At 34.9% G+C, this 115,343-nt stretch carries 100 protein-coding genes (1 of these 100 running past the window's edge); 43 read left to right on the plus strand and 57 right to left on the minus strand.

Annotation, left to right across the window (positions count from 1 at the left end; genetic code table 11):
- Positions 1-272, plus strand: a 272-nt coding sequence (locus B5X55_RS15775) for a transposase (protein ID WP_143814519.1), incomplete at its 5' end; no start/stop codon positions are given.
- A 105-nt stretch (positions 273-377) separates the two neighbouring features.
- Here B5X55_RS15775 and B5X55_RS15780 read toward each other — a convergent pair.
- The 4 genes from B5X55_RS15780 to xerA all read right to left on the minus strand — a co-directional run bounded on the left by B5X55_RS15780 (position 378) and on the right by xerA (position 4,097).
- Positions 378-806: a hypothetical protein gene (locus B5X55_RS15780; protein WP_079513650.1), complete on the minus strand. Its 429-nt coding sequence runs from the start codon at positions 804-806 to the stop codon at positions 378-380.
- 157 nt (positions 807-963) lie between these two features.
- The gene (locus B5X55_RS15785; protein WP_079513652.1) at positions 964-1,704 is read right to left on the minus strand and encodes a hypothetical protein; all 741 of its coding nucleotides are present in this window, start codon (positions 1,702-1,704) and stop codon (positions 964-966) included.
- Between the two features lie 165 nt (positions 1,705-1,869).
- The gene (locus tag B5X55_RS15790) at positions 1,870-2,892 is read right to left on the minus strand and encodes a hypothetical protein (RefSeq protein ID WP_079513654.1); all 1,023 of its coding nucleotides are present in this window, start codon (positions 2,890-2,892) and stop codon (positions 1,870-1,872) included.
- Between the two features lie 77 nt (positions 2,893-2,969).
- Positions 2,970-4,097, minus strand: coding sequence for a site-specific tyrosine recombinase/integron integrase (gene xerA / locus B5X55_RS15795; RefSeq protein ID WP_234999763.1), 1,128 nt, complete (start codon positions 4,095-4,097; stop codon positions 2,970-2,972).
- Positions 4,098-4,160: 63 nt separating this feature from the next.
- On the opposite strand from xerA, the gene B5X55_RS15800 reads away from it, so the two are divergent.
- Positions 4,161-4,538 (plus strand): hypothetical protein, encoded by a 378-nt coding sequence (locus B5X55_RS15800; protein ID WP_079513656.1) that lies wholly within the window; start codon positions 4,161-4,163, stop codon positions 4,536-4,538.
- A 31-nt stretch (positions 4,539-4,569) separates the two neighbouring features.
- Here the strand turns inward: B5X55_RS15800 and B5X55_RS15805 are convergent, their stop codons facing one another.
- On the minus strand, positions 4,570-5,439 hold the full coding sequence (locus tag B5X55_RS15805; protein ID WP_079513659.1) for an AraC family transcriptional regulator: 870 nt from the start codon (positions 5,437-5,439) through the stop codon (positions 4,570-4,572).
- Between the two features lie 170 nt (positions 5,440-5,609).
- Here B5X55_RS15805 and B5X55_RS15810 point away from each other — a divergent pair, with 170 nt between their 5' ends.
- From B5X55_RS15810 to B5X55_RS15855, 10 genes are all read left to right on the plus strand, one after another.
- Positions 5,610-9,104, plus strand: a complete 3,495-nt coding sequence (locus B5X55_RS15810; protein ID WP_079513660.1) for a PVC-type heme-binding CxxCH protein — start codon at positions 5,610-5,612, stop codon at positions 9,102-9,104.
- 26 nt (positions 9,105-9,130) lie between these two features.
- Complete coding sequence (locus B5X55_RS15815; protein ID WP_079513662.1) at positions 9,131-9,991, plus strand: sugar phosphate isomerase/epimerase family protein; 861 nt, start codon at positions 9,131-9,133, stop codon at positions 9,989-9,991.
- 9 nt (positions 9,992-10,000) lie between these two features.
- Entirely contained in the window at positions 10,001-11,131 is a 1,131-nt protein-coding gene (locus B5X55_RS15820; RefSeq protein ID WP_079513664.1) for a Gfo/Idh/MocA family oxidoreductase, read from the plus strand.
- A gap of 207 nt (positions 11,132-11,338) precedes the next feature.
- Entirely contained in the window at positions 11,339-12,661 is a 1,323-nt protein-coding gene (locus B5X55_RS15825; protein WP_079513666.1) for a 2TM domain-containing protein, read from the plus strand.
- A 23-nt stretch (positions 12,662-12,684) separates the two neighbouring features.
- Positions 12,685-13,164, plus strand: coding sequence for a pyridoxamine 5'-phosphate oxidase family protein (locus B5X55_RS15830; protein WP_079513668.1), 480 nt, complete (start codon positions 12,685-12,687; stop codon positions 13,162-13,164).
- A 233-nt stretch (positions 13,165-13,397) separates the two neighbouring features.
- Positions 13,398-13,679, plus strand: coding sequence for a 2TM domain-containing protein (locus B5X55_RS15835; RefSeq protein WP_079513670.1), 282 nt, complete (start codon positions 13,398-13,400; stop codon positions 13,677-13,679).
- A gap of 21 nt (positions 13,680-13,700) precedes the next feature.
- Positions 13,701-13,991 (plus strand): 2TM domain-containing protein, encoded by a 291-nt coding sequence (locus B5X55_RS15840; protein ID WP_079513672.1) that lies wholly within the window; start codon positions 13,701-13,703, stop codon positions 13,989-13,991.
- Complete coding sequence (locus B5X55_RS15845) at positions 13,982-14,320, plus strand: 2TM domain-containing protein (protein WP_079513674.1); 339 nt, start codon at positions 13,982-13,984, stop codon at positions 14,318-14,320. The genes B5X55_RS15840 and B5X55_RS15845 overlap by 10 nt, the downstream gene beginning before the upstream one ends.
- 1 nt (position 14,321) lies before the next feature.
- The gene (locus B5X55_RS15850; RefSeq protein ID WP_079513676.1) at positions 14,322-14,687 is read left to right on the plus strand and encodes a 2TM domain-containing protein; all 366 of its coding nucleotides are present in this window, start codon (positions 14,322-14,324) and stop codon (positions 14,685-14,687) included.
- Between the two features lie 35 nt (positions 14,688-14,722).
- A complete protein-coding gene (locus B5X55_RS15855; protein WP_079513678.1) occupies positions 14,723-15,487 on the plus strand; it encodes a LytR/AlgR family response regulator transcription factor in 765 nt (254 codons plus the stop codon).
- 33 nt (positions 15,488-15,520) lie between these two features.
- On the opposite strand, the gene B5X55_RS15860 is transcribed toward B5X55_RS15855, so the two are convergent.
- Positions 15,521-16,729, minus strand: a complete 1,209-nt coding sequence (locus B5X55_RS15860) for an LETM1-related biofilm-associated protein (protein ID WP_079513680.1) — start codon at positions 16,727-16,729, stop codon at positions 15,521-15,523.
- Positions 16,730-16,944: 215 nt separating this feature from the next.
- Between B5X55_RS15860 and B5X55_RS15865 the strand changes: the two genes are divergently transcribed.
- From B5X55_RS15865 to B5X55_RS15875, 3 genes are all read left to right on the plus strand, one after another.
- Complete coding sequence (locus B5X55_RS15865) at positions 16,945-17,655, plus strand: DUF4331 family protein (protein ID WP_079513682.1); 711 nt, start codon at positions 16,945-16,947, stop codon at positions 17,653-17,655.
- A gap of 22 nt (positions 17,656-17,677) precedes the next feature.
- A complete protein-coding gene (locus B5X55_RS15870) occupies positions 17,678-18,472 on the plus strand; it encodes a DUF4331 family protein (RefSeq protein WP_079513987.1) in 795 nt (264 codons plus the stop codon).
- Between the two features lie 130 nt (positions 18,473-18,602).
- The gene (locus B5X55_RS15875) at positions 18,603-19,880 is read left to right on the plus strand and encodes a tetratricopeptide repeat protein (RefSeq protein WP_079513684.1); all 1,278 of its coding nucleotides are present in this window, start codon (positions 18,603-18,605) and stop codon (positions 19,878-19,880) included.
- Between the two features lie 341 nt (positions 19,881-20,221).
- On the opposite strand, the gene B5X55_RS15880 is transcribed toward B5X55_RS15875, so the two are convergent.
- Positions 20,222-22,465 carry an efflux RND transporter permease subunit gene (locus B5X55_RS15880; RefSeq protein ID WP_079513686.1) on the minus strand — a complete coding sequence of 748 codons (2,244 nt, stop codon included), beginning with the start codon at positions 22,463-22,465 and terminating at the stop codon, positions 20,222-20,224.
- A 148-nt stretch (positions 22,466-22,613) separates the two neighbouring features.
- The gene (locus tag B5X55_RS15885; RefSeq protein WP_079513688.1) at positions 22,614-23,402 is read right to left on the minus strand and encodes a DUF547 domain-containing protein; all 789 of its coding nucleotides are present in this window, start codon (positions 23,400-23,402) and stop codon (positions 22,614-22,616) included.
- 213 nt (positions 23,403-23,615) lie between these two features.
- On the opposite strand from B5X55_RS15885, the gene B5X55_RS15890 reads away from it, so the two are divergent.
- Together B5X55_RS15890 and B5X55_RS15895 are read left to right on the plus strand one after the other, a co-directional pair.
- Positions 23,616-24,320: a glycosyltransferase gene (locus B5X55_RS15890; RefSeq protein ID WP_079513690.1), complete on the plus strand. Its 705-nt coding sequence runs from the start codon at positions 23,616-23,618 to the stop codon at positions 24,318-24,320.
- Positions 24,313-25,362 (plus strand): VOC family protein, encoded by a 1,050-nt coding sequence (locus B5X55_RS15895; protein ID WP_079513692.1) that lies wholly within the window; start codon positions 24,313-24,315, stop codon positions 25,360-25,362. The genes B5X55_RS15890 and B5X55_RS15895 overlap by 8 nt, the downstream gene beginning before the upstream one ends.
- A 14-nt stretch (positions 25,363-25,376) precedes the next feature.
- Here the strand turns inward: B5X55_RS15895 and B5X55_RS15900 are convergent, their stop codons facing one another.
- From B5X55_RS15900 to B5X55_RS15930, 7 genes are all read right to left on the minus strand, one after another.
- Positions 25,377-25,568 (minus strand): hypothetical protein, encoded by a 192-nt coding sequence (locus B5X55_RS15900; protein WP_234999764.1) that lies wholly within the window; start codon positions 25,566-25,568, stop codon positions 25,377-25,379.
- Between the two features lie 66 nt (positions 25,569-25,634).
- Positions 25,635-26,429 carry an anti-sigma factor gene (locus B5X55_RS15905; protein ID WP_079513694.1) on the minus strand — a complete coding sequence of 265 codons (795 nt, stop codon included), beginning with the start codon at positions 26,427-26,429 and terminating at the stop codon, positions 25,635-25,637.
- A gap of 1 nt (position 26,430) precedes the next feature.
- Positions 26,431-26,964 (minus strand): RNA polymerase sigma factor, encoded by a 534-nt coding sequence (locus tag B5X55_RS15910; RefSeq protein WP_079513696.1) that lies wholly within the window; start codon positions 26,962-26,964, stop codon positions 26,431-26,433.
- A 74-nt stretch (positions 26,965-27,038) separates the two neighbouring features.
- The gene (locus B5X55_RS15915; protein ID WP_079513698.1) at positions 27,039-27,626 is read right to left on the minus strand and encodes a superoxide dismutase family protein; all 588 of its coding nucleotides are present in this window, start codon (positions 27,624-27,626) and stop codon (positions 27,039-27,041) included.
- A 150-nt stretch (positions 27,627-27,776) separates the two neighbouring features.
- Complete coding sequence (locus B5X55_RS15920; RefSeq protein WP_079513700.1) at positions 27,777-28,418, minus strand: YceI family protein; 642 nt, start codon at positions 28,416-28,418, stop codon at positions 27,777-27,779.
- Between the two features lie 92 nt (positions 28,419-28,510).
- Positions 28,511-29,239 (minus strand): DUF2490 domain-containing protein, encoded by a 729-nt coding sequence (locus B5X55_RS15925; RefSeq protein WP_079513702.1) that lies wholly within the window; start codon positions 29,237-29,239, stop codon positions 28,511-28,513.
- 15 nt (positions 29,240-29,254) lie between these two features.
- On the minus strand, positions 29,255-32,509 hold the full coding sequence (locus tag B5X55_RS15930) for a VPS10 domain-containing protein (protein ID WP_234999765.1): 3,255 nt from the start codon (positions 32,507-32,509) through the stop codon (positions 29,255-29,257).
- Between the two features lie 210 nt (positions 32,510-32,719).
- Between B5X55_RS15930 and B5X55_RS15935 the strand changes: the two genes are divergently transcribed.
- Entirely contained in the window at positions 32,720-33,763 is a 1,044-nt protein-coding gene (locus B5X55_RS15935; protein WP_079513704.1) for a glycoside hydrolase family 43 protein, read from the plus strand.
- 22 nt (positions 33,764-33,785) lie between these two features.
- Here B5X55_RS15935 and B5X55_RS15940 read toward each other — a convergent pair whose 3' ends face one another.
- Complete coding sequence (locus tag B5X55_RS15940) at positions 33,786-34,379, minus strand: methyltransferase domain-containing protein (protein ID WP_079513706.1); 594 nt, start codon at positions 34,377-34,379, stop codon at positions 33,786-33,788.
- Between the two features lie 154 nt (positions 34,380-34,533).
- Here B5X55_RS15940 and B5X55_RS15945 point away from each other — a divergent pair, with 154 nt between their 5' ends.
- From B5X55_RS15945 to B5X55_RS16000, 11 genes are all read left to right on the plus strand, one after another.
- Positions 34,534-37,764: a S41 family peptidase gene (locus B5X55_RS15945; protein WP_079513708.1), complete on the plus strand. Its 3,231-nt coding sequence runs from the start codon at positions 34,534-34,536 to the stop codon at positions 37,762-37,764.
- 91 nt (positions 37,765-37,855) lie between these two features.
- Entirely contained in the window at positions 37,856-38,542 is a 687-nt protein-coding gene (locus tag B5X55_RS15950) for a hypothetical protein (protein WP_079513710.1), read from the plus strand.
- A 665-nt stretch (positions 38,543-39,207) separates the two neighbouring features.
- Positions 39,208-40,272, plus strand: coding sequence for a ribosome small subunit-dependent GTPase A (gene rsgA / locus B5X55_RS15960; RefSeq protein ID WP_079513714.1), 1,065 nt, complete (start codon positions 39,208-39,210; stop codon positions 40,270-40,272).
- Positions 40,273-40,426: 154 nt separating this feature from the next.
- A complete protein-coding gene (locus B5X55_RS15965) occupies positions 40,427-41,755 on the plus strand; it encodes a dicarboxylate/amino acid:cation symporter (protein ID WP_079513716.1) in 1,329 nt (442 codons plus the stop codon).
- A 54-nt stretch (positions 41,756-41,809) separates the two neighbouring features.
- Positions 41,810-42,310 carry an ASCH domain-containing protein gene (locus B5X55_RS15970; RefSeq protein ID WP_234999766.1) on the plus strand — a complete coding sequence of 167 codons (501 nt, stop codon included), beginning with the start codon at positions 41,810-41,812 and terminating at the stop codon, positions 42,308-42,310.
- A 153-nt stretch (positions 42,311-42,463) separates the two neighbouring features.
- Positions 42,464-42,865 carry a VOC family protein gene (locus tag B5X55_RS15975; protein ID WP_079513718.1) on the plus strand — a complete coding sequence of 134 codons (402 nt, stop codon included), beginning with the start codon at positions 42,464-42,466 and terminating at the stop codon, positions 42,863-42,865.
- A gap of 176 nt (positions 42,866-43,041) precedes the next feature.
- On the plus strand, positions 43,042-44,223 hold the full coding sequence (locus B5X55_RS15980) for a PQQ-dependent sugar dehydrogenase (RefSeq protein WP_079513720.1): 1,182 nt from the start codon (positions 43,042-43,044) through the stop codon (positions 44,221-44,223).
- Positions 44,224-44,304: 81 nt separating this feature from the next.
- The gene (locus B5X55_RS15985; RefSeq protein ID WP_079513722.1) at positions 44,305-45,207 is read left to right on the plus strand and encodes a sterol desaturase family protein; all 903 of its coding nucleotides are present in this window, start codon (positions 44,305-44,307) and stop codon (positions 45,205-45,207) included.
- Between the two features lie 35 nt (positions 45,208-45,242).
- Positions 45,243-46,508 carry an NAD(P)/FAD-dependent oxidoreductase gene (locus B5X55_RS15990; RefSeq protein ID WP_079513724.1) on the plus strand — a complete coding sequence of 422 codons (1,266 nt, stop codon included), beginning with the start codon at positions 45,243-45,245 and terminating at the stop codon, positions 46,506-46,508.
- 23 nt (positions 46,509-46,531) lie between these two features.
- Positions 46,532-46,813, plus strand: coding sequence for a DUF1272 domain-containing protein (locus B5X55_RS15995; protein ID WP_079513726.1), 282 nt, complete (start codon positions 46,532-46,534; stop codon positions 46,811-46,813).
- Positions 46,814-46,924: 111 nt separating this feature from the next.
- On the plus strand, positions 46,925-47,545 hold the full coding sequence (locus B5X55_RS16000; RefSeq protein ID WP_079513728.1) for a DUF998 domain-containing protein: 621 nt from the start codon (positions 46,925-46,927) through the stop codon (positions 47,543-47,545).
- A 45-nt stretch (positions 47,546-47,590) separates the two neighbouring features.
- On the opposite strand, the gene B5X55_RS16005 is transcribed toward B5X55_RS16000, so the two are convergent.
- The 5 genes from B5X55_RS16005 to B5X55_RS16025 form a co-directional block, all read right to left on the minus strand.
- Positions 47,591-48,835: a metal-dependent hydrolase family protein gene (locus B5X55_RS16005; RefSeq protein WP_079513730.1), complete on the minus strand. Its 1,245-nt coding sequence runs from the start codon at positions 48,833-48,835 to the stop codon at positions 47,591-47,593.
- Between the two features lie 4 nt (positions 48,836-48,839).
- Positions 48,840-50,216, minus strand: a complete 1,377-nt coding sequence (locus tag B5X55_RS16010; protein ID WP_079513732.1) for an amidohydrolase family protein — start codon at positions 50,214-50,216, stop codon at positions 48,840-48,842.
- A gap of 6 nt (positions 50,217-50,222) precedes the next feature.
- The gene (locus B5X55_RS16015; RefSeq protein WP_234999767.1) at positions 50,223-51,659 is read right to left on the minus strand and encodes an amidohydrolase family protein; all 1,437 of its coding nucleotides are present in this window, start codon (positions 51,657-51,659) and stop codon (positions 50,223-50,225) included.
- Between the two features lie 33 nt (positions 51,660-51,692).
- Complete coding sequence (locus B5X55_RS16020) at positions 51,693-52,460, minus strand: CDP-alcohol phosphatidyltransferase family protein (RefSeq protein ID WP_079513734.1); 768 nt, start codon at positions 52,458-52,460, stop codon at positions 51,693-51,695.
- Positions 52,461-52,597: 137 nt separating this feature from the next.
- The gene (locus tag B5X55_RS16025) at positions 52,598-53,179 is read right to left on the minus strand and encodes a YdeI/OmpD-associated family protein (RefSeq protein WP_079513736.1); all 582 of its coding nucleotides are present in this window, start codon (positions 53,177-53,179) and stop codon (positions 52,598-52,600) included.
- Between the two features lie 125 nt (positions 53,180-53,304).
- Here B5X55_RS16025 and B5X55_RS16030 point away from each other — a divergent pair, with 125 nt between their 5' ends.
- Positions 53,305-56,700 (plus strand): ThuA domain-containing protein, encoded by a 3,396-nt coding sequence (locus B5X55_RS16030; protein ID WP_079513738.1) that lies wholly within the window; start codon positions 53,305-53,307, stop codon positions 56,698-56,700.
- Positions 56,701-56,801: 101 nt separating this feature from the next.
- Here B5X55_RS16030 and B5X55_RS16035 read toward each other — a convergent pair whose 3' ends face one another.
- The 8 genes from B5X55_RS16035 to B5X55_RS16070 form a co-directional block, all read right to left on the minus strand.
- Positions 56,802-57,272, minus strand: coding sequence for a GAF domain-containing protein (locus tag B5X55_RS16035; RefSeq protein ID WP_079513740.1), 471 nt, complete (start codon positions 57,270-57,272; stop codon positions 56,802-56,804).
- Positions 57,273-57,366: 94 nt separating this feature from the next.
- Positions 57,367-57,972 carry a YkgJ family cysteine cluster protein gene (locus tag B5X55_RS16040; protein ID WP_143814520.1) on the minus strand — a complete coding sequence of 202 codons (606 nt, stop codon included), beginning with the start codon at positions 57,970-57,972 and terminating at the stop codon, positions 57,367-57,369.
- Positions 57,973-58,155: 183 nt separating this feature from the next.
- Entirely contained in the window at positions 58,156-59,271 is a 1,116-nt protein-coding gene (locus B5X55_RS16045) for a DUF2914 domain-containing protein (RefSeq protein WP_079513744.1), read from the minus strand.
- Positions 59,272-59,361: 90 nt separating this feature from the next.
- Complete coding sequence (locus B5X55_RS16050; RefSeq protein WP_079513746.1) at positions 59,362-60,969, minus strand: M1 family metallopeptidase; 1,608 nt, start codon at positions 60,967-60,969, stop codon at positions 59,362-59,364.
- Between the two features lie 60 nt (positions 60,970-61,029).
- Complete coding sequence (locus tag B5X55_RS16055) at positions 61,030-62,361, minus strand: M28 family peptidase (RefSeq protein WP_079513748.1); 1,332 nt, start codon at positions 62,359-62,361, stop codon at positions 61,030-61,032.
- A gap of 197 nt (positions 62,362-62,558) precedes the next feature.
- Positions 62,559-63,728, minus strand: a complete 1,170-nt coding sequence (locus B5X55_RS16060; protein WP_317042731.1) for an MFS transporter — start codon at positions 63,726-63,728, stop codon at positions 62,559-62,561.
- 1 nt (position 63,729) lies between these two features.
- Positions 63,730-65,253, minus strand: a complete 1,524-nt coding sequence (locus tag B5X55_RS18715; RefSeq protein WP_143814521.1) for a nuclear transport factor 2 family protein — start codon at positions 65,251-65,253, stop codon at positions 63,730-63,732.
- Positions 65,254-65,278: 25 nt separating this feature from the next.
- Complete coding sequence (locus B5X55_RS16070; protein WP_079513750.1) at positions 65,279-67,492, minus strand: bifunctional alpha,alpha-trehalose-phosphate synthase (UDP-forming)/trehalose-phosphatase; 2,214 nt, start codon at positions 67,490-67,492, stop codon at positions 65,279-65,281.
- Positions 67,493-67,595: 103 nt separating this feature from the next.
- Here B5X55_RS16070 and B5X55_RS16075 point away from each other — a divergent pair, with 103 nt between their 5' ends.
- Positions 67,596-69,398, plus strand: a complete 1,803-nt coding sequence (locus B5X55_RS16075; RefSeq protein WP_079513752.1) for a glycoside hydrolase family 15 protein — start codon at positions 67,596-67,598, stop codon at positions 69,396-69,398.
- On the opposite strand, the gene B5X55_RS16080 is transcribed toward B5X55_RS16075, so the two are convergent.
- The 7 genes from B5X55_RS16080 to purL all read right to left on the minus strand — a co-directional run bounded on the left by B5X55_RS16080 (position 69,395) and on the right by purL (position 82,910).
- The gene (locus B5X55_RS16080; protein WP_079513754.1) at positions 69,395-70,822 is read right to left on the minus strand and encodes a pyridoxal phosphate-dependent decarboxylase family protein; all 1,428 of its coding nucleotides are present in this window, start codon (positions 70,820-70,822) and stop codon (positions 69,395-69,397) included. The two genes, B5X55_RS16075 and B5X55_RS16080, sit on opposite strands and share 4 nt — an antisense overlap.
- 100 nt (positions 70,823-70,922) lie before the next feature.
- Positions 70,923-72,734, minus strand: coding sequence for an acyl-CoA dehydrogenase FadE (locus B5X55_RS16085; RefSeq protein ID WP_079513756.1), 1,812 nt, complete (start codon positions 72,732-72,734; stop codon positions 70,923-70,925).
- Between the two features lie 78 nt (positions 72,735-72,812).
- Positions 72,813-74,003 (minus strand): acetyl-CoA C-acyltransferase, encoded by a 1,191-nt coding sequence (locus tag B5X55_RS16090; RefSeq protein WP_079513758.1) that lies wholly within the window; start codon positions 74,001-74,003, stop codon positions 72,813-72,815.
- Between the two features lie 4 nt (positions 74,004-74,007).
- Positions 74,008-76,413: a 3-hydroxyacyl-CoA dehydrogenase/enoyl-CoA hydratase family protein gene (locus B5X55_RS16095; protein ID WP_079513760.1), complete on the minus strand. Its 2,406-nt coding sequence runs from the start codon at positions 76,411-76,413 to the stop codon at positions 74,008-74,010.
- 15 nt (positions 76,414-76,428) lie between these two features.
- Positions 76,429-76,878, minus strand: coding sequence for a MarR family winged helix-turn-helix transcriptional regulator (locus tag B5X55_RS16100; RefSeq protein WP_079513761.1), 450 nt, complete (start codon positions 76,876-76,878; stop codon positions 76,429-76,431).
- A gap of 379 nt (positions 76,879-77,257) precedes the next feature.
- Positions 77,258-79,027, minus strand: a complete 1,770-nt coding sequence (locus tag B5X55_RS16105) for an AMP-dependent synthetase/ligase (RefSeq protein WP_079513763.1) — start codon at positions 79,025-79,027, stop codon at positions 77,258-77,260.
- Between the two features lie 166 nt (positions 79,028-79,193).
- Entirely contained in the window at positions 79,194-82,910 is a 3,717-nt protein-coding gene (gene purL, locus B5X55_RS16115; RefSeq protein ID WP_079513767.1) for a phosphoribosylformylglycinamidine synthase, read from the minus strand.
- A 263-nt stretch (positions 82,911-83,173) separates the two neighbouring features.
- On the opposite strand from purL, the gene B5X55_RS16120 reads away from it, so the two are divergent.
- Together B5X55_RS16120 and B5X55_RS16125 are read left to right on the plus strand one after the other, a co-directional pair.
- Positions 83,174-83,539: a winged helix-turn-helix transcriptional regulator gene (locus tag B5X55_RS16120; RefSeq protein WP_079513769.1), complete on the plus strand. Its 366-nt coding sequence runs from the start codon at positions 83,174-83,176 to the stop codon at positions 83,537-83,539.
- Positions 83,540-83,711: 172 nt separating this feature from the next.
- Positions 83,712-85,307, plus strand: coding sequence for a zinc-binding metallopeptidase family protein (locus B5X55_RS16125; RefSeq protein ID WP_079513771.1), 1,596 nt, complete (start codon positions 83,712-83,714; stop codon positions 85,305-85,307).
- 98 nt (positions 85,308-85,405) lie between these two features.
- Here the strand turns inward: B5X55_RS16125 and B5X55_RS16130 are convergent, their stop codons facing one another.
- Positions 85,406-86,620 carry an RsmB/NOP family class I SAM-dependent RNA methyltransferase gene (locus B5X55_RS16130; RefSeq protein ID WP_079513773.1) on the minus strand — a complete coding sequence of 405 codons (1,215 nt, stop codon included), beginning with the start codon at positions 86,618-86,620 and terminating at the stop codon, positions 85,406-85,408.
- 136 nt (positions 86,621-86,756) lie between these two features.
- Here B5X55_RS16130 and B5X55_RS16135 point away from each other — a divergent pair, with 136 nt between their 5' ends.
- Positions 86,757-87,800 carry a WD40/YVTN/BNR-like repeat-containing protein gene (locus B5X55_RS16135; protein WP_234999768.1) on the plus strand — a complete coding sequence of 348 codons (1,044 nt, stop codon included), beginning with the start codon at positions 86,757-86,759 and terminating at the stop codon, positions 87,798-87,800.
- A 1-nt stretch (position 87,801) separates the two neighbouring features.
- Here B5X55_RS16135 and B5X55_RS16140 read toward each other — a convergent pair whose 3' ends face one another.
- From B5X55_RS16140 to B5X55_RS16170, 7 genes are all read right to left on the minus strand, one after another.
- Positions 87,802-88,239, minus strand: coding sequence for a hypothetical protein (locus B5X55_RS16140; protein WP_079513775.1), 438 nt, complete (start codon positions 88,237-88,239; stop codon positions 87,802-87,804).
- Positions 88,232-88,738 carry a hypothetical protein gene (locus B5X55_RS16145; RefSeq protein WP_079513777.1) on the minus strand — a complete coding sequence of 169 codons (507 nt, stop codon included), beginning with the start codon at positions 88,736-88,738 and terminating at the stop codon, positions 88,232-88,234. The genes B5X55_RS16140 and B5X55_RS16145 overlap by 8 nt, the downstream gene beginning before the upstream one ends.
- Before the next feature lie 33 nt (positions 88,739-88,771).
- Entirely contained in the window at positions 88,772-89,314 is a 543-nt protein-coding gene (locus B5X55_RS16150) for an RNA polymerase sigma factor (protein WP_079513779.1), read from the minus strand.
- A gap of 119 nt (positions 89,315-89,433) precedes the next feature.
- Complete coding sequence (locus tag B5X55_RS16155) at positions 89,434-91,260, minus strand: ABC transporter ATP-binding protein (RefSeq protein WP_079513781.1); 1,827 nt, start codon at positions 91,258-91,260, stop codon at positions 89,434-89,436.
- A complete protein-coding gene (locus tag B5X55_RS16160; protein WP_079513783.1) occupies positions 91,260-92,969 on the minus strand; it encodes a phospho-sugar mutase in 1,710 nt (569 codons plus the stop codon). Before B5X55_RS16160 ends, B5X55_RS16155 begins: the two co-directional genes overlap by 1 nt.
- A gap of 38 nt (positions 92,970-93,007) precedes the next feature.
- Positions 93,008-93,970 (minus strand): glycosyltransferase family 2 protein, encoded by a 963-nt coding sequence (locus B5X55_RS16165; RefSeq protein ID WP_079513785.1) that lies wholly within the window; start codon positions 93,968-93,970, stop codon positions 93,008-93,010.
- Positions 93,971-94,004: 34 nt separating this feature from the next.
- Positions 94,005-94,529 carry a DUF4199 domain-containing protein gene (locus B5X55_RS16170; protein ID WP_079513787.1) on the minus strand — a complete coding sequence of 175 codons (525 nt, stop codon included), beginning with the start codon at positions 94,527-94,529 and terminating at the stop codon, positions 94,005-94,007.
- Between the two features lie 193 nt (positions 94,530-94,722).
- Here B5X55_RS16170 and B5X55_RS16175 point away from each other — a divergent pair, with 193 nt between their 5' ends.
- From B5X55_RS16175 to mtaB, 3 genes are all read left to right on the plus strand, one after another.
- Positions 94,723-95,010, plus strand: coding sequence for a type B 50S ribosomal protein L31 (locus B5X55_RS16175; protein ID WP_079513789.1), 288 nt, complete (start codon positions 94,723-94,725; stop codon positions 95,008-95,010).
- Positions 95,011-95,161: 151 nt separating this feature from the next.
- A complete protein-coding gene (locus B5X55_RS16180; protein WP_079513791.1) occupies positions 95,162-96,337 on the plus strand; it encodes a GlmU family protein in 1,176 nt (391 codons plus the stop codon).
- A gap of 85 nt (positions 96,338-96,422) precedes the next feature.
- Positions 96,423-97,742 carry a tRNA (N(6)-L-threonylcarbamoyladenosine(37)-C(2))-methylthiotransferase MtaB gene (gene mtaB / locus B5X55_RS16185; RefSeq protein WP_079513793.1) on the plus strand — a complete coding sequence of 440 codons (1,320 nt, stop codon included), beginning with the start codon at positions 96,423-96,425 and terminating at the stop codon, positions 97,740-97,742.
- A gap of 45 nt (positions 97,743-97,787) precedes the next feature.
- Here the strand turns inward: mtaB and B5X55_RS16190 are convergent, their stop codons facing one another.
- Positions 97,788-98,084, minus strand: a complete 297-nt coding sequence (locus B5X55_RS16190) for a GNAT family N-acetyltransferase (protein ID WP_079513795.1) — start codon at positions 98,082-98,084, stop codon at positions 97,788-97,790.
- A gap of 177 nt (positions 98,085-98,261) precedes the next feature.
- Between B5X55_RS16190 and B5X55_RS16195 the strand changes: the two genes are divergently transcribed.
- Both B5X55_RS16195 and B5X55_RS16200 read left to right on the plus strand, forming a co-directional pair.
- Complete coding sequence (locus tag B5X55_RS16195) at positions 98,262-98,924, plus strand: alpha/beta hydrolase (protein ID WP_079513797.1); 663 nt, start codon at positions 98,262-98,264, stop codon at positions 98,922-98,924.
- Positions 98,925-98,991: 67 nt separating this feature from the next.
- On the plus strand, positions 98,992-99,948 hold the full coding sequence (locus tag B5X55_RS16200; RefSeq protein ID WP_079513799.1) for a lytic transglycosylase domain-containing protein: 957 nt from the start codon (positions 98,992-98,994) through the stop codon (positions 99,946-99,948).
- Between the two features lie 2 nt (positions 99,949-99,950).
- On the opposite strand, the gene B5X55_RS16205 is transcribed toward B5X55_RS16200, so the two are convergent.
- Complete coding sequence (locus tag B5X55_RS16205) at positions 99,951-100,466, minus strand: hypothetical protein (protein ID WP_079513801.1); 516 nt, start codon at positions 100,464-100,466, stop codon at positions 99,951-99,953.
- Positions 100,467-100,719: 253 nt separating this feature from the next.
- Between B5X55_RS16205 and rpmH the strand changes: the two genes are divergently transcribed.
- Together rpmH and carB are read left to right on the plus strand one after the other, a co-directional pair.
- Positions 100,720-100,887 carry a 50S ribosomal protein L34 gene (rpmH, locus tag B5X55_RS16210; protein WP_027067351.1) on the plus strand — a complete coding sequence of 56 codons (168 nt, stop codon included), beginning with the start codon at positions 100,720-100,722 and terminating at the stop codon, positions 100,885-100,887.
- 88 nt (positions 100,888-100,975) lie between these two features.
- Positions 100,976-103,828: a carbamoyl-phosphate synthase large subunit gene (gene carB / locus B5X55_RS16215; RefSeq protein ID WP_079513803.1), complete on the plus strand. Its 2,853-nt coding sequence runs from the start codon at positions 100,976-100,978 to the stop codon at positions 103,826-103,828.
- 46 nt (positions 103,829-103,874) lie between these two features.
- Here carB and B5X55_RS16220 read toward each other — a convergent pair whose 3' ends face one another.
- From B5X55_RS16220 to gndA, 6 genes are all read right to left on the minus strand, one after another.
- Entirely contained in the window at positions 103,875-105,503 is a 1,629-nt protein-coding gene (locus B5X55_RS16220) for a long-chain fatty acid--CoA ligase (protein WP_079513805.1), read from the minus strand.
- Positions 105,504-105,725: 222 nt separating this feature from the next.
- Positions 105,726-106,076 (minus strand): ribose-5-phosphate isomerase, encoded by a 351-nt coding sequence (locus B5X55_RS16225; RefSeq protein ID WP_079513807.1) that lies wholly within the window; start codon positions 106,074-106,076, stop codon positions 105,726-105,728.
- An 89-nt stretch (positions 106,077-106,165) separates the two neighbouring features.
- Positions 106,166-106,972: an SDR family NAD(P)-dependent oxidoreductase gene (locus tag B5X55_RS16230; protein WP_079513809.1), complete on the minus strand. Its 807-nt coding sequence runs from the start codon at positions 106,970-106,972 to the stop codon at positions 106,166-106,168.
- Positions 106,973-106,988: 16 nt separating this feature from the next.
- Positions 106,989-107,324 carry an avidin-fold protein gene (locus B5X55_RS16235; RefSeq protein WP_079513811.1) on the minus strand — a complete coding sequence of 112 codons (336 nt, stop codon included), beginning with the start codon at positions 107,322-107,324 and terminating at the stop codon, positions 106,989-106,991.
- Between the two features lie 43 nt (positions 107,325-107,367).
- A complete protein-coding gene (locus B5X55_RS16240; RefSeq protein ID WP_143814522.1) occupies positions 107,368-107,907 on the minus strand; it encodes a DUF3124 domain-containing protein in 540 nt (179 codons plus the stop codon).
- Positions 107,908-107,917: 10 nt separating this feature from the next.
- Positions 107,918-109,318: an NADP-dependent phosphogluconate dehydrogenase gene (gene gndA, locus B5X55_RS16245; RefSeq protein WP_079513815.1), complete on the minus strand. Its 1,401-nt coding sequence runs from the start codon at positions 109,316-109,318 to the stop codon at positions 107,918-107,920.
- Positions 109,319-109,500: 182 nt separating this feature from the next.
- Between gndA and zwf the strand changes: the two genes are divergently transcribed.
- Together zwf and pgl are read left to right on the plus strand one after the other, a co-directional pair.
- Entirely contained in the window at positions 109,501-111,033 is a 1,533-nt protein-coding gene (gene zwf, locus B5X55_RS16250; RefSeq protein ID WP_079513817.1) for a glucose-6-phosphate dehydrogenase, read from the plus strand.
- A gap of 39 nt (positions 111,034-111,072) precedes the next feature.
- Complete coding sequence (pgl, locus tag B5X55_RS16255) at positions 111,073-111,798, plus strand: 6-phosphogluconolactonase (protein ID WP_079513819.1); 726 nt, start codon at positions 111,073-111,075, stop codon at positions 111,796-111,798.
- Here pgl and B5X55_RS16260 read toward each other — a convergent pair.
- The 5 genes from B5X55_RS16260 to B5X55_RS16280 all read right to left on the minus strand — a co-directional run.
- On the minus strand, positions 111,782-112,324 hold the full coding sequence (locus B5X55_RS16260) for an acyl-CoA thioesterase (RefSeq protein ID WP_079513821.1): 543 nt from the start codon (positions 112,322-112,324) through the stop codon (positions 111,782-111,784). The genes pgl and B5X55_RS16260 overlap by 17 nt on opposite strands.
- A gap of 42 nt (positions 112,325-112,366) precedes the next feature.
- On the minus strand, positions 112,367-112,732 hold the full coding sequence (locus B5X55_RS16265; protein ID WP_079513823.1) for a 6-phosphogluconate dehydrogenase: 366 nt from the start codon (positions 112,730-112,732) through the stop codon (positions 112,367-112,369).
- A 126-nt stretch (positions 112,733-112,858) separates the two neighbouring features.
- Entirely contained in the window at positions 112,859-114,208 is a 1,350-nt protein-coding gene (rmuC, locus tag B5X55_RS16270) for a DNA recombination protein RmuC (protein WP_079513825.1), read from the minus strand.
- A gap of 113 nt (positions 114,209-114,321) precedes the next feature.
- Positions 114,322-115,158: an ABC transporter ATP-binding protein gene (locus tag B5X55_RS16275; RefSeq protein WP_079513827.1), complete on the minus strand. Its 837-nt coding sequence runs from the start codon at positions 115,156-115,158 to the stop codon at positions 114,322-114,324.
- Positions 115,122-115,343, minus strand: the 3' portion of a protein-coding gene (locus B5X55_RS16280; protein WP_079513829.1) for a FecCD family ABC transporter permease. The gene runs 810 nt beyond the window's last position; 222 of the gene's 1,032 nt are visible here — the last part of the coding sequence; its start codon lies off the right edge, out of view — the gene reads right to left on this strand; it ends in the stop codon at positions 115,122-115,124. The genes B5X55_RS16275 and B5X55_RS16280 overlap by 37 nt, the downstream gene beginning before the upstream one ends.

Genomic DNA, 115,343 nt, shown 5'->3' on the forward strand with positions numbered 1-115,343 from the left:
CGATACGTGAGTCAGGGAGCAGCGTAAGAGGTCGTGCACGAATAAGTAAGGTCGGTAATAGAAAGCTTCGGAATCTTTTATTTCTATGTTCCTTTAATGCTTGTAAGCACAACAAGGCTTGCAAGGAAGTTTATGAGCGAATAGTGAATAAAGGAAAGAGTAAGAAGCTTGCATTGATTGCTGTAGCTAACAAACTACTCAAACAGTCTTTTGCTATTGCAAAATCTGGAAGACCATATGATGAAACTTACGTTTCAATATTGCCTAGATAAATAGAAGATAGATCGAATAAAAAAAGCTCAAAGAATCAAGTTATTGAATCTATCTATGAGCCTGGAATAGTATTGTCTCAGATTAAGGAAGAATTTACTTGTTTTTTACCTCAGTTCTTTGTTGTGTGTAGTTTTTTTCTTTTTTATTAATTCAGTTATTTTTCCGATTCCGAAAACAAAGAGCGCAATAATTCCTGAAAAAATTAGTCCAGTTATAAATGAAAAATTTCTTCCAGTATCACTTGTCAGATTTCTCATTGCTTCTTGCTGTTCAGGCGTGATTTCATTTCCGCTAAAAAATCCGTCTTGATTTAAGTCAAACTTATTCGTATTCCATTGAGCATAAATGTCATCATAAGTTGCTCCTCCAACAATAAATAAGTAAAATAGAAAGAAAACTGTCAAACTTATCCAAAACCATTTCAGTTTTCCGATTCCAAATATTCGCTTTCTTTTCAAGAATATTATTCCTAAAATCAAAATTGAAATTATTGATGGAATTATTAAATGATATGGTAAAGTTATTTCGTTCATTAAATTTCTGTCGGTTTGGTCAAATTACACACAACGAGTTTGTGTATGGTTAGTTGCGTGGTTTAGCAACTAATTTAGTAAACAAATACTTGCCAGAGAAAATTCCGAAGGAATTTTCCAAATGAGCACTTGCCAAAGCAATTAATTATACACTGTGTTAGCCTTTGTTATTGTTTTCTAATATTTCTATGAGTTTTATGGTTTCTTTTCTTATGCTTTCGTAAATTCGTTCTTGCCTTTGATATAATTTTAAATAATAAGATAGAGAATTGTTACGCATTCTCATTTGTGGTGAATCAATATTGTATTCCCAATTTTTAACCTCTGTATGCTCCTTTTGAGTATAGTTAAATGAAAATAATAAATCAATTTCCTTTCTAAAATCTAAAGTTACTTCATCAACTTGTTCAAGGCTTTTAAATTCGGCAACAGTAATTTTGTCAGCAAAATTCTTATATTTTAAAAGAGCATTTCTTTTGTGAGATGGAAATAATTTCAGATTTCCAGTTGAAAGTAAATCTTGAATAGTGTATGTAGACGTACCGAAGAAATTCAGGTTCAAACGAAGACTGTCAGCTTTAGACTTTAGAATATTCGTGTCTAATTTGTCTGTATTAAAGTAATCCACATAATTTTCAATGGTCACGGTCCTAACTTTACCAAGGCTATCCATTTCGTTTAGTTTTAATAGATCAGTTTTTAATTCTGAAATGATATTAACTTCATATGTTTTATATAAGTTATTTAATTTTCTAATTTCGTTTTGATTATTTACTTGTAAAGCCAGTATGATGCCAATCATCACTAACGCAATTTCTCCAATAGCATAAAGTAGATATTTGCTAAACTTGTTTTCAGTCAGCATTTTTTGTCTAATTTTTCTAAAGAATTTTATCATTTGTTAGTGGTTTGTTTTAATAAAGGCTAACGTTTAGTATATGAAAAGTAGGCGATTTCGAAGCACGAAACTTTCGGTTAAGCACCAAATTTGATTCGAGCCAAAGTCCTTGAATTCATTACTTTTTCGCCTATTTTTTATATACATTGTTACCTGCTGGGTTTTTTAAATTTCTCTTATTTCGTGTCTAATTTTCCCTTTCGTATTTTCAATGGTCAAGACAATTTTATTTGTGTTTGGGACAATTGTTATTTTAATAATCGTTTCGTTCTTAATCTCTGCATACTTTATTTTCGAAGTATTCACTGTTGAGTTGAAACCACTATTTCTATATTCATCCGATTCTTTAAAGTAAGAGTTTTTGATTTGAAAGAGTCCAAATCCTTTTTCCTTGCTAGCTATTGCTATTTTGTCTCCTATAATCACAAAATCCATGAATGTATGATAGTCCTTTTTTTGTGCATTAGAGGACAATGCAAAGCTATTTTTAAGGTTCAAATTGTCATATACTGTTATATGTTCAGTAGCTCCAACATAGCCACTATAAGTTCCTGAAATTAGACCAATGTAGTTATCAGTTATACGACCCTGATAAATACTTTCGTAAGCTCCATTTGATTTGAGTTCTTTGAAATGTGATAAGATAAGTTTCTCGTTTGAACTTAGTTTGTAAAACAAAACATACTTTGGCATAACAATATTGTCAATTGCAATGAGTAAGCTGTCATTAATAACTAAGTCATCAATTGCCTTTCCTGGGAACAAAACTTCAATGGGTATTTCAAGCTTATACCATTTTTGACTTTGTATATTATATTGAACGAGCATTTCTTTTCCCATTTCTCCACCAATAAAAAGGTTTTCGTCATTTAATAAAATAGTCTTTGGTTTTAAGTCGAATGGAATTTTTAACTCACTTTTACTTTCAGTTTTCGTATTAATTAGTGAGATATTGTTTTTTACAGTATCAAGAATTACAACTCTTTCTTTTTGGTCTGTCGTGTAGATAGATTTTTCAGAAATCGTGAATGTCTTTATCTGCTTTATTCCATTGTCTTCAAATGAGTTTATTGAAATGGTCTTTTGGTCTTGTTTCAGTATGAACAATTTCCCATTCTTAATTCCATTTTGCCCTAGTACAGATAAGTATGAAAGAAAAAATAGTACTGTAAAAATTAGACTTTTCATTGTCGTATCGTTTTTTTGCCTTGCAGGTAACAATTGGCTAAACGTACCTTGGTACGTTTATTCCATTTTTAGTATTACTAATCTAAGGGATTTTTAATGCTTTCAAAAGTATTTGTGGCAACATGGGTGTAAATTTCAGTTGTTTTTGTTGAGCCATGCCCTAAAAGCACTTGTATTTGCCTTAAATCTGTGCCTGATTCCAATAAGTGTGTTGCAAAACTATGTCGTAATACATGCGGTGTAACTGTTGTACGTATTCGTGCCTTTTCGGCTGCAGTCTTTACAATCTTCAAAACACTTGCACCACTATATTTAATTCCTTTCTTACCTTCAAATAAATATATATGAGGTTCATATTTAGTGTAGTACTTCCTTAAATCGTTAAGGGCCGTTTTGGACAATAAAGTTAGCCTATCTTTATTTCCTTTTGAACCTACAACACGTACTAGCATCCTTTTGCTGTCTATATCGTGTAATTTTAAGTTTAAAAGTTCACTTCGTCGCAAACCTGAACCATATAGTAGTTGTACAATACACCTATGTTTGATATTATTGGTGTTTTCAATGATTGAAAGTATTTCTTCCTTTGAGATCACCTTGGGTAATTTAGATTCTTTTCGTGGTCGTTCTATTTCATAAAAACGGTTGGGCATGCCCAAAACAACTTCATAATAAAATTTTATCGCATTGATAGCTTGATTGACATAGGAGTTTGAATGTTTCTTTTGAATAAGATGCTGAAGAAAAACCCGAATGTCGTTTTCGTCTAGCGCCTTTAATTCTTTATCCTTGTGGAAATTTATAAATAGTTCAAAAAAAGTAACATAAGTTTTAACGGTACTGTTCGCATAGCGTCTTAATTCTAGTTTTAATAAAAACTCTTCGGGGCAAAGTCGGTATTCTGGTACAGTCTTTCTTTTTCTAAACCATTGTACATCAACCGTTTCATTACTAGTGTTTACAGGTTTGTTGCTTAAAAAGCGATTGTAATTTATCCATACCACGCCTTTGAAGGTATTAAACACAATACTCAAGTTCGCTTTAGTATTGGGTATATAAGCCATATTATATTGTTGACTCCATTTAGGGTCAGGGAGTCCTTTAATTAAGTTCTGTATCAACTTATCTGGCGTGAATTTGATACCAATCATCTTTACGTCTTTAATCATCAAATGATACAGGGTTATGGATTTTAAAGTATTCATATACAAGTTTAGCCATGTTTCAATTACTAAGTAGTATATTAACTGTATAATATACTGTTAGAAATGATTGATGCTAAAAACTGCCCTGTTTGTGGTACTGAGGTTAAAGGAAGATCTGATAAGAAATACTGTTCCGTAAAATGTAAATCGATACATCAGTACGAACAACGTCAAGAAACCGAGGCTTTTTTCCTGAAAGTGGATAGACAATTGAAAATCAATAGAAAATTGTTAAGGAGATTTAACAAATCAGGTTTCACTACAATTAGAAGCTCCGAACTGATTTCCCAAGGATTCGACCCTAATTTTTTCACGCATTATTGGAAGAATAAAAAAGGTGAGGTTTATTTATTTGTTTATGAGTACGGTTTTTTGAGCAAGATTAATAGCGGCAAAGACAAATACGTTTTGGTTACTTGGCAGCCATATATGAAACATTAATTTTTCACACTGTCATACTAACAAGTATTTTTTAATACACCTCGTATTCTTTTTTATAGGCTAGGGGAGTGTGCTCGGTAATGGTCTTAAACTGTTTATTGAAATTAGATAGGGTTTGAAATCCGCTTTCGTAACAAGCTTGTGAGACATTCATCTTTTGCTCTATGAGTAATTTACAGGCATGACCAATGCGTATTTCGCTTACAAACTCAGAAAACGATTTATTCGCGTGCAATTTAAAATAACGACTAAAAGAGGTCGGCGTCATATTCGTCAATTGAGCCAAATCTGATAGCGCCATTTTCCTTTTAAAATTCTTCATAACGTAAGCATACACCTTAAACATACGTTCTGTATCAGCTTCCCGCAGCGTATTGGTATAACCAGGGCTTGCCAACAACGTATATTCTTTTGTTCGGCTTATGAAATCTAATATTTTAAGTAATTGAAGAATACCTTCAAACCCATCCATATGAATAAGGTCTAACATCTGTTCTTTTAGTGTTAGAGCTGTTTGCTCAGTAAATTCCATTCCTCTAAGGCTCTTATGAAAAACCTGCCGCAACCGTATAGCCTCATCTTTATGCAAAAGGTTTTCGCCTAGAAAATCTTCGTGAAAATAAATAACGACCCCTTCAGACCATGCAATATTCTTTTCCTGTTCTTGCTCATTCTCACTACGCCACATGTGCGGTAAATTAGGACCGGTAAAAGTGATGTCTCCCGCTTTAAAAGGCTTTACACTATCACCTATAAAACGGGTGCCACTACCTTTTTGTACTAGAAATAATTGATGCTCAGAATGAAAATGCCAATGAGGGTCAAATACAGGTTCGTTTAAAGACCGGGCCAAATAGGCTCTATTTTCTGGTATAGGTGATTTTTGAAGCGCAGATTTCATGATGGGTTATCGAGTTTTATTCTGGTTTTAAAAACCAATTGCACACTAATTTATCAATTATTGACAATATTATGCAATCAAATGATAAAATACAGTCAGTATGTGATAAGTGAGAGTAAATTTTAAGGTACTATTTTTAGTAATATTGAGAGTAGAAAACAAAGCTCTTTATGAAACTCAGCCAATCATTTATCAAAATAACCCTTATCGTTCTTCTTTTTGCAGCTTGTTCGCCAGCTAAAAAGGAACGTTTAGACGATGCACCTCGTAGAATAGAATTATTGTTTTTAGGGCATGAAATTGAACACCATAATTCAAGGGCATACTTTCCCATTTTAGCCTCTGCATTAACTAAAGACGGTATTAATATAACATACACTGAAAAGCCATCTGATTTGAATTCAGATAATTTAGCCTTGTATGACGGTCTTATTGTTTATGCCAATCATGAAGAAATTACTGAGTCGGAGGAAACCGCATTGCTGAATTTTGTAAAAAAGGGAAAGGCATTTATTCCTATACACTCTGCAAGTTTCTGTTTTAAGAATTCGCCCGAGTATATAGATTTGGTTGGAGCTCAATTTATGAGTCACGAAACCGGAACCTTCACAGCAGAAATCACAAACATAGAACATCCTATTACCAAAAATTTAAAACCTTTTGAAACGTGGGACGAAACCTATGTGCATGATAAGATAGCAGATGATATCACCGTTTTAATGGAACGTGTAGAAGGTGACCATAGAGAACCTTGGACCTGGGTAAAGGAAGTTGGGGAAGGAAAAGTTTTTTACACGGCATATGGGCATGACGAACGTACGTGGGAGAACAAAGGCTTTCAAGAGTTGGTGAAATCAGGAATTCTTTGGGCAGTAGACGACCAGGTGAAAAAGAACTGGGAAGCGTTTATGGTAGATATGCCAACCTTAAAATATGAAGAGCGCGCGAATATACCGAACTATGAAAAACGAGATCCGGCACCAAAATATCAATTGCCATTATCGCCAGAGGAGTCTAAAAAACTAATACAAGTACCGGCAGGTTTTGATGTAGAATTGTTTGCTTCTGAACCCGATATTATAAACCCCATTGCTATGAATTGGGATGAAAAAGGTAGGCTTTGGGTTATAGAAACTGTCGATTACCCCAATACGGTTCGTAACGATAATAGTATAGGTGATGATAGGGTAAAGATTTTAGAAGATACCGATGGTGATGGTAAGGCTGATAAGGTTACCATCTTCGCTGATAAATTGAACATACCTACAAGTTTTGTCTTTTATGACGGTGGTATCGTGGTTTCTCAAGCGCCGCATTTTATTTTTCTAAAGGATACCAATGGCGATGATAAGGCAGATGTAAAAGAGATTCTTATCGATGGCTGGGGTACGTTTGATACCCATGCAGGGCCATCTAATCTTCAATATGGTATCGATAATAATTTGTACGGCGTTGTAGGATACTCTGGCTTTGAAGGAAACATATTTGGTCAAGATTTTAAGTTCAATCAGAATGTATATCGATTTAATCTGAAGCGTAAAACATTTGAAGTGTTGACGAATACCAGTAACAATACATGGGGATTAGGGCTAACAGAGGATAATTCCATTTTTGCATCCACCGCTAATAATACCCATAGTGTATTTGTAGGTATACCGAATGCTAATTTTGAAAATGTAAAGGGTATAGGTACTGATGGTAGTGCGAAAATTGATGGTCATTATGCTATGCAGGCTATTACTCCGAATGTTAGACAGGTAGATGTCTTTGGAGGATTTACTGCAGCAGCTGGTCACCATTTTTATACCGCAAGAGCATACCCAAGTTCGTACTGGAACACTATTGCATTTGTTTGTGAGCCAACAGGTGGTTTGGTACACCAAGCACGAATTGTAAAAGATGGAGCCGGGTATGTAGAAGAAGATGCAGGAAATTTATTTGCCTCGTCTGATGAATGGGTTTCACCGGTAGAAGCTAAAACAGGTCCAGATGGTGTGGTTTGGGTAGCAGATTGGTACAATTTCATAGTACAGCATAATCCGACCCCTAATGCAGGGCGAGGTGGCTACGACGCTGAAAATGGTGAAGGTAATGCCTATGTGAATCCGTTGCGTGATAAAGGTCATGGTAGAATATGGCGTGTAGTGCCGAAATATGATTACACCTATGAAGCACAACAATTAACAAAAGAAGACCCAGAAGCATTGGTTGAAGCATTAAGCAGCGATAATCAGTTTTGGAGACTTACGGCCCAAAGATTATTAGTCGAAAGAGGCGATACCGATGTGCTGAACGATTTGTACAAATTAGTGAATAAAAAAGACGTCGATAGTAATGGCTTGAACAATGCAGCAATGCATGCCCTTTGGATTATTGAAGGTCTAGATGCTTTAAAAACAGATAGCAATGCATTAGGGGTTATAAAAGGAGCATTATTCCATAAAGCATCTGCAGTACGTAAGGCCGCTATTCAAATGTTGCCGAGAAATGAAGATACAGATGATGCCTTGTTTAAAGCGAACACCTTAAACGATCGCGACCCAAATGTGCAATTGTCTGCCCTCATATATTTTTCAGAACGACCCTCTTCTCAAAAAGTTGGTTCACTTTTATATGACCTTGGTAAGAACGAAGCAGTATTAAGTGATTTGTGGTTGTTTAAGGCCTTGTATGCAGCATCGGCAAAACATGTAGACGGATACTTAAATGCATTTACTAAAGCGAATCCTGATTACAAAAAACCATCTGACGACGTTAGCGATATGAGTTCTAATACGTATGATGACACCAATTGGGAAACAATGGAAATTCCTCAATATATGGAAGATGCCGGTTTAGAGATTGATGGGGTCGTTTGGTTTAGAAAAGAAGTGACCGTACCAGCAAGTATGGCAAATAAAGCCAATGTATTAGCGCTAGGCCCTATTGATGATTCTGATATTACCTATGTCAACGGAGTAGAAGTAGGTAGTATGGCTTCGAGTTTTAGTTCAAACAGAAACTACGATATTCCTGTAGGGGTATTAAAGGCAGGTAAAAATACCATAGCGGTTAGGGTAGAAGATGCTGATGGTAAAGGTGGTATTTATGGGAATTTTTGGCAACTGTATGTACAATCTGGAGAAGAAATGATCAGAATACATGGCATTTGGAAATATAAAGTAGAAAAAGATTATACGAATCAAGTAAAGAAAACCTACTCAAATTCTGATATAGCGGCACTTTTAATGAAATATTATGGTGATGGAGTAGAGGAATCTTCAGAATTAAAAACCGACGAAGTTTCGAATGCAAAAGTGATTACGATTAAAACAATCACCAATGAAATGAAATTTGATGTTACCGAATTTGAGGTTAAAGCTGGTGAGCAAGTAGCATTGGTTTTAGAGAATCCAGATTTTATGCAGCATAATTTGGTCATTACCAAACCAGGTAAAAAAGAGTTAGTAGGTATGGCAGCCGATAAAATGGCAGCGAATCCAAATGCGGCAGACCTTAATTACGTGCCGCAAACTAGTGATGTGCTATTTGCAACAGCATTACTGAACCCTAATGATACCTATACCTTAAAATTTAAGGCTCCTACAACGCCAGGTGAGTATCCGTTTATATGTACGTTTCCAGGGCACTGGCGCATTATGCAAGGGGTGATGATTGTCAAGTAAATTCAAACGAGTTAGCACGAGATTAAATGAGTAATAAAATAGATTTTGGGGTAAGTACATGGTTGTGGCAATCTCCTTTTACCAGTAAAAGCATAGAATTATTTCCGAAGATTAAAAAATTGGGGTATGATCTTGTAGAAATACCTGTAGAAGACCCCCTTTTAATAGATGCAAGAGAAATTAAAAAAGCCCTTATAGATAATGATTTAAAGGTTTCTGTGTGTGGTGCTTTTGGCCCTAGTAAAGATCTTACTCATAACGACTCAAAAATACATAGACAGTGTTTTGATTATTTAGAACAATGTTTTGAACTCTGTAATATTTGGGGTGTAGATTTTTTGGCCGGCCCCATGTATTCTGCAGTAGGTAAGGCGCGTATGGTATCACCAGATCAGCGAAAAACTGAATGGAATTTGGCTGTGACCAACTTACATAAAGTATGTATAATGGCCTATGCACATGATCTTTCAATTGCGCTAGAACCATTAAATCGGTTTGAATCTGATATGGTCAATACTGCTGAAGATGTAATGCGATTGGTAACAGATATCAATCATGCATCGGCAATGGTATTATTAGATGGTTTTCATATGACCATCGAAGAAAAGAATATTAGAGATGCCATTAATACCGTTGGCGATAAATTAATTCATGTGCAGGTTTCTGAAAATCATAGGGGAGTACCTGGTACAGGACTTACACCTTGGAACGATTTTAAGCTTGGTCTTGATGATATAAATTATAGTGGTGGTTTGGTAATTGAAAGCTTTACTCCAGAAATAAAAGAATTGGCCGCAGCGGTATGTATTTGGAAAACCATGGCCAAAAGTCAAGATGAATTTGCCCAACAAGGATTAAAATTTTTAAAACAAACGTTTAACAATTAAGAGCATATAATGAGCGAGAAGAAAATAAGAGTAGCTATCGTAGGGCTTGGTTTTGGAGCGGAGTTTATACCCATTTATAAAAAGCACCCTAATGCAGAATTAGTTGCTGTTTGTCAACGAAACGAAGAAAAGTTAAATGAAATAGCTGATGCATTTGACATCGCCAAAAGATATACTTCTTATGAGGAGTTGTTGAAAGATGATGAGATAGATGCAGTGCATATTAACACTCCAATTCCCAATCATGGCGAACAATCTATTCAAGCACTTAAAGCAGGTAAGCATGTGGCTTGTACCGTACCTATGGCGACCACCGTTGATGAATGCAGACAGATTGTAGCACTTACCGAGAAAACCGGACTTACGTATATGATGATGGAAACTGTAGTATATGCTAGGGAGTTTCTATATATGAAAGAGTTATATGATAATGGTGAATTGGGTAAGGTTCAATTTTTAAAAGCCAGTCATCAACAAGATATGGACGGATGGCCTAATTACTGGCCAGGGCTACCACCAATGCATTACGCGACCCATTGTGTTGGTCCTGTACTTGGTCTGACCAGAGATGAGGCGGAGTATGTTTCGTGTTTTGGTTCGGGTACTATTCGAGAAGAATTGATTAAAGAATACAACTCCCCCTATGCGGTTGAAACCACCCATATAAAATTCAGAAATTCAGATTTGAGTGCCCAAGTATATCGTTCGTTATTCGATGTAGCACGACAGTACAGAGAAAGTTTTGAAGTATATGGTTCTAAGAAGTCGGTAGAATGGCCCTTAATAGAAGGTAAGCCATTGGTAGTGCATACTGCCAAGAAACCAGAACCAGAAATTCCCGAAGAAGTAGAGAGTCCAGATTTTGCAAAACTATTACCAAAGGAGATTCAATCCTTTACAACTCATGGTGTTTACGATGAAGGCGATAATCAGCATTTGTCATTTACCCAAGGTGCCGGTCATGGTGGTTCTCATCCACATTTGGTGCATGCCTTTGTTGATGGCTTGGTAAAGGGCACATCACCCTACCCGAATGCAAAACAATCTGCAAACATTACGTGTGTGGGTATATTATCACATGAATCTGCAGAAAAAGGAGGTGAAATTATAAAATTACCTGAGTTTACTTTTTCAAAATAGAAAACAACCAACCTTTATATATTGTGAAATACAGTTCGGATGCCTTAATTGACATTTCGGACTGTATTTTTTTTTATTCCGTAGTGAATACTACAAATTCGCTGATAAGCTAGCCTTCGAATATTGATTTCACAGTTGTTAATGGAAATCGCTAATTTTAAGCACCAGAAGGTAGCATTCAACAATTCGCATAAAAGGGTATAATACATGGGTAGTTTTTTAAAGGTATTAAGAGCGAGTATCGTCATCACTTTAATTATGGTGATATTTCGATTGTTATTTGCAGATTGGAATACCATAACCCTTTATAGAGAACTTCAATTTACAGGTGTTAGCTTTATTTATGCCTTTGTACTTACTTGTGTAAATGCCTATTACAACCAATATATATCAAAGATTTATAGTTGGGACAAGCAGACTCAAAAGCGATTATGGTATGGTGCTTTGGGATCTATTGTCTTAACCATATTCGCATTTGCTGTGGTACGGTGGTTTACAGAAGTGGTACTTTTTGGAATGGATTTTAATAAATTTATCGCCACAGAAAAAGCGGAGTATTACGTAATCGCATTGGTAATCACTTTAATAGTCTCGCTATTTCTACACGCATTCTACTTCTACAAAGCGTTACAAGACACCAAGGTTAAAGAGCAAAAAATAATAGCTGGTTCAGCTTCAGCTAAATTCGATGCTTTAAAGAATCAGCTAGATCCTCATTTTTTATTCAATAGCTTAAATGTATTGACCAGTTTAATTGAAGAAGACCCAATACAAGCACAAAAATTTACCACGTCATTATCTAAAGTATATCGGTATGTGTTGGAACAGAAAAGTAAAAATCTAATTTCTGTAGATGAAGAACTTCAGTTTGCACGAACATATGTACGCCTATTAAAAATGCGGTTTGAGGACAGTATTATATTTGAAATTCCTGATAAGGCATTAAATCCTGAGGCTAAAATAGTACCATTATCGCTTCAGTTATTATTAGAGAATGCTGTTAAGCATAATGTAGTAACAGCTTCTAAACCATTACATATAAAGATTTTTGAAGAAGATGATTATTTATATGTAACCAATAATTTACAAGAGAAGCAAGTAGTTAAGAAAAGTAGTGGTGTAGGCTTGCAGAATATACGCCAGCGCTATGCAATTCTAACCAAGAAAGAAATGCAAATTTTTAAAACTGCGAAAGAATTTAAGGTACGTTTACCGATGTTAACTAATGCTATTGCTTTCAGGGAGACTCAAGAGACTCATATAAGTGCGAAACGATATGAGAAAGCAAAGGAGAGGGTAGAGGCCATTAAAGGGTTTTATGGTAATCTTGTGGCGTATTGTGTTGTAATTCCTGTTTTGGCCTATATAAATTATAAAACAACCAGTTTTACATGGGTGATTTTTCCGGCGCTAGGGTGGGGGTTTGGTTTGTTGGGCCATGGTCTAAAAGCATATGGTTACAACCCTCTTTTCGGTAAGAATTGGGAAGAAAAGAAAATTAGGGAGTTCATGGAAAGGGATAACTTCTAATTGTTATTTAAAGCTGAAAAGTAATGAAGCTAACAGCAGAGATTAAAGATTCATTAAGCACAAGCGTGTTGTGCTGGCTAGCGACATCATCTGCTGAAAACATACCTAATGTTTCTCCTAAAGAGATTTTTAGCTATTTTGAAAACGATAGTATTATAGTTGCAAATATTGCATCGCCACAAACCGTTCGTAACATAAAACAGAACAAGAACGTCTGTATTAGCTTTATTGACATTTTAAAACAGAAAGGCTTTCAACTGAAAGGAACGGCAGAAATCATTGAGAAATCATCTTCAGAATTCTCTAAAATGGAAAATATTTTGACATCGTTGACCGAGGGTAAATTTCCGTTTGCTACCATAACAAAAATTACGGTAACCGCTACTAAGCCTATTATTGCGCCTAAATACCTACTTTATCCTAATACTACTGAAGCAGATCAAATTGAAAGTGCGAAGAAAGCGTATGGTATTCAATACGTAAAAAAGAGTGTATTTGAGTAATTGTAATCCGAAGTGAAATAACAGAATAGCCTGCCTGACGAAAGTAGGGTATCGAGAACAACTCGAAACACGTAAATTCAAGTTGAAATCACTGAAATAATACAAAAGTTAATTAAACCTACAATTCAGTCATGAAAAGTTACAACTGGGTAGTTCAATTTTTTAAAACTAAAGGTATCTACCGAAATTTGAAGTATAGAAATCAAATAGTAGTAACCTAAAATCAGTTAAAGATGGAATCAAATTTCACAAACGACCAGAATTATAAATATAAAAAGGCTAAAAAAAAGGTACAGGCAATTAAGGGCTTTTATGGAAATGCCTTGGCATATTGCATTGTAATACCGGTTCTAGCTTATATTAATTATAGAACTACAGATTTTCCTTGGGCAATATTTCCTGCATTAGGTTGGGGATTTGGCTTATTGATAAACGGTCTTTGTGCATATGGTTATAATCCATTATTTGGAAAGAACTGGGAAGAAAGAAAGATTAAAGAATTCATGCAAGAATAATAACCTATTAAACTCAAGATCATGGATAATGAAAAATATGTAAAAGCACAAGAACGAGTAAACGAAATTAAAGTGTTTTATGGAAAGGTATCATCGGCATTATTTACCATTGTAATTGTTGCCTCCATAAACTATTATCTAAATGAATGGCAGTATCCTTGGTTTCTGTGGGTAGTATTCGGATTAGGAATCAGCTTATTTTTTAAAGCAAATAAAATCTTTAACTTGAATCCGTTTATGAACCGAGATTGGGAAGAGCGAAAGATTCAAGAATTTATGAAACAAGAAGAAAATACAAAACCATGGAGTTAAACGAATTTGAACAATCAGATAAATTAGCTAGAGCACAAAAGCAAGTAAAAGAATTAAAGGGATTCTATATTCACCTTTTGGTTTATATCTTGGTGAATGCTTTCATATGCACGGTTACCACTATGGCAAGAATGAGTAGCGGTGAATCTTTCAGCGAGGCATTTTTTAACTTAGGAACGCTGTCAACTCCTTTTTTCTGGGGAATAGGTTTGGCTTTCCACGCGGCAAAAGTGTTTAATTATAGTCCGTTCTTTTCAAAAGATTGGGAAGAGCGACAAATAAAGAAATACGTAGAGAAGGAAAAGGAAGAAGCTGATAAGTATAGATAATATGAAACAGAATCAAGACTTTAAAGACCGTAAAGAGATGAAAAATAGTGTATTATCTAAATATGAAAGAGCAAAAATAAAGGTGGCCTCCATAAGGGGTTTTTACTATCACGCCATAGTTTTTATTATTATAAACCTCATGCTATTCATATTAAGACATAAATTCACTTTTATTCTTATTAATAAAAATGCGCTCGGTAATCCTGAATTTTTAGAGTGGATAGATTGGAATGTATTTGGTACTACCATAGTTTGGGGAGTTATACTTGCTATACATGGAATAAGAGTACTTGGCGAATTTTCGTTACACGTAAGGATATGGGAAGAACGCCAAATTAAAAAGTATATGAATTCGAATAGCAACTAGAAATTAATAACGTACTGAAAGAATAAAACCAAACCATGAAGACCATTATAATTGAAGATGAAAAGCCTGCCGCTCGTAGATTAAGTAGAATGTTAGAGAGTTTAGATTTGCACGTATCTACCATGCTACATTCGGTCGAAGAGGCAATAAACTGGTTTCAGAATAATGAGCATCCTGACCTTATCTTTTTAGATATTCAATTATCTGACGGACTCTCTTTCGAGATATTTGATGTTATTGAAGTGCATAGTGCCATTATATTTACTACTGCTTTTGATGAATATGCCTTACAGGCCTTTAAATTAAATAGTATTGATTATCTATTAAAACCAATAGATGATGAAGATTTAGAGCATGCGGTACATAAATATCAAACACGATTTAAATCGATGACAGAACCCATTAAGATAGCTTTAGATTTTGAGGATATTAAAAAATTATTGGTAAACCCCTTAGAGCGTGAATATAAAAAGCGTTTTACGGCTAAAGTAGGGCAACATATAAAAATCATTAATTCTGAAGATGTTGAGTGTTTCTACAGTGAAAATAAAGGAACCTATGCTGCTACTAAAGACGGTCGAGATTATTTGTTAGATACTACTTTAGAGCAACTCGAAGTTGAGTTAAAACCACAGGTATTTTTTAGGGTAAGTAGAAAGTTCTTTGTCAATATAGATTATATAAAAGACATTATTTCGTACACGAATTCTAGACTTCAAATTAAATTAAACAATAACCCTCAACTAGAAATAATCGTAAGTAGAGAAAAAGTTAAGGACTTTAAGCTTTGGTTAGAGTAATTTTAGTAAAGTACTGATAAACAATTAGTTGAATTAATTATTTGTTGATTTTTCTTCCTCATCAATTCGATTTTCATCAAAAGCAGAAGGCAGTAACTTAGGAATAAGTTTAATGAAAATCGGAAGCAAAATTGCGCCACCTGGTAATATAAAAATAGCCAAAGAGGGTATACTTTTAAAAATATCAATAAGTTGATTTTGAACTTTTTTCTTTTCATCTCGGCTAAGGTCTCTTACCGTAGATTTTGACAATAAAGCAACCAGTTCCGCACTTTGAGAAAGCTCTTTATGTAAACGCTTGCTGTTTCTTAAAATTAATTTTTTTACAATTTTCCCCATGCTATCGTAAAATTGATGGGCAAGGTTCTTTTCCTTTAAGTAGGGTATTGTATCAAGATTTTGCCTAAAGAATTCTGTAACATGCATTATAGATTCAGAAATAAGGTGATTTTCAATTCCTAAATCTTTTCCAATTCCAAATATAAATTCAGATTCGGTATAATCTAAAGAATGATCTTCCCATACAGTAAGGCAAGCCATATCTAGTAAATAACGATTTTCCCAGATTTCTTTGTTGTTTAAGAGCCTATCACGATAAGAACCATCAAAATTATTTTCAGCGCAATTTATATAAGTCAATGACGAAGCCAATAATTGAGAAAGCTTATTGTCTTTTCTATTTTGTTCTTTCGAACTAAGTGCGTGATACGTAATGTTAATAGCTAAATATTCAATTTCTTCAGCCTTAGTTTTTAAGTCATCCACACCATTTAGGTAATGTTTAAAAAGTAATACATCTACAAATAGAAGTGAGTTGGTTATCAGGCTATTGAAGGTCTTACTGAAGATATTATCTTCAATATAAATTCTTGAAGCCAATAATTTTTCCAGCTTTGCCGATGTTTTATTGCCTGTTAATAGTTTGCCGAAAAAACCAGCTCGATTGATTTTTAAAACTTCATAAAACTTATAGACCTGTTCTACAAAATGAACGTAATCACCTTTTCCTTCATTTAGGTAATAGGTGAAGTAAAGTGCATTGAGTAAGTTGATTTTAGCTTTTTCGTCTTCAGATAAAGAATGTTCAAAAGGAATAAAATCTGGAATACTTGAATTTAGCCCATATACAAAACCGCTCTTTTTTAAAGTGCTATATAAGGCGTCAAAATCGGGGAAAGCATTTTGGTGTTTTTGAACGACCGAGCCATATTTTTCAATCCAACCAGAGGCAGACGGGTTCATATCTAAATAAGTTTATGGCTGCAAAGTTAGCTAATTATTGTTTTATGCTAAATGTATTCATATTTATAAAAGGTTACTTCTTCGCTAAGGAATAGTTTTAGAAGAAGCGCTATATGAATAGGTGAGAAATATAATTTAAATTTTTTTAGATAAAAATGAACCTTTCGTTTTTAGCTGCGTAAGTAGGGGTGATTCTAATCTAAAAAAAAAGAATAATGAAAAAAGCAAAATTATTTATGGGACTTGGGGCATTAGCTCTAGCAGGAGTTCTTTTAGTTGCGGCAGATCATATTGATGCGCCTGGTTCTATGGGGACCTCGGCCGACATTGCCGACTTTTATGCCTTTGAGCCATCACTTGGTTCAGATAACACTGTATTTGCCGTAGACCTTCAATCTAATGTATTGCCAGATTTGGCTTATGGTACATTTGATGAGAATGTATTGTTAGAAATCAATATCGATAAAGATGGCGATTTGGTAGAAGATTTGGTAATACAAGCCATACCTAGAGATGGTAAAATGTATTTTTTCGGCCCTATAGCACCTAGTGAAACTGGTTTGAACGGCACGGTTATGGTTGACTCACCATTAGGTTCGGTGGCTATTTCTGCTGAAACTGCGATTGTTGAAACTACAAGTAATGGAGTATCGCTTTTTGCGGGTCCACGACAAGATGCTTTTTTCTTTGACTTCTTTCAATTTAATGCTGTAATAGGTGGTGAAGCTCCATTGGGATTTAAGCCAGCTGGTGATCCTTCTTCAACTGACGATGATGACACCACTGCTGTCGATACTTTCGATGGTGCCAACACCATGTCTATTGTTATTGAAATTCCAAACAGCCTATTAGGAGAAACAACTGCAGTTAATGTTTTGCAATTACCAGTTTACAAAACTTGGGTAACAACAAATGTTAAACAATAATAACCACATAAATAAAACTAAGATGAAATTTAAAAATATAAAATATACATTTTTATCTCTTTGTGCAGTAGCTGCTTTAGCTTCTTGTAACAACGATGATAATGATACGCCAGTAGTAATGACACCTACTTGTAATGACGGAATAATGAACGGTGATGAAACTGGTGTTGATTGTGGTGGCACATGTACACTTTGTGATGATGCTATACAACCTACAATGCCTGATTTTACAGGAACATATACACAGGTCGATTTTATGGGTAGACCAGGAATTAATACAGTATTGAGTGCAGACGGAGATATTAAAAATTCTCATAACATGTCAATTCCCTCAGAAATGCAGGCAACTTTTCAAGCTGCTTTTGAAGCTAGACTAGAAGCATATCATGATGTTTATGCAACTATTTTAGGAGCTGATCCTGCTGCTGTAAACTTTGAGCCAAATATTTTAGGTGATATTTTAAACGGTCCTGCTGATGATGGTTATACGAACAACCCTGTAACGGCAACTGTTTTAACCACAGTATTATCTAATGACGTTCTAGAAGTTGCTCCAAACTTACCTACTACGTATTTTAATGGTGGTAGTGGTGCTCCTAACTATGAAGGCGCAGTTGGTTTAACAGGTAGAACACCTCAAGATGATGTCATTGATGTTTCATTGATATTGTTATTCGGTGGCGGTGATGGTGCTAGATTTAGCGGTCAAGATACTGATAATGATGGTATGGCAGATTTACCAAGATTAACCTCAGATGGCGTTGGGCTAACCGCTACTGTAGGTACTACTTTCCCATACTTGGGTTCACCAGAATAAGAAGTTGCCTTCACCTTGCAGATTTTAATTAATCGGTAAGACTGGCACACCCTAATTGCTTATGAAAGAGAAGGGCTAGGGGAGTTGAAAAGCTCCCCTTTTTTAAACAATCCGAATAAAACAAAACCTAATGAAATTAATAAAGTTATTCATAGTATTGATACTGGTATCTTCTTGTGTTACAAAGAATCAGGACGCAGTTGCTCAAAAAAATGATTACGACAAGTATTTGGTTTCTAATGAAGTAGAAACATCATCAAAGTATTTTGACCTTTGGAATTCTAAAATTAGGCCCGATAGCATGCAGCTTACGAGTTTTGGCATCGTAGGCGGTGAATACAATCGATATTTTCAACAAACCGGAAATATTGAGTTTTTAAAGAAAGCTGAAAAGAGTCTTAAGAAAGCGGTCGATATAGCCAATATAGGTAGGCCTGGTTATTATAGAGCCTTGGCAAGAAATTATATTTCACAGCACCGCTTTAGAGAAGCGTTGAAACTAGCAGATTCTGCTGCTGTAATAGGAGGAGATAAGAGCGAAACACAAAGCTTATATTTTGATGTTCATATGGAGTTGGGTAACTATCAGCTGGCAGAAAAATATTTAGATAGTATAAAAAACATGTCAGATTTCGGTTATATGATACGCTTAGCAAAGTGGAACGATTATAAAGGAGATTTAGACACCACTATCAATTTTATGGAAATGGCCAGGACTAAGGCTGAATTAGGCAAAAATAGAGAGTTGATGCTATGGAGCTATACTAATTTAGGCGATTATTATGGCCATGCAGGTAGAATACAAGATTCATATAATCAATATTTAAAGGCTTTAGAAATTGATGCGGATAATGCCTATGCTAAAAAGGGAATTGCATGGATTGTTTTCTCAAATGATAAGAATCCGGTTGAAGCTATTCGAATACTAGATTCAGTAACCAAAACATATAACGCGCCAGATTACTTTTTACTTAAAGCTGAAATAGCAGATTATATGGATGATGATTTAATTCGCACAAAAAATTTAGATCAATATTTTACAAGGGTAAAAAATGAAATGTACGGTGATATGTATAATGCGTACAATTTAGGATTATACATAGATGAAACTAAACAGTTTGATAAGGCTTTATTACTAGCCCAAACAGAGGTTGATAATAGACCTACACCAGAATCATATAGCTGGTTAGGGTATAGTTATCTGAAAAATGGAGAAATCAATAAAGCTGTTGAAGTGATCGATGCCCACGTTTATGGTAAAACATTTGAACCCGCATTGTTATTCCAAGCTGCTGAAGTGTATAAGGCCAATGGTGAAGAAGAAAAAGTTAATGAGCTAAAAGGAGAATTAATAGGTGCCCTCTATGAGTTAGGGCCCAATATGGAAAAGCAAGTCCATGATTTGTAATTGATTGCCCAATTATTTTCATTTATGGTTTGTTTTAGGTTGGATTGTTTTTTTTTAGCGCCACGGTTTTAATCGTGGCGCTGATATTTATATGTATTTCATCGAAAATTTAACGTTTTTTATGATTTGCTTAGATGAAATACATATATTTATCGACCAAATACGTTTAAAATGCCCCAGCATCTTAAATAATTGAACCAAAAGTAACCAAATAAACTAATTAGTGTTATGGAATACCTACTCTTTACATTATGGATTAGCTTAATGATTTTATTAGTTGGTAAATCAGTTTTTGCCTATAGATCACTACAAAGAACACTCCACCGAACAAATAGTTCAATTTAAATCAATTTTCTAAGCAGTACTGGCAGTAATAGCAAGTCTAGTATTAAAGCTGTTACCAAGGTTACACTTATAATCAACCCTATAGTTATACTAGGTTGGTGAATAGAAAATAACATGACCATAAATCCGAAAAATAGGATAATGGTGGTAATCACCAATGCTCTACCGGTTTGGGCGAAAGTTTTTTCAAGCGCAGCTTCTTTATCTAAACCTTGAGTAATACCTAACTTATACTTTCCTAAAAAATGTATAGTGTCGTCAACGGCAATACCAAATACGATTGCGAATACTACAGATAATGATGCTTCTAAAGGGATACCCAAAAATCCTAAAATTCCTCCTGCAAATAGCATAGGTAAAACATTAGGTACAAGAGAGATTAAGAAGATTTTAATATCTCGAAAAACAAAAGCCATAATAACTCCTATTAGCAATAGACCATATAATAGACCTTCTAACAAACTACTTCTAATATATTCTGAGTTTTTGTCTAGCAATATACTTTTACCGGTCACTTTAACCGTTACGAGAGAAGTATCTAGTTTAGTTTTTGCAAATTGGGCAATACTGTTATAAACAATCTTTAAGCTATCAGTACCTACATCTTGTAATTTTCCATTGATACGAGCAATGGTTTCGTCACCATTGATAAAACGAGCCAATTGTTTTCGAGCTAGTTTACGTGTATCTTTTTGGTATTTTATAAATGTTGCTTTATCATCTGGTAAAGTAAAAAAAGCAGCGCTATTTAAATTATTGGCTTTGTTGATTATTTTATAAGGCAAATTGGCTGATTGTATATTACCTATGATTTTAAATGTTTTTAAATAGGTAAGGAGTTTTTCAATTTCTTGAGCAATCTCAAAATCAGTAACCTTATAGCCATCAGTACTCATTACCGCTATCTCTAATGGTCTGAAGCCGGCATAGTTATTTTGAAAATAGTCGAAATCGATAGCAATTTCACTCTTTGCCGGTAGTGTTTGTTTAAATTCGTGGTTGGTTTTTATAAGATAAATTCCAAGAAAACAGAAAAATGTAAAAACCACAGTGCCCCAAATAATAGAATTAGGATAGTTTTTAGTAAACGTATTTACCTTTAAAAGATAGTTGACCCAATTTTCAGAAATACTTTTACGTCCAATTAGTTTTTTCTCTGGAAGACTTATTAAAAGAGAACTAGTCAGTAAAATAACAGTAGTATAGGCTACTAGAACCCCAATTGCAGCGTTTATTCCAAATTCTTGAATACTTACAAGTCTAGAAGATAGAAGAGTCACAAAACCAACGGCAGTGGTAAAAGAAGTAAGTAGGGTAGTCATACCTACCTCTTTAAGTGAGGAAATAATTGAGGCATATCTAGAAATACCACTTTGCAATTTTCGAATATAACTATCGGTGAGATGAATAACATCTGAAGTTCCTACAATGAGCATTAACACTGGATAAAATGCGGCCATGGCATTCAGTTCTTTTCCTAAGGCAGCTAACAAGCCCATAAAAAGTAATAATGACATAGCTATTGAAAAAACTGAAATCAAAACTACAGGTAAACTCCTATAAACTAATAGAAGAATAATGAATACCAGTATTGAAGCAACTATAGTAGTAGTTAGAACTTCGCTTCTTTGCATTTCTACTATGGCTTCGTAAAAAAAAGCCCTTCCCAGAATATGATAATTAGTTAAGTCGTGACTTTTTAATGACGTCCGTATTGTATTTAATAATACTTCAGACTGTTTATAATCTAAGTTGTCTTCGGTTTGTAAAGCAAGTACTAACGATTCTCTCTTTTCATCTATTAAAACATTGATGAAAAGGGAATCTTCTTGAATTTTATGCCAATCTTTCTGGTATTGAAGGGAATCATTTATATGAACAATTGGCAACGTAGTATAGCCAAAAGAAGTTTTTAAAGGGTAGGAGAGTGTAGTTAAAGAATTACTTTCTAATACATACTCAAAACCCTTGCTCTCTAGAGAAAATGCTTGAAATTTATTAAGAAAATCTTGCTGAAAAACATTAGGTTTATTCTCTACTGCAATGAGTAAAAAATTATCATCGGTACCAAACTCTTCAACAAACGAATCATAAAATGCTAAATCGGGGTCTTCCTCTGGAAAAAATTGACTGAAATCAAATGAAAATTTCAATTCATCCAATTTAGTAGCCGAAAGCACACCTAAAAGAATGAATACAGCGATACATATTTTTTTAAGGGAACCCAAGTTGGCCTTCATGTAACTGATCGAAATCTATTTGTTTATAACAGATGCAAATTTACCACTCTCTTGAGTATTTACAGTCAAAAGATTACAAATAGAAAATCTACGTCCTTATTCTCTTTACACCCAAATAGATTTATTATAAATTAACCCATAACCTGTTTTATAAATCAATGAAATTGTCAAGATCTAAGGTCCAATCGTAATTCCCATATTTTAAATCAATGTCTTTAGTAGAAGGGATAAGGCCATTGCTTTTTAAAATTTTTTTGACTCCGCTTTTTCCTCCAAAATCACCTCTAAACCAGCTAAACAAGGAAGTAACTGTAACTTCTTTTGTATCGGCTTTATATTCAGTTGTGCGCTCAAGATAGGTTTTAGTGCCTTTGCTAAATTGTTCTTGTAAACGTTCCCATTCATAAATAGCTACAGGTGGACAATCTTTAGCACCGCAATTAAGGGCAAAATGTACATTGAAAACAGGTTTGTTTACTCGCAATTTTCGCTCAAATTTATTCGGAAACCATTTTCTAAAATATCCTAAACCATATTCCCATTGCGATTTTCTAATAAGTCCATGTTCAATTTTTGCAAATGATACCGTTTCGCCTGCTATTTTTATTTGTTCTAATTTAAAAAAACTCCCGCGATCATTATATAACTCCGGATTTTTTTGCAAAATAACCTGTATGTAGGCGTTGTAAATATTAATCCAAAAAGCTAATCGTTTGTCATTGGTATCAAGGGCGTTATCTAATTCTTCAATAGATATGTTTGCCAAAATATCTTGTATTTCTTGGGTATCTTTTTTGTCTATAATTCGTTTTAAAAACGATTCTGATAACTCGTTGAAATTAGTTTTGGTATTGGTTTCTACTTGAGCCTGTAAGTTAGTTTTCGCAGTACAGGATAAAGCAAATATCGTGGCAAGAAAATATAATTTTAGTTTCATAGGTATATTTTAATTTACCTTATCTACGTAAATGTATCCATAAGGTTTGTTAAATCTTTGTCGAACTTTTCTTTAAATGATTACGTTAACCTTTTATTGAAATTTACGATGATTTTAAAACTATTTTCATGAATTTGCGTAGGTAAGGCGTTAACCTAAATATTATTTGGGTCGTAGTTTTTACTATCCATTAACTACGCCTCGGCTAAAGCTATGATCAGTATTATAATACCAGTACATAATGAATTTAAAAACTTGCAGCGACTCTTTAAAGTTGACTCTTTTTTAGCGCATAAGAAACTTTTAGAAATTATAGTTGCCGTTTCTCCGAGTAATTCGGATTCGGTGAAATTGTTAGACAATATTCCTAAAGTTAAAATAGTACTTTGTGAAAAAAAAGGTAGGGCAGCACAAATGAACAAGGCATCTAAAATGGCATTGGGAAGTGCGTTTGTTTTTTTACATGCCGATGTAGTACCTCCAGTAGGGTTTATTGATAATATTCTACATAGTTTACAAACCGGATATGATGCAGGTTTTTTTTCTTACAGGTTCGATAAGGATGTTTGGTATTTACGTATAAATGCTTCTTTTACTGCAAAGGACGGATTGTTTACTGGTGGCGGTGATCAGTGTCTTTTTATTAAAAAAGATGTTTTTAGAAAATTAGGGACGTTTAATGAAGAGCAAGCACTAATGGAAGATTTCGAGTTCTTTTCGAAAATGAAGAAGCTTAAAGTGCCATATACTATTGTAAAAAATGACTTGGTAGTATCTGCACGTAAGTATGAGTGCAATTCATACCTTCGAGTTAATCTAACTAACCTGCTATTGGTTATTCTATTTAAACTCGGTTACCCTGGTGATAAATTAAAAACACTTCATAATAAGTTGATACGAACCCCATACAATGGTTGAGATTATTAATGGAATTCAGCAAATTGGTATTGGTGTTCAAGATGTCAAAAAAGTATTTAACTGGTACAGAAAACATTTAGGTTTTAATGTGTTACTATTTAAGGATGAGGCTGTTGCTAAGTTAATGACCAAGTACACCAATGGTAAGGCAGAAAAAAGAGATGCCTATTTGTCGTTGAATATGGTTGGTGGTGGCGGATTAGAAATTTGGCAGTTTAAAGACCGAATTCCCTCTGTACCTAAAGTACCAATTAGGTATGGCGACTTAGGTATTTATGCTATGAAAATTAGATGTAAAAATCTCTTTAATATGCATGAATATTTAAAGCAGTTGAAGGTCGCATGTTTATCAGAAATTACAATTTCAGATAAGTACAATTCAAGCTTTTATTTTGATGACCCTTTTGGTAACAAGGTACAAATGGTAGAAGAAAGTTATTATTTTTCCTCGCAAGCTTCTAAAAATGGTGGAGTAATGGGAGCAGTCATTGGTGTAAGTAATATGGAAAGCTCCTTAGATTTTTATAAGGAGATGTTAGGTTATTCGATTATTCTTTACGACGATATAGAAATAGTAAACCAAAATTCTAGTAATCGGTATAGAAAAGTCATATTAAAACAAGAACGTAACATCGTGGGTGGTTTCGGAGATTTACTTGGACCTACTCAATTAGAATTAATTCAACTTTTGGACAGTAGGCCTGTGAAAATCTTTAAAGATAGACTTTGGGGTGATTTAGGTTATATTCATCTTTGCTTTGATGTTCATGGTATGGCTAGTATTAGAGAAAAGGCAAGCCAGCTAAACTATCCATTTACTGTAGATAGTTCTAATAGTTTTGATATGGGCGATGCAGCAGGTCATTTCAGTTATATTGAAGATCCCGATGGCACTTTAATAGAGTTGGTAGAAACACATAAAGTACCTATTCTAAAATTTTTAGGCTTATTTCTAAACCTAAAAAAAAGAAATCCTAGAAAAACATTACCAAAATGGTTGGTGAAAAGTCTAGGTCTGAATAAAGTTAAAAGGGACCTCTAGCTATTTTAAAAGTTCTAAGAACCTTTGCTAGTAGTTTTAATAAGACCAATACCCGAAAAGAAAAAGATAGCGCCAAGCACACCATAAACAATAAACTGTTTAATAGTTCTAGCACTATTTCCAAATAAAATAGCCGCGTAAACAAGTCCGCCAATACCAAGTAAGGTCAAAACGGTTCCGAAAAATTTCTTTAATTCTATGGACAAAAAAATGTAAAAAAAATGGGCATTTTATTTAAAAATCGCCCATTTAAATTATAAATATGTATTTCTCTAAGAAGCTGAAACTACACCAAGAGTATACAACTGTTCTAAATTAGGAGACTTACTACCACCCGCGGGTTCTAATGTAATACCAAATGCTTCAGATTCATTAGGGTTGTTAAGGGCGAATATTTTGTTTTCATCCATCTCAAAATTCTCAAGTAGACCCATACTGGTAGGGGTAAGCGGTGAAAGTTTTAAAGACCAAACTTGGTATACAAAACCTTCGGGAGGTTCTGGTAAACCTTTAGCATCTATAAAAACTTTATTGTTCTCTTTGTTCCAATAGGCTTTAGCGTAAGATGAAGGTGATATGTCTTGCCCACCTAATGGGATAACGCTTATATTCTTATCTCTAATAGAATTTAAAAGTTCTGTAGTTTTTTCTAATGAAGAATCTGAATCTGCTATTTGCTGTTCTAGATTATTATTTTGTTGTTCTACAACTTGAATATCAGATTTTAGTTCCTGATTCTGTTGATACATCCAAAATATACCTATTGCGAGTAAAACAGAAGCTGCCCAACCAACATAAGTTGAAATAGGTGTACCTCGTTTATTATTTATAGGAATGACTTTAACTTCACTATTGATTCTATCCATGATAGATTTAAAGGAATGTTTTGAACCTGGAGAAGCTTTCTTAGATAACAGCAAAATAGAAGCTTCTATCGCTTCAATTTCTGTCTGAATTTCTGGATACTCTTTTGCATAGTTAGCTATTTCCAGGTTTTCTTTATCTGAAAGTATACCAGCTACATAGAGCTCTAAAATTCCTGATGCTATGTATTTTTGTACATCCATGCTACTTAATTTCCATATTCTCCCTTAATTGGGAAATGCAACTTCTATTACGTGTTTTCACCGTTCCTATCGGAATATCTAATTCTTCTGCAGCATCTTTTTGAGTGTATCCTCTAAAATATAATAGTTCTATTATCTGAACACATTTTTCTTTTAGATTCTTAACAAGATTCCTCAAAACTTTGGTATCTACAACCGAATCTTCATCTTCCTTGTTCTGTAAAATACCTACGAAGTAATCTGCGGAAAGGTTCTTTTTCTCATTTTTATACGACCTACTGCGTATTTCGTCGATAGCAGCATTTCTGGCGATATTTAAAATCCATGTAAAAAATCTTCCTTTAGATGAGTTATAACTTTCAGAATTATTCCAAATTTTTATAAATACATCTTGACAGATTTCTTGGGCAATACTATCATTTTTTACAATGGTATTGATAACCCCACAAATGTTATCGGCATACATGCCATGTAACTTCTCGAAAGCTGAAGGGTCTTTCTTTTTGAATTGTTCAACCAATAGGTCTAATTGCATATGGGAATTTTATAGTCATCTAAAAATAAAAAAAGCTGTTCTTAGAACAGCTTTTATAAAACATATTTTTAATCCTATTGAATTAAACCAGCACAACTAATACGTGCACCTGCAGCTCCACTTGGTTGTGAAGTGAAATCATCGGTACCTTGGTGTACGATAAGACCTTTACCTTCTATATTTTTATTTTCATCGTCACAGCCAATACACCATTGGTCAGTTGAAAATTCGACCATACCCTTTCCATCAGATCCTGCAGTGAAATTACCGATATCACCTTTATGATATCCTTTTGCATCACCCCATTTACCATGTGGCTCATTAGTTGGGTTCCAATGCCCACCAGTTGAAGAACCATCAGCTGCAGAGCAATCTGCAGTTTGGTGAATATGTATCGCATGCTCACCTTCAGTAAGTCCAGAAAAGGTAGCGGTCATGGTAACTTCACCATCTTTCTCAACAAAACTTACTTCACCAGATACCTCACTGTCACTTTTAGGCTCCATAAGCATAGAAATACGGTTAGTAGTAACTTCTTCGGCTACTTTTTCCATTTCACTATCCATTTCACTATTTACTTTGTCTGCTTCTTTCTTAGCATCTTTACAGTTGTAAAAACCTACCACCGTTAGAGCAAGAACTAATATTTTAATATTTTTCATTGTGTATATATTTTTTGATTATAATTCAAATTAATCATTTAAACAGCTAATTTCAAACGAATTAATGATATACGTTATCCTTTATATGGTTAAGGTTAAAAATGACCTGAAAATGAAACTTCGTCCGTATCAAAAACTTTGTTTATTAAGTTAGTTGTTTTTTTGAAGCATAACTTCTGCTTGTAAAGCGACTTCGCTCCAAGTTTTACTTATACCATCTTTACCAGTGTGTAAAACTTCGCAGGCTTTATTTATAGACGCTACAGCATCCATTGCATTCCAATTTTCTAAATCCATCATGCCCTTAAAGGTCAGTTTGTTTTCATCAACAGTTTCATAAGTAAGTGGGATATTTTGAGTTTCACCATTTAAAGTGACATCTATAGAGCATTTTTCATTTTCAACTTTAAAGGTGCCAGAAATTAATTCGGGGTTGTTCATAACTCCAAAGAAAAATTCAATAAGCTTTGGGTCTCTAGTACCAGTAGGGTCATTAGTGAATAAACTACTTACAGGGATACTAAATTTTGTGCCGTTTAAAGCTTCTAAAGTTGTAATGCCTTCATGGGCATCTGTAATATTTATAATTTTAAATGTTCCGCCAACCGGAAGTTTGTCGGTTGTTTTATACGCCGTGAAACTCACCTTTGTTGAATCTGGAATTAGACTGAACATTTCAGAAGATTTCGCTGCAACTTCGACGTCTTTATTATTTTGATTTTTTTTGGTATCCTTACAACTAGAGAATAGTATAACTAGTGTGCAAAGGAATGTGAAAGCTAATTTTTTCATTATCCTAATATTTTATATTTTATATTCTATGTTAAAGTTACTGATTAAACAGCATGGCAAATCAATTACACTGACGAAATATTTAACCAATATTATTTACTCTTTTTTATGAAAAGTTCTCTCAAATCTGTATTATAAAAAACACCTAATTGGAAACGGTCAAAATCAGTTTCTCTAAAATGATTCTTCAAATAACCGAATTGCATGCTTAAGTTATCAGTAACATTTATACCGACTGCCGCATACAAACGATTTTGACCAAAAGCCTCGTTCTGTAGATTGATAAAAATTTCATCGTAAAAGTTCAAAAAGAAAATATCTGTTAAAGGAACGGTCATTTGAATTCTATATCTAGCCCGGTGTAATGTGTTACTTATACCAGAATAGTTATTTTGTACAAAGCGTTGTTCTAGTCGATATCGGTGTTCAAATTTAAATTCCCAGACTTTATTCTTCAGTATAAACTGTTCAAAAAGGCGATGCTCAGAAATAGAATTATTAGAAATCAGAATATCGCTCGCAAAAATATCATACGCTGTAAAACTGGGGTCGGTCTCAATAAAACCATAACCTAATGTCGCAATAGCATCTGGGTTTATGTGATAGTTGACACCAGTTCTCAGTAACAGCTGATTAAAATTAGAGGCAGTTTCGTAATATCGAAATTGTGCCTCGGTATGTATGCTCCACTTATCGGCAATTTTATTCGTTCCAAAATACATAAACCAACTGCCTAATTCATCTTCACCATTAATTTCATTTTGAGCATTTGAATTTAAAATTGTGGTTAATAGTACTACTAAGAAAAAAAGCTTCCTCATTATTTGTCCTGTGTATTAATTTAAATTAAAAACTTCCGTCTCTTTAAACGGTGAAAGCTCTAAGCTTTCCATTTTACCTTTATAATCGCTCCATTCGGTAGAGAAAAAAGTATTGGTTTTCTTCAAAGCTGATTCTAATTCATCTTTAGCAAACTGCATTAATTGCTTTTCTGTAACTGTCATACCAGTCTTACGTGAACCTACATAACCACGAGCAATTTGCAAACGTTGCATTACGGTCATTTCTTTATTACGGGTAATACCTTGGCGTTTGTCAACCTTACCTAAATATAAGGCAGTAACAGAATCTATTTGCTTCACAATATTTTTTGATACCTCAATTTGGTCTTTGAACTTCTTCTCATCCATCTTTTTCAATTCCTTTTGAAACTGCTCGGCCACTTCTTTACTCTGTGCCAATTGCTTTACCGCATCAGCAGACTTCTGCATGTACAATTCTAATACCTTACCATTTGTATACGCTTCGTTTATACCCGTTGTAGATATTTCTAATCGTGGGTCAGATTTCACAGTAATTTGAGTTTCCTCTACCAAATCACCGTAAAGCATTTTAATAGTATAGGTGCCAGGCTTAACTTCTAGTCCGCTAGATTCATTCTTTTTCGTCTGAACTTTTCTTGAAGGTCTATCCGCACCTTTTTCATCCATTCCCCAAAAAATTCTATGGAAACCAGCTTTTTCTGGCGTTTTGTATTTTAATGAACGTATTAATCGCTGACCATCATAAAAATCAAATTGAACAGAATCTTTTTTCTGTACTCCGGTTAATTCTGGTTTATCAGAAGTTGAAGCATCTACCTTTTCTTTGTCTTCATCATTGTCGGTTTGCGAATCCATCTCTTTTTCTCCATCTTTTTTTCCTTCAGCCTCTTTCTTACCTTCTTTTAAGTAATAAGTAATCATAGCACCTGGCTTTTTGTTTTCACCTTGGTATAAACCATCACCACCAAAACGACTACCGGTTGGTTGTTGGTAAAATGCTTGATACGCTGTAGGCGGAGTAAATAACGCTATTTCCTTATTCAAAATAGTTTTATCTGAAGCCAATGCTCGCAACGGACGAATATCGTCTAATACCCATGCAGCTCTGCCAAAGGTTCCTATAACCAAATCGTGTTCTCTTGGATGAATTGCCAAATCTTTAGTAGATACGGTAGGGAAACCTTCCGTCCATTTTTGCCATTTTTCACCTGCATTGAAAGAAACGTATAATCCGTCGTCAGTACCTAAAAATACCAAATTCGGGTTCTCAGAATCTTCAATAATCGAAAGCGCGTAGCTTTCAACATCAGTAGCATCAACTATTCTAGCCCACGTTTTACCATAATCTTTTGTACGATACGCATACGGTGTATAGTTGAATCTTCTATAGTCATTGGCGATTAAAAGTGCTTCTCCTTTATTACGGGTAGATGCTTTAATCTGCGGAATCCAACTTCCTTTTGGTAGACCTTTAATATTACCCGTAACTTCTGTCCAAGTCTGACCTGCATTTTGGGTGTAATGAACCCTACCATCATCAGAACCTGTCCAAAGCATATCTTTTTCAACTGTAGATGGCTCTATGACCAAAATAGTGGTATGATTTTCTGCACCTGTGGCATCCATTGATAAACCCCCACTTTCACTTTGTTTTTGCTTTTCAGGGTCGTTGGTGGTCAAATCAGGTGAAATCACCTTCCATGTTAATCCCTTATCAGAACTTTTATGTACGAACTGACTACCGAAATAGATAGTACTAGTATCAAAAGGATCTTGACTGATTGCCGAATTCCAGTTAAAACGAAGTTCTGTTGTAGCATCTGGTGGAGTAGGGCGCACAATATAATTATCGCCTGTAACATAATCAAAACGCTGCACATATCCTTGCTGGCTCATCGTGTAGCCATATCTAGAATCTACAGGGTCGGGCACCACATCAAATCCGTCACCGAAACTTATTTCTTGCCAGTAACTATTACGTATGCCTTGTGCTTTCCAAACATAAGCCGGGCCTCGCCATGAACCATTGTCTTGCATACCGCCATAAACATTATATGGATATTCGTTATCGGTAGCAATATGATAGAATTGTGCGACGGGCAAATTACCAACAAATCTCCAAGTTTTACCGCCGTCTTTAGAGATGTTTAGTCCACCATCATTACCATCCATCATAAATTGACCATTGTCTGGGTGTATCCAAAATGCATGGTGGTCGGGGTGTACTCCGTTATCAACACCATAGGCGGGCATAAGTTCTTCAAAATTCTTACCTCCATCTTGAGAAACATTAACGTAGGTAAATACTGAGAAGACTCTATTTTCATTTTCAGGATCAACGTAGATTTCAGAATAGTAAAAAGGTCTGTTACCGATATCACCTTTGTCATTGATTTTTTTCCATTTAAAACCACCATCCTCAGATTTGTATAGTGCATTCTTTTTTGCCTCAACTAAAGCATAAACAACATTAGGTTTTCCAGGAGCAATGGCAACACCGATTCTACCTAAATCTCCTTTGGGTAAACCATCTTCCTCACTAAGTTTTTTCCAATTCTTACCACCGTCATGTGTCATGTATAAACCACTACCAGATCCACCAGAGTTAAAAAACCAAGGATCACGCTTGTGTTCCCACATGGCAGCAATTAATTTGTTTGGGTTGGTAGGGTCCATAATTAAATCGGCCACCCCGGTTTTGTTATTTACAAAAAGTACTTTCTCCCAAGTTTCACCACCATCGGTAGTTTTATAAACTCCGCGTTCAGGATGCTCGCCCCAAGGAGAACCAATAGCGCCCACATACACCGTATTCGGATTCATAGGGTCTATTTTTATTCTATGAATGTGTCTCGTATTTTCGAGGCCCATCGATTTCCAGGTCTTTCCGCCATCAAGAGATTTATATACGCCGTAGCCACCATTTAAACTATTTCTAGGATTTCCTTCTCCCGTTCCTACCCAAATTACCGAAGGATTATTCTGTTGGATAGCCACTGCACCGATGGAAGCAGTAACTTCTTTATCGAAAATGGGCTCCCATTTAATTCCGCCCGATGTAGATTTCCATAATCCGCCAGAAGCGGTACCAACATACATAATATCAGGATTGTCATTGACCACATCAATGGAGGTAACACGGCCACTCATTCCGCCAGGGCCTATATTACGGGGTTTTAGGTCCTGTACGAGGTCCATTTTAAATTCTTGAGCTGTCACGAAAAAAGATGCGAAAAGCACCAACAGGGAGAGTAAACTTCTTGTCATTTTTTGGTTTGTTAGTTAGGTGTCTAAATATACTAGAAAAGGATGGGTAGATTTCTTAAAGTGATGTTAAGACGATGATACAAAAACAATATTGTTTCAAAGGAATAAAATCAATGCAAGGGGTTTAACTGATATTTAAGTATTTACAATTAAAGTCAGCTTAAATTATATATGGAAAATATTACTTTACTTTGAAAAAATGAATGTTTTATGAGTTTTAAAGTCTATAGTATTGGATTGTTGTTGTTTGCATTTGTCTTGGTTTCTTGTAAAACTGAGAAAAAGACACCACCTGTTGCAAAGGTATTGGAGAAATCTGGCAACCCTATATTCAATGGATGGTATGCAGATCCTGAGGCGGTAGTGTTTGAAGATAATTACTGGGTGTACCCGACATATTCAGATGCATTCGAAAAGCAACTATTTTTTGACGCCTTTTCTAGCCCCGATTTGGTTAATTGGACTAAGCATGAACGTATTTTAGATACTACCAAGATAAAATGGTTGCGACAGGCTTTATGGGCACCATCTATTATTAAAAAGGAGGACAAGTACTATTTATTTTTTGGAGCCAATGATATACAACGCCCGGGCCGAAATTCGTATGATCCCAATAACGATATCAACCATTATGGCGGTATAGGTATTGCCGTGGCAAATACACCTAAAGGCCCTTTTGAAGATTACTTGGGCAAACCCTTAATAGCAGATTTTTACAATGAAGCCCAACCAATTGACCAATTTGTTTTTAAGGATGTTGATGATACTTTCTATTTATTTTATGGTGGATGGGGCCATTGTAATTTGGGTAAGTTGAATTCTGATTTTACAGGAATTACACCGTGGGAAGATGGAGCTTTATTTAAGGAGATTACACCCGAAGGTTATGTAGAAGGCCCTTTTGTATTTTTAAGAAATGGAACATATTATTTTATGTGGTCTGAAGGAAATTGGACCGACAATTCGTATAAAGTTGCCTATGCCATGGCCGATAGTATTTCTGGACCTTATAATCGCATGGGAACCATTTTGGAATCTGACCCCGAAATTGCCACAGGTGCTGGTCATCATTCTGTAATCAATGTTCCCAATACTGATGAATGGATTATGGTGTATCATAGAAGACCAATCCCTAATGATGGTAGAGATCATCGAGTAACTTGTATGGATAAAATAGAATTTAGAAATGATGGTTCAATTAAACCTATTCAAATTACAAATGAAGGGGTAGAGGCAAGACCACTTAAACCTTAAAATAAGTTTGTGATAACCCAGCTTATTTTCTCTCAAAAATTCCGAACAATTCACTCCCTTGTCTTGGTGCAATAGAATTATAACAAGGATCGAAAGTGATCGTTTTTAAGATTGGAGATAAATATCTGGTATATAGTTTTTTATCACCTCCAAAAGGGCGTTTTTCCATATCGCCAGATAATGGAATATTGAACCAAACCCCCACTAATTTACCAGTTGGTTTTAGAAGCTCAGCCATGTGCTTTGCATAGGCATTTCTGTTTTTATCAGAGGGTACAATAGAACAGAAAAAGGTCTGTTCTATAATAAGGTCGTACTGGCCTTGAAATTCAAAAAAATCAGCTAGGTGCATTTGTGTAACGGGAAAATCTGGATTCCGTTTTTTGAATTGTATTAATGGAACATCAGAAATATCTAGAATGTGTACATTTTTAAATCCCTTCTTCCAAAGGTATTCCGCTTCATAGGCATTACCTGCTCCGGGAATCAGAATTTCAATGGTATTGTCTGTCAATTGGTCAACATATTCTTTAATGGGCGTTGAAGGGTAGCCAATATCCCAACCTGTTTGCTGTTCTTTATAGCGTTGTGTCCAATAGTTTTGTTCTTCTTTCAAGATAAATTGGTGTTTAGTACACAAGTAAAATTAAATAGATTTAGTGAGTTTTTGCAAAGTATATAAAAATGGATACCAATGGTCATACATTTATTGTAGCAGACAAATCAAATCCTTACCTTTCATAACAACTAAACACCATCTAAATAAGCTTATGAAATATTCGATTTTCACCGTTTTAACGGTTTGTCTAACTTTTATCGGTACCGCACAAACCAATCCGAAATGGGCACGTTACCCATCAATATCTCCAGACGGCCAAACCATTGCATTCACCTATAAAGGAAACCTTTTTTCTGTACTAGCAGAAGGGGGTGTAGCAAAACAACTAACGTTTCATTCTGCGCATGATTATGCACCTGTGTGGAGCAAAAATGGTAAGCAATTAGCATTTACCTCAAATAGATATGGCAATTTTGATGTCTATGTGATGGATGCTCAAGGCGGACCGGCTACACGATTAACTTATCATAGTACTGATGAAATTCCTTTTAGTTTTTCTGCGGATGATGCAACCATTCTTTTCGGAGCAACACGTTTAGATGCTGTTGCTCATAGGCAGTATCCTACGGGCACGCAACCAGAATTATATAGCGTTCCAGTACAAGGTGGTCGGGTAGATCAAGTATTGACGGTGCCTGCAGAAGATGTACAGGTGAATAGCGATGGTTCTAAAATGGTCTATCACGATAAAAAAGGTTATGAAGATGCGTTTAGAAAGCATCATGTTTCAGCCATTACAAGAGATATTTGGTCCTATGAGCCAGCAACCGGTAAACATATTAAATTAACCAATTTTAAAGGCGAAGACCGTAATCCAGTATTTTCAAAAGATGGTAGTTCTATTTATTACTTAAGCGAGCAAGAAGGTTCTTTTAATGTCTTTTCTATGTCTTTAAAAGGGGAGTCCCAAATTAAGACTCTTACCAATTTCAAAACACACCCAGTACGTTCATTAAGTATTGGAAATGATAAGATGGCTTTTGGTTATGATGGTGAAATCTATACACTTAAGGCTGGTGAAGAAGCTAAGAAAGTAGCTATTATTATCAGAACACAAGAAGATAGTAATGCTATAGAATATATCTCTGTAAATGGTGGTGTTCGTGAAATGGATATAGCTCCTAATGGTAAAGAAATTGCTTTCATTAGTAGAGGAGAAGTTTTCGTTACCTCTATCGATGGTTCATTGACCAAACGTATTACAAATACGCCAGAGCAAGAACGTTTTGTAAAGTTCATGCCCGATGGTAAAGGAGTTGCGTATGCTAGTGAGCGCAATGGTAAATGGTCTATTTTCAAGTCCTCAAAAGTACGATCACAAGAACCTTATTTCTTTGCGGCAACGGTGTTTAAAGAAGATACCTTAGTAACCTCAAAAGAAGATATATACCTGCCAGAATTCTCACCAGATAGCACGTATATTGCTTACATAGAAGGCAGAAGAACGCTAAAAGTAAAGAATCTTAAAACCAATAATATTACCACCCTATTGACGCCAAATGAGCTTTTTCATATGCAAGATGGTGACAAGTATTTTCAATGGAGTCCAGATAGTAACTGGTTACTTGTCGATTGGGGCGTCTCGTTAAGTAATTCAGAGGTGTTACTGATTTCCAAAGATGGTAAACAACGCAAAAACCTTACGCAAAGCGGCTATTATGATGGCTCTCCAAAATGGGTAAATGAGGGCAATCATATTTTATACTTATCAAATCGAGATGGATTAAAAAGTTATGCCACTAGCGGAAAGTCAGAATTAGATGTGTATAGCATGTTCTTGAATCAAGATTCTTGGGATAAATTCAATAACTCGAAAGCCGAATATGATTTGTTGAAAATGATAGAGGAGGCCGCCAAAGAAAAAAAGGACGAAGCCAAATCAGAAGATAAAAAGAAGAAAGACGATAAAGAGAAAGAGACCGAAGTAAAAACATTGAAGTTTGATTTAGAAGATGTAGAACGAAGAAAATCTCGATTAACAATTCACTCCTCATTACTAGCGGATGCTGTGCTTTCGAAAGACGGAGAAAAATTGTATTACCTAGCTCGTTTTGAGAAAGACCTTAATTTATGGGAAACCGAAATACGTACTAAGAGTACTAAAATGTTGATTTCCTTAGATGCTAAATCGGGTAGCTTACAGTGGGATGCTAAAAAGGAAAATCTATTTCTATTGGCAGATGGAAAAATTGCAAAGGTTGATATAAAAGCTGCTAAAACAGAGCCCGTAAAATTAAATTCAGAAATGGTACTAGATGCCGATGCAGAGCGTAAGTATATGTTCGATCATATTTGGTTACGTACCAATGGCATTTTTTACACGTCTACCTTTCACGGTATCGATTGGAAAGCGATGCGTACCGAGTATGAAAAGTATTTACCGCATATTGGTAACGACTACGAATTTGCAGAAATGATATCTGAAATGTTGGGGGAACTGAATGTGAGTCATGCAGCTGGGCGTTTTTCCGACAATATCGACAATGGTGATAAAACAGCTTCCTTAGGGGTGTTCTTTGATTATACACATAAAGGTAACGGATTAAAAATCACAGAAGTGATTAAAGGCGGACCGTTAGATAAATCTGGATTCAATATAAAACCTGGAGCGATTATTGAAAAAATTAACGGAATTACAATTGGTAGTGCTATGGATGCTGCTTTCTATTTGAATCGTATAGAAGGTGATTTTACATTATTGGACATGGTAGATGAAAACAGTAAGCGAAAGCAAATTACAGTAAAGCCAATTTCTCTAAGAGATGAAGGCAGTTTGTTATATGACCGTTGGGTGAAGAACAATGAAAAAGAGGTCTTAGCAAAGAGTAATGGCACTTTAGGCTATGTGCATATTCCAGGTATGAGTGACGGACCATATCGTACTATTTACGAGGAAATGTTAGGCAAGTTCAATGACAAAAAAGGGATAATCGTAGATACCCGTTTTAATGGCGGTGGTGACTTGGTTGCTGATTTAGCGATGTTCTTTACCGGTGTACCCTTTCTATCGTATGAAACCGAAGCTAGAGTAGTAGGTGGTGAACCAACCTCACGATGGACAAAGCCAACCTTGGCCATGTTTAATGAATCGATGTACAGTGATGGTTCTTGTTTCGCTAGTGGTTATGTAGATTTAAAAATCGGTAAAACAGTAGGTATGCCCGTACCTGGCACCTGTAGTTTTGCAGGTTGGGAGCGTTTGCCAAATGGTGGCCGTTGGGGTGTTGTACCAGTAAGTTCTAAAAATAAAGCAGGCGAATGGATGGAAAACAATGAAACGAACCCAGAAATTTTGATTAAAAATCAACCTGAGCTAATCGCAAAAGGAACTGATGAACAATTAGAAAAGTCTATTGAGGTTTTGATGAAGGAGGTGGAGTAGGGTTACTTTTTACAATTAAATTTTTCAATATAAAATAGGGATATAATTACTAGTAACTATATCCAATTGTTGTGGTTAATATAAGCTAACTATGAAAATACACTTGACTTTATTAATTATTTTAATATCAACTCAATACGGAACTTCCCAAACAAAAGAATCATATGAGAAAAACTTTGGCAATTTCGTTATTAAGGTAACCGATGAAGTTACACAGAATTATGCTGACCTTTTAGACTCTAGAACTGACAGCATTTGGTCTAAATCAACCCCAAAGTTTGATAATTCAGATTTTGAAATTCCTAAACCACCACCAGTTCTTGTTTACAGAGAAGAGTATAAAATTCATTTTTTTGTTAAGCCAAAATTCTATACACAATACACTACTAAATGTGATAATGGCAGAGAAATTTATCACATCCTAAAAGTTGATAGAGAAACATTACTTGGAACTAATTTTAGTCCTTACTTTTTTGAATTAATGGAAAACCAATGGGATTTTAATAGGCATACCGAAGATGAATTTGAGATACTTGAATATATTAAAAAAGATAAAAAAACTATTTGTGGATTTGAATGCTATAAAGTAAAAATTCAAACCAAAGGAGTTGCAAAACGGATAATAGAAATGTATGTCACCGAACAAATAGATTTAAATTATAACCCTTCATTTACTAATCCTCATTTACTGAACAAATTTTATCCATTATATATCAAAGAATATTTAGAAAATTATCCCAATGACGTGTATAAAGAATATGTCTTTGAATTAGAATAAATACTAACCACATCACCGGCTATAGTTCATTGCTTCTGACTTTCATCGCGGAAAGTCCTCGCAAATTTGCTATCTTCGGTTTACGGCAGAAAATCCTTGCGGATTTTCACGCAACGAAACCATAGCCAAACACGTTGACGTTAATTTTAGAAAAAAAATATTAATAATGCTTAAACGTAATTTAGTTTACATTTTAATAATAGTTTCGGCGCTAATAAGTGTTTTTAATTATGATTTTTCAAGCAATATTGGGTCAATAGATTTTATACTTTTTATTAGCGCAATCGTATTAATTATTGCTGCTTTAATACTAATATATCGTGATGAATCTAAAAGGAAAAATTAGAGCTGAAAATATTTAAAATCATTAGAAACTTTTCTAAGCGACAGTTTTAATTTCGGAAATGCCAAATGGACTTCACGCACACGCAAATGTTGCGTTAATGGACTTAGCTATTTTCCTTAAACCCTAACTCGCGCGTAAAAAACTAATGACAACAAAACCTAAACGTAATGCGGACTTTTGGGCTAAATCATAAGGTCTGTGTATATTTATAAACTCGTTAATCCCGATAGCTATCGGGAATGGATTTAGAATAGAAAAAATAAATAAAAACAATAAGCTTTGCCGAACCGTTGTGTTTAATACGATAAAGAACATTCCAATGACTCTTGAAGATTTAGGATATAAAGCTGAATTAGGAGAATACAGAAAGAAACATAGTTTAGATTGTTTTGAAATTGGTCGAGTAATTTCAGAACATAAAAACAGCTATATAGTTAAAACTAAAAATAATGAATATGCTTCTGAGCTTATTGGCAATTTAAGATTTACAGCCGATTCTGAAACCGATTTACCCGCTGTTGGCGATTGGGTTGCTATTTCTGAATATGATGAAAACAAAGCTTTAATTCATTCAGTTTATCCAAGGCATTCTATACTTGAAAGAAAAGCTGTTGGTAAATTAGGTCAAACTCAAATAATTGCAACGAATATTGATTTTGCATTAATCATTCAATCTGTGAATAGAGATTTTAATATAAACCGAATAGAACGATATTTAACTATATGTCATTCTTCTAAAATTGAACCAATTGTAGTTTTAAGTAAAATTGACTTAATTGGAAAATCCGAATTGGAAATAATATTAAAGAATATAAATAAAAGAATAAAAGGTATTTCAATTGTTGCAATAAGCAACGAATCTCATATTGGATTAGACAAGATAAAGTCCATATTAACAAAAGGTAAAACATATTGTCTATTGGGTTCTTCAGGAGTTGGTAAATCAACTCTTATCAATAATCTAGTTGGTGAAAAATTAATGATAACTGGAGAAATTAGTGAGAGTATTGACAGAGGCAAACATATTACTACTCACAGAGAATTACTGGTTACTGAAAATGGAATTTTAATTGACAACCCTGGAATGAGGGAAGTTGGTATTACAAATTCAACTGCTGGATTAGAAATCACATTTGATGAAATTTTAAAGCTATCTCATAAATGTAAATTCAATGATTGTACTCATACGAATGAAAAAGATTGTGCAATTTTAAAAGCGGTTGAAAACGGAGAAGTTGACTCTGAATCCTATTTGAATTTTTTAAAAATGGAACGTGAAAAAGATTTTTTTGAATCAAGTGTAGAAGAAAGGAAAGCGAAAGATAAAAATTTTGGTAAAATGATTAAAAATTTTAAAAAACAAAGAAACCTAGATAAGTACTAAACACAACAATGGCTATAAGTAATTGCTTGTTCTCGCCTACTTTGGAAATTCCGCAGGAATTTCCTACTTGGTAAGTACATGCAAAATTAAGTGCTAACGCACGCAACTACTCATAGCCGAGACCGTCGCCAAAAATTAAGTACACCATATCACCATGCTAGAAATCAGACCACTTAATAATCTATCAGTTCATTTAGAACGCTTAATAAAAGGTCGCTTATGGCTTAAGGTAATCATTGGACTGGTTTTAGGAGCTGGCTTGGGAGTTCTTCTTAACCCATCTACAGGACTTGTTTCTGAGGAATTAAGCTTAGGGTTGGCAAATTGGCTTGACTTGCCAGGCCAAATTTTTATGAGATTGGTACAAATGATCATGATACCATTGATATTTGCTTCAATAATTTCGGGAATTGTAGGAAACACAACAGAAAATCTTAAAACCTTTGGTTGGAGACTTCTATTATATTTTATTTTCACAACCGCTATTTCTATCATCATCGGTCTGCTGGTAACCCTTATTATGAAACCTGGGCAATATATTTTTAAGTTGGGTGGATTTCCCAATACTAGTTTAGAACACTCGGTATCTACTGAAACGCCTATTCTAATGGAAAACATCCCAACTACTATTTCTAACCTCATTCCAAATAATCCGTTAGAATCAATATTGATGGGAGAGATGTTGGGTGTTGTTATTTTTACCATCATAATTGGTGTCGCAATTACCCAGCTACATAATGAAACAGCGAGACCTATTATTCGTTTTACAGAGGCCATCCAGAAAATTTGCATGATTGTGGTATCATGGGCAATGATTCTCGTACCCTATGCCGTATTTGGCTTAATGGCGGCCTTACTATCCAGAACGGGTATCGACATATTTCTCGGTTTGGGGTATTATATTGTGGTGGTAATCATTGGCTTAATACTATTAATGATATTCTATTTAGTGCTGGTTTTGTTGGTCTTAAAGAAAAATCCTTTTAAGTTTTTACAAGCAATACGAGAACCTCAACTTTTGGCATTTTCTACCGCCAGTTCAGCTGCTGTTATGCCTATTTCGATGAAAACAGCCGATGAAAAATTAGGAGTATCTTCTAATATAAGCGATTTTGTTATTCCGGTTGGAGCTACAATTAATATGGATGGTACTGCATTATTTCAATGCGTCACAACAATTTTTATGGCACAAGCCTATGGCATTGAATTGTCCCTAATAAACCTGATATTAATCACCTTTACCGTTGTGGCTGCTTCTATAGGTACACCTGCCATTCCTGGTGGTGGCGTTATTATTCTTGCATCTGTATTACAAAGTACAGGAATTCCAATTGATGGACTCATTGTTATCATTGGTATAGACCGAATTTTGGGGATGTTTAGAACAGCAGTTAATGTAACTGGAGATTTAACAGCATGCATGATTTTCAACAAGTTTTATGGTGCTATTTCAAATACTAAAGCATTTGCTGACAAAACTTAAATTGTATTAAAAGGCGGTTTAGCCAAACTGTTGCCATTAAAATTGAAAGAAACAATGAAAAATTTGATTGTCATTTTGTTTTTGATTTTAATAAGTTGTAAAAACGAAACAATAACTAAAAACGGGATTGACAAAACGGTTTATGAAATGTGGAATAATTTTACCATCTCAAATCCCGAATTAAAAAAAGACGAACTACCAGAATCTTGGTATTTTAACAATAATAAAGAAGATGCAAATCGGTTAGCGGAATTGACTTTAAGCGGAAAAAAGAAAGCTTCATCCGGTTTATATCTATGGTATGAAGAAGCAAATGCTGATTTACCAAAAATGGGAACAAAACAGATAATAACGGATTTTGATGGAATGGCCTTAGCGATAATAGAAACGATAAGTGTAGATACAATTCCATTTAATAAAGTTTCCAAAGATTATGCTGAAATGGATATGGGAACAAACATTGAACCGCTAAAAAAATGGAAAAAAGCACATTGGGACTTTTTGCGAGCGCAATGGAAGAAAGTGGGGAGAAACCGATCGAAGAAATGCTTATAGTTTGCGAAAGGTTCGAAACAATCTGGCCGGAATAGTACTAATGGCAACAGGAAATATAAAAAATAGAGATGGCTTTGAAACCAATATTCTTGAAGATTAAAAGCTGGCTCATATTTTTTAGTTCGATATCTTCTAATCAAATAAAATAAAACCTTGAAACAAACCATAGCACGTATAGCGTTAGTAGTTGATGACTATGATAAAGCCATTGAGTTTTATACCAAAAAATTAGACTTCTTACTCGTTGAGGATACCGATTTGGGTGATGGTAAACGATGGGTTGTAGTAGCGCCACAAGGTTCAAAAGAATGTGCTTTGGTTTTGGCAAAATCTGACGGCGAAGAACAAGCTTCACGTGTTGGTAACCAAACCGGTGGTCGAGTTTTTCTATTCTTGTACACTGATGACTTTTGGAGAGATTATTATAAAATGGTTGAGCGGGGTATTAAAATTAGTAGAGAACCAGAAAAGATGCCCTACGGCATGGTTGCCGTTTTTAAAGATTTGTACGGTAATAAATGGGATTTGTTGGAGCCTAATGAACATGATGAGTAAGTTAATTGCTATTCTTCGTAACAAATTAAACTTAGTGTGGACATATAGGTATTAGTGAGGGGTATCTTGATGCTTTTTATATTTATGGTTGCAAATACTACTAGATGGGCAATAGTTTTATCGACCTCAAAATTTTCAACGATAAAATAATAGCTTAGGATTTAAATCAAATTACTTTGAAAACAACTAAAATTTTATGTGCAATACTTTTATCTAGCTATCTAATTGGCTGCCAAAGCAATAAAGTAAAAGTTCCTGATTCACCATATCCAATTAGCGATGACTCTTTTACAATGGATACTATTGCAACCGGATTTGTAATACCATATGGTATAGCCATATTGGAAGAAGATGAATTTTATATCACCGATAGAATAGGTAAAATGTTTCACATTCAAAATGGAAACAAAACTGAAATATCTGGTATGCCTAAGGTGGTCACTTTTGGTACACCTGGTCTCCCTGCTATCATGCATGGTGGGTTAATGGACATTAGTCTGCACCCTAATTATGCTTCCAACGGTTGGGTTTACATTTCATATTTAGGTGAAGATGGTTTAGCAAAGGTTTCTAGGCTAAAAGTACATGATAATGCAGCTACTGAATTTCAGCCAATTTTTGCTACTAGACATACTAATTATACAGGTAACGGCATGCGCATAGTTTGGGAAGATGAAACTCATTTTTTTCTAAATGTTGGAAACTCCAATTTTTCCACCAGTTCGAATCCGGTTTTAAATGCCCAAGACCTCAATGACGATGCCGGAAAAATTCATAGGTTATTAGAAGACGGGAGTATACCTGCAGATAATCCGATTTTTAAAGGTTTTACTTCACCCTCAACTATTTGGAGCTATGGTCATAGAGATGTTCAAGGGTTGGTTTTAGATACGTTGACCCATACGCTTTATGGGGTTGAACACGGACCAAAAGGAGGGGATGAATTCAACATCATTGAAAAGGGCAAGAATTACGGTTGGCCTCTTTTTTCGTATGGCATCAATTATGACGGAGCTTGGGTGTCTACAATTTCTCAAGATTCGGCAGCCACATTTACTGTTTTTCCCGAACATTATTGGACAGTTCCAACAAATGACGGGGGGCAAGCCATTGCACCGGCATGTTTGCTACAAGTTACAGGAAGTACTATCTCCGATTGGAATAATTATTTTCTTATTGGCTCCTTGGCCTATAGAAGGCTAATGAAATACAATAGTGAAACCGGCAAAACATTTGGTTTGAAGATAGAAGGTAGGGTAAGAATTATTAAACAGCTTCCTAGTGGAAATATCATTGCATTAATTGAACGCAATGACCTCAGACAATCTAATGGGTTCATTGTGAAAATTTCAGAATGAGAAATAACCTTGTCAATATAGTTAGCTAATTGTAACGAATAGATTTTGTAAATTAGGAAAGCAAAATTATTAATCCCTGAGATGCAGATACCAGAAATACCCAATTTAATTCATTACGCCATTCCTTTTTTTGCAGCGACCGTGATCCTTGAGGTCATTTTAACGGTGAAAATTAAGCTTGAAGACTATGAGTATAAAGATGCAGGCACTTCAATTCTTATGGGCTTGGGTAATGTAGCAATCGGTTTACTTACCAAAGGCATAGCATTAGGGTTGTTTTATCTACTATATAATTTTTACCATCTGTTCGAAATACCTTTTGCTTGGTGGTCTTGGTTGATATTACTTTTTGCGGAGGATTTTTGCTATTATTGGTTTCATAGAATTAGTCATGAGAGCCGGTTTTTTTGGGCAAGCCATGTAGTGCATCATTCTTCAAAAAAATACAATTTAAGTACAGCATTACGGCAAACGTGGTCTGGTGGATTTTATACGTTTATATTTTGGATTCCTTTAATCATTATAGGCTTTCATCCTGTTATGGTGTTGGTTCAAATGTCCATTAGCTTAATTTATCAATATTGGATTCACACTGAAATGATTCGTAAAATGCCAAAATGGTTTGAATTTATTTTTAATACTCCGAGTCACCATAGAGTACACCATGCTACGAATCCACAATACTTAGATAGAAATCATGCAGGTGTTTTTATCATTTGGGATAGGCTGTTTGGTACTTTCGAGCCAGAAATAGAAAAACCTGTTTATGGCTTAGTGAAAAATATAGATACCTATAATCCCCTTAAAATTGCCTTTGCAGAGTGGTATATGATGTTTAAAGATTTCTTTACAGTTAAAACTTCTATAGTAAATAGATTTAAGTATCTCATAAAACCACCAGGTTGGCGACATGATGAGGGTAGTGTGCTATCGTCTGATTTAAGAAAAGAGTGGGAGGAGAGTAACGAAGCAAATGTATCGTAAGTTACTATCTCACCTTTAAATAAACCTTGAAATCTATGTCAACAAATAATACAATTGCAATCTGTGGTGCCGGTATTGCTGGGGTAGCGACCGCTTACTTTTTATTAAAAGAAAGAAAGGATTGTAAAGTTATTTTGATTGATAAAAATCAGCCTTTATCATTTACAACAAGCAAGTCTGGTGAAAATTTCAGGGACTACTGGCCTGAAAAAAACATGCGTCAATTTGTTGGTGATAGTATTCAATTAATGAAAGAATTAAGGGCAGAATTTGGTGATGATTCTTTCGAAATGAAAAATTCTGGATATAATTTTATTAGTCATGATGCTGATAATCCCATTTTTGGTTCAGGTAATAAAGACGGTTCTGCTGACTATTTAGAAGAAATAACAAGCGCGCAGGTAATTCAGAACAATTTTCCTTACCTAGATAAAAAAATAGAGAAAGTAGTTAAAATTAAGAATGCGGGTAAAATAGATGTCTATGATTTAGGAAACTTGTTGCTTCGTGAAGCTAAGAAAATGGGACTTGTTCAAGTGGAAGGTGAAATTTTGAATATGGAGAAAAAAGATTCAAAATTTAAAGTACTATTAGATTCAAAGAAATCTATTGATGTAGATAAAGTCGTAATAGCAACTGGTCCTTTTTTAAATACGATTGCTAAAATGTTTGGGTTTCAATTTCCGATATCAAATACATTGCAAAGAAAATTTATAATTCCAGACCCTAATAATATCATTCCTAAGAACATGCCTTTTACCATTTATGCAGACACTCAATTTTTAAATTGGTCAACAGAAGAAAAAGAATTTTTCGCTTCCGATAAAAAATACAGATGGTTACTGAATAAATTTCCGGGGGGCTTGCACATAAAGCCCGAAACAGAAGGTATTAAACTAGGTTGGGCATTTCAAACGGAAAAAAGTAGTCCGACATGGGAAACACAAAATTTCGATTTTTTTCCTCAAGTAGTCTTAAAAGGCGCTAGTCGGTTTATTCCCGAGCTTTCTAGGTATGAAAATAATATTCCCACCCCTTTAATAGAATATGCTGGGTATTATACTAGAACTAACGAAAATTGGCCCTTAATTGGAAATACAGAAGTAGATGGTGTATTTGTAGTCGGTGCTCTTGCGGGTTATGGTACAATGAGCGCATGTGCAGCAGGTAAACTTTGTGCTAACTATATTTTAGGTGAGAATGAACTACCGACGTATGCAACGTATTTTCATCCATCGAGATATGAAAATGAGGCAATACGAAAAGAGATGAGTTTATTGGATAGTGATGGTCAATTATAGGGTTTGAAAAATATTTTAGAGAAATGTTAGAAATACGACAGCATTGCGAAAATTGCGACCGGGCTTTACCGAATGATAGTTTAGAAGCTATGATTTGTACGTACGAATGTACATTTTGTGCAGAATGTGTTGAAAACATTCTTCAAAACGTTTGTCCGAATTGTGGTGGTGGATTTGAAAAAAGGCCTAGTAGACCAAAAAACGAGCTAATTAAAAACCCACCAAGAAAAGACAAGGTAATTAAGCTGGTTTCATTTAATAAGTTTTTAGAAGCCAATAATAATATAGAACCTAATAAAAGGTAAAACCGCTCAATCAGAATTCAATTTAGATGCAATTTCTTTTTGAAAATGTAGTATTGTAACATTTCAATTGCTCAATCGTCAGAAAGACATAAAACCAACCAATCTATTAAAATGAGCAATAAGTTAATAGCCTATATTGGCATTCTAGGCGTAAGTTTATTTGCAATTGCTGCCATTGTTGGACCGTTATTAATCGATGATTATAGTGTTATTAGTCAGTATATAAGTGAATCATTTGCCTCTAATACTGAATATGGATGGTATTTACAATACTTCGGATATGTGCCAAGTGGAATACTTATTGCTGCTTTTTGCATCACTGCTCCCAAATATCTCCCTGAATCAAAACTGATAATAGCCGGATTTTTAGGTCTTGTGATATTCTATGGTATAGGTACTGTCACAGTAGGACTTTTTCCGTGTGATGCTGGATGCCCAACTAACATTATAGATTCAAGTGCCGCACAACTAATTCATAATGCAGCAGCTTCATTGACCTATATTTTTCTGCCTATTTGTATTCTTGGTATCGGTCTAGGATTGAAAAAATTCGAAGCGTTTAAACGATTATCTCAAATTTCAATGGCTACGGGAATTATAAGTGCCATTTTCATTTTTGTATTGTTCTCTAATCCAGAATCGGGCTATAGAGGTTTACTTCAGCGGGTAATCGAAACTTCTTTTATTACTTTCATTATTTCAAGTGCACTAAAAATCAGGAATAGCAATTAAATTGATGCATACGTTCAAGATTTTTAATCAACCGTCAACGATTAACTACTCCTTATAAATCAAACCATCTTTCATTACAAAAGAAACATTTTTTACAGTAGTGATATCTTTAGCAGGATTTCCTTTAATGGCTATGATATCGGCTAAGAAGCCTATTTTTAACTCCCCTAGTTGATTTAAATGAAACATGTTAGCGTTATCAGATGTGGCTGATTTTAATACAGCTAAAGGCTTCATTCCGTAATCGACCATTAGTTCCATTTCGCGGTAGTTCTCGCCATGTGGAAACACCCCAACATCACCACCAAAGACAATTTGTACACCAGACTCTAAGGCCATTTTAAATGATTTGCGTTTCTGTTGAATTCGTTCAGGTTCTGGATCGGTAGCTTTGTTCCAACCTCGGTATTGTGTAATAGCATCACCAGCGGCAAGGGTAGGGCATAAGCCTATTCCTTTTTCTTTCATCATCTTAAAAATTTCTAGCGTACCACCGTCACCATGTTCAATGGTTTCAACACCACCTTGTATAGCTCTTTTCATGCCTTCTGGTGTACCGGCATGTGCAACCACATATTTTCCTGCACTTTTTGCCGTGGCGACCATAGCATCAATTTCTTCCTGTAAAAAAGTAGGTTGAGAATCTGCACCGGGTGTCCAACGGTAATCGGCATAAATTTTTATTAAGTCAGCTCCGTTACCCATTTGTCTACGCACAGTTTCAATACATTGGTCAACTCCGCTAGCAGCTTCTGCACCCAAGGGTACGGTTACGCCATCATGAAAACCTTTTGGTCCGTATGCACCTGTTGCAACAATAGCTGGTCCGGCGACCAAAAGACGTGGCCCAATTATGATACCATCATCAATGGTCTTTTTTAAATATACATCGGTGTACCCTGCACCCTCTGCACCTAAATCTCGCATGGTCGTTACTCCCGCCATAAGTGAATTTTTAACGTGATTCGTTCCTCTTATAGCACGTTCAACGGGTGATTCTTTGAGCACTTGGTCATTCCAATCCGTTTCATTGTAAGGATGTAAAAGTACATGTGAATGTCCTTCAATGATGCCAGGCATTAGGGTAGTGCCGGCTAAATCAATTTCAGTTGTATTCTTTGGTTTTTTTAATCCATTGAGATTTCCAGCGTAAGTAATCAAGTTTCCCTCTACCAGAACGACCCAATTATCATGCATTTCTATACCATCAAATATACGGTCTGGTTTCAATAATGTTTGGGAATAAAGATTTCCGAAGGTAAAAAGTAATACATAGAACCAAATTTTCATTCGCTTAGTTTTGTGCTGCGTGTTCCGCAATGCTGTTTAATTTTTCTTCAATGGCTTGTTTTGATAGCCATTTGCCTTTTACAACCACACCTTCAATTTGTTGAAGTGCAGCTAGGTTTTCTAAAGGATTGCTATCAAGGATAATCAAATCGGCCGAGAGACCTTCTTTCACTTGCCCGAATTCATCCAAAGCACCAAAGTACTTTGCAGGATTTATAGTTCCGGACTGAATAATTTCTAAACTAGTAAGACCTGCATTTTGCATTCCTTTAACCTCATGCTGAATCGAAAATCCAGGTACATTAAAAAGTTGTGGTGCATCTGACCCAAGCAATATTCCGTGGCCATTATCCTGTAATTTTTTAATAAGTTGTTTACGAATGTCGTCAAATTGTTGCCATTGGGTTTCGCTGAAACTTTCATCTTGCATGGAAGTTTCTTTGGTAGTCTTCCATTTCTCTAATGTAGATTTTGGCATATACTTCATTTCTGGTTGATTCAGTAATTCATCGGCGGTTATTGGAGCGAACCATCTTTCAAAAAGGCTTTGTGTGGGTACGATCCAAACCTTATGTTTTTTTGCAAGAGCAACTAGTTCATCAATATTAGTAGTGTCTGCCAGAGGGGTAAAGGCATATCCAAAGAAGCCATTTTCATCGGCTTTTACATTAGCTGATGTGGGCACTAGACCTTCAAGGAAACCGTCTACATGATCGATGGAGGCATAATTGCTCTCAAGGGCGTGACGAACACCTACATCGACAGGCACGTGGCCAGCAAAGGTTATACCAACTTTGTTCGCTGTTTCAACAGCCTGATCAAAAACATCTCTTTGTATACCTGGGTGTATTTTAAGAAAGTCATACCCGTCTTTTTGATATTGGGTTACTTTCTCAACTGCTTCTTCTTTAGTTTTTACGGAATTACCATTTAATGATGGACTGGAAACATAAATTCTTGGGCTTAACAATGTTCCTTCATGAGCTTGCTTTCTTAAATCGAGATGCAATGGGTCTCCCAACATACCTCGTATTGTCGTAACACCATTTGAAAGGTATAGAAAAAGGGTTTCTTCAATTCGCTCTTGGGAGGTAGTGGGCGGCGGAATATGGGCGTGCATTTCTGCCAAACCCGGCATAAGATATTTTGCTGTGCCATCTATCAGCGTATCAAAGTTATTAGTATTAAGTTTATCAATGGTGATACCTTTAATCCTTCCAGAATCGATGATTACGTTTCGGTTTTCTAATAGTTTACCTGTTTCTACATCTATTATGGTAATGTTAGAAATAAGCATATCCTGTTTTTCATGAATAACCTTTGATTCTTTGCAGGAGGTAAAAAATAGTAGTGTTAGAAAAAGATAGGATAGTGTTCTCATGACTATTTATTTTATGTGATTAGCGATTGGTTTCAATAAGTTTTCAAGTGATGTTTCGGTATAGATAACACCATTTGTTAGCACCATGAATATATTTTTGGTTTGCTTAATATCTTCTAATGGATTGCTGTTAAGTAATACGATATCGGCTATTTTACCTTTGGATATTGTACCGTAATCATCGCTCTTTTTTAAAAACTTAGCTCCATTGTAAGCAGAAGCTCGTAGGGCATCTAAAGGCGAAATGCCGATAGCAACCATAGCTTCTAATTCTTTATGTAAAGAAATACCAGGGTATGTATAGCTGTTATACGCACCACTATCTGAACCCGCCAAGAGTGAAACTCCGTTATTATTTAATTTAAATGCGAGCTGCCCAAAAAATTGGTCTAAAGCCTTACGGTCGGTTACTTGCTTTTTTGATGCATTTTTCACGCGGTCAATTCTACCTTGATATGTTTTTTGAATACCAGGAGACATAAATTGTAAATAGGTGTCTTTTGAATGGTCTACTTCATCTAAATAGCTTAATACACCACCAATATGTAACGTAGGTACAACAAAGACATTATTCTGTTTTAGCTTCGTGAAGGTCTCCATTGCAGTAGAATCAGAATAAGAGGATTGTAACAAGGGCATAGCATCCCAGAAGCCTATTTCCTTTTTAATTAACTGTTCAGTTATTTCTTTTTCATTAGAAGAACAGCCCTTCATAACATAGTATAAATGCTCAATGGCGTTTATACCTGCATCAATGGTAGCATCAAGCTCAACCGTAAATGGCATATGCCCAGAAGTAATAAGGTTTCTCTTCTCTGCTTCTTGAATGGTCTTCAGGTAATTGTCTCCAGAAATTTGGCTATCATACAGTTTTACAAAATCTACAGGTATAGCTTGTAAGGAATCTAATGCTTTATTGATGTCTTCATCATTTTCAACTTCTAATGACCCAGCCCAAGTGGCCCCAGGGCCATCTATTTTAGGTCCAGAGGTGAAGATCGAAGGACCTGTTAATTTTTTATCTGCAATTGCTGTTTTCCATTCCATTACAGATGATGTTAAATCACCACCTGCATCGCGAACTGATGTAATACCGTTTGCTATGTAAAGATTTAGAAAATTTTTGTTCGCTTCTATTAAAGAATCACCACCTCTAAAATGCACATGATTATCCCAAAAACCTGGTAATGCATATTTACCTGAACCATCGATTGTTTGGTTTGCTTTTGCTTTTGAATTTTCAAAAGCTGCTTCTATACGAGCAAAATGACCATCTTTTAAGTAAATATTCGATGCATCTATTTGTCCAGTTTCTAAATTAATGATGTTTACGTTCTTAATAGCGACATCATATACAGCATCGGGTTCTGATGTACAGGAAAACATAGTCGCAAAGCAAAACATGCTTAGACTGAGTTGTTTGATTTTAATTGAGCTTGGCATGTTAGATTGGTTAAGGTAGAAAGGTAAAAATAATTATGTATTCATTAATTGTCTTATCAAGATAAATACAAAAATTAGTAGACTATACCCTATAAAAAAAGGAATTATATAGGCTTTAAAGCCTAAGACTAAAAAGAGTCCGATTAGCAGTAATTGAAAGCCTAGACCAAATGTTGAGACTGCGGTCATAAGCCAATTGGGTAAATATTTACCCTTTATGGCATTCTTATCTAGACCATAAATAATACGATCATATGGGCCATAGCAAAATGAATAGAAGCGGTACAGTATGTCGACGGTTTGTTGATTTTCACCTCTTAGGGCTGTGGGAGTTTTATTCTCAAATACTCTACTTGTGGTATCGCCATTATGTCTATTTCTTAAAATTACATAGTAATAATTGTAGAGTGTACCTTGTAATTCTAGTCCAACAAAAGCTAGCAATGCTAAGAAAAAATCGCTATTGGTGATATACCAAATAGAAAGTATGAAAAGCAGATTAAGTATGAAATCTGAAATAGAGTCAAAGTAACGACCAGTATGTGATGGTGTATTCTTTAATCGCGCCAATTCACCATCTGCAGCATCGAGAACCGATTTTAGAACAAGAAAAAATAAAGCAGACCAATAAAAGTTGTTTAGTATAAAAGCAATTGCCAAAAGTCCGCAGACCGTAAAGGCTATTGTAACATGTATTGGTGTATAAATTGTTGTTTTTAAACGGTTAGCAATTAAGAAGGCAAAGGGCCTACCGTAATCAGATAAGTCCAGGAACTGATGTTCCTTAGGTAATTTAGACATTTAATAGACATCTTCGGGAAAACCAATAACGGAAACACGTTGGCTTGGTACACCACAAAAGCGAATGTAAAAATAAGGCTTAATTAACAATTAAGTAAATACGGGTAGAGTGGGGTTTAAGCAATTTATTTTCTATTTTATCGACCGCCTCCATTTCTGTATTTTTCATTTTCTGTGCATAACCCAATGATTTCGACAATTCGTTTTAGTCTGGTTTCCTCTCTTTTAGCTTGGTTAAGCCAGTATAGATAACTCTTACATTGACCTCGGGTAAAATTAGAATAGTTCTCGAATGCTTTGGGGTTCTTATTAAATGCTGCTTGTAAATCTTCGGGTATAACTCCATTTTCAACATTATCTAGTGAAGTCCATGAGCCATTTTCCTTGGCGATTTTAATTGATGCTAATCCGGTAGCATGCATAAGTCCTTCGGTCTTCAATTTTTTTATATGATTTTTATTAACCTTACTCCAAACACTTTTGGGTTTTCGCGGACAAAAATATTGGCGTCTCTTGCCATCTCCTAAACTTTTAACCGTACTGTCAATCCATCCATAACAAAGGGCAACACGCACAGCTTCTTCCCATCGCATACTATCATTTTCGTGTGCTACAGTGTAGAAAATGAGATAGATACCATTATAGTTAGAATGATTATTATGTAACCATTCTTTAAAATCTATGTCATTTCTGAAATATAACTCTGGTAATTTTGTCATAATTCATTATTTGTAGATAAATTTTTCATAAAAATACAATGTTTCATAGGTAATCTATTGGTTTATAAAGATTCGAACACTATTTTTATCAATTCTTAAATCAACTAATCAACAACATTTTACGTATGAAGAAAATTTTAATGGTGCTGCTTTTGGGCTTTGCACTTACTATTGTCTCATGTGGTGGCAATAAACGTGATGGGGAACCAAAGGTTTTGGTCTTTTCAAAAACCATGGGTTTTAAACACGCTTCCATTCCTACAGGAATAGCGGCTATTCAAAAATTAGGTCAAGAAAACGGTTTTGCCGTAGATACGACCAAGAATGCAGAACTATTTACTGATGAAAATCTTAAACAGTATTCTGCTATTATCTTTATGAGTACAACTGGTAATGTACTTGACCAATTTCAAGAGGCCGCGTTTGAGCGTTATATTCAAGCCGGTGGAGGTTATGTTGGGGTACATGCCGCAGCAGACACTGAGTACGATTGGGGATGGTATAATGATTTGGCTGGTGCACAGTTTTTAAGTCATCCAAGTGGTACGCCTACTGCTGATTTTATCATTAAGGATAAAAATTTCATAGCGACTAAATTTTTTACAGATAGTGTTTGGAATAGAACAGATGAGTTGTATAACTACAAAAACATCAATCCAGATATAAATGTATTAATGACATTAGATGAATCTTCTTATGAAGGAGGACAGAACGGTGATTTTCATCCGATAGCATGGTACCATGATTTTGATGGTGGTCGTGCATTTTATACAGGTGGCGGTCATACAGATGAAAGTTTTTCTGAAGATTTATTTGTAAAACATCTTTTAGGAGGAATTCAATATGCCATTGGTGATAATTTGAATTTAGATTATGCTAAGGTAAAGTCACAAATTCCACCAGATGCGGATCGTTTTGCAAAAGTTGTTTTGAGCGAGGGTCAGTTTTTTGAGCCTACAGAAATGGCAGTTTTACCTAATGGCGACGTATTAGTTGCACAACGTAGGGGTGAAGTGGTGTTATTTAATAATGAAACTCAAGAATTAACAGAGGTTGCAAAACTAGACGTGTATTGTAAAACATTGGAGACTCCTGGAGTTAATGCAGAAGAAGGCCTTATGGGCTTACAGAAAGACCCAGATTATGCTAATAATCATTGGATTTACTTGTATTATGCACCAACCGGTGATAAATGGATAAACCGTCTTTCACGTTTCAAATACATGGATGGTAATTTCGATTTAGTTTCTGAACAGGTGATTTTAGAAATTGATTCTCAAAGAGAAATATGCTGTCATACAGGTGGTTCAATTGCTTTTGGTCCTGATAACTTACTTTACCTATCGACCGGAGACAACTCTACTCCATTTAATGAGAAGGGCGAGAAATATGTAAACAACGGTTTTGCTCCTTTAAATGATACACCAGGTCACGAGCAATTTGATGCAAGACGTTCATCGGGAAACACGAATGATCTTCGTGGTAAAATTTTAAGAATAAAAGTAAAGGAAGATGGTACGTATGATATTCCAGAAGGCAACTTGTTCGCAGTAGGTACTGAAAAAACAAGACCTGAAATATATACTATGGGTCATAGAAATCCGTATAGAATATCCGTAGACATGAAAAGAGGATATGTTTATTGGGGTGATGTTGGGCCAGATGCTAGAGCAGATAGTTTAAGTACCAGAGGACCAAGAGGATATGATGAAATGAACCAAGCACGTAAGGCAGGTAACTTCGGCTGGCCTTTATTTATTGGTAATAACTATGCTTATAATGAGTATAATTATGAAACAGGTGAAAGCGGACCGGCATTTGACCCTGAAAAACCGATGAATACTTCTAGAAACAATACTGGTTTAACAGAATTGCCACCTGCAATCCCAGCATATGTTTATTATCCTTATGTAGAATCAGGTGAGTTTCCTCAAACTGAAACAGGAGGTAGAAATGCAATGGCAGGTCCAACCTATTATTCAGATTTATACCAAGGTGATGAGAAGCTACCAAGTTATTATGACGGTAAAGTTATCATCTATGATTGGATGCGAGGTTGGATGTTCGCAGTGCACTTAGCTGAAGATGGTAGTTTCAGTAAAATGGAGCCTTTTGCACCTAATGTAAAGTTGAATAACTTAATAGATATGGAAGTAGGTCCGAATGGTAAAATCTATCTTCTAGAGTACGGAAGTGGTTGGTTCTCTCAAAATGCAAATTCTGCTTTAGGATATATCGAATTTAACGGCGGTAATAGACCACCGGTAATTGATAATCTAATTGTAGAGCACACATCTGGTAAACTACCATTAGCGGTAACGGCAAGCACAGAAGCTGTTGACCGTGAAGGTGATGCTGTTAAATACATGTGGGATTTTGGTAATGGTGAAACCAAAGAAACAACAGAACCTAATGTAAGCTATACGTATACTGATGCTGGTTCCTACAAATTGAATGTAACTGCTTCTGATGATAAAGGTGCTTCAGCTACTAGTGAAAGTACAAGTATTGTAGCAGGTAATTCTAGACCAGAAGTTGCTATCTCTTTAGGGGGTGACATACCGTCATTTTATTTGGCAGGACAAAAAATCGATTACGATGTATCGGTTACAGATCCTGACGGTGCTACCATAGACCCAAAAAATATCTTCGTAAGTGTTGATTATTTGGAAGGAATGGATAAGGTAGCCATGAGCTTAGGTCACCAACAAGTTTCTGCTGCGGTTACAGGTAAAGCATTGACCCAGTCAATGGATTGTAAGACGTGTCATAAAGAAGCAGAAGCATCTATTGGTCCGAATTACAAAGATGTAGCGAATAAGTATAAAGAACGTCGTGATGCAGCTACTTACATACAAGGTAAGATTGTTACAGGTGGTAGTGGTGTTTGGGGCGAGGTTACTATGCCTGCGCATCCGAAGATTTCATCAGATGAATCTAGACAGATTGCATTATATATTCTTTCATTATCTGGTGATCAAAAGAAAGAGGAATCTTTGCCAGCTAACGGTACAATTACGGCAGCGCCATCAACGCCAGGTCATATGCTTGTTATAACAGCAAGTTATACCGATGAAGGTGCAGAAGGTACAATTCCACTTACAGGATCTAAATCTATTGCAATACCAAGTAGTACAGTTAAATTTTCTGATACAATGAAAGTTGATGGTATGCAAGCAATGAGTTTTGGTGGTATGGATTTATTATTAATAAACAAATCTTCAGGATGGTTCGTTTTGGAGAATGTTTCTTTAAAAGGAGTTAAGTCGGTATCGCTAACTTCGGGATGGCAAGCACCACCTACAATGTTCTTTGATTTTGAAATTCATGAGAATTCTGCTAATGGACCTTTAATTGGTAAAGGACAACTTCCGGCACAAGCAGGAGGTTCTCAAGGAACAATGTTTACAATTCCAATTACTGAAACGGTTACTGGTGAAGGTCCTTACTATATCACTTTTAAAGGTGAAGAAGGTAAAGAGCTTTCTCAGTTAGCCTTAACCGGTGCTGTTTTTAAATAACATTTTAGTTTTATAATTGAATTAAAAAGCCCGCTATTGAGCGGGCTTTTTTTATTGGTATGTTCAATCTTTCTATTGCTTACTATGTATGATTAATAAGACTACCTGTTCAATTTTTGACTTATCGACTCGCCGATTTTCATCAATAAGTTAGTTTCTGCTTCTGTGAAATCATAAGGTACAGGCTTTGCTATACCAATGGTTCCATATAATTTTTCATTGTACATCAATGGAGCGGCCAATGAACCTTCAACTTTGGTGTCTTTTGCCGAAGGTCTCGCTACACCAGAATCATCTGTTTGTAGATTACACATTTCTACAGGTTTTCTACGTTCCGCTGCAATGCCCGCCATTCCTTTTCCAATAGGAATAGTAGATAATTTTGGAATTAAAAATTCAGGAATACCTTGTTGAGCTTGCAGTTGTAATAGTGAGTCGTTATCTAAAAAGTGTAATGTTCCTGTAGAACAATTGAAATGCTCTAAGGTTAGTTTTAATAGATTTTCCCAGTTAGGGGCATCTTTCAATAATTCAACTTTTACCGTTTTTGGTATTTCAATTGTGCTGTTCATTTTATATTATTTCTATAATACCGATTAACTAAGAAGGTATTTAAGTTATAGTATGATAAAGGTACGTTTAATCTGTTTTCGATAATAGTAACCGCTAAGCAACTTTTGTTCCTTTTGGTGGTCTTCGGTATGCATAGTATCCTAAGACAGCATTTATGGCCTTGGCAATAGCTATTCTGATAGGAAATAACTCTTCGCCTAATGATTCATCAATAGAACGTAATTGCATGTAGTAATTACTGATAAGGGGATAATCTTTTTTTGCAGCAATATGCGACTCCGCTTTAGCAACGGCAACTGGCATTCCCTCTTTTATAGGTTTACAGGTTACCAGTATAGGTTTGTCATTTTTATGAAGCATGGCCGAAAATCCAAATAATCTACAGATTAGACCGCGATGCGCATAGTCAGAACAGAAACCGATATCACCAGGAGCCAGAATAGTATTTAAAACAGGGCATAATGTGGTAGACTTATCGTTATTCAATTTATCGAGCCATTCTTCTGCTTCACCATTTTTGAAAAGTGAATACGCCAAGGGTAAGAACTCTAACGCTGAAGCATTGATGTCGGGTTTACTGCAGCATTTGCCGCAATTGGGCATGCAGCCCAGTCCTGTGGATTTTTGAAAGGAGCCCACTTCCTTTTCCAATTGGTTGAAAACACGTTCTACCGCTCGAACTTTTAGGTATATCGACAAAGTCTAATTTAAGCCGGCGAAGGTAGACTAAGTTTACATGCACTGAACAAAAGCACAATTTTTTATACGATAATATTTAATTTTGAAGAAGGAGGTGCTAATAAGTTGAAAATCAATTTTTTATATTTGTATACTTCTCTCCATTTTGGAGATAAATATTTCGTGGAAAGTGTCAGAATTACGTTAAAATCGCTCTGTTTTTATAGCTATAGGTTCTCCATTCAAATGCTCTTTAATTTCAAATTTGATAACCCCTAAAACATGTTCCTCATTAGTTAAAACTTGTACTTCCCATTCACCTGGTTTTACATTGTTCTTATAGGTATAACCTCTAAATCCGCCATCGCGGCCTCCAGTTATATTGTAACCAATGTCTTCAGTGATTTCCCATTCTTTGGTATTATGATTATACCATTTCCATCTATGGAAAACAGCCTTTTTTAAATCGGTAGGCGCAAAAATAGAAGAGAAAATATAAACACTTTCATCGGGTACATAAGCGAAATCAAGTTTGTGCTTCCTCCAAAAAACAAAAGAATCTTCAGGCTCATAGCTAACGAGATACGTATCATCTTTCATCGTTACATTATGTGCCACAATACCCTTATCTAAAGCTAATGGTACAGGAGGAATAAGTTTCAGAAAATAGAATAGATTAATTATACCGTAGATACTTAGTATAATAATAATCATTTTACCCAATTTTATTTCTTGTCTTGTACTCGGGCTTTTACCATAAATAAATATCAATAACACTAATGTAACAGCAAGACTGGTAACACCTGAGATTAGGAAAATAGTGGTATTTAATTCCTTCAAAAAAACCGGAATCATGAAGGTGAAAAAGGTGAAGCTAATAAAATAATACACTCCAAATTGTAAGTATTTATTCGAGATTCTCTTTTTTAGAAACTCATTGGCAATCAACAACAAGACTAGTATGATGAAGAAAGATGCAGTCTTTGAAAGCGAAACACTTCTTGAAAAGTAAATAACATATGCACTAGATAGGCCACCAAAGAAAAACTGTATCGCCAATGGAAAATACTCTTCATATCGTTCTAAGAAGGTATTTTTCCATTTACCATCATCAACCAAATTATATAAATACAATACTATCGATAGAGATGTCATATGCAGACATAAAATCGTTAAATCATAAGTACGGTCAATACGGCCTAAGGTTAACGTGTCAAAAATAAAACCACCAATAAAGAATACTATTGGCGCATACTTAGCGTTCCTTCGAATAAAATCTCTGAAGGCACTGTTTTTAAATCTAACGATTGTTCTTTTCATGAAGACCTAGGGTAATAATCGTTAAATGTAAATTAAATAAAAAGAGGTTATTGCTCTTATACTATTTATGATGAGCTCAATACAATACTATTAATTCAATTTTGAATCAATATAAAAATTAGGGTCTATTGTAATAGTTTTTAAATTTCCTTTAATTTTTTGAGTTTGCCACGTAATTGTTGGTTCTAACCAAACAGGTTTATCCTCAATAAGAACACGTAAAGGAATGGTAAAACCTTCTACAGTATTTGAGTAACGATATAGTAGCTTTTTTCCTTTTATGGAATACTCGAAAACAGGAATTTTAGTAGTACGCAAATACTGATTAAAGAATGGTCTTAAATCGCGTTTCATCTGCATACTGATATAATGCTCTATTTGGTCTGTTGTTACCGTTTTATGATAGAACTCTGAGTTAAGCCCGCGTAGAATAGCTCGCCATTTATCATCATTAACTACTTGGCGTAGTGTATGCAAAATATTTGAACCCTTATAGTACATATCACCACTACCTTCATGATTTACATCATAAATACCAATAATTGGCCTGTCATTTTTAATGTTTTTACGAATTCCTTGTACGTAAGCATTTGCGGCTTCGGTGCCATAATGATAATCTAAAAACAAACTTTCAGAATAACAGGTAAAACCTTCATGGACCCACATATCAGCAGCATCTTTGTATGTGATGTTATTGGCAAACCATTCATGACCAGCTTCATGAATAATGATAAAATCAAATTTTAAACCCCAACCAGACCCTGATAAATCTCTGCCCAAATAGCCATTTATATATTGGTTACCATAGGTCACAGAGCTTTGATGTTCCATTCCCAAATAAGGCACTTCAACTAACTTAAATGAATCTTCATAAAAAGGGTAGGGGCCAAACCAGTTTTCAAAAGCTTCCATCATTTTAGGAGCATCTTTGAAATGCTTTCTAGCCTTTTCTAAATTATAGTTTAGAACATAGTAATCCATATCTAAGTCTCCCTTTTCGCCATCGTACTTTTCACCAAAATGAGCATAATCGCCAATATTAACATTCACACCATAATTGTTGATAGGGTTAGATACAAACCAATGGTACGTGTTTGTATCTTCATCTATCTTTCTTAATCGTCCGTTAGATACATTCATAAGTCCCTTAGGGGCTTTTACACTAATAAGCATACTATCTACTTCATCATACATGTGGTCTTTGTTCGGCCACCAGACACTAGCACCTAAACCTTGACATGAAGTTGCCACAAAATCTTTACCGTTTTCATCTTTCTTCCAAGAAAAACCACCATCCCAAGGAGCTTTAACGGCTTCTTTTGGGTGTCCTGAATAAGTAACTATAATTTCATTAAACTCACCAATTTTTTGCTGCTTCTCTAATTGAATAAAATGGGCATTGCCATTATGGGCAATCTCTAATTCCTGACCATCTTGTGTCACTTTTTCAATCTGTAATGGTGATTGTAAATCAACCTGCAATACTTGATGAGGTTCTAATACTTTGTAGCGAATAGTATTGCTGCCGCTTATGAATTTGTCATCAGGATTGACATCGATATCTAAATGATAGTAATTCAAATCCCACCAAGAACGTTCAGGGGTAATACTACCTCTTAGGGTGTCCTGTTCTGTGAATGTTTGAGCTTGACCGAAAGTGAAAAATCCTAAGGCAAGGGCAATTACTATATTTTTCATCCTGTAATGAATTAAATTATTCTTGTAAAATATATTCGCATTAGGTTAAATAGGCCGATTTTATCTAAATATCCCGTTAGGAAAAACAACTGGACTTTCAAATCCGTTTTCACCTACGGCAGAAACTCCGAAAAAGAAATTGTCAATAACAATACCTTCTAAGGTGAACTCAGTAATATCGCCCACATAGCGGCTGTTATCCCAAGTAGGAGAAGTGGTATCTCTCCAATATATCTTATATCCTTTTGCGCCGTCTACTTTACTCCATTGAAACTTCGCCGCTGGTTGAACAATTCCGCCAATTTTTACGGTAGTAGGTGAAGGTGGAGCCCAAGCTAAAGATGCTAGATTAATAGCGTTTACAGCAGTTAATTTAGCAGCATATTTAAAATTCACATGTTCTAAAACATCGCCATAGGCAATGCCATCTTCAACACGAATATCTTGATGCTGCTGTGTGTAGTTTTCGTGAGCCTCCATAATACGAATACCCGGAAAACCAGCATCATTAAAAGGTCGATGGTGACCACCACGACCAAAACGGTCTAAACGATATATCATCATAGGGTTCATTTCTGGCATGTATTGCTTCACATTTTTATGAACATAACGAGCCAGTTGTCTTGAGATACCATCAACTTCGCCGCCATAAAAACGTCTTGCTTTACGTTGCTCTTCAGTTTCAGTAGGAGGTACCGGTTCAGAAAAAATTCTGAAATCAACATTACTAACAATACCATCTACACCAGTAATATTACCAATCATATCATTATTGAAAATTCCGATAACTTCCCAACCTTGGTCTTTTGCATACTGCGCAACGCCGCCACCGCCGAATAAACCTTGTTCTTCACCAGAGAGTCCCATATAAATAATACTGTTCTCAAATTTATATTTGGAAAGTACTCTTGCTGCTTCAATAGTACCTGCCATACCACTCGCGTTATCATTCGCACCTGGAGATTCATCAGTATAATTTGTTGGATCACTTACCCTAGAATCTATATCACCACTCATAATAATATAGCGATTAGGATATGTAGTACCTTTTTGAATAGCGAGTACATTAACTACTTCTACATCTTTTACAATACGATCATTAGCTCCTTTCTTTATCAAATCTTTTTGATAGATAACATTTAAACAACCATTGCAAGCACTTGATGTTTTTTCAAATTCACTTTTAATCCATCTTCTTGCGGCTCCAATACCTCTTGTTTGAGAAACGGTATCGCTTAAGGTATGTCTAGTACCAAAATTGGTCAGTTTTGTAATATCATTTTCAATACGCTCTGCTGAAACGGCATTGATAATGTCATAAATACGTTGGTCGGTTTGGGCAGACATAACAAACGATGAGGTCAGAAGACCAATAAGTAGTAATTTTTTCATTTCAATTTGGTTTATAATTTTAAAATGGTAATTAGTGTGAAGTCCACTAAATGGACGAAAACTTTATTTTTTAGTCTTGTATGATTTTTAGAGGTATTAAACCTACAAAAACAAAAATCGTGAAATGAATTTTATAGTACAATAAATACATCATATTTTCTCATTGATTTTGGTTGCAGCAAAGTCGATGGCATGAATTATCTCACCTTCTTATCCATTAGGTTATAAACTCCCAGAATTGGACCTATGGCCAAGGGAATAAACAATAGATAAATAGGGATGATATTTTGAAGCAATCCTAGGAGTTGGATACTTAAAATTGTAATTGCAAAACCAATACAGTTGACCAGTGTTAGTGCTGTTCCTTTTAATTCGGGTGTAACGGAAGAAGCAACGAGATTAGAGAATTGGGGTGAATCAGCGGTAACAGCAATTCCCCATAAACACCATCCTAATAAAAAAATAGGTGCAGGCGATGATAAAAGAAGAGGGGAGGCTACGCAAAGTAACCCAGATACCGATAATGCAATCATCGCTACTTTTTTGCTACCTATTTTTTGTGAAACCATTCCGCCAAATGCACATGAAGCTCCACCAAGGGCAATTATAATTCCTGTCCATAACGGTATAGAAATTTCACCCCCTGTTTGCCTATTAAACCAAAAGATAGCAACTGGGGTAAATGCCCAAAAGGCATATAATTCCCACATGTGTCCGAAATAACCAAAGGCTGCTTTTCTGAACTCAGAATTTTTAAAAAGTTTAGGCCCTGCATCTAACTTTAAAGAAGGGCTTACTACTCTGTATGGTCCATTAGGAACTAAAACAAACAAGAGCAAACCTCCAATTGCCGTAATACTCGAAGTTATTTTTATAACACTATCAGGATGACTACCCCAAGAGGTTCCATTAATTAAAAAAGGAAAAGCAGTACCTAAAACTAAAGCGCCCACCAAAAAACCCAATGCTTTACCCAATCCTTTTTCGTAGTAATCAGCAGCTATTTTCATTCCTACGGGATAAATGCCGGCAAGAAAAAAACCAGTACTAAATCGCGCAAGCATAAGTCCGAAAACACTAAGATTAGGTAAGATTAGAAATAGGTTAGATAGCGATGCTAAAAATGCGCAAAGCATGAATACCCGAGATGGAGAAAATCTGTCGGCAATCATTAATATACCGAATAGTAAGGTGCCGATAATGAAACCAAACTGAACCGAGGATAATACATAGCCAATTATCTCTGCACCAAAGTCTAGCTTTTTTGTTAACGATTCTAAAATCGCATTACCTGCAAACCAGGTCGATGTGCAGGCAAATTGAGAAAGTATTATTATAGGAAGAATATGAGATTTTTGCTTCACCATATCAATTTATGAAGGTGACTTTGGCTATTTTCCCATTCTCTACTTCATAAATACCCACAGCACTATATGAATTTCCGTTGGCAGTTATATATTCCTCATCAATAACTTTATTACCTATAACAATTCTATTTTTTACTACACAATTTAAATCGATGGTTGATTCAAAATAATCTGTATAACTATTTCTCATTTTATCAATTCCATCTGTTCTTAATTCACCCGATGATCGATATATTTTTACATCTTCTGCATAAAGATTTAAGAATGCATTAATATCTCTAGCATTATAAGCATCAAGTTGTCTTTGAACTATAACTTCTGGGTCAGTAGTTGTTTCTGAATCTCTTATGAAAGACATACTTTTTATAAGTCCGTCAGTTTCATAAACCGCAACCTGTTGGTTTTGCTTTCCATCTATGGTAACGACCTCTTGATCAATAACGGTAGATCCGATAAGTATTCTTGAGGCTACTTTAACTTCTATAGAGGGTGTTTTTTTGTAGAAAGCCTCATAATTCTCTTTCAATTTTTTTCTTCCTATGTACAAGGTGTCCTTTAGAAAGTTTTTGACCACTACATCTTCAGAAAAGCATGCAGCAAATGCTTCCAAATCTCGTGCGTTGAATGTTTCTACTTGTTTTTCAATAATTTTATCAGGTGAATCTTTAGAAACGAAGGTTAAGTAATTGCCATTTGGACTAATTGCCAACCTAGTTATTCCAAGTACTTCCTTTTCTTTAAATTCAAATAATGGTTTCCATTCTTTGTCCCTTGATGGATTGAATGATATTATAAATTTATCATAAGCGGTTATTAAATTTCCATTTTTGGTCCAACATACGTCTTCAGAAGTATCAATTAAAGGTATAATTGCTTTTATTTCCAATAATAATGGATTTAACGAATTTACAATCGTTGAGTCACCGGCTTTAGAAATATAACTTATCAGATTACTATTAGGGATTTTATGTAACGCCCTACCGACATTTTTCTGAACAGTATAATTGGTTTTGTCTTTTAGATTAGAAACTACCAAATCCATACGATTTTCTATTAATACTGTACTTACGATAATATCATTTGAATACCATACATGATAACCTACTTTTAAATCATTTAATAACACACTTGATTTACCAGTCTTTAAATCATACTCATATAGGCGTTGCAGCCCATAATCATCTAATCGAATAGCAGAAATCGCGTCCTTTACAGGAATTTTCAACGGGGAATATTCACTTCCTTTAGGTGTATTGGTTATCCATTTTGAGGTACCGTCTTTAATCGTATAAAGAACAATATCCGTTTGCTTATTTCTTGTTGAAGAAAAAAGAATCTTATCATTATCGAAGAATGAAGGCTGGTTATCGTAGCCTTCATTGTTAGAGATATTGATTATGGAGTCAATTCTTAACGAATCATTTTCCTGTTTTAGTTCTGCTAAGTATACTTCTGAACTCTGTTGAGTGAAAACATTTAGATAGCAAAAGACACTTAAGAGAATAGTAAAATAATTCTGTTTCATTACTAATTGTTTATTACAAATGGAACTAGCGTTTTTCGGCAAAACGTTTTAAAATTGAACGAACATTTTTAGTGTTATCTACAAAATATTTCGCTTGTGTTTTCTGTCGACCAACCTTTATGGTGACAGAGTCTTCAGGTAATTCTTGAAACATAAATTCATCAGTCCAATCATCTCCTATAGCAAAAACAAAATCATAATTATGTTCGCTATAAACCCGCATAGAAGCACGACCTTTATTGACATTGCTGCTCTTAATTTCCATCACTTTATTACCATTTAAAACACTTAGGTCATCATTGGCGATTAGACTGGTAAGTACGGTATTTAGTTCTACAGCTCTCTTCTGTCCGAAATCGGGATCTGTTTTTCTGTAATGCCATGCGAGAGAATAGTTTTTTTCTTCAATAAAACTACCTGGTGTGCGATCTACAAAAGATTCAAGAACAGGTAATATTTTTTCCATCCAATCTTTCTTTACATTTTCGAGCATTCTAAACTCTTCACCACCTTGGGAAATCCATACACCATGTTCTACAATCATGTTGTATTTTTTAGGCAAGAACCATTTTGTAAATGTTTCTTTATCTCGACCACTAATTAAATACATATCAGTGTTTTCTTGCGATGATATTTCATCTAAAAGTTTATATAATTCTTCATCTGGCGATGCTTTTTGAGGGTCATTATGAAAACCTGCAAGCGTACCATCATAATCTAAAAATACCAATCTTCTTTTAGCTTTCTTATAATCGGTCATAACTGTATTCATTAAGTCTACCGATAATCGCTTTGTTTGGTTTGTCTGGTCTTTTTCTTTTTGATTAATTAAAGAATTCATGAAGTCATTAGCCCATTTTTCAACGTTATAGCGTTCCAATCTTTTTTGTAATAGGGTATTTCGTGCTATTTGTTCTTCCTTCGGCATATTAATAGCTTCATTTAGAGAATCTGCTATTTGCTCAAAATTATTAGGATTTATAAGAAGAGATTCATTCATTTCATTTGCAGAACCTGCCATTTCACTTAAAATCAAAACACCAGTTTTATCGGTCCTTGTAGCAATGTATTCTTTGGCTACTAAATTCATTCCATCACGTATTGGGGTTAACCAAGCAATATCAGAAGATGTGTAAAGGTCTATTAGATTCTCGAATGGCATGGATCTATAGAAATACCAAATAGGTGTCCAACTTACTGTAGATAGCTCTCCATTGATACGGCCTACTAATTCATCAATCTCTCTTTTCAATAATTGATACTGAGGTACGTTTGATCTAGACGGTACAGCAAGGATAATTAAACGAACCTTTTCCTTATAATGAGGGTATTTATTAAGGAAGTACTCAAAGGCTTTAAGGCGTTTAGCAATTCCTTTTGTATAATCTAACCGGTCAATGGATAAAAAGAATTTTGCATCCGGAGCAGATTTTTTATGCGTATCCAATCGTTTTTGTAACTCAGATTTTTGGTCTTCGCTTCGTTGTGAATGCTCTTTTGCAGCATCACTAAATTTTTTATAATCGATTCCCATAGGGAAAGAATCCACTTTAATTACTCTCTCGTCTAAATAAATATCATTGAAACTCACCTCTAAACCTAGTAACCTGCGTACAGAACTAAGAAAATGACGCTCATAGTCATACGTGTGAAATCCTATTAAATCAGAGCCTAGAAGCCCTAAAAGAACTTCTTTACGCCAAGGTAGTGTTCTAAATATCTCGTATGATGGAAAAGGAATGTGCAAAAAGAAACCTATAGAAATATCTGGTCGTTCGGCACGTACCATTTGTGGCACCAACATTAACTGATAATCATGTATCCATATGGTATCATCATTATCCGCTTTTTCTAAAATAGCATCTGCAAATTTTTGATTTACAGCTTTATAGATTTCCCAACTTTCTAGTTCAAATTCAGAATATTCTAAAAAGTAGTGGAATAAGGGCCAAATGGTTCTATTACTGAATCCATAATAAAATCCATCAACTTCCTTTTCAGTTAAATTAACCTTAGAAGAACCATGTTCTGCTAAAGCACTATCTATTTTAGAAGTTAATTCTACAGGAATTTCTTCGTCTGTTAGTCCGCTCCAACCAATCCATAGGCTATCACCACCCGAATGCACAGATTTCATTCCGGTTGCCAAACCACCTACACTAGGCACCGCAGTAATGCCGCCATTGCTAATTTGCAATTGTACGGGTAGTCTATTTGAGATTATGATAGTTTTAGCCATAAAAGAGATTTTTTTGCTTCTTCTTGATATTTATTTCTCTAAATTTCGGGAAAAAGGAGGCCAATAGCAATTCAAACCTCATATGAATTAAGATTTTTATTGAATGGATAATTTAGACTACGGAATAATAGGAAATTGTAGAAGTGCGGCGTTAGTATCGAAGACAGGTAGTATCGATTGGTGTTGTTTACCAGAATTTGATAGTCCGTCTGTTTTTGCAAAATTGTTGGATGAAGAAATAGGAGGGAGTTTTGAAATTCATGTCGATGCTACGTATAGCATATCCCAAAAATATGAGCCTTTTACTAATATTTTAATTACCTCGTTTAAATCGGGAGAAAATCATTTTGAAATCCATGATTTTATGCCGCGGTTTAGAAAGGAAGGAAATGCCTATCATGCACCTCCAGAATTAATAAGATATTTCAAACATATATCTGGCGCTCCGAAATTTTCAGTTTTATATGACCCAAAGCTTGAATACGCAATTGGTAAAACTGAATCTTTTATAAAAAAAGATTTTATAGCAAGTCTTACTCATGACGTAAAATTTGATACTATTTTTCTTTACACATCTTTCGACAAAGAAACTATTGTAAATAATAAGGATATTCAGCTAAATGAAGATGGGTATATTTTAGTAGGTTATAATGAAAAGTTATTATTGCCTACCACAGATAGAGCTTATCTTGATTTACAGAATACAAAAGTGTATTGGTTAAACTGGTCAAATTTAACACCAACCTATAAAAAGTTTAATGAAGAAATATCAAGAAGCGCCTTAACGCTTAAACTGCTCAGTTATGACAAAACAGGTGCTGTTTTAGCAGCAGCAACAACCTCATTACCTGAAACTATTGGTGAAGTGCGTAACTGGGATTATCGCTTTTGTTGGATTCGTGATGCCTCTATGGTTATCAAGGTTGTTTCAGAATTAGGGCATAAAAATGTAGCAAGGCGCTATTTACAGTTCATTATTGATTTAATACCTGATAAGGCAGAAAAACTGCAAATCATGTACGGTATCAATAAAGAAAAAAAGTTGACCGAAGAGACCTTAGATCACCTTGCAGGTTACAAAGGTTCGAAACCTGTTCGCGTCGGTAATGCCGCTTATCATCAAAAGCAGAATGATATTTATGGTATTTTGATGGATGTTATTTATGAGCAAATGATGAAGTTTAGCATCGATATAGATAATGGTGAAGACCTATGGGCGATAACCAAAGGTATTGTCTGGATTGTGAGTAATAACTGGAAAGATGCAGATAAGGGTATTTGGGAGTTCAGAACAGAAGATAGGCATTTTACATTCTCTAAAGTTTTGTGTTGGACTGCCTTGGATAGAGCTATCAAAGTTGCAGAAATGCTAGGCAAAAAACATAAAATCGAAAAATGGGAACCTATTCGTGCTGAAATTTGGCAAGATATTTATGACAATGCCTGGAATGAAGAAGTAGGAGCCTATACCCAATCGTATGGTTCAAAAGAGTTGGATGCCTCTGTCTTGTTAATGGAATCTTATGGATGCGTAAATGCTAAAGAGGAACGTTATGTCAGTACCGTACATGCAATTGGTAAGGAACTAAGTAATGATGGATTGTTATATCGCTATAAGAATGAAGATGATTTTGGTTTGCCATCATCCTCGTTTACCGTTTGTACATTTTGGTATATAAACAGCTTGTTTAAAATTGGTGAACATGCAAAAGCATTGGAATATTTTGAGCGACTATTAGGGTATAGTAATCATTTAGGTCTGTTTAGTGAAGATATTGATTTTAAGACAAAAAGGCTGCTAGGAAACTTCCCTCAGGCCTATTCACATTTAGCATTGATTGAGTGTGCAATCAACTTTTCTAAAAAAGAAAGTGAAGATGAAATGTTGGAATCATTAAGGGACTAAATTCTACTAATTAGATGTTTAATCTTCTCAATAAGTGATTTAAAATGTTGAGCGGTCGTAAAGGGATTCATGACAGTAATACGCAAGTAATGAATACCTTTTAATTTCGTTTGTACAATATAAAATTCGCCATCTCCCAAAAGAGCTTGGCGAATTTTTACATTTAATTCGTTGAGGTTTTCAGTATTCAAACCAGGTTCGAAATATCTAAAACAAACAATATTGGACATAGGCTGCAGCGCCAACTCAAAATTTGGTTCCTCTTCTATAAGCTTGGCGAAGTTCGCGCCCATATCATATAGTTGAGTCACATTTGCATCAAAGACCTCTTCACCATATAGTTTTAACAAAGTAAACCAATGAATACTCATCATGTTTTTAGTACATTCAAAAGTTCGCTTGCCAGAGTTATACCAATCTTCATGTTCAGAATCTGACAGTAAATAATCGGCTTTTTGGCTAAATGTTGCCTTAGCGTTTACTTCATTCTTAAATAGTAAAGCTGTAGTTAGTGCAGGCATCATCATCATCTTATGTCCGTCAATAACCACTGAATCGGCTCTTTCAATACCTTTTAAAGTATGTCGATACTTTTTGGAAAAAATTCCAGCACCTCCATGGGCTCCATCCACATGAAACCAAATTTTTTGTTTTTCCGCAAATGTGCCAATAACTTCTAAATCGTCGAAAATTCCTGTTGCTGTTGAAGGGGCGCTACCGACAATAGCAAATATCTCAATTCCCTTTTCTTTCGCTTCATTAAATTTTAACTCTAATAATTCGGTGTCCATTCTAAATTTGTTGGTAACGGGCACTTTAATAATCCCTTGATCACCTAATCCCATTATTCTAGCTGCACGATCTACGCAGTAATGTGCTTCTTCGCTAACCATTATTCCTAATTGGTTTTGTGTTCCTTTATTCCAAATATCAACTTTGGTAATGGCCTTTCGTGCACTTAATAATGCGGTTAAATTAGCTAAAGTTCCACCCGAGGTTAAGAAACCACTAGAATTGGCATCATAGCCAATTTTATTACAAATGATTTCTATGACAATACGCTCAATAGCGTTTGATGCCATACCCATTTCATAAACAGCTGTTCCGTTGTTTAATAATGAACTAATTAAAGAGGTAAGTGCAGTAATTGGAGCAGGTGGACTTACTTGATGACCTAGGTAATTAGGATGATGAATATAGGTGGTGCGTTTCGTTATTTCTTGAAACAAATCTTTTTCATTACCATGAACTAAGAAATCTTTCCAAAATTTTAACTCTTGCTCTGGTTCGTTCCAATTGATTGCGTTTCGTGAATTAGCATTTATCTTATCCTCCAAATGAGAGGTCAATTGATCTATTAATAAATGACCCTTTTTATTAAAATCGGATACTTGATAAACCTTTTGAAGTATTTCTTTATTCATGGTTTAAAATTAGTTGCTATAGCAATGTTTACCAAATAAAAAACCGCCCTTATTAGGGCGGTTTAAATTCAATTTACCAAACAACAAAAGGTAATCTGAATTAGTCAAAGGTATACCCGTTATCAGCAGCTACTTTGTCGGCAATTTGCGTGCGTAAAGCTACTACATTCGGGTTGTTTGTATATTTAGTAAAACGTTTAAGTCCCATTAACATCATACGTTGCTCATCACCTTCAGCAAAAGAAATAATTGCTTCTTTCCCTTTCTGAATTATAGTTTCAGTTGCATTGTATAAGTATAATTTTGCCATTGCAATTTGTGTAGCTTGTTCAGCTTCACCAAAGCGTTTGGCATTTTTTTCAGTTCTCAAAATTGTTGATTCTGCCATGTACACTTCAATTAAAATATCAGACGCAGCTAACATTAATTGTTGGTGATTTTCTAACTCGGGGCCATATTTTTGAACCGCTGAACCAGCAACCATTAAAAATACTTTTTTCAATCTTGTTACTACATCTTTTTCCTCAGCAAATAATTGAGAAAAATCAGGAGTATCAAAAGATGGAATACCCATTAATTCTTCACCAACTTTCGTTGCAGGACCTAAAAGATCTACATGACCTTTCATAGCTTTTTTAACAAGCATTCCTACTGCTAACATTCTGTTGATTTCATTCGTACCTTCATAGATACGAGCGATACGAGCATCTCTCCATGCTTTTTCCATAGGAGCATCGGCGCTAAAGCCCATGCCGCCAAATATTTGTACGCCTTCATCAGTACAGCTTTGTACGTCTTCAGATACAGCAACTTTAAGTATTGAACATTCAATAGCATATTCTTCAACACCTTTAAGTTCCGCTTCTTGATGCGTATTTCCAGCAGCCTCGCGCATAGCTATTCTGTCTTCAATATTTTTTGCAGCTCGGTACGAAGCAGATTCATCGGCATAACAATTGGTAGCCATTGTTGCTATTTTGGATTTAATAGCACCAAAATTCATAATAGGAGTTTTAAACTGAATACGCTCATTCGCATATTTAGTAGCTTCACCTATCACTCGACGTTGAGCATCTAAACAAGCAGCTGCAAGTTTAATTCTACCAACGTTTAAGGCATTCATCGCTATTTTAAATCCGTTACCTCTTTCAGATAACATATTTTCTACTGGGACTTTTGTTTCATTAAAGAATACCTGACGAGTAGAAGAGGAGTGAATACCTAATTTTTTCTCTTCGTCACCCATAGAGATTCCGTTAGCTGGATCATTTTCTAAAATGAAACCTGTAATATTTTTATCATCTTCAATTCGAGCAAAAACGATAAACATATTACAGAAACCTGCATTTGAAATCCACATTTTTTGTCCTGTTATGTTGTACGATTTACCATCCGCAGAAAGAACCGCCTTAGTTTTTCCTGAATTTGCATCAGAACCAGCGCCAGGTTCAGTAAGACAGTAAGCTCCAAACCATTCACCAGAAGCTAACCTTGGAACATATTTTTGCTTTTGCTCCTCTGTTCCATAAAGGGTAATAGGCATAGTGCCTATGCCTGTATGAGCCCCAAATGCAGTACTAAAAGAACCTGTTGCACCAGAGATATAATCACAAACCAACATGGTAGAAACGAATCCCATTCCCATGCCACCGTAAGATTCAGGAACTGCAACACTTAACAACCCTAATTCACCGGCCTTACGCATACATTCTTCAGTGTAGGCATAATCTTTATTTTCAAAACGTTCCCAATGTGCCCAAAGCTCTCGGTCAACGAATTCTTTTGTGCTATCACGCATCATTCGTTGCTCTTCGCTTAAATCTTCTAATGTGAAAACATCTTCACAATTGGTTTCTTTGACAAGGAATTGTCCTCCTCTAAGAATGTCTTTATTTACTGTATCTGTACTCATGTTTAAATTGTATTACGTATAAAGTAAGAAGTATTAAGTTTTCTTTAAAACCTTTAATACCTATTACAACAATATTTTTTAGTTTAAAAATTCAAAAATTCCTGCAGCACCTTGCCCTGTACCAACGCACATGGTCACCATTCCATATTTGCCTTGCATATTACGCTTACGCATTTCATCAAATAACTGTACAGAAAGTTTAGCTCCAGTGCAACCTAATGGGTGGCCTAAGGCAATAGCGCCGCCATTTACATTGACGATATCTTGATTTAAATTTAATTCACGCATTACTGCTATTGATTGAGAGGCAAAAGCTTCATTCAATTCAATCAACTCAATATCATTCTGTTTTAATCCTGCTTGTTTTAAAGCTTTAGGAATAGCCTTAACTGGTCCAATACCCATAATGCGTGGCTCAACACCAGCTGCAGCATAATTGACTAAGCGAGCAATTGGCTCAAGATTTAGTTCCTTTACCATATCTTCACTCATAACTAAAACAAAAGCAGCACCATCACTCATTTGAGAGGAGTTACCAGCAGTAACACTACCGCCAGCAGCAAATACTGCTCGTAAACCAGCCAATGCCTCTTTACTGGTACCTTTTCTTGGACCTTCATCTTTATTTACAGTGTAGCTTCTTGTTGCTTTTTTTCCATTTTCATCAACGTATGTTTCATCAACTGTAATTGGAACAATTTGATCTTGAAAGCGATCTTCAGCTTGAGCTCTTAATGCTTTCATGTGCGAATTATAAGCAAACTCATCTTGGTCTTCACGAGAAACATGAAATTGATTGGCTACTGCTTCAGCAGTATTTCCCATTCCCCAATAATAATCTTCATGTCCAGATTTAACGGTGTCATAATTTAGTTCTGGCTTAAAACCGGTCATAGGAACAGAACTCATACTTTCAGCACCACCTGCGATGATACAATCAGCCATTCCTGACTGTATTTTTGCTGTAGCAATACCTATTGTTTCAATTCCGGATGCACAAAAACGATTTACTGTTACCCCGGCAACGTCAACACTATCTAAACCAATTAATGATATAAATCGAGCCATGTTTAGACCTTGAGAGCCTTCTGGCATTGCATTTCCAACAATAACGTCATCAATACGTTTTTTGTCTAATTGCGGCAGCTCCTTCATCATGTACTGGATGGTTTCTGCAGCTAATTCATCAGTTCTTTTAAAACGAAAAACTCCTTTAGGTGCTTTTCCAACTGCTGTTCTATATGCTTTTACTATATATGCTGTTTTCATATTACTAGTTTCTTAATGGTTTTCCAGTTTTCAACATATGTTGAATTCTTTCTAAGGTTTTACGTTCAGTACAAAGTGATAAGAAAGCTTCGCGCTCTAAATCCAATAAATATTGTTCAGTTACTAAAGTAGGCTCTGATAAATCTCCACCTGCCATAACGTAGGCTAACTTGTTAGCTATTTTTTTATCATGCTCACTTATGTAGTTGCTATCTTCCATAGAATCAGTACCAACTAAAAACATACCTAAAGCTTGTTTACCAAGAACTTTAATATCTTTTCTTTTCACTGGTTGTGTGTAACCTGCCTCGGCCATTAATTTAGCATGTGCTTTTGCAGTTGCTATTTGACGGTCTTTGTTCACAACAACTATATCTTTACCATGTTGTAAAATTCCTAAGTCATAAGCCTCATAAGCGGAAGTGGATACCTTAGCCATACCGATTGTTAAGAAGTACTCTTGAAGTACATTTAATTCCACATCATTTTTATGGAATAAATCTTGAGCTCTTAAAGCAAACTCCTTAGAGCCACCACCACCAGGGATAACTCCAACTCCGAATTCAACTAACCCAATATAAGTTTCAGCTGCAGCAACTACTTTGTCGGCATGTAATGAAAGTTCACAACCACCACCTAAAGCCATACCGTGAGGGGCAGAAACTGTTGGTATTGCAGAATATCGCATACGCATCATAGTGTCTTGAAACATTTTGATTGCCATATTCAATTCATCATATTCTTGCTCAACGGCCATCATAAATATCATTCCGATATTTGCGCCAACTGAGAAATTAGGAGCTTGATTACCAACAACTAAACCTTGGAAATCTTTTTCGGCAATGTCAATAGCTTTATTTAAACCTGCAAGTACATCACCGCCGATGGTATTCATTTTAGATTGAAATTCTACATTTAAAATTCCATCGCCTAAATCTTCAACAACAACACCGCTATTTTTAAATACCTCTTTAGACTTTCTAATATTATCTAAGATGATAAAAGAATCTTGCCCAGGTATTTTTTCTACTGATTTTTTGGGAATATCATAATAAAATGAAGCACCCTCTTTTACTGAATAGAAAGATTTTTTACCAGCAGCAACCATTTCATTAACCCATGCAGCAGGAGTTTCTCCTTCCGCTTTCATAATTTCTAATCCTTTTTCGATACCAATAGCATCCCAAATTTGAAAAGGACCATGCTCCCAGCCAAAGCCAGCTTTCATGGCGTCATCAATTTTATAAAGCTCATCGGTTATTTCAGGAATTCTATGAGAAACGTAAGCGAATAATGCAGCAAAACTTTTTCTGTAAAATTCACCAGCTTTATCCTTTCCGGCAACTAAAACCTTAAAACGGTCTGCTACTTTATCAATAGTCTTTGTCAGTTCTAACGTAGCGAAACTTGCTCTTTTGCTAGAACGATACTCCATCGTATCTAGATCTAAGGTCAAAATTTCAGTTTTACCTTTATCGTCTTTAGATTTTTTATAAAAGCCTTGTCCTGTTTTACTACCCAACCATTTGTTTTCCATCATGGTATTGATGAAACTAGGTAGTTTAAACAACTCTAATTTTTCGTCTTCTTTACAATTGTCAGCAATACCATTAGCAACATGTACAAGTGTATCTAGACCAACAACATCTACAGTTCTAAACGTTGCAGATTTTGGTCTTCCAATTACAGGTCCAGTTAGTTTATCAACCTCTTCAACCGTCATACCCATATCTTTTACCATATGGAAAAGACTTTGGATACTGAAAATACCGATTCTGTTACCAATAAATGCGGGAGTGTCTTTCGCAACTACTGAAGTTTTACCTAAAAATTGTTCTCCGTAACCATTTAAAAAGTCTAAAACTTCAGGTGAGGTTTTAGGGCCAGGAATAATTTCAAAAAGTTTTAAATAGCGAGCAGGGTTAAAAAAGTGAGTTCCACAAAAATGCTTCTGGAAATCTTCACTACGACCTTCACTCATAAAATGTATAGGAATACCTGATGTATTAGATGTGATAAGTGTACCAGGTGTTCTATGCTTCTCTAAGTTTTCAAAGACTATCTTTTTAATATCAAGTCTTTCAACAACAACTTCAATAATCCAATCTACTTTAGATACTTTGGCAATATCATCTTCTAAATTCCCAGTAGTAATCCTATCTGCGAATTTTTGGTGATAAATAGGAGATGGTTTAGATTTTAATGCTGCCGCTAATGAATCATTCACCATTCTATTACGAACAACCTTGTCTTGCAAGGTTAATCCTTTTGCCTTTTCCTTATCATTAAGTTCACGCGGAACAATGTCCAACAATAAAACCTCTACGCCAATATTGGCAAAATGACAAGCGATACCGCTTCCCATAATACCTGAGCCAATTACCGCTACTTTTTTAATGTGCTTGTTCATGTACTTTAAACTGTATTAATTTGAAATATCTTTTGAAAATAATTTTTTGTCTGAAATCAGTTTATTAATGATGTCAGTCACCTCGAAAAAGCTAGATAGTTTTTCTTCTGAAACTTCTTGTTTAACTGCCTCATTAAATCTAAGAACTGTACTTTTTGAATCGTTTCTTTTTTCTAACCCAAAATCGGTTAAATATATAAGAACACCTCTACCGTCCTTTGGATTAGGCTTTCTTAAGATGAGACCTTTTTCCTCCATACTTTTCAGTATCCTAGAGAGGCTAGTAGCTTCCATTCCCATTTTAGGCCCCAAAGAAGTGGAAGGAGTACCCATTTTCGGGTCTATACTCAATAAAGTAAATCCTACAGCCATAGTAGAATCGAAGTTTTTAGCTTCTTCATTATACATTCTTGCTACTGCTTGCCACGTAGCTCGTAATGCATAATCAATAGTTGCTTCTTTCATACTTTGGTAGTTGGTCACCAAATATAAGTAAATTTATTATGCATGCATAATAAATCGGTAAAATAATAAGAATTGAAATTAACTTCTTTAATTCACACCATATTAAAGAATTGTGCCTTCCCGTTTTTTTACTTCCTTAGCGATTATAGCACTGAAAACTAAAGGGAGTATTACTAGAGCGCATATTACAGGAACCATAAATATTTTCTACTATCTTGATTATGAGTAGTATGGTATAGACCTATTCCTAAAATAAGGACCATGATAGCTAGACCAACGATACCACTTACTCGCAAAATTTTTCTATATTTTTTTAGTTGAATTGAATTGAATTGTACTTTACTTTTCGAATGCCATCTTAATAATTAAAATTATTTACTTAATGCTCGTAGATATCATTGTAAAGTTCAATGTACTTTTCCTTTACAATTTTTCTTTTCAATTTCATGGTAGGGGTGAGGTGGCCTCCTTCTATGCTCCAAATATCAGGTGTCAATCTAAATTGTTTTATTTTTTCCCATTTAGCAAAGTTCTCGTTTGCGTTGGTAACTTCTTCTTCGAATCTAGCTATTACTTGTTCATTATGTACAAGTTCTTTATTGGTGCCAATTTCAATATTGTGAATTTTAGCCCAATTTTTCACAAAATCAAAATCAGGTTGAATTAAAGCAGCGGGCATTTTTTCACCTTCGCCTACAACCATAATTTGATCAATAAATCTAGATTGTTTAAATCTATTTTCTAACAACTGAGGTGCAACATATTTACCTCCAGAAGTTTTAAACATTTCTTTTTTACGGTCAGTTATTTTTAAGAAACCATCAGCATCAATTTCTCCAATGTCGCCAGTGTGAAAATAACCGTCGATGATAACTTCTGCAGTTTTGGCTTCATCTTTATAATAGCCCAACATTACTTGAGGGCCTTTTATGCAAATTTCGCCATCTTCAGCTATTTTAACTTCAGTACGATCCAAAGGTTTGCCAACCGTACCTATTCTAAAACCACCATTTCGCATATCATTTACAGATACTACAGGAGAAGTTTCCGTAAGGCCATAACCTTCCATTACTCCGAATTCAGCAGCATTGAAAATACGGGCTAAACGTGGTTGTAAAGCGGCACTACCAGATGCCATCACTGATAAATTACCTCCTAAAGCTGCTTTCCATTTACTAAAAATAAGTTTACGTGCTAGTGCAAGATTTTGTTCATACCACCAACCATTTTGACCATAAGGTTCATATCTTAACCCTATTTCTACCGCCCAAAAGAATAATTTCTTTTTAATTCCGGTTAAAGATGTGCCTTTAGCTATAATTTTATCATACACTTTTTCTAATAAACGAGGAACGGCTGTCATTACATTAGGCTGAACCTCTTGTGCGTATTCACTAATTTGATCTATAGGAGCAAAGTAAATACTAGTACAACAATATTGGTATAAATAGATAAGCATGCGTTCGTATACATGGCATACGGGTAGAAAACTCAATGCTTTTGAATTTCCAATTTCAATGGGAATTCTTTTAAAACTTTCTAAGGCATTACTCACTAAATTATCATGAGATAACATTACACCCTTAGGTCTTCCTGTTGTTCCAGAAGTATAAATTAATGTGGCTAAGTCGTCTGGCTTAACTGCTTCTTTTAATTTTTCTACTTCATCTTGATTAGAGGTATCTTTTCCTAACTCCAAAACTTCTTCCCAGTTTTTACAATTGGTTAAAACATCAAATGAGAATACTTCCTTTAGGGATATCACCTGGTTTTGAATAGATTTTACTTTTTCATATACTTCATCACAGGATACAAAACAATATTTAGCTTCAGAGTGGTTTAAGACATAAGCATAATCACTTTCTGAAATAGTAGGATAAATGGGTACATTTTGGGCACCTAATTGCAATATGCCAATATCCATAATATTCCATTCGGTTCTATTGTGTTTAGAGATAAGAGCAATCTTATCGTTAGGCTTAATACCTAAACGTAGTAAACCACGGCTTATGGCATTCGCCTTATCTATATATTCTTGGGTAGATATACTTATCCACTTATCATCTTTTTTAGATATTAGTGCCTTTTCTAAGGCATTTTTCTCTAGTTGATAATAGGGAAAATCGAACAGTCGGGTAACTTTTTGCATGTACAATTTATTAATGAATGCAAAATAAGCAAAGGGAATGGTATTTTAAAATGGTATTTTCATTTTAAAACCTATAATATTAAAGATTTCATATTATTTTTAATGTTACTAGTTTTATTAGGTTCATATTCAGCACACAACCCCTTTAAAACTAGAAACGTAAAAATCAACTATTTTTTTCAATCCAAAGTTTGGCATTCTTAAATGCTTCTAGCCATGGCGATACTTCATCATTTCTATTTGCTGGGTAATGTGCCCAGTTCCATGGGAAAATAGAACGTTCAATATGTGGCATTGTCACCAAATGACGACCAGTTTTATCACAAAGCATGGCAGTATTGAAATCACTTCCATTAGGGTTGGCAGGGTAACCTTCGTAACCATATTTGGCAACGATGTCATAGTTTTCTTCCGATAGGGGTAATTTGAATTTGCCTTCTCCGTGAGAAATCCATACGCCAAGTTTACTATCTTCTAAAGTTGAAAGCATGACCGAATTATTCTTTTGTATTTCTACAGACGTAAAGTTGCTCTCATGCTTGTGAGAATCATTATAGGTCATTTTGCCATGAGATTCGTGTTCTGGATTAATCAAATCTAACTCCATAAACAATTGACACCCATTACAAATACCAACAGACAATGTATCTGGTCTAGCAAAGAAGTTTTTAATAACGGTATTTGCTTTCTCGTTGTATTTTATAGCTCCGGCCCATCCTTTTGCACTTCCCAGTACATCTGAGTTTGAGAATCCGCCAACGGCACCTAAGAATTGAATATCTTCTAAATTTTCACGACCAGAAATTAAATCGGTCATGTGAACATCCTTTACATCAAACCCGGCTAAATACATAGCGTTTGCCATTTCTCGTTCAGAATTACTTCCTTTTTCACGAAGAATCGCTGCTTTTGGTCTTGCACCAATGTTATCAGAACGCACAGGAAGACTAATAGAATCCGAAGTCGGGAATAAATAGTTTAATGGCTGTATTTTATAATTGTCAAATCTATCTTTTGCTAAGCCTTTTGCAGTTTGTTTGTTGTCTAGTAAGTAAGAGGTCTTAAACCATGTATCACGTAAAGTCTCAATATTCAGACCCATTTCCATACCATTATTTTTAACGGTTAGGGTAGCTTCAGAAATAACGGTTCCTATTTTTATAGCATCGATATTTTTTGAAGAAAGTAAAGCTTCAATACTATCGTCTTTTGCTTGGAAAACGATTCCACTATTTTCAGAGAATAATACTTTAATGGTATCCATTTCCCCTAAACCAGTTAAATCTAGATTGGCGCCTAACTGCGTATCAGCAAAACATAATTCTAATAAGGTGGTGATCAATCCGCCGGAAGCAACATCATGCCCAGCAACGATTTTACCTTTTTTAATTAAATCTTGAATTGTATTAAAAACTGTTTTGAAATATGCTGAATCTTTAATAGTAGGTGTTTCATTTCCTATACTATTTCTAGTTTGTGCGAATGAGGAACCACCTAGTTTAAAACTATCTTTAGATAAATTTATATAATAAATTGATCCAGCGCCTTTTTGTAAAACCGGTTCAACTACTTTGGTAATATCATTACAGTTACCTGCCGCTGAAATCACTACAGTACCTGGAGAAATCACATCACCATCGCTATATTTTTGTTTCATGGAAAGTGAATCCTTTCCTGTGGGTACATTGATACCTAATTCAATAGCAAAATCAGAAACTGCTTGTACGGCTTTATATAAACGGGCATCTTCACCTTCATTTTTACAAGGCCACATCCAGTTAGCGGAAAGTGAAATTGATTTCATTCCTTCTTTTAAGGGTGCCCAAACAATGTTGGTAAGCGATTCGGCAATACTATTTTTACTTCCTGCAGCTGGGTCTATCAATGCGGAAATAGGGGAGTGGCCAATACTAGTAGCAATTCCTTCTTTCCCTTTATAATCTAAGGCCATTACACCACAGTTGTTTAGTGGTAATTGTAAAGGACCTACGCACTGTTGTTTGGCAACTTTACCACCAACGCAACGGTCAACTTTATTAGTAAGCCAGTCTTTACATGCTACTGCTTCTAATTGTAAAACAGCATCAAGGTAATCATGGAAAAATTCTAATGAATATTCCGCATTTTTATAATTACGTTCAACAGTTATGTCGTTCAAAATGGTCTTTGGTGAACTACCGAACATATCAGATAGAGCCAAGTCCATTGGTTTTGCACCATTTGTTTTAGATTCGAACGTAAAACGGTCATCGCCAGTTACATCACCAACTTCATACATTGGTGAGCGCTCACGGTCTGCAATACGTTTTAATAGGTCAATATCCTTTTTACCGATAACAAGACCCATACGTTCTTGAGATTCATTACCAATTATCTCTTTGGCAGATAGGGTAGGATCACCAACAGGTAATTTATCTAAATCTATTTTTCCACCTGTTTCTTCAACCAGTTCTGATAAACAATTTAAATGTCCGCCAGCACCATGATCATGTATAGAAACAATGGTGTTCTCATCACTTTCTACCATACCACGAATAGCATTGGCAGCTCTTTTTTGCATTTCAGGATTCGAGCGTTGTACAGCATTCAATTCTATTGCCGAGCTAAATTCGCCAGTATCCGCACTTGAAACTGCTGCGCCACCCATACCAATGCGATAATTATCTCCACCAAGAATAACAATTTTGTTACCTGTTTGTGGCTTATCTTTTATGGCTTGCTCAATTTTACCGTAGCCTATACCACCAGCTTGCATAATCACTTTATCGTACCCTAATCTGCGATTATGTTCGGAAGGATTTGTATTTTCTTCGGATGTTTCAAAAGGTGTGGAAGCTTCATCATATTCAAACGTTAGAACAGAACCTGTAATTAATGGCTGTCCGAATTTATTTCCAAAATCTGATGCACCGTTAGATGCTTTGATTAATATGTCCATCGGAGTTTGGTACAACCAATCTCTTTCTTTCATTCCTTTTTCCCATGGTCGTTCTTCTTCTAATCTAGAATATGCAGTCATGTAAACAGCAGTGCCTGCTAAGGGTAACGAACCTTTACCGCCAGCTAAACGATCACGAATTTCTCCACCAGCACCAGTTGCTGCACCATTAAAAGGTTCAACGGTGGTAGGGAAATTATGGGTTTCTGCTTTTATAGATATAACAGAGTCAAATTCTTTCTCTTGATAAAAATCGGGTTTGTCTGCAGTTTTAGGTGCAAATTGAATCACGGTAGGTCCTTTAACAAAAGCAACATTATCTTTATAAGCCGAAACTATATCGTTAGGAAATTCTTGTGATGTTTTTTTTATGAGCTTAAAAAGTGAAGTTGGCATCTCTTGTCCGTCAATGACAAAAGTACCGTTGAATATTTTATGTCTACAGTGTTCAGAGTTTACTTGACTAAACCCGAATACTTCTGAGTCGGTTAATTTTCTACCTATTTTTTCACTTAGATTTTTGAGGTAATCAACCTCTTCATCATTTAAGGCTAAACCTTCTTGTTTGTTAAATGCAGCTATATCTTCAATATTCAATATTGGTTTTGGTTCAACCTGAATTGTGAACATTTCTTGATTTAGCGAAGTGTATTTTTGCGAAATCATAGGGTCAAAACCATCGTGATTTTCTTTAACGGAATTAAATTCCTCAATTCGAATGATACCATCAACACCCATGTTTTGAGTAATTTCAGTAGCATTGGTGCTCCATGGTGTAATCATGGCAGCCCTAGGACCAACAAAAAAGGCGTCAAGTGACGCCGCATTTATTTTAGGTTGGTTGCCGAACAACCATATAAGTTTACTTGTATCTTCTGATGAAAGTTCCTTAGCGGTCTGTACCGCAAAAACCTTTGTGCTAGGTTCCCCAAAAAAGTGAATCATTTAATGTATCTGGTATTGATTTTTAAAGTACAAAATTAAGGTTTTACCCGTTATTATTAACGGTAAATCGAAACACTTTTAAACAAGGATTGTTAATGAAATTAAAGTACTCGAAAGAAAAGTACTTGAAATTATTAAGTAGTCTGAAAATCAGATTAATTACTTAAATAGTATTAAAGTATGTATTTAATACTTAGTTTAATTTGATTATTTTAATAAATTTGAACTTACCTAACAATTTTATAAGAAGCAAAACGAATACTATGGCGCAGCAAAAATTACAAACGAACGCATTATCATACTGCATGGATTTAATAGGAGGCAAATGGAAACCTATTATACTCTTTCATATTTCAAAAGGGATAAATCGATTCAATAAATTGTTTAATGAGATTGAAGGTATAAACAGGCAAATGTTGAGCAAGCAATTAAAAGAACTTGAGAAATCGGGAATTTTAGAACGTACGCTATTTCCTGAAATTCCACCACGAGTAGAATACACGTTAACACCGCTAGGAAAATCACTAATGACCGTTGTGCAGGCCATGAATCGTTGGGGGCAAAAGCAACAAGAAGAGGTAAAGGTTACAAAAAAGAAAGATTCGCAGCAAGCGACATTGTTTGAGTAGCCTTATGTTTATTTTCTAAGTGTCGTGCTTTTTCAAAAAGGTGAAAATATGACTAAAAAAGTCTCATAAATTTAAATTGTAGCGCTCAGGTTTTGAATTACGTAAAAATTATAGAAGGTCTCTTTTTAGAAACTTAATTTATGTATCTTTTACTAACTAATTCAAAACCAACATGAAACAAAAAACTACACTATTTACTATTGCATGCTGTCTACTCACGCTAAACGGCATCTATTCGCAAAAGAAAAAATCAAACAAACAAATTGAAAACCTAAAATCTGAGGTTGCCGCAATTATTGAAGACAATAAGAAGCAGTCTCAAGTGATGGTTGATAAGATTTTCAGTTTCTCTGAACTTGGGTTTCAAGAAATTGAATCTTCTAAATACCTGACTGGAATTCTAAAAGAAAACGGATTTGAAATTGAAAATTCCATTTCCGGGATTCCAACAGCTTGGTTTGCTACTTGGAGCAATGGGGAGGGACCAGTTATTGCTTTAGGTAGTGATGTGGACTGTATTCCGAAAGCATCTCAGTATCCTGGTGTTGCTTACCATAAACCTATTGTAGACGGTGCCCCAGGGCATGGCGAAGGTCATAATTCTGGTATACCGATGAATATTTCATCTGCATTGGCTGTAAAACAAATTATGGAGCGCGAGAATATTGGAGGTACGCTTGTAATTTGGCCAGGTATAGCAGAAGAGTTGGTCGCGGCAAAAGCATGGTATGTTAGAGACGGACTTTTTGATGATATCGATATGTGCATTTTTACGCATGTCGGTAATAATCTAGGGGTTTCTTACGGACCAACAAGAGGTACGGGATTAATATCGGTTGAATATGCTTTCGAAGGGGAAGCAGCCCATTCGGCAGGTTCACCTTGGCGTGGTAAGAGTGCTTTAGATGCCGCTGAACTTATGAATATTGGATGGAATTATAAAAGAGAACATCTGCATCCTCTAAAACGGTCCCATTCCATTTTTACCGATGCTGGGGATCAACCAAATGTAGTGCCTTCAAAAGCGGCTATTTGGTTTTATTTCAGGGATATTAAATATGAGGGAATCATGGAAATGTATGCCTTAGCAAATGATATGGCTAAAGGAGCTGCATTAATGACAGGTACTACAATGACCTCTAAAGTATTGGGTACTGCGTGGCCACGTCATTATAATAAAGTGATAGCGGAAACCATGTATTCGAATATTAAGGAGGTTGGATTACCAAAATGGTCAGAGGCAGACCAGACATTGGCTAAAGCTGTACAGACAGAAGTGAATTCTGAAAAAATAGAAGGTTTACCGATAAAATTAGATACAATAGGAATGCCAGTGATAGACCCAATTAGTGGTGGTTCTGATGATATTGGCGATATTTCATGGAAAGTTCCAACGGTAACTCTGAGATACCCTTCTAATATACCAGGACTACAAGGGCATCATTGGAGTAATGCGATTGCTATGGCGACCCCAATTGCACATAAAGGTGTCGTTGCAGGAGCAAAGGTAGAAGCGATGACGATTTTAGATTTTTTGTTGAAGCCAGACTTATTAAAAGATGCTTGGGGTTATTTCAATAATGAACAACAAAAAGAAACAAAATATCAACCTATGATTTCTGAAAGCGATATGCCTCCAATTTATTTGAATAAGGGTAAACAAGACCAGTTTAGGCCAGCTTTAGAGAAGTTCTATTACGATGAAACTAAATATGATACATATTTAGAGCAATTGGGTGTTGAATATCCGACATTGAAAGAAAAGTAAATAGAAATCTTAATTAAAAAAGCCTTGCAGATTTAACTGTAAGGCTTTTTTAATTATAAAACTATAAGCGATAAGGCTAATAGGATTTTTATGTACTATTAAATATTCTTTTCTAACAATGCCATAAAGAAACCGTCGTAGCCACTTTTTGAGGCGTATATCTTTTTGTCTTTTACTAATTTGAAATCCTTTCCTTCATCAGAACTTAAGAATGATTTTACCTGATCTCCGTTTTCCTGCGGTAAAATAGAGCACGTAGCGTAAACCATTTTTCCACCTGGCTTAACTATTTTACTATAATTTCGTAGGATCTCTTGTTGCGTTTTAACAATTTTAGCTAAAAACTCTGGTTGCATTTTCCACTTAGAATCTGGGTTTCTTCTTAAAACACCTAGTCCTGTACAAGGTGCATCGATTAAAACTCTGTCAGCACTTCCGTATAACTTTTTGTAAACCTTCGAAGAATCGATTTCACGAACTTCAATATTATGAGCACCGTTACGTCTGGCGCGTCTTTTTAATTCCTTCAACTTACTTCCGTAAATATCCATAGAAATCAGTTGCCCTTTATTTTCCATTAAGGCAGCCAAGTGCAATGATTTACCACCAGCACCAGCACAAGTATCTACAACTCGTTGCCCTGGTTCAACATCTAAAAACTCTGCAACCAATTGTGAAGAGGCATCTTGTACTTCAAACATCCCTTTTTTAAAGGCTTCTGTCACGAATACATTTGCTCGCTCTACAAGTTTTAGAGCAGAAGGATAACCTTTAATAGGCTCGGCTACAATATTTTCGTCCAACAAGGCTTTTCTTAGCTCTTCTTTAGTTGTTTTTAAAGTATTGGTTCTTAAAATAACCTCTGCAGGTTCATTAAGTTTAGCTATTTCTTCGGTCCAAAGTTTTTCACCTAAAGCCTTTTCTCCTAACTCATCAATCCAATCAGGAATAGCCTCCCTATATTTTCTAATTTGAGAAAGTTCGTCGAACCTACCTTTAATTCTTCTTTCTGGAGTAAGTTCAATCTGTTTCCAATCGGGTAGTTTAATTCCCTTTAATACCGCCCAAACAGCCCACATGCGAAAAAGGTCAGGTCTACTATATGGAGCTTTTATTTCAGCAATTTCAGTGTATAGTCTTTTATAACGAACCATTTCATAGGTGGTTTCAGCAATAAAGCCACGATCACGTGCGCCCCAGCGTTTGTCAAAACGAAGTACTTTTTGTACCACCTTGTCAGCATATTCATTTTCGTTGAATACAAGGTTTAACGCATCTATTACTGCAAAAACCAGATTTCTATGTAATTTCATTTGAATTGATATTATTTTACTTGGCTAGAAGAATATTGCCATTGCTCAAAAGTTAATCAAGTTTATAGATGGCTGTATCCTCCAAAAAATTATGGCTGCAAAGGTATTGTTTTAGAAGTGATTCCATTTATTTTTGATGAACTTTATACTTTTCGATATGCGTTATAGTTTTCTCATTCTCATTTTATTGGCTTCTTGCTCAAAAGTTAGTAAGCCGATTGTCTTTACAAGTGTTGAGGTTTCTGAAGTTTATACCGATTCATTAAGTATTCGAGCAATCGAAATCATGGGGAATAGTTTAGCATTCGCTGCTAATAAAGGAACATTTGGTACGGTCGATTTAACTACGGGTAAGGTACGTGCGAATATTGAAAAATATCATACTACAATTCCTCAATTTAGAGCTGTTGCGCATACATCTAACGATTTCTTTATGTTATCAATTGAATCACCTGCATTGTTATACAAGACAGGAAAAAATGGGCGAATGGAATTGGTGTATGTAGAAGAGGGAGAAGGTGTGTTTTATGATGCAATGACCTTTTTGAATGATATGGAAGGAATAGCTGTTGGCGATTCTATAGATGGATGTTTAAGTATTATCACAACTTCGGATGGAGGGGCTACATGGTTTAAGACACCTTGTTCGCAATTACCGGTTGGTATAGAAGGTGAGGGGGCGTTTGCTGCCAGTAACACGAATATAGTGACTGTTGGTGATGAGGTTTGGGTAGCGACCACAAGCGGTCGTATACTTTATTCTTCGAATAAGGGTAAGAAGTGGGATGTTTATACAACTCCTTTACGTAGTAATGAGCCTACCGAGGGAATTTATTCTATTGATTTTTATGATAATCAGTTAGGAGTTGTGATAGGCGGTGATTATACAAATCCTAATAATGCCTCAGCAAATAAGGCAATAACTAAAGATGGCGGAAAAACTTGGGAACTATTAGCCGATGGTAATGCCCCAGGGTATAAGAGTTGTATTCAATTTGTACCTGGGTCTAGCGGAAAAGGTATGGTAGCTTTGGGTTTTACGGGTATTTCCTATTCTTCGGATATGGGTTTGAATTGGAAGGAATTATCTCAAGATTCTTTTTATACCCTACGATTTCAAAATGATTCCGTAGCCTATGCAGCAGGTAAAAATAGAATTTCAAAGCTAGTTTTTAAATAAACTATTTGCCACCTTTATTATGACGGTATTGCTTAATTAGGTCACGCTTAAAATCTTCTTCCGCTTTTAACAATAACAATGCTTTTTTGGAAGATGTAACCTTACTAACCTTTATTAAAAATGCTTTGTCCAATTCTTCTTCATCTTCTTCGATAGAAATCTTAAGGCTCAATAATTTTTTCGCATCTTCTTCAGATAAATCGTCACTATTTTCAAGCTTATCTTTTATTTGGCTATGTTCTTTACGCATTAATGCGTGTCTCTTTTCCTCATACTCATTGTAGATAGGCCAGAATTCTTGAGCTTCTTTACTGTCAAGAGATAATTTCTCGGTAATATATGCCACTTTTAAGGACTTTATTTTTTCCCAATCTTTTTTGTGTTGGCCAAACGATATAGCGGTAAAAAGCATAAATAGCGATAGTATATACTTATTCATTGTCTTGTAAATTAAGTTCTTCAAAATCAATAGTATTGTCACTTAAATAATCTAAAATGTTTTCATTCTCTATGGATGAATTCAACATGTTCGAAAATTCGGTATCTGTAAAGGGTAGTACTTCTGCAATCTCATAAGATGTTAAATCAAATTCATTGTTTTCGAAATAGGCTTCTATGTCGGTATTTGCTAAAGCACTAATACTTAGTTCTTCTGTACTATTCCAATTATAACCTAAAAAGATTATGGCAATAGCCGCAACTGAGGCTGCAAAGGCTAAAATCTTCTTAACTGGATATAGTTGTATTACTTTTGGTTCGTTGTTCAACTTACCTTTTAATTTATCGTTGAACGTTTCAAAATAGTTATCGGGAACTGTAAATCCTTTAGCTTTCGGCATAAAGTTTTCTTCAGTTGATAATTTATCCATTAATCTATCTTCAAAACTATCGAAATAGCCTTGAGGAGTTTTAAACGGAATTTTGTTATTCTTGTTCATGATACTTATTTGACTTTCAAAGACATAAAAGGTTTAATCGGTTTTCAAATACTGTTCCACTTTTTTAACAGCTAGGTGATAAGAAGCTTTTAGCCCACCTACCGAAGTATCTAATATTTTAGAAATTTCTTCATATTTCAATTCTTGAAAATACTTCATGTTGAATACTAATTTTTGCTTCTCTGGTAACGTAGCGATAGCTTGTTGAAGTTTTAATTGAATCTCGTCACCTTCAAAAAAAACATCTGCTTGTAAATTGGAGACCAACTTTTCTTGATAATCTACATCAGTAATTCCTTGCATTCTTGCTCTTTGCTTTATAAAACTCAAAGCTTCATTGGTTGCAATTCTATACATCCAAGAAAAAAGTTGGCTATCACCTTTAAAACCATCTATGTTCCTATAAATTTTTATGAAGGTATTTTGCAAGACATCATCTGCGTCATCGTGGTTTAATACAATACCTCGAATTTGCCAGTACAAACGTTCTTTGTACGTGTTAACCAACACTTCAAAAGCTTGTGCTTGTGTGTGCTTAGTTTTTAATTCTTGTACAAGTGTTTCCTCTACTATCAATTGTATTTGAGGTTTATTTAGTAATTAGACGATAATATCAGCTAAAGGTTTAATTTCCAATTAAATTTTGAATGAATTAAGAGCCTTAATGGTAGTTGTTTTACTTGTGAAATTGAATATTAAGCACTCAAAGACTGCATTTGAACTAGTTTCTTATAAATACCGTTTAGTTCTAAAAGCTCTGCGTGTGTACCTTGCTCTGCAATTTCACCTTTATGAAGCACCACAATAGTATCAGCATTTTGGATTGTTGATAGTCTGTGTGCAATAACGATTGAGGTTCTATTTTGCATCATTTTTTCTAAGGCATCTTGTACCAAACGTTCGCTTTCCGTATCTAATGCAGAAGTAGCTTCATCTAAGATCATTATTGGTGGATTCTTTAATACTGCTCTTGCTATAGATAGACGCTGTTTTTGTCCGCCACTTAATTTGTTGCCGCTATCACCAATATTCGTTTGATAGCCTTTTGGTAAACTTACTATAAAATCGTGTGCGTTCGCAATTTTTGCAGCTTCAATTATTTCTTCATCAGAGGCATTCTCCTTACCTAAACCAATATTGTTTTTAACGGTGTCATTAAATAGGATGGAATCTTGGGTGACAAGGCCTAACAAGCTACGAAGCGATTTTTTACTGAGGTTCTTAATGTTGTTGCTATCTATTGAGATTTGACCTTCGTTAACATCGTAAAAGCGTGTTACTAGATTAGCTATGGTACTTTTTCCACTTCCGGATTGTCCTACTAAAGCAACTGTATTTCCTTTTTTAACAGTTAAATTAAAATTCTTGAGCACATATTCATCCTCATACTTAAATGAAATATTTTGAAGGTTTATTTCGCTCTCAAATGAAGTTTGTTCAATAGGATTATCAATTTCTGCAATCGGATTCTCTGTTTCTAATATCTCCAAAACACGTTCTGCGGCAGCATTACCTTTTTTAACACTATAGGATGCTTTACTAATTGCTTTCGCAGGAGTCAAAATATTATACGCCAGTCCCATGTAAGCAATAAAGGAGGAGGCATCTAAAGTTCCGTCTACTAAAACCATTTTACCGCCAAACCATAACAAAATACCTATAACCAAAATACCTAAAAATTCACCCGTTGGTGAAGCTAAGTTCTGTCGGTTTAAAAGTATGTTGCTATAATTAAAAAAACGTTTGGTTGATTCGGAAAACGTTTTGTAAAATCGCGATTCTGAATTAAAAGCTTTTATCACTCGAAGTCCGCCAAGAGTTTCCTCAATAATGGATAAAAATTCACCTTGTTCTCTTTGAACATCATCTGATTTCTTCTTAAGAGACTTACCAATTCGGCTAATAATCATACCAGCAACAGGTATGAAAATAAATACAAACAAGGTTAATTTGGTGCTAATACCAAACATGATAATAATTGTAAAAAATATTGTCAATGGCTCTCTTACGATTAGTTCTAAAACAGATAGAAAAGAATGTTGAATTTCTAAAACATCTGATGTGATTCTTGCAATAACATCTCCCTTTCGTTTTTCAGAGTAATAGGAAATGGGTAGTTCAACAACCTTTTTATAAAGCTTATTTCTAATATCTTTAAGTACGCCATTACGTAAAAAAGTTATGAAATACATGGCTAGATAGTTAAACAGATTCTTTAATAAGAATAAGACGAGAATTAGACCAATAACCAAAACCAAGCCTTTCATCTCATCATCTCCAGAATATGCAGTAACCCTATAGTTAATGAATTCCTGTAAGTAATCTTTAAGATGTCCAATATCAGTATATTTCGGTTCTTCGAAAACTTTTTTGGTTTTATCGAACAACACATCTAGCATAGGAATCAGTGCGGCGAAAGATAGCGCACTAAACAAGGCATAAAGTATGTTAAAGAAAATATTTAAATAACCGTACTTACGATAAGGCTTCGCAAAGCGAAGAATTTTTTTGAAATAATCCATTAACCTAGTTTAAGCTCAGCAAGTATACTTTTGATTTTTGCATCAAGTTCAGCTGAAACTTTTTTATAATTCTCTGCCTTATCTAATTTAGCATTAGTACTAATATAAAATTTAACTTTTGGCTCTGTACCACTTGGTCTAGCTGCTATTCTTGTGCCGTCTTCCGTTTCATAAATTAGAACATTAGATTTAGGTATGTCAATTATTTTTTCTTCACCTGTCAGCACATTTTTGGCGGTTGACGTATTATAATCTTCAATCCATTTTACTTTAGAACCAGCAACTGATTCTACTGGATTTTCTTTAAAATCTTTCAGCATTTGCTTTATTTCTTCAGCACCACTGATACCTTTTTTGGTAATGGATACTAAATGCTCTTTGTAGAAACCATAATCAACGTAACATTGAATTAAATCTTTATAAAAAGAACTTCCGTTGGCTTTCGCCTGACTCGCAATTTCACAAGCTAATAGGGTGGAGGTAACAGCATCTTTGTCTCGAACGAAATCACCTACCATGTAACCAAAACTTTCTTCACCACCACCAATAAAATCTGATTGTGGAAAATCTTTAATCATTTTACCTATCCATTTAAAGCCAGTAAGTGAAGTCTTGAATTCAACACCATATGCTTTTGCCATAGTTTCCATCATAGGAGTAGAAACTATTGTTGTTGCAATAAATTCATTGCCTTTAAATCCTTTTTCTTTTCTCTTCTCAAGAAGAAATTTTGTCATTAAAACCATAGCTTGGTTTCCATTAACAATTTCCATCTTCCCGTCAAGATTTCTTACCGCAATTCCTAAACGGTCACTATCTGGATCTGTACCGACCACCATATCTGCACCAATTTCTTCAGCCTTTTTTACGGCCATGGAAAGTGCTTCTGATTCCTCTGGATTGGGAGATTTAACTGTAGGAAAATTTCCGTCTGGTTTTGCTTGTTCCTCTATGATAGTTACATTTTCATACCCACCACGTTTTAAAACTTCTGGTATAGCCGTAATTGAAGTTCCGTGAAGTGAGGTGAATACAATTTTGAAATTATCTTTTCCCTCGGCATTGAAATTTCCATTTTGAACCGATTGTTCAATAAATGCTTCATCAACCTCTTTATCAATTACTTGTATAAGACTTTCGTTAGCATTGAATTTAATATCTTCAAAATTCAATGAATTTATTTCTGAAATTATAGCTCCATCTTGTGGAGGAACAATTTGTCCGCCATCGGTCCAATATACTTTGTAACCATTATATTCAGGTGGGTTATGTGATGCTGTTAAAACAATACCTGCGTGGCAATTTAAATGTCTCACGGCAAAAGAAAGTTCAGGTGTAGTTCTTAAGTCTGAGAATAGATATACCTTAATATTATTCGCTGAGAAAACTTCTGCAACAGTTCTTGCTAATGTGTCACTATTATGGCGACAATCGAAAGCGATAACAACTTTAATTTCCTCTCCTTTATAAACTTGGTTTAGGTAATTGCTAAGGCCTTGTGTACTTTTTCCTAATGTATATTTATTGATGCGATTAGTGCCAACACCCATTACACCGCGCATGCCGCCAGTACCGAACTCCATATTTTTATAAAAACGGTCGTTAAGCTCTTCTTTATCGTTTGCAATAAGGTGTTCTATTTCTTTTTTAACGGCAGGGTCAAAAAAATCGGTAAGCCATGTTTTGGCAGTGTCTAGGATATTATCCATATGGTATAGTTTTATATGCTATTAAGTTAGTGAGAATTTTAGTGTTCTGAAAGAGATGTATTAATCTCTTCAGAGACAATATACCTATTTTCTTCCTTTTTTGAACGGATTAATATTTCACCTAGAAAACCGGCCAAGAACAATTGTGTTCCTATGACCATGGCAATCAATGAAATATAAAATTGTGGTCGGTCTGTAATCAACCTTCCAAACGGATTAATGAATAATTTGTCGATACCTAAATAGATAGCAAATCCGAATCCGATAAAGAACATTAGTACGCCCAATGCACCAAAAAGGTGCATTGGGCGTTTACCGAATCTAGATACAAACCAAATAGTTAGTAAATCTAGAAAGCCATTGATGAAACGCTCCATTCCAAATTTTGTTTTACCGTATTTACGAGCTTGATGTTTTACGACTTTTTCCCCTATATTAGAAAAGCCGGCATTTTTAGCCAGGACAGGTATGTATCTATGCATTTCACCAGAAACCTCAATGTTTTTTACAACATCTTTGGAGTAAGCTTTTAGGCCACAATTAAAATCATGTAAGCGAACGCCAGAAGTTCTTCTTGCTGCCCAGTTGAATAATTTTGAAGGGGTATTTTTGAAGATTATAGAATCGAATCGCTTCTTTTTCCATCCAGAAACCAATTCATAACCCTCTTCGGAAATCATATGATACAGCTCTGGTATTTCTTCAGGATTATCTTGTAAATCGGCATCCATGGTAATAATTACATCACCTTTTACCGCTTTAAAACCTGCGTGAAGGGCCTGAGATTTGCCAAAATTTCGTAAAAAATGAATTCCTTTTACCGCTGGGTTGTTTCTTGAGAGTTCAGTAATAATCGACCAAGATTTATCTGAACTTCCATCATCAACAAATAATATTTCATAAGAAAATTGATTGGATTGCATTACGGATACAATCCAATCATGTAGTTCTTTAAGTGACTCTTCTTCGTTAAGTAATGGAATTACTATAGATAATTGCATGCTTTATATAAGGTATTCCTGCCAAAAGTACGAATTAGTTAAGATTTTCATTCTTTTTTAAAACCAATGCGGGTACTAAGGAAAGAACAAAGCCTATTACTACGCTGAATATCAGACCAAAAACCATTTGCATGGTAGGGGTTGTAAATGGTTTACCCAATTCCATTTGGGCTTCAACTTGTTCAATAGTCATTTTGGTTGTCTCCAATAATTGATTCTTTTGAAACTCCATAGCCTTATTCATCATGTCTGGGTCAATAACAGTTGCCATAATCTGATTAAATATTATCCCAATAATACCTCCAATCAAACAAACACCAACACCTATTTTAAGGCCCTGTCCAAAGGTCATAAATCCACCATTAGCTTTTTTAAACTGAATCATTGCTATAATTACCATAGCCAATGACAATGCCAAACTTATAGACATAACAGGAATACCTCCCTGGTAATGCATGTCAACAGTGTAGAGCATAAATGCAAATATGATACTGATTACTCCAAGAAGTAATCCAAAATTTAAAGCGAATTTTCCTGTTTTGGGTTGATTTTCTTCCATGATACTTATTGATTAAAAGGTTAAATAATGGTTGATTTGCTTATTAGTATATAGTTATAATAGATTGTTACAAATATGACGAAATATTTTTTTTATATTTTTTTATGTTTCTAATAGGTCATTTATAGATTTTCACTAAATTTGCACCCTTAAAATGAGTGCCCGTCGGAATGGGTGCGTTAAAGTTTTTAAAATGAAAAAAGATATACACCCAGAAAATTATAGGATAGTGGCCTTTAAGGACATGTCTAACGAAGAAGTATTTTTGACAAAATCAACAGCAGACACTAAAGAAACTTTAGAGGTCGAAGGTGTTGAGTATCCATTAGTAAAATTGGAAATTTCAAGAACTTCTCACCCATTTTACACTGGTAAAGCTAAATTCTTGGATACTGCAGGTCGTATCGATAAATTTAAGAACAAGTACAAGAAATTTGTTAAGGAAGACAAAGTAGAAGAAGATAAAGAAGAAGAGAAGTAGTATTTTATTTACTATTCTTTCACAGAATATAACGCCCTCGAATATTTTCGAGGGCGTTTCTTTTTTTCATTCAACTTGGTTTTTAGGATACTTAGCTGTAAAATATATGTGCTCTAGGGATATTTGTTAATTTTGATTAAAATTGTCTTGTATGAACTATATTCTTTTTGATGGTCCGCGTAGGAATCATTTGTTGCCATTTACGTTTACTAGGCCAGTTGCCGAAATTCGTGTAGGCATCATGACATTGCGAGAACGTTGGGATGCATTTTTAAAGACTTCCACTTCTTCATTTACCGAAGATTATTTAAGTGTTAAATATCCAATTCGTATAGAAGATGTAAACGTATTTATCGACGCATCGGTTCTACCTACAGTTAAATTGGTGAAGGCGATTCATTCTTTGCAAAAAGGCGATAAGTTAATGTCGAATGAGCTTCTTGTGGCGTATTCTAGCGATGAACCAAAAAGTTCAGAGCAAATGAATGAGTTTAATAGAATTGAATTCAATGGTGATTTTCTGCAGATTAAGAATACATGGGATATTTTTGATAAAAATGCTGAAATTCTGCAGTTGGACTTTGATTTTATTACCAAAGGAAGAACTAGTCAGCCAATTTCAAAGACCAATAATTTAATACATCCAGAGCGAATTTTTTTAGAGGAGGGAGCGAAAGTTGAATTTAGTATATTGAATGCTACCGATGGACCTATTTATTTAGGTAAAAATTCTGAAATATGGGAAGGTAGCTTAATACGTGGTGGATTAGCTTTATGCGAACATGCAATCGTGAAAATGGGGGGTAAGCTCTATGGAGCTACTACAATAGGTCCATATAGTAAAGTGTGTGGAGAGATAAGTAATTCGGTTATTTTTGGGTATTCAAGTAAAGGTCATGAAGGTTATTTAGGTAATGCAGTATTAGGTGAGTGGTGTAATATTGGTGCAGATTCAAATAATTCTAACCTTAAAAATAATTATGCTAAAGTCCGATTGTGGGACTATGCAACAGAACGTTTTGAGCAAACTGGTTTACAGTTTTGTGGACTTATGATGGGGGATCATAGTAAGACGGCAATTAATACCATGTTTAATACAGGTACAGTAATTGGTGTAAATTCAAATATTTACGTGCCAGGATTTCCTAGAAATTTCATTCCAAGTTTTAGTTGGGGAGGAGCATCTGGGTTTACGGCTTATTTGCCAGAGAAGGCTTTTGAAGCAGCCAAGGTTATGATGGCTAGAAGAGGGGTGGAGTTTGATGATGTAGAAGCAAATATTCTTACTCATGTATTTGAGATAACTAAAAAATGGAGAAAGTATTAAAATAGTAAAACTGTAATTCAGTTAGTTGGGTCTTTTTAGGCTTGATGAAGTTTAAGTACTTTTGCACTTTCAAAGAGAAGATTAGATGAAGAAAAAGGTGGCTTTTTACACTTTAGGATGCAAGTTGAATTTTTCAGAAACATCAACCATAGCCCGAAGCTTTGCTGATGAGGGTTTTGACCGTGTAGATTTTTCAGAAAAGGCCGATATGTATGTTATTAATACCTGTTCGGTAACCGATAATGCAGATAAGAAATTCAAGACCATTGTAAAAAAAGCGCAAAAAATAAATCCTGATGCGTTTGTGGCTGCTGTTGGCTGCTATGCTCAATTAAAACCAGAAGAGTTAGCTGATGTTGATGGAGTCGATTTGGTTTTAGGAGCTACAGAAAAATTTAAGATTACAGACTACATAAACGATCTTACGAAAAATGACCATGGTAAGGTGTATTCATGTGAAATTGCCGATGCTAATTTTTATGTAGGAAGTTATGCAATTGGCGATAGAACCAGGGCATTTTTAAAAGTGCAAGATGGTTGTGATTATAAATGTACCTACTGTACGATTCCGTTAGCTCGAGGTATCTCTAGAAGCGATACTTTAGAAAACGTTTTAAAAAATGCAGCTGATATTTCAAATCAGGGTATTAAAGAAATCGTTTTAACGGGTGTTAACATTGGTGATTATGGTAAGGGTGAATTTGGAAATAAAAAACACGAACATACCTTTTTAGATTTAGTGGAAGCTTTAGATGAAGTAGAAGGCATTCATCGCTTACGAATATCTTCGATAGAACCCAACCTTTTAAAGAATGAGACGATAGAATTTGTAGCGCAAAGCAAAACATTTGTACCACATTTTCATATTCCATTACAAAGCGGAAGTGATTCATTGCTAAAATTGATGAAGCGAAGGTATATGACCAATTTATACCAAGAACGTATTTCGAAAATTAGAGAAGTAATACCAAATTGCTGTATAGGTGTTGATGTCATTGTTGGGTTTCCTGGTGAAACCGAAGAGCATTTTTTAGAGACCTATCATTTTCTGAATGATTTAGATATTTCCTATTTACATGTTTTTACTTACTCAGAGAGAGATAATACGCCAGCAGCTAGGATGGATGGAGTAGTGCCGAATAAAGTTAGAAACAAAAGAAGTAAAATGTTACGCGGCCTGTCTGTGAAGAAAAGAAGAGCTTTTTATGAAAGTCAAATAGGTAATGAGTTGACAGTATTGTTTGAAAGTGAAAATAAAACGGGGTATATTAATGGTTTTACAGAGAATTATGTAAAAGTTAAAACTCCATGGAATCCTGAATTGGTGAATACGCTTCACAAGGTGAAACTAACTGAAATAGATAAAGATGGTTTGGTCAGGTTAACTTTTCTAAAGAGACAATAGAAGTATAAAAAAAGCCTTTCATTTGAAAGGCTTTTTTTATATTTTTTAGATTCGAATACCGATAGGTAACATTTCTTTGTACTGTAATCGATTTTTTCTTAAAAATCCTGCAATGTGAGGACTCGTTGGAACAACTCTAAGGTTTCTTTCTTGGATTATACTTAGAACGGCTTTGATGAAGTTTTCTCTAAAACTTTCATCTGTAATCTCTTCAGGAACTACTAATTTTGTAAGGAACACTTTACGTTCTTGAGAAGAGTATTCTATGCTTGCTAGATGCCCATTTACTGTGGTTTCAAATTGGCGTAGAAAAGAATTGTCTTTAATAATAACATCGTTCATATAGATTTTTTTAGTGTTGCTACTAGACAAAAAAATTACGATGTTCTCATATCGTAATTTGTCGAGATTGAAATGCTCTAAAGATTATTGCCTAATATTGCTAGGTGATTTTCGCATTCTTTTACAAAAATAGTTAAATAATCCCTAATTTCCTAGCTTTTACTACGTTTCATAACTATGATTGATGATAGAATTCATGTGTATTGTATGCCTGGTATGGCTGCAAGTTCTGCTATTTTTGAGTATATTAATCTTCCACCGGATAGATTTGAACTTCATTTGTTGGAATGGACAATACCTATTGTTGGTATTTCATTTACGGAATATGCAAAAAATATGTGCTCTAAAATAACGCATGAGAATGTTGTTTTATTGGGAGTTTCTTTAGGCGGACTTTTAGTTCAGGAAATGTCAAATTATATTCATGTACGAAAAGTGATTATCGTGTCAAGTGTTAAAACTAGATATGAACTTCCAAAACGAATGTTGTTTGCGCGTTACACTAAAGTGCATAAATTACTGCCAACCGGTTTGATTAGTAATGTTGAGTTGTTAGCTAAATATGCGTTTGGAGAAAGTGTTACCAAAAGACTATCATTATATGAGCGATACTTATCAATTCGAGATAAAAGTTATATAGATTGGTGTATTGATCAATTGGTGAATTGGAAATGTGTAATACCTTGCGACAATTTAGTGCATATACAAGGTGAAAAAGATAACGTTTTTCCAATTTCTAATATTACCGATTGTTTGCCGGTGGTAAATGGAACACATACTATGATAATACATCGTGCCAAATGGTTTAACGAGAACTTGCCAACAATTATTTTGGAATAAGATAGTTCTATATATACCTTTGGTAGTAAGAATAAAGGAAGAGATAATTTAAAAAAAAATATAAGTCATGAAAATCATTAAGAATATATTGATGCTGTTGGGAGTGGTATTTGTTGCGGGAACTTTAATATTTGCAGTGCAGAGTACTGATGCTGTTTCTGTTAACAATAATACCGTTGTTAATGACAGTGTTCAGAAAAATGTGGCTAAATCGTATAGAATTTCGTCAATAGATATACCTGAGAATTTAAATTTTGCAGGCGAAGTTGTTCCTCAAGAAGACCCTGAAATTATGGAGCGAGTTGATCGTGAGTTTTTGGTGAATACATACTGGCAATCGAATGCTTTGTTATTAATGAAAAGAGCACATAAATTTTTTCCGATTATTGAGCCAATACTTGCTAAAAACGGAATTCCTGATGATTTTAAATATTTAGCGGTTGCTGAGAGTGGTTTAACAAACGTTGTTTCACCCGCAGGTGCAACAGGATTTTGGCAAATTATGAGAGAGACTGGAAGAGAGTATGGCCTTGAAGTAAATTCAAATGTCGATGAACGTTATCATTTAGAAAAGTCAACGGAGGTAGCTTGTAAGTATCTGAATAGATGGAAAGATAAATATGGAAGTTGGGCTTTAACTGCTGCATCATATAATGCAGGACCAGGAGCTATTAATAAATATATGGGTATTCAGCAAGTTGATAATTATTGGGATTTGTTGTTGGGCGATGAAACTGGCAGGTATGTATTTAGAATAATGGCTATCAAAGAGATTTTAGCTAACCCTGAAAAGTATGGTTTCCATATTGAGAAAGAGGATATGTATGAAGCTGTGCCAACTTTTACAGTTGAAATCGATAAGCCAGTTGGTGATTTTGCAGATTTCGCACAGCAATATGAAATCAATTACAAGATTTTAAAACGCCACAATCCATGGTTACGAGAACCGCATTTAAACAATGGTTCTGGTAAAAAATACACTGTTGAGATTCCTAACAAAGGATATTACCGAGAAACAAAATAGATTTAAATCTTTTTCATTTGTTGCTGCATCATTTTTATTTGGTCAGTCAGCATATTATTTTTATCTAACTTTTTAGCTTCATTCAATAGCGTTGTTGCTTCTCTTTTACGTCGCTTCTGCATGGCAATGCCGGCAAGGCTAAGTTTAGCCATTGCTACGTCATAATCCATTGTTAAACCTAGTTTCAATGCCTTTTTGAAATACTTTTCGGCTTGGGTTAAGTTGGTTTGAGAAAAAATGATGCCATGCAAGTAATTGTAATAACCTTGTTGTTTTACAGTTAAAGCTGCTTTTGGACTCTTGATTTTATCTAACCAATTTTTTGTACCGGTTAAATCTTGCTTTCGCATTCTTAAAAAGGCCAATAAAATAATTTCATTTCTAAAATAAAGAAAGATAAAAATCGTGGATAAAAGTATAAGAGAAATGCCATTTCCAATGTTACCTTCTATAAATTGATAGATTGCAAAAGCAATTATTAGTCCTGCAATAACCAATTTTAAATTTTTATTGAACATATAATGTAGATTTTTATCTGATTGAAAACTGATGTAAAATACTTAAGGTAATAGAAACTCTATTATAATAAGCAACTACAGCGTTTAATTATAATTCTGTCAAAATTAGTTAAAAGCTAGGTTTTCAGCCGTACAGATTAATAAAAAAATTTTTTTTCATAACCCTTGCCAAAGAAAAAACTCTTTGTATATTTGCGCCCAGTTTCACAGAGGATTCTGTAAAATATCAAATATAATAGAAAAGGTTTAAGAGATGCCCGGACAAAAAAGAACATATCAGCCGTCAAAAAGAAAAAGAAAGAACAAACATGGTTTTCGTGAGCGTATGGCTTCCGTAAACGGTAGAAAAGTTCTTGCTAGAAGAAGAGCAAAAGGAAGAAAGAAATTGACTGTTTCCTCTGAAACTAGACATAAAAAATAATGATTGTATAGTTTTTAAAATATTTAGGTGTTACTTTTCTGAAAGTAACACCTTTTTTTTGACCAATTCTCAAATACATATTTCAAAAATGCCGAAAAGAAAAGATTTAAAATCAATTTTATTAATAGGATCTGGCCCAATAGTAATTGGTCAGGCATGTGAATTTGATTATGCGGGTAGTCAGTCATTACGTTCATTACGTGAAGATGGTATAGAGACTATCTTAATCAATAGTAACCCAGCAACAATAATGACAGATCCAACCATGGCGGATCATGTTTATTTAAAACCGTTGACTACTAAATCAATTGTAGAAATCTTAAAAGCTCATCCACAAATTGATGCTGTATTACCTACAATGGGTGGTCAAACTGCCTTGAACTTATGTATTGAAGCTGATAAAAAGGGAATTTGGGCAGATTTCGGAGTTGAATTGATTGGGGTTGATATCGATGCCATTAATATCACGGAAGATAGAGAACAGTTTAGAGAACTGATGTTGAAAATAGGTATTGGCATGGCACCGCAAGCCACGGCTACTTCATTTTTAGAAGGAAAAGAAATAGCACAAGAATTTGGGTTTCCATTAGTAATTAGAGCTTCATATACATTGGGTGGTGCGGGTGCATCTATTGTGTATAAGCCAGAAGATTTTGATGAATTACTAAGTTATGGTTTAGAGATTTCTCCTATTCATGAGGTGATGATTGATAAGGCCTTATTGGGGTGGAAAGAATATGAACTTGAGCTTTTAAGAGATAAAAATGATAACGTAGTTATTATTTGTGCCATTGAGAATATGGACCCAATGGGTATTCATACCGGTGATTCTATAACCGTTGCACCAGCGATGACTCTTTCCGATAGGACCTATCAGAAAATGCGTGATATGGCGATTCATATGATGCGTAGTATTGGAGATTTTGAAGGAGGATGTAACGTGCAATTTGCAGTGAGTCCTGATGAGAAGGAAGATATTATAGCTATAGAAATAAACCCACGTGTTTCAAGGTCGTCAGCATTAGCATCTAAAGCGACAGGTTATCCCATAGCAAAGGTTGCTACTAAATTGGCAATTGGCTATACGCTTGATGAATTGGATAATCAGATTACAAAATCTACTTCGGCGTTATTTGAACCTACGTTAGATTATGTAATCGTGAAAATACCGCGTTGGAATTTTGATAAGTTTGAAGGCTCTGACAGAACATTAGGACTTCAAATGAAATCTGTTGGAGAGGTAATGGGTATTGGTCGTTCATTTCAAGAAGCTTTACACAAAGCAACGCAGTCATTAGAAATTAAACGTAATGGCTTAGGTGCAGATGGAAAAGGATATAAAAATTATGAACAAATCATTAGTAAACTGACAATTCCAAGTTGGGACCGAGTTTTTGTAATATATGATGCTATTCAAATGGGAATTCCATTGAGCAGAATTCATGAAATTACAAAAATAGACATGTGGTTTCTTAAACAATATGAAGAATTACATTTCTTGGAGAAGGAAATTTCAAAATATACAATAGCTACATTATCCAAAGAATTGTTACTTGAAGCAAAACAAAAGGGATTTGCCGATAGGCAAATAGCCCATATGTTAGATTGCTATGAAAGTGAAGTTTATAATAAGCGTACCGAGCTGAACATTAATAGGGTGTATAAATTAGTAGATACCTGTGCCGCTGAGTTTAAAGCGATGACACCTTATTATTATTCAACATTTGAGGCTGAAATAGAAAAACCTGATGGCACTCGATATGTTGAAAACGATAGTATCGTAACCGACAAGAAAAAGATTGTCGTATTAGGGTCAGGACCAAACCGAATAGGTCAAGGTATAGAGTTTGATTATTGTTGTGTTCATGGTGTTTTGGCAGCTGCAGAGTGTGGCTATGAAACAATTATGATTAACTGTAATCCAGAAACGGTATCAACAGATTTTGATATAGCAGATAAACTTTATTTCGAACCAGTATTTTGGGAGCATATTTATGATATAATTCGCCACGAAAAGCCAGAAGGTGTAATCGTTCAGCTTGGTGGTCAAACGGCTCTTAAGTTAGCTGAGAAGTTATCTAAGTACGGAATAAAAATAATTGGAACTAGTTTCGAGTCTTTAGATTTAGCGGAAGATAGAGGCAGTTTCTCAAAGCTTTTGCAAGAAATTGACATTCCATTCCCTCAATTTGGAGTAGCAGAAACCGCAGAGGAAGCATTGGCACTTTCAGATGAGTTAGACTTCCCATTATTGGTAAGACCTTCTTATGTGTTAGGTGGCCAAGGAATGAAGATTGTTATCAACAAAGCAGAGCTTGAGGAACATGTAGTAGATCTGCTTCGTAAAATTCCTAACAACAAACTCTTACTTGATCATTACCTTGATGGTGCAATAGAAGCTGAAGCTGATGCTATTTGTGATGGGGAAGATGTCTATATTATTGGCATTATGGAACATATTGAGCCTTGTGGTATCCACTCAGGAGATTCTAATGCCACTTTGCCACCATTTAACTTAGGGGAATTGGTAATGCAGCAAATTAAAGATCATACAAAGAAAATAGCCTTGGCATTAAATACTGTAGGCCTTATCAATATTCAATTTGCGATAAAAGATGAAGTAGTTTACATAATTGAGGCAAACCCAAGAGCATCACGTACGGTACCTTTTATTGCAAAAGCATACAAAGAGCCTTATGTAAATTATGCTACCAAAGTTATGTTAGGAGAGAAGAAAGTGAAAGATTTCAAATTTAATCCTCAACTTGAAGGCTTTGCCATCAAACAGCCAGTCTTCTCGTTTGATAAGTTTCCTAATGTGAACAAGAACTTAGGTCCAGAAATGAAAAGCACAGGAGAAAGTATTCTCTTTATAGATAGCTTAAAGGATGATGAATTTTATAACCTTTACGCAAGACGTAAAATGTATTTAAGTAAATAAGTCTAATTATTAGACTAATAATATATCTAGAAGGAAAACTTTGAATTTAATTAAGTTTTCCTTCTGCATATAGTCTTCTTATTTCTTTCTTGTCAAATTTTCCAACACTGGTTTTCGGTACTAAATTTAAGGTCACATAATTATCAGGGATTTGATAGTTGGCAAAATCAGATGATAAAAATTCTTTTAGTTCATCATCAGAAATCGGCTTAGAAATATCCGCCAAAACAATTGCTGCCAATGGTCGTTCAGACCATTTTTTATCAGGTATGGCTATTACTGCAGCTTCCTTAATTTTAGGGTGTGCCATTAAAGCTGATTCTAATGCAACACTTGAAATCCATTCGCCACCACTTTTAATTAAATCTTTTGTTCGATCTGTAATTTCCATATATCCATCGGTATCAATAGTGCTTACATCTCCTGTTCTAAACCAACCATCATCTGTAAAATTATCTCTGTTATTGGTCTTAAAGTATGATTTTATGACCCAAGCCCCTTTAACTTGTAACTCTCCCATGGTTTTACCGTCACGAGGTGCAATCTTTCCATTGTCTCCAACGATTCGCATTTCGATACCTGGAAATTCAATGCCTTGTTTTGCCCGTATTTTAATTTGCTCTTTCTTTGATAAATCTTTGTGTTTCTTTTGTAATCTACTAGCTGTACCAAGAGGTGATGTTTCTGTCATTCCCCATGCTTGAACACCCCTTATGCCAAAATTATTTTCAAAATTCTCAATTAAACTAGCAGACAATGCAGAGCCTCCAACAAGATATTCTTCTAGTGCTAATTTTTCTTTAGGAGGATTTTTTTTCATTTCCTCGTAAACACCCATCCAAATGGAAGGTACACCATTGGCTTTAGTTATTTTTTCACGCTCCAAGATTCTTACTATTGCCTCGGGTTGTAGATGTAAAGATGGCATTACCATGTCTGAACCTGTTAATAGACACATATATGGAAAACCCCATGCCATAACATGAAATTGAGGGACTATTAAAAGAATGACATCGTCATTACTGTAATTACCTGCATTTGGTGATAATATGGTCATTGCATGTAAATATGTAGACCTATGCGAATAGAGGACACCTTTAGGCATACCTGTTGTACCACTGGTGTAACACATGCCACAAGCATCGTTTTCATTAAGAATAGGCCATTCTAATGTATCTAATTGTTCTTCAATTAAATCTTCATAGTAAAGTGTATTTAAAAGTGAAGTACTAAAATTTTCTGGAGCATTAATGATTATATACTTTTCTACTGTTTCTAATTTGGGTGCTATTTTTTCTAGCAAAGGGACTAAAGTTGCATCTACAAAAATTACTTTGTCTTCAGAATGATTGATAATGAATTCGGTTTGTTGAGAAGATAAACGAATATTAATTGTGTGGCATACCGCTCCGATGCCTGGTATACCATAGTATAGTTCAACATGTTGATAATGATTCCAAGCAAAGGTGCCTACCATATCTCCCTTGTTGATTCCTAGTTTATTTTTAAGCGCATTTGCCAATTGGCACGAGCGTTTTTCAAGTTCATAGTAAGTATATTCATGTCGGTCTCCATTGGGGAGGTATGAGATTAATTTCTTATGCGGAAAAGCACTTTTAGCATACTTTAAAATAGTAGTTGTCGTAAGTGGGTAATCCATTATTAATCCGTTCATAGAAGATGTTTTTAGTTTAAATCAAAACTTGACTCTTAAATTAATCATTTAATGAAGAGGTTCAATTAAAATTTATTTTTCAGCATTTAAGATAGCGCAAAGGCGATGATTTAATAAAACTCGCCATAATTATAAAATCTATAAAGTTAAAGTGTGGTGTGGTTATCAGATTAAAAACCTGACTAATGTTAGATTAATTTATTCTAGCTAGGTTTAAGAAGTTTAATTAAACCAAACAGCATATCTTTTTCTTCTTAGCTCAATAGCTAACTGCTCTTCCATTTTTAAAGCTTCCGCTTTCGTTGATATAGGTCCGATATGATTGTATAGACTGCCGCGAAGGTATAAGCCATATTTATGCACAATTGAGGAAGATAGATTATGTCCTTTTTTACTAAGCGAACCTTTTTTATGTTGCTCAAAACGTTCTTTAGGTTCCTTACTCGTCATACCTACATAAAGACATTCTAAAACGCCATTAAATTGTGGGTTAGCTTCCCTGAACTTTCTATTTTCAGAATACACCTTTTTAGATAATTCAATTACGTAAATCGAATATTTATAATTGGGCATAATCTATTTTATTTATTGTGATTGACTTAAGCGTAAAATATACTTACTGCGTTTTTAGTAAAGTTGAATTTAGGTTTCAAAATATAAATTTATCTATTTCTACCCTTAAAATTTTCCATCGTTTTGTAAACCCCTAAAACATTTCCTGTAAACCAATCAAAAATTGAAATAGGTAAAATGGCTTGTGCAAATCGAGTAACTCTATAAATATACCCAGGTATAGAAACCATTTTTTTATTTTTTTCAATTGCCTTAATAATGGTTAAAGCAGTAGTTTCTGGGTCGAGTATAGGAATTTTAGACTTTACCCCATCAAACATGCCGGTATTTATATAATAGGGCATTATTGTAGTAACATTAATGTTTTTCTTTAACTGTTCCATTTCCAAACGCAGACTATCTGAAAAGCCTATCAGCGACCATTTAGTAGCTACATAAACAGACATTTTGGGGTTAGATAGTAATCCGCCAGAAGAGGCAATATTGCATATATGGCCAGAGTTTTTCGATAACATGTTATCAATGAAAGCATGGGTAATATAAATCGGTGCATTCGAATTAATATTCAAAGTACTCGTAATATCAGCTTCTGAATGTTCATGAAAATAGTTGCCTACGATAATACCTGCGTTATTAATTAATAGGTCAATTCCACCAAAATTATTAATTACTTCTTTGGCAGCGCTATTAATTTCAGAAATACTAGAAACATCAACTTTCATGATTGTAAGCTTTCCTAATGAGGAATACTTCAATCTTAATTTCTCTAAATTATCACTGTTAATATCCCAAATTATAATATTTGCACCGCGTTCTAATAGCAATCGGCACATGATTTCACCGATACCAGAAGCTCCACCAGTAATTAATACTATTTTGTCTTTTAAGTTTTTCATAATTTTAACGGCTGTTTTAAATCTCTTCCACAATAGATTTTCCGTAAGAACAATCTCCTGAGGTCCATTTCCATTCTTCGTGAAGTCTGATTTTACCATTAGAAAGTACCTCAGGAGTAGATTCACATATCCCAGTCATCAGTTCTCCTTTAGTATTGACATGGTGATAACGCATACTTATATGACCTTCAGAATCTACTATTCCTATTAAATGTCCTTTGAGGATTGTGCCTCCTTGATAATTAGCCGTTATAGTTGAGCCAGATTGCTTATAATGAAAAATAGTTTCATCAGTTGTTTCTCCGTTTTTAGAAGTTTGAACTGGTTTGAAATATTTATTATTATAATTCATTAGAGATGGGTAAATATGGTGTTATAAAAATAAGGTAGTTCGATTATTCTCGTGCTACCTCAATTCCATCTGTCGTGAAAGAAAACGCTTGCGCCCCTAAACCACCAACCATTACTGCTTGAAATAATGGAGTTAATTGCTTTTTAGAATACCAATCTATTAAAAAATTGGCGCCACTACCACCAGAATCATCTTGTTGTTCGATAACATAATCAATAGATTCCATTGGTTTGAGGTAGATAGGAGAATCTATATAGCTTCTCACTAAATCACCTTGGGTATTATAATAATCAATTGTACTCACGAATAGACTATCACGAATACTCGTATTACGAATACTCAATGTAGCTGTTAGCATTGTTCTAGTATCTCTGGTCTGATTATAAATATCAGAATAGATAGGTACGTAAACCTGCCTTATCAGTGAATCTACTATAGCTTTATTTACTCGCCTGTCAAGCATATGCTCGTCGAGTATTTCTACAGGAATTTCTTCATTCTTCAAGTCCTTACAAGAACCTAAAAATGATAAAAATGTCATCGTCAAACAAACACTAAATACTACAATTGTTGATTTATTCAAACCTCTGTTTTTATGCTTCCCATTCCGTATGAAAAATTCCTTCTCTATCTAATCGCTCATAAGTATGTGAACCAAAATAATCACGCTGAGCTTGAATTAGATTTAAAGGTAATTTACTAGACGTATATGCATCGAAATAGGTAAGTGAATTTGATAATCCTGGAAGCGGAATTCCATTTTGTGCTCCAAAGGCAACTAACTCTCTTGCGGCGCCGACCGAACCTTTTATTTTGCTAACAAAGTTTGGCGAAAGTAATAGATTTGGTAATGTTGGTTCAGCTTTAAAAGCTTCAGTAATATCGGCCAATAAACCTGCACGAATAATACAACCAGCACGCCATATTTTAGCAATTACTGAAATATCTAAATTATAGCCATATTCTTTAGAGGCATCTGCTAATTGGTGCAGACCTTGTGCGTAGGTAATTATAAACGAGAAATACAACGCCTTTTCGGAAAGGTCTTCTAATATAGCCTTATCCATATGTGCAACTACAGGTCTATCGTATAACGCATCTGCTTTTATTCTTTCCTCCTTTAACGCAGAAAGTTCACGCATACTAACGGCAACATCTATTGAAGGTACAGGTATGCCTAAATCCATTGCATTTTGACTAGTCCATTTTCCAGTTCCTTTCTGTTTGGCTTTATCTAGTATTTGATCCACTAAACGACCTTTGGTAAAGTTATCTTCTTGTTCAAAAATTTCAGAAGTTATTTCAACTAAAAATGATTGCAATCTTCCTGAATTCCATTTTGCAAAAGAGGAATGTAACTCATCATTGTTATAACCTCCTCCTTTTTTAAGGACATCATAAATTTCAGAGGTTAATTGCATTAATCCGTATTCAATACCATTATGAACCATTTTTACGTAGTTACCTGCAGATTTAGGGCCTAAATAGGCAACACATGGTTCTCCTTCATATTTAGCGGCAACAGCTTCAAAAATCGGCTTAATATGTTCATATGCAGATTTTGAGCCGCCAGGCATTATACTTGGCCCTCTACGAGCGCCTTTTGCACCACCTGAAACTCCAGCACCAAAAAAGTTAATAGCTCTATTCTGCAATTCACTTTCTCTACGATCAGTATCGGTAAAGAAAGAATTACCACCATCGATAATTATATCTCCTTTGTCAATATGTGGTAGTAATGATTCAATAACTGAGTCAACAATTTTACCGGCTGGCACCAGCAACATTATTTTACGTGGTTGCTTTAAATTTTTTACAAAGGTTTTAATGTTTGTTGACGCATCAACTTTTTCTAAATCTCCACCTTCAGTCTTCAAAGAGTTTACTTTTTCCTCATCTAAATCATATCCATAAGCAGAAAATCCATTATCTGCTACATTAAGGATAAAATTACGTCCCATTACTCCAAGACCTACCAAACCAAAATCATACATAAACTCTATGTTTTAAAATTAAAATACATAAATGGCGCACCTTCATTTTATTTATTTTTCACGACATAATGCGTATCAAAAATAATTTAAAATATTGACTTTATTTCTAAATTGCACCTCAAAAGGAGAGTATAATGGCTTTCTTTTTAAGATATTTGAAGAATAAAGAATAGAAAGGGTTTATGAAGAATACAGACAATCAAATGCTCATCATTTTTGGAGCATCTGGAGATTTAACCGCAAGAAAATTAATACCTGCAATATTCAATTTATTTAAAGGTAATCATCTACCTGAAAATTTTGTTGTACTTGGAGTTAGTAGAAGTGATTTGGGTGATCTAAAATTCCGTAATAAAGTGGTTTTAGAAAGCCCTTACTTTGAGGATGATCGTAGGGAAAATGACAAGGAATACATTCAAAAGTTTGCTGATAAATTATTTTATGAAGATTTAGGGTCTGATTACGATACCTCTTACGAACGTTTAGAAAAGCGTATAAGTGATCTGGACCAAAAATATGGTACAGATGGTAATCATATTTTTTACCTATCTACACCACCTAGCTTATATGAGCCAATAGCAAAAAACTTGTCTGATCAAGGATTAAATGATGAAGCTACTGGGTGGAGAAGATTAATTGTTGAAAAACCATTTGGTTATAGTTTGGATTCTGCGAAAGTATTAAATGATGGTCTTCATACGTATTTCAAAGAAGGTCAAATATTTAGAATAGACCATTATTTAGGCAAAGAAACAGTTCAAAATCTACTAGTTACTCGTTTTGCCAATAGTATTTTTGAACCACTTTGGAATAGAAATTACATTCATCACGTAGAAATTACTAATGCAGAAAGTGTTGGTGTCGAGAAAAGAGGTGGGTATTACGATAAATCTGGAGCATTGAGAGATATGTTTCAAAGTCATTTATTGCAGATTGTTGCCCTAATCGTTATGGAGCCACCGTTAAGTTCAGAAGCCGAGGAGATACGTAATGAAAAGCTTAAAGCATTGAAGTCTCTTAAAATAATGACTGATGAAAAAACGCTTTACGAAAATACTATTAGAGCGCAATATGTAGCCTCTAAAATTGATGGTAAAGAAGTAAAAGGGTATAGAGAAGAGGAAGGAGTTGATGAAAATTCAACAACGGAAACCTTCGCGGCCATTAAGTTTTTTGTAGATAACTGGCGTTGGGCAGATGTACCTTTCTATGTAAGAACAGCGAAACGTATGCCTACTAAAGTTACCGAAGTGGTAATTCATTTTAAAACACCACACCATCAGATTTTCAAAGAATCAGGAATGAGCAACAAGGATAATAAATTAATTATTCGTATTCAACCAGATGAAGGAATATTGATAAAATTCGGAGTTAAGGTTCCTGGGCAAGGTTTTCAGGTCGAACGTGCTAATATGGATTTCTATTATTCAAGTTTAAGTGAAACACGTGTAATGGACGCCTATGAACGATTATTACTAGATGCAATGCAGGGTGATGCAACTTTGTATGCTAGAGCAGATGAAGTTGAAGCAGCATGGGCCTTTGTGGATCCTATTTTAGATTACTGGAAAAATGGAAAAGATGTTAAAATGTACGGATATTCAGCTGGAGTTTGGGGTCCTGAAAATGCAAACGATCTCTTTGAAGGTCTCGGTGAATGGCGTAACCCAAGCGAGAACTTAGCAGATGATTCTGGGTATTGCGTTATCTGTTAAATTATTATAAGGAAGTATTCGACATATATCATATAAAAAATGGAAGTAAAAGTATATCAGAATAAGGTTAAGGTTGCCAAGGAGTTTTCTAAGTTTTTGATTGAAAAATCATCGAATAAAAAAGTATTTCATATTGCATTGTCAGGCGGAAGTACCCCTAAGATTGTATTTGATGTTTTAGCTGAGGAATTCTCGAATGATGTAGACTGGAGTGCTATTCATTTATATTGGGGAGATGAACGTTGCGTAGCTCCAGATGATGAAGAAAGTAATTATAGAATGACGGTTGAGCACCTTATTTCGAAGGTTGATATACCAGAAGAAAATATTCATCGTATTAAAGGTGAGAACGACCCTAAATTGGAAGCCAAGCGTTATGATCATTTACTAGAGAAAGAATTGCCAAAGGAACTTGGCTTACCTCAGTTTGATTTAGTTTTACTGGGAATGGGTGATGATGGGCATACCGCATCAATTTTCCCTCATGAAATAAATTTATGGATATCACCTGATAATTGTGAGGTGGCTATCCATCCAGAATCAGGTCAACGAAGAGTTTCGATTACTGGTAGAATTATTAATAATGCTAAAACGGTTGTTTTCTTGGTTACAGGTGATAGTAAATCTGAGAAGGTAAGAATCATAATAGAAAGGGAAGAAGGTTACTTGAAATATCCTGCAAGTCATGTATCCCCTAAAACAAAAGATTTAATTTGGTTTTTAGATGCAGCTGCAGCTCAGCAACTTACTATAGATCAATCTTAATATTATCACTTTCCAATTCCTTGACATAGTCTTTGGAATTAAAAGTTTTGGATTCAAATTTCGTATCACGTTGCTGAGCTTCAAGTTTTCTGTATTTGCTACGTGCAAAACGGCGCACGCCTTGGTCATCAGATACGATTAAACCGGGTATAGAAACATTTTTACCGTCGGGGCCTTTTGCTACCATAGTAAAGTAGGAGGAGTTGCAATGCTTCTTTTTTCCTGAGGTTATATTTTCAGATTCTACACGAACACCTACTACCATTGATGTACGACCTGTATAATTGATACTGGCTTTCAATGTAACCAATTCTCCTACCTCAATAGGGTTTAAAAAATCCACCCTATTTACGGATGCTGTTACACAGTATTGTTGAGAATGTTTAGAGGCGCATGCAAATGCTATTTGATCCATAAGGTTTAAAATGTGCCCACCATGTACCTTGCCACCAAAATTGGAATGGGAGGGAAGCATTAATTCTGTTATTGAAACCCTTGAATCTCTTACGCCTTTAAACTTTTCCATGTGCCTGTTCTTTAATCCAATTAAAAAATAATTGTGATTATTTTATTTCCTAAAATGTGGTGATTGTTCCGCTTCTACTGCCGTTATGAAGTATTTAGTGTCGCCCAACCAAAAGAAAGTAGCGTATCGTTCAGTGTAATTTACCTTTACGTATTGCCCTTGATATTCCTTTAGTTTTTCTATGACATCCTTATCTTTATCCAATACTGAAAATGAGAATATTTGAGCACCAGAAATACCTTGGCTAATTTCACCTTCCCAAGTTTTGGCTATTACCCCTTTATGGGTTAATTTAATTAACTCTCCAGAGCGTACTCCTTCACTAAAAGAGACGAAATAAATAAAGGCATAATAAATGCCTCCTATCAGTATAAAGCCTAATAATAGTAATGATATAAACTTTTTCATAAGTTACTTTGTCTTTGTTCTAGTGTAAATGTATTATCAATAATATGATTAGGTCAATATATTGACGAATATTCATTTATACTAATAATCGTCTAAGATGTTTTACCGTATATATAAAAGTATAATTTATAATTTCAATTTAGGCTCTTCATCAAAATCATCATCTTCTACAGCGCGCTTTAATATAGATTCTGGAATAGATTTTTTTGCTTTAGCCCCCATTTTTTTTAACTTCTCAATACTATTGACAATATTGCCGCGACCATCGACAAGTTTATTCATTGCACCTCTATATTCTCCTTTGGCTTCGTCCATCTTTTTACCCACTTTCATTAAGTCGCTAACAAATCCTTCAAACTTATCATAGAGCGCACCAGCTTGTCTTGCAATTTCAATCGCATTGCGTTGTTGCTTCTCATTGTTCCACATGCTATCTATTGTACGTAATGTGGCAAGAAGCGTGGTTGGAGTAACGATTATAATATTCTGCTCAAAGGCCTTATTATACAAAGAACTATCTTGATTAATGGCGATGGCAAAGGCAGGTTCTATAGGAACGAACATCAACACGAAATCGGGGCTCTCCATTTCATAAAGGTCCTCATATTTTTTTGCAGATAATTGGTCAACGTGTCTGCGTAATGAATTGATGTGGTCTTTTAAGTATTTATCTCTAAGCTCTTCATCAGCATTTACATAGCGCTCATAATCCGTTAACGATACTTTAGAATCGACTACCATTTTCTTACCATCCGGCAGATTGATAATGACATCGGGAAGTACCCGACTACCATCAGCTCTAATAAATGTTTGTTGAACTGTATATTCACGGTCTTTCTCTAATCCCGATTTTTCCAAGACACGTTCTAAAACCAATTCGCCCCAATTCCCTTGCATTTTACTATCACCTTTTAAGGCTTTAGTTAAGTTTTCTGCTTCTTGGGTAATCTTTAAATTTTGGGACTGTAGATTTAGAAGCTGTTCTCTTAGGGCAGAGTGAATACTTATATTTTCTTTCTGACTTGCCTCAACTTTTTTCTCAAAGAGCTGAATTTTTTCATTTAGGGGAGTGAGAATATCCTTAATGTTCTTTTCATTTCGCTCTGTAAACTTTAGGCTTTTCTCTTCTAGAATTTTATTGGCCAAGTTTTCAAACTCCTTTGTAAATTTTTTCTGTAGCTTTTCAACTTCTTCTTTCTGTTCTCGGTTTTTTTCGTGCAAATGCCCCATATCAGCTTGCGCTCTTACAATTCTATTGCCAAGCTGTTCTTTTTCTGATTGAAGGATATGTCTTTGTTGCTCTGTCTCTTTTAACCGTTCTTGTAAAACAGATAAATTTGCGTGCATTTGTTGCTCGCGTTCCTCTAAAGCACTTTGTTTAGAGGTTGTTTTTAATTGCCGTATATAATTCCCTAGAAAATAGCCGATTACAAGACATAGGATACCAATTAGGAAGTACATATAAATTTCGTTCATGAGTATTGTAATGTGATACTGTAAAGATACTGGATCACCTACTAAATAATAAAGGGCCTATCTTGATTTAATTAACATAGAATAAGCAAAAATATATTTCAATGCGGAATCCTTTATTTCTTGATTTTAAAAGAACCAGAGTTGGCATCAAACGAAATCATATCTGCAGGAAATAGCGTTTCAAAGTTTTTATGTTCGATAAGTTTACAAGGCTCTTCAAACGGATTAGTTCGTCCGTCTAAAATCAACATTTTATCACATAACTGTATAGCCAATTCTATCTCATGACTGGTAAACAGAATTGTTTTTTCGGTTTTATGTGCAATAGATTTCAAGAGTTTTAAAATCTGGACTTTATGATATAAATCTAAATGCGTGGTGGGCTCATCTAAAAGTATAATACTAGTATCTTGAACCAATGCCCTAGCAATCATAACACGTTGTAATTGTCCGTCACTCAATTCATAGCATTTCTTATCTAGAAATGGGGTTAGCTCTAAGAGTGATACACTCTTTGTAATGAATGCAATATCTTCATCAGATAACTTCCCTAACCAATTGGTGTATGGTTGTCTGCCTAAAGCTAATAACTCTTTAACTGACATGTTTTTTGACGCAATAGGTTCTGTGAGTACTACACTAACCTTTGTGGCTAAATCTAAAGTATCGATAGTGGTTAATTCTTTTCCTTCAATTTGTATGGAGCCAGAAATCTTTGTTTGAAATCCGCCTATAGTTCTTAGTAGTGTAGATTTACCAATACCATTAACACCTACTATAGCGACCAATTCCCCTTTCTTTAAATTAAAGGAAATATTTTCGGCTATGACTTTTTTGTCATATCCAATAGATAAATTACTGATATTCAGTATTATATTTGAATTTTTGTATTTGATAACTTTATCAGGTTTAATTAAAACATCATTTTCTTTTTGCGAACTAATAACCATATCACCACGGGTGCCCCAAAAATACTAGTTATCGCATTGATAGGAAGTACACTCATTGAGCCTGGCAGTTGAGCAATCGTATCACAAATCAGCATTAAAATAGCGCCACAACACAATACTGCTGGTATCAAAATCTTATGGTCTGTTGTATGAAATAGTTGTCGAGTTAAGTGCGGCACCGCTAA

Origin of the sequence: Maribacter arcticus (assembly GCF_900167935.1) — a bacterium.
GTDB classification, from domain to species: domain Bacteria; phylum Bacteroidota; class Bacteroidia; order Flavobacteriales; family Flavobacteriaceae; genus Maribacter; species Maribacter arcticus.

What these genes read in the sequence shown, in the direction of transcription:
- B5X55_RS15780 (WP_079513650.1), bottom strand. Translation starts at nt 806, where the DNA reads ATGAACGAAATAACTTTACCATATCATTTAATAATTCCATCAATAATT.
- B5X55_RS15785 (WP_079513652.1), bottom strand. Translation starts at nt 1,704, where the DNA reads ATGATAAAATTCTTTAGAAAAATTAGACAAAAAATGCTGACTGAAAAC.
- B5X55_RS15790 (WP_079513654.1), bottom strand. Translation starts at nt 2,892, where the DNA reads ATGAAAAGTCTAATTTTTACAGTACTATTTTTTCTTTCATACTTATCT.
- xerA (WP_234999763.1), bottom strand. Translation starts at nt 4,097, where the DNA reads ATGAATACTTTAAAATCCATAACCCTGTATCATTTGATGATTAAAGAC.
- B5X55_RS15800 (WP_079513656.1), top strand. Translation starts at nt 4,161, where the DNA reads ATGATTGATGCTAAAAACTGCCCTGTTTGTGGTACTGAGGTTAAAGGA.
- B5X55_RS15805 (WP_079513659.1), bottom strand. Translation starts at nt 5,439, where the DNA reads ATGAAATCTGCGCTTCAAAAATCACCTATACCAGAAAATAGAGCCTAT.
- B5X55_RS15810 (WP_079513660.1), top strand. Translation starts at nt 5,610, where the DNA reads ATGAAACTCAGCCAATCATTTATCAAAATAACCCTTATCGTTCTTCTT.
- B5X55_RS15815 (WP_079513662.1), top strand. Translation starts at nt 9,131, where the DNA reads ATGAGTAATAAAATAGATTTTGGGGTAAGTACATGGTTGTGGCAATCT.
- B5X55_RS15820 (WP_079513664.1), top strand. Translation starts at nt 10,001, where the DNA reads ATGAGCGAGAAGAAAATAAGAGTAGCTATCGTAGGGCTTGGTTTTGGA.
- B5X55_RS15825 (WP_079513666.1), top strand. Translation starts at nt 11,339, where the DNA reads ATGGGTAGTTTTTTAAAGGTATTAAGAGCGAGTATCGTCATCACTTTA.
- B5X55_RS15830 (WP_079513668.1), top strand. Translation starts at nt 12,685, where the DNA reads ATGAAGCTAACAGCAGAGATTAAAGATTCATTAAGCACAAGCGTGTTG.
- B5X55_RS15835 (WP_079513670.1), top strand. Translation starts at nt 13,398, where the DNA reads ATGGAATCAAATTTCACAAACGACCAGAATTATAAATATAAAAAGGCT.
- B5X55_RS15840 (WP_079513672.1), top strand. Translation starts at nt 13,701, where the DNA reads ATGGATAATGAAAAATATGTAAAAGCACAAGAACGAGTAAACGAAATT.
- B5X55_RS15845 (WP_079513674.1), top strand. Translation starts at nt 13,982, where the DNA reads ATGGAGTTAAACGAATTTGAACAATCAGATAAATTAGCTAGAGCACAA.
- B5X55_RS15850 (WP_079513676.1), top strand. Translation starts at nt 14,322, where the DNA reads ATGAAACAGAATCAAGACTTTAAAGACCGTAAAGAGATGAAAAATAGT.
- B5X55_RS15855 (WP_079513678.1), top strand. Translation starts at nt 14,723, where the DNA reads ATGAAGACCATTATAATTGAAGATGAAAAGCCTGCCGCTCGTAGATTA.
- B5X55_RS15860 (WP_079513680.1), bottom strand. Translation starts at nt 16,729, where the DNA reads ATGAACCCGTCTGCCTCTGGTTGGATTGAAAAATATGGCTCGGTCGTT.
- B5X55_RS15865 (WP_079513682.1), top strand. Translation starts at nt 16,945, where the DNA reads ATGAAAAAAGCAAAATTATTTATGGGACTTGGGGCATTAGCTCTAGCA.
- B5X55_RS15870 (WP_079513987.1), top strand. Translation starts at nt 17,678, where the DNA reads ATGAAATTTAAAAATATAAAATATACATTTTTATCTCTTTGTGCAGTA.
- B5X55_RS15875 (WP_079513684.1), top strand. Translation starts at nt 18,603, where the DNA reads ATGAAATTAATAAAGTTATTCATAGTATTGATACTGGTATCTTCTTGT.
- B5X55_RS15880 (WP_079513686.1), bottom strand. Translation starts at nt 22,465, where the DNA reads ATGAAGGCCAACTTGGGTTCCCTTAAAAAAATATGTATCGCTGTATTC.
- B5X55_RS15885 (WP_079513688.1), bottom strand. Translation starts at nt 23,402, where the DNA reads ATGAAACTAAAATTATATTTTCTTGCCACGATATTTGCTTTATCCTGT.
- B5X55_RS15890 (WP_079513690.1), top strand. Translation starts at nt 23,616, where the DNA reads ATGATCAGTATTATAATACCAGTACATAATGAATTTAAAAACTTGCAG.
- B5X55_RS15895 (WP_079513692.1), top strand. Translation starts at nt 24,313, where the DNA reads ATGGTTGAGATTATTAATGGAATTCAGCAAATTGGTATTGGTGTTCAA.
- B5X55_RS15905 (WP_079513694.1), bottom strand. Translation starts at nt 26,429, where the DNA reads ATGGATGTACAAAAATACATAGCATCAGGAATTTTAGAGCTCTATGTA.
- B5X55_RS15910 (WP_079513696.1), bottom strand. Translation starts at nt 26,964, where the DNA reads ATGCAATTAGACCTATTGGTTGAACAATTCAAAAAGAAAGACCCTTCA.
- B5X55_RS15915 (WP_079513698.1), bottom strand. Translation starts at nt 27,626, where the DNA reads ATGAAAAATATTAAAATATTAGTTCTTGCTCTAACGGTGGTAGGTTTT.
- B5X55_RS15920 (WP_079513700.1), bottom strand. Translation starts at nt 28,418, where the DNA reads ATGAAAAAATTAGCTTTCACATTCCTTTGCACACTAGTTATACTATTC.
- B5X55_RS15925 (WP_079513702.1), bottom strand. Translation starts at nt 29,239, where the DNA reads ATGAGGAAGCTTTTTTTCTTAGTAGTACTATTAACCACAATTTTAAAT.
- B5X55_RS15930 (WP_234999765.1), bottom strand. Translation starts at nt 32,509, where the DNA reads ATGACAAGAAGTTTACTCTCCCTGTTGGTGCTTTTCGCATCTTTTTTC.
- B5X55_RS15935 (WP_079513704.1), top strand. Translation starts at nt 32,720, where the DNA reads ATGAGTTTTAAAGTCTATAGTATTGGATTGTTGTTGTTTGCATTTGTC.
- B5X55_RS15945 (WP_079513708.1), top strand. Translation starts at nt 34,534, where the DNA reads ATGAAATATTCGATTTTCACCGTTTTAACGGTTTGTCTAACTTTTATC.
- B5X55_RS15950 (WP_079513710.1), top strand. Translation starts at nt 37,856, where the DNA reads ATGAAAATACACTTGACTTTATTAATTATTTTAATATCAACTCAATAC.
- rsgA (WP_079513714.1), top strand. Translation starts at nt 39,208, where the DNA reads ATGACTCTTGAAGATTTAGGATATAAAGCTGAATTAGGAGAATACAGA.
- B5X55_RS15965 (WP_079513716.1), top strand. Translation starts at nt 40,427, where the DNA reads ATGCTAGAAATCAGACCACTTAATAATCTATCAGTTCATTTAGAACGC.
- B5X55_RS15970 (WP_234999766.1), top strand. Translation starts at nt 41,810, where the DNA reads ATGAAAAATTTGATTGTCATTTTGTTTTTGATTTTAATAAGTTGTAAA.
- B5X55_RS15985 (WP_079513722.1), top strand. Translation starts at nt 44,305, where the DNA reads ATGCAGATACCAGAAATACCCAATTTAATTCATTACGCCATTCCTTTT.
- B5X55_RS15990 (WP_079513724.1), top strand. Translation starts at nt 45,243, where the DNA reads ATGTCAACAAATAATACAATTGCAATCTGTGGTGCCGGTATTGCTGGG.
- B5X55_RS15995 (WP_079513726.1), top strand. Translation starts at nt 46,532, where the DNA reads ATGTTAGAAATACGACAGCATTGCGAAAATTGCGACCGGGCTTTACCG.
- B5X55_RS16000 (WP_079513728.1), top strand. Translation starts at nt 46,925, where the DNA reads ATGAGCAATAAGTTAATAGCCTATATTGGCATTCTAGGCGTAAGTTTA.
- B5X55_RS16005 (WP_079513730.1), bottom strand. Translation starts at nt 48,835, where the DNA reads ATGAAAATTTGGTTCTATGTATTACTTTTTACCTTCGGAAATCTTTAT.
- B5X55_RS16010 (WP_079513732.1), bottom strand. Translation starts at nt 50,216, where the DNA reads ATGAGAACACTATCCTATCTTTTTCTAACACTACTATTTTTTACCTCC.
- B5X55_RS16015 (WP_234999767.1), bottom strand. Translation starts at nt 51,659, where the DNA reads ATGCCAAGCTCAATTAAAATCAAACAACTCAGTCTAAGCATGTTTTGC.
- B5X55_RS16020 (WP_079513734.1), bottom strand. Translation starts at nt 52,460, where the DNA reads ATGTCTAAATTACCTAAGGAACATCAGTTCCTGGACTTATCTGATTAC.
- B5X55_RS16025 (WP_079513736.1), bottom strand. Translation starts at nt 53,179, where the DNA reads ATGACAAAATTACCAGAGTTATATTTCAGAAATGACATAGATTTTAAA.
- B5X55_RS16030 (WP_079513738.1), top strand. Translation starts at nt 53,305, where the DNA reads ATGAAGAAAATTTTAATGGTGCTGCTTTTGGGCTTTGCACTTACTATT.
- B5X55_RS16035 (WP_079513740.1), bottom strand. Translation starts at nt 57,272, where the DNA reads ATGAACAGCACAATTGAAATACCAAAAACGGTAAAAGTTGAATTATTG.
- B5X55_RS16045 (WP_079513744.1), bottom strand. Translation starts at nt 59,271, where the DNA reads ATGAAAAGAACAATCGTTAGATTTAAAAACAGTGCCTTCAGAGATTTT.
- B5X55_RS16050 (WP_079513746.1), bottom strand. Translation starts at nt 60,969, where the DNA reads ATGAAAAATATAGTAATTGCCCTTGCCTTAGGATTTTTCACTTTCGGT.
- B5X55_RS16055 (WP_079513748.1), bottom strand. Translation starts at nt 62,361, where the DNA reads ATGAAAAAATTACTACTTATTGGTCTTCTGACCTCATCGTTTGTTATG.
- B5X55_RS16060 (WP_317042731.1), bottom strand. Translation starts at nt 63,728, where the DNA reads ATGGTGAAGCAAAAATCTCATATTCTTCCTATAATAATACTTTCTCAA.
- B5X55_RS18715 (WP_143814521.1), bottom strand. Translation starts at nt 65,253, where the DNA reads ATGAAACAGAATTATTTTACTATTCTCTTAAGTGTCTTTTGCTATCTA.
- B5X55_RS16070 (WP_079513750.1), bottom strand. Translation starts at nt 67,492, where the DNA reads ATGGCTAAAACTATCATAATCTCAAATAGACTACCCGTACAATTGCAA.
- B5X55_RS16075 (WP_079513752.1), top strand. Translation starts at nt 67,596, where the DNA reads ATGGATAATTTAGACTACGGAATAATAGGAAATTGTAGAAGTGCGGCG.
- B5X55_RS16080 (WP_079513754.1), bottom strand. Translation starts at nt 70,822, where the DNA reads ATGAATAAAGAAATACTTCAAAAGGTTTATCAAGTATCCGATTTTAAT.
- B5X55_RS16085 (WP_079513756.1), bottom strand. Translation starts at nt 72,734, where the DNA reads ATGAGTACAGATACAGTAAATAAAGACATTCTTAGAGGAGGACAATTC.
- B5X55_RS16090 (WP_079513758.1), bottom strand. Translation starts at nt 74,003, where the DNA reads ATGAAAACAGCATATATAGTAAAAGCATATAGAACAGCAGTTGGAAAA.
- B5X55_RS16095 (WP_079513760.1), bottom strand. Translation starts at nt 76,413, where the DNA reads ATGAACAAGCACATTAAAAAAGTAGCGGTAATTGGCTCAGGTATTATG.
- B5X55_RS16100 (WP_079513761.1), bottom strand. Translation starts at nt 76,878, where the DNA reads ATGAAAGAAGCAACTATTGATTATGCATTACGAGCTACGTGGCAAGCA.
- B5X55_RS16105 (WP_079513763.1), bottom strand. Translation starts at nt 79,027, where the DNA reads ATGCAAAAAGTTACCCGACTGTTCGATTTTCCCTATTATCAACTAGAG.
- purL (WP_079513767.1), bottom strand. Translation starts at nt 82,910, where the DNA reads ATGATTCACTTTTTTGGGGAACCTAGCACAAAGGTTTTTGCGGTACAG.
- B5X55_RS16120 (WP_079513769.1), top strand. Translation starts at nt 83,174, where the DNA reads ATGGCGCAGCAAAAATTACAAACGAACGCATTATCATACTGCATGGAT.
- B5X55_RS16125 (WP_079513771.1), top strand. Translation starts at nt 83,712, where the DNA reads ATGAAACAAAAAACTACACTATTTACTATTGCATGCTGTCTACTCACG.
- B5X55_RS16130 (WP_079513773.1), bottom strand. Translation starts at nt 86,620, where the DNA reads ATGAAATTACATAGAAATCTGGTTTTTGCAGTAATAGATGCGTTAAAC.
- B5X55_RS16135 (WP_234999768.1), top strand. Translation starts at nt 86,757, where the DNA reads ATGAACTTTATACTTTTCGATATGCGTTATAGTTTTCTCATTCTCATT.
- B5X55_RS16140 (WP_079513775.1), bottom strand. Translation starts at nt 88,239, where the DNA reads ATGAATAAGTATATACTATCGCTATTTATGCTTTTTACCGCTATATCG.
- B5X55_RS16145 (WP_079513777.1), bottom strand. Translation starts at nt 88,738, where the DNA reads ATGAACAAGAATAACAAAATTCCGTTTAAAACTCCTCAAGGCTATTTC.
- B5X55_RS16155 (WP_079513781.1), bottom strand. Translation starts at nt 91,260, where the DNA reads ATGGATTATTTCAAAAAAATTCTTCGCTTTGCGAAGCCTTATCGTAAG.
- B5X55_RS16160 (WP_079513783.1), bottom strand. Translation starts at nt 92,969, where the DNA reads ATGGATAATATCCTAGACACTGCCAAAACATGGCTTACCGATTTTTTT.
- B5X55_RS16165 (WP_079513785.1), bottom strand. Translation starts at nt 93,970, where the DNA reads ATGCAATTATCTATAGTAATTCCATTACTTAACGAAGAAGAGTCACTT.
- B5X55_RS16170 (WP_079513787.1), bottom strand. Translation starts at nt 94,529, where the DNA reads ATGGAAGAAAATCAACCCAAAACAGGAAAATTCGCTTTAAATTTTGGA.
- B5X55_RS16175 (WP_079513789.1), top strand. Translation starts at nt 94,723, where the DNA reads ATGAAAAAAGATATACACCCAGAAAATTATAGGATAGTGGCCTTTAAG.
- B5X55_RS16180 (WP_079513791.1), top strand. Translation starts at nt 95,162, where the DNA reads ATGAACTATATTCTTTTTGATGGTCCGCGTAGGAATCATTTGTTGCCA.
- mtaB (WP_079513793.1), top strand. Translation starts at nt 96,423, where the DNA reads ATGAAGAAAAAGGTGGCTTTTTACACTTTAGGATGCAAGTTGAATTTT.
- B5X55_RS16190 (WP_079513795.1), bottom strand. Translation starts at nt 98,084, where the DNA reads ATGAACGATGTTATTATTAAAGACAATTCTTTTCTACGCCAATTTGAA.
- B5X55_RS16195 (WP_079513797.1), top strand. Translation starts at nt 98,262, where the DNA reads ATGATTGATGATAGAATTCATGTGTATTGTATGCCTGGTATGGCTGCA.
- B5X55_RS16200 (WP_079513799.1), top strand. Translation starts at nt 98,992, where the DNA reads ATGAAAATCATTAAGAATATATTGATGCTGTTGGGAGTGGTATTTGTT.
- B5X55_RS16205 (WP_079513801.1), bottom strand. Translation starts at nt 100,466, where the DNA reads ATGTTCAATAAAAATTTAAAATTGGTTATTGCAGGACTAATAATTGCT.
- rpmH (WP_027067351.1), top strand. Translation starts at nt 100,720, where the DNA reads ATGCCCGGACAAAAAAGAACATATCAGCCGTCAAAAAGAAAAAGAAAG.
- carB (WP_079513803.1), top strand. Translation starts at nt 100,976, where the DNA reads ATGCCGAAAAGAAAAGATTTAAAATCAATTTTATTAATAGGATCTGGC.
- B5X55_RS16220 (WP_079513805.1), bottom strand. Translation starts at nt 105,503, where the DNA reads ATGAACGGATTAATAATGGATTACCCACTTACGACAACTACTATTTTA.
- B5X55_RS16225 (WP_079513807.1), bottom strand. Translation starts at nt 106,076, where the DNA reads ATGCCCAATTATAAATATTCGATTTACGTAATTGAATTATCTAAAAAG.
- B5X55_RS16230 (WP_079513809.1), bottom strand. Translation starts at nt 106,972, where the DNA reads ATGAAAAACTTAAAAGACAAAATAGTATTAATTACTGGTGGAGCTTCT.
- B5X55_RS16235 (WP_079513811.1), bottom strand. Translation starts at nt 107,324, where the DNA reads ATGAATTATAATAATAAATATTTCAAACCAGTTCAAACTTCTAAAAAC.
- gndA (WP_079513815.1), bottom strand. Translation starts at nt 109,318, where the DNA reads ATGTATGATTTTGGTTTGGTAGGTCTTGGAGTAATGGGACGTAATTTT.
- zwf (WP_079513817.1), top strand. Translation starts at nt 109,501, where the DNA reads ATGAAGAATACAGACAATCAAATGCTCATCATTTTTGGAGCATCTGGA.
- pgl (WP_079513819.1), top strand. Translation starts at nt 111,073, where the DNA reads ATGGAAGTAAAAGTATATCAGAATAAGGTTAAGGTTGCCAAGGAGTTT.
- B5X55_RS16260 (WP_079513821.1), bottom strand. Translation starts at nt 112,324, where the DNA reads ATGGAAAAGTTTAAAGGCGTAAGAGATTCAAGGGTTTCAATAACAGAA.
- B5X55_RS16265 (WP_079513823.1), bottom strand. Translation starts at nt 112,732, where the DNA reads ATGAAAAAGTTTATATCATTACTATTATTAGGCTTTATACTGATAGGA.
- rmuC (WP_079513825.1), bottom strand. Translation starts at nt 114,208, where the DNA reads ATGAACGAAATTTATATGTACTTCCTAATTGGTATCCTATGTCTTGTA.
- B5X55_RS16275 (WP_079513827.1), bottom strand. Translation starts at nt 115,158, where the DNA reads ATGGTTATTAGTTCGCAAAAAGAAAATGATGTTTTAATTAAACCTGAT.